84 protein-coding genes and 5 pseudogenes (1 of these 89 running past the window's edge) are annotated in these 115,343 nt (G+C 67.4%); 52 read left to right on the forward strand and 37 right to left on the reverse strand.

Annotation, left to right across the window (positions count from 1 at the left end):
- Positions 1-167 precede the first annotated feature (167 nt).
- The 10 genes from BST14_RS01825 (at position 168) to proB (ending at position 13,057) form a co-directional block, all read left to right on the forward strand.
- On the forward strand, positions 168-1,424 hold the full coding sequence (locus BST14_RS01825; RefSeq protein WP_083062899.1) for a saccharopine dehydrogenase family protein: 1,257 nt from the start codon (positions 168-170) through the stop codon (positions 1,422-1,424).
- Positions 1,425-1,486: 62 nt separating this feature from the next.
- Positions 1,487-4,147, forward strand: a complete 2,661-nt coding sequence (locus tag BST14_RS01830) for a valine--tRNA ligase (protein WP_083062900.1) — start codon at positions 1,487-1,489, stop codon at positions 4,145-4,147.
- A gap of 7 nt (positions 4,148-4,154) precedes the next feature.
- Positions 4,155-5,606, forward strand: coding sequence for a bifunctional tetrahydrofolate synthase/dihydrofolate synthase (gene folC, locus BST14_RS01835; protein ID WP_083062901.1), 1,452 nt, complete (start codon positions 4,155-4,157; stop codon positions 5,604-5,606).
- Positions 5,603-5,983 carry a DUF4233 domain-containing protein gene (locus BST14_RS01840; RefSeq protein WP_083062902.1) on the forward strand — a complete coding sequence of 127 codons (381 nt, stop codon included), beginning with the start codon at positions 5,603-5,605 and terminating at the stop codon, positions 5,981-5,983. Before folC ends, BST14_RS01840 begins: the two co-directional genes overlap by 4 nt.
- 74 nt (positions 5,984-6,057) lie before the next feature.
- Positions 6,058-6,468, forward strand: coding sequence for a nucleoside-diphosphate kinase (ndk, locus tag BST14_RS01845; protein ID WP_083062903.1), 411 nt, complete (start codon positions 6,058-6,060; stop codon positions 6,466-6,468).
- 344 nt (positions 6,469-6,812) lie between these two features.
- Entirely contained in the window at positions 6,813-9,635 is a 2,823-nt protein-coding gene (gene rne, locus BST14_RS01850) for a ribonuclease E (protein ID WP_083062904.1), read from the forward strand.
- A 207-nt stretch (positions 9,636-9,842) separates the two neighbouring features.
- Complete coding sequence (gene rplU, locus BST14_RS01855; protein ID WP_007769829.1) at positions 9,843-10,154, forward strand: 50S ribosomal protein L21; 312 nt, start codon at positions 9,843-9,845, stop codon at positions 10,152-10,154.
- A gap of 14 nt (positions 10,155-10,168) precedes the next feature.
- Positions 10,169-10,435 (forward strand): 50S ribosomal protein L27, encoded by a 267-nt coding sequence (gene rpmA / locus BST14_RS01860; protein ID WP_008255217.1) that lies wholly within the window; start codon positions 10,169-10,171, stop codon positions 10,433-10,435.
- A 61-nt stretch (positions 10,436-10,496) separates the two neighbouring features.
- Positions 10,497-11,957 (forward strand): GTPase ObgE, encoded by a 1,461-nt coding sequence (obgE, locus tag BST14_RS01865; protein WP_083062905.1) that lies wholly within the window; start codon positions 10,497-10,499, stop codon positions 11,955-11,957.
- Entirely contained in the window at positions 11,954-13,057 is a 1,104-nt protein-coding gene (proB, locus tag BST14_RS01870; RefSeq protein ID WP_083062906.1) for a glutamate 5-kinase, read from the forward strand. The genes obgE and proB overlap by 4 nt, the downstream gene beginning before the upstream one ends.
- 69 nt (positions 13,058-13,126) lie before the next feature.
- Here proB and BST14_RS01875 read toward each other — a convergent pair whose 3' ends face one another.
- A complete protein-coding gene (locus BST14_RS01875; protein WP_083062907.1) occupies positions 13,127-13,777 on the reverse strand; it encodes a TetR/AcrR family transcriptional regulator in 651 nt (216 codons plus the stop codon).
- A 106-nt stretch (positions 13,778-13,883) separates the two neighbouring features.
- On the opposite strand from BST14_RS01875, the gene BST14_RS01880 reads away from it, so the two are divergent.
- On the forward strand, positions 13,884-15,161 hold the full coding sequence (locus tag BST14_RS01880) for a cytochrome P450 (protein WP_083062908.1): 1,278 nt from the start codon (positions 13,884-13,886) through the stop codon (positions 15,159-15,161).
- Here the strand turns inward: BST14_RS01880 and BST14_RS01885 are convergent.
- Together BST14_RS01885 and BST14_RS01890 are read right to left on the reverse strand one after the other, a co-directional pair.
- On the reverse strand, positions 15,158-16,006 hold the full coding sequence (locus BST14_RS01885) for an SIR2 family NAD-dependent protein deacylase (RefSeq protein ID WP_083062909.1): 849 nt from the start codon (positions 16,004-16,006) through the stop codon (positions 15,158-15,160). The genes BST14_RS01880 and BST14_RS01885 overlap by 4 nt on opposite strands.
- A gap of 74 nt (positions 16,007-16,080) precedes the next feature.
- Positions 16,081-16,620, reverse strand: coding sequence for a cysteine hydrolase family protein (locus tag BST14_RS01890; RefSeq protein ID WP_083062910.1), 540 nt, complete (start codon positions 16,618-16,620; stop codon positions 16,081-16,083).
- A 57-nt stretch (positions 16,621-16,677) separates the two neighbouring features.
- Here BST14_RS01890 and BST14_RS01895 point away from each other — a divergent pair, with 57 nt between their 5' ends.
- The gene (locus BST14_RS01895) at positions 16,678-18,720 is read left to right on the forward strand and encodes an NAD(+) synthase (RefSeq protein WP_083062911.1); all 2,043 of its coding nucleotides are present in this window, start codon (positions 16,678-16,680) and stop codon (positions 18,718-18,720) included.
- Between the two features lie 55 nt (positions 18,721-18,775).
- On the opposite strand, the gene BST14_RS01900 is transcribed toward BST14_RS01895, so the two are convergent.
- Both BST14_RS01900 and BST14_RS01905 read right to left on the reverse strand, forming a co-directional pair.
- Positions 18,776-19,183 carry a hypothetical protein gene (locus tag BST14_RS01900; protein ID WP_083062912.1) on the reverse strand — a complete coding sequence of 136 codons (408 nt, stop codon included), beginning with the start codon at positions 19,181-19,183 and terminating at the stop codon, positions 18,776-18,778.
- Positions 19,184-19,419: 236 nt separating this feature from the next.
- Entirely contained in the window at positions 19,420-20,298 is an 879-nt protein-coding gene (locus tag BST14_RS01905) for a ribokinase (protein WP_083062913.1), read from the reverse strand.
- A 156-nt stretch (positions 20,299-20,454) separates the two neighbouring features.
- On the opposite strand from BST14_RS01905, the pseudogene BST14_RS01910 reads away from it, so the two are divergent.
- The 10 genes and pseudogenes from BST14_RS01910 (at position 20,455) to BST14_RS01955 (ending at position 31,266) form a co-directional block, all read left to right on the forward strand.
- Positions 20,455-22,646 (forward strand): annotated as a pseudogene (locus BST14_RS01910) (adenylate/guanylate cyclase domain-containing protein).
- Positions 22,646-24,049 carry a mechanosensitive ion channel family protein gene (locus tag BST14_RS01915; RefSeq protein WP_083062914.1) on the forward strand — a complete coding sequence of 468 codons (1,404 nt, stop codon included), beginning with the start codon at positions 22,646-22,648 and terminating at the stop codon, positions 24,047-24,049. The pseudogene BST14_RS01910 and the gene BST14_RS01915 overlap by 1 nt, the downstream one beginning before the upstream one ends.
- A 44-nt stretch (positions 24,050-24,093) precedes the next feature.
- Positions 24,094-25,353 (forward strand): glutamate-5-semialdehyde dehydrogenase, encoded by a 1,260-nt coding sequence (locus tag BST14_RS01920; RefSeq protein WP_083062915.1) that lies wholly within the window; start codon positions 24,094-24,096, stop codon positions 25,351-25,353.
- Positions 25,354-25,390: 37 nt separating this feature from the next.
- A complete protein-coding gene (locus BST14_RS01925) occupies positions 25,391-26,266 on the forward strand; it encodes an AAA family ATPase (protein ID WP_083062916.1) in 876 nt (291 codons plus the stop codon).
- Between the two features lie 10 nt (positions 26,267-26,276).
- A complete protein-coding gene (locus tag BST14_RS01930) occupies positions 26,277-27,725 on the forward strand; it encodes a vWA domain-containing protein (protein WP_083062917.1) in 1,449 nt (482 codons plus the stop codon).
- 156 nt (positions 27,726-27,881) lie between these two features.
- Positions 27,882-28,550 carry a nicotinate-nucleotide adenylyltransferase gene (nadD, locus tag BST14_RS01935; RefSeq protein WP_083062918.1) on the forward strand — a complete coding sequence of 223 codons (669 nt, stop codon included), beginning with the start codon at positions 27,882-27,884 and terminating at the stop codon, positions 28,548-28,550.
- Positions 28,547-28,942: a ribosome silencing factor gene (gene rsfS, locus BST14_RS01940; RefSeq protein ID WP_083062919.1), complete on the forward strand. Its 396-nt coding sequence runs from the start codon at positions 28,547-28,549 to the stop codon at positions 28,940-28,942. Before nadD ends, rsfS begins: the two co-directional genes overlap by 4 nt.
- A complete protein-coding gene (gene gpgP, locus BST14_RS01945) occupies positions 28,939-29,613 on the forward strand; it encodes a glucosyl-3-phosphoglycerate phosphatase (RefSeq protein WP_083062920.1) in 675 nt (224 codons plus the stop codon). Before rsfS ends, gpgP begins: the two co-directional genes overlap by 4 nt.
- Positions 29,603-30,427 carry a diglucosylglycerate octanoyltransferase gene (gene octT / locus BST14_RS01950; protein ID WP_083062921.1) on the forward strand — a complete coding sequence of 275 codons (825 nt, stop codon included), beginning with the start codon at positions 29,603-29,605 and terminating at the stop codon, positions 30,425-30,427. The genes gpgP and octT overlap by 11 nt, the downstream gene beginning before the upstream one ends.
- A gap of 5 nt (positions 30,428-30,432) precedes the next feature.
- The gene (locus BST14_RS01955) at positions 30,433-31,266 is read left to right on the forward strand and encodes a DegV family protein (protein ID WP_083062922.1); all 834 of its coding nucleotides are present in this window, start codon (positions 30,433-30,435) and stop codon (positions 31,264-31,266) included.
- A gap of 6 nt (positions 31,267-31,272) precedes the next feature.
- On the opposite strand, the gene BST14_RS01960 is transcribed toward BST14_RS01955, so the two are convergent.
- The 8 genes from BST14_RS01960 to BST14_RS01995 all read right to left on the reverse strand — a co-directional run bounded on the left by BST14_RS01960 (position 31,273) and on the right by BST14_RS01995 (position 44,079).
- On the reverse strand, positions 31,273-34,179 hold the full coding sequence (locus BST14_RS01960) for an MMPL/RND family transporter (protein ID WP_083062923.1): 2,907 nt from the start codon (positions 34,177-34,179) through the stop codon (positions 31,273-31,275).
- Complete coding sequence (locus tag BST14_RS01965) at positions 34,176-34,643, reverse strand: MmpS family transport accessory protein (protein ID WP_211280639.1); 468 nt, start codon at positions 34,641-34,643, stop codon at positions 34,176-34,178. Before BST14_RS01965 ends, BST14_RS01960 begins: the two co-directional genes overlap by 4 nt.
- A 140-nt stretch (positions 34,644-34,783) precedes the next feature.
- Positions 34,784-35,842, reverse strand: coding sequence for an NAD(P)H-dependent amine dehydrogenase family protein (locus BST14_RS01970; protein ID WP_083063015.1), 1,059 nt, complete (start codon positions 35,840-35,842; stop codon positions 34,784-34,786).
- 69 nt (positions 35,843-35,911) lie between these two features.
- Entirely contained in the window at positions 35,912-36,562 is a 651-nt protein-coding gene (locus BST14_RS01975; protein WP_083063016.1) for a GAP family protein, read from the reverse strand.
- Between the two features lie 31 nt (positions 36,563-36,593).
- Positions 36,594-38,330, reverse strand: coding sequence for an AMP-binding protein (locus BST14_RS01980; protein WP_083062925.1), 1,737 nt, complete (start codon positions 38,328-38,330; stop codon positions 36,594-36,596).
- 11 nt (positions 38,331-38,341) lie between these two features.
- Positions 38,342-39,460, reverse strand: coding sequence for an acyltransferase PE (gene pe / locus BST14_RS01985; RefSeq protein ID WP_083062926.1), 1,119 nt, complete (start codon positions 39,458-39,460; stop codon positions 38,342-38,344).
- A 55-nt stretch (positions 39,461-39,515) separates the two neighbouring features.
- Positions 39,516-42,539, reverse strand: coding sequence for an MMPL/RND family transporter (locus tag BST14_RS01990; RefSeq protein WP_083062927.1), 3,024 nt, complete (start codon positions 42,537-42,539; stop codon positions 39,516-39,518).
- 118 nt (positions 42,540-42,657) lie between these two features.
- On the reverse strand, positions 42,658-44,079 hold the full coding sequence (locus tag BST14_RS01995; protein WP_083063017.1) for a condensation domain-containing protein: 1,422 nt from the start codon (positions 44,077-44,079) through the stop codon (positions 42,658-42,660).
- A gap of 294 nt (positions 44,080-44,373) precedes the next feature.
- On the opposite strand from BST14_RS01995, the gene BST14_RS02000 reads away from it, so the two are divergent.
- On the forward strand, positions 44,374-55,398 hold the full coding sequence (locus BST14_RS02000) for a type I polyketide synthase (RefSeq protein ID WP_083062928.1): 11,025 nt from the start codon (positions 44,374-44,376) through the stop codon (positions 55,396-55,398).
- Positions 55,399-55,454: 56 nt separating this feature from the next.
- Here BST14_RS02000 and BST14_RS02005 read toward each other — a convergent pair whose 3' ends face one another.
- Both BST14_RS02005 and BST14_RS02010 read right to left on the reverse strand, forming a co-directional pair.
- Positions 55,455-56,561: an acyl-CoA dehydrogenase family protein gene (locus BST14_RS02005; protein WP_083062929.1), complete on the reverse strand. Its 1,107-nt coding sequence runs from the start codon at positions 56,559-56,561 to the stop codon at positions 55,455-55,457.
- A 7-nt stretch (positions 56,562-56,568) separates the two neighbouring features.
- Complete coding sequence (locus BST14_RS02010; protein ID WP_083062930.1) at positions 56,569-57,729, reverse strand: acyl-CoA dehydrogenase family protein; 1,161 nt, start codon at positions 57,727-57,729, stop codon at positions 56,569-56,571.
- A gap of 190 nt (positions 57,730-57,919) precedes the next feature.
- Here BST14_RS02010 and BST14_RS02015 point away from each other — a divergent pair, with 190 nt between their 5' ends.
- The 3 genes from BST14_RS02015 (at position 57,920) to holA (ending at position 61,370) form a co-directional block, all read left to right on the forward strand.
- Positions 57,920-58,789, forward strand: a complete 870-nt coding sequence (locus BST14_RS02015) for a ComEA family DNA-binding protein (RefSeq protein ID WP_083062931.1) — start codon at positions 57,920-57,922, stop codon at positions 58,787-58,789.
- 8 nt (positions 58,790-58,797) lie between these two features.
- Positions 58,798-60,336 (forward strand): ComEC/Rec2 family competence protein, encoded by a 1,539-nt coding sequence (locus BST14_RS02020; RefSeq protein WP_083063018.1) that lies wholly within the window; start codon positions 58,798-58,800, stop codon positions 60,334-60,336.
- A 65-nt stretch (positions 60,337-60,401) separates the two neighbouring features.
- The gene (holA, locus tag BST14_RS02025; protein WP_083063019.1) at positions 60,402-61,370 is read left to right on the forward strand and encodes a DNA polymerase III subunit delta; all 969 of its coding nucleotides are present in this window, start codon (positions 60,402-60,404) and stop codon (positions 61,368-61,370) included.
- 27 nt (positions 61,371-61,397) lie between these two features.
- Here holA and rpsT read toward each other — a convergent pair whose 3' ends face one another.
- Positions 61,398-61,658: a 30S ribosomal protein S20 gene (gene rpsT / locus BST14_RS02030; RefSeq protein ID WP_007769864.1), complete on the reverse strand. Its 261-nt coding sequence runs from the start codon at positions 61,656-61,658 to the stop codon at positions 61,398-61,400.
- 144 nt (positions 61,659-61,802) lie between these two features.
- On the opposite strand from rpsT, the gene BST14_RS02035 reads away from it, so the two are divergent.
- From BST14_RS02035 to BST14_RS02050, 4 genes are read left to right on the forward strand one after another with little or no spacing between them, the layout of a single operon-like run.
- Complete coding sequence (locus BST14_RS02035; protein ID WP_083062932.1) at positions 61,803-63,491, forward strand: circularly permuted type 2 ATP-grasp protein; 1,689 nt, start codon at positions 61,803-61,805, stop codon at positions 63,489-63,491.
- The gene (locus tag BST14_RS02040) at positions 63,478-64,455 is read left to right on the forward strand and encodes an alpha-E domain-containing protein (RefSeq protein ID WP_083062933.1); all 978 of its coding nucleotides are present in this window, start codon (positions 63,478-63,480) and stop codon (positions 64,453-64,455) included. The genes BST14_RS02035 and BST14_RS02040 overlap by 14 nt, the downstream gene beginning before the upstream one ends.
- Complete coding sequence (locus BST14_RS02045) at positions 64,455-65,294, forward strand: transglutaminase family protein (RefSeq protein WP_083062934.1); 840 nt, start codon at positions 64,455-64,457, stop codon at positions 65,292-65,294. Before BST14_RS02040 ends, BST14_RS02045 begins: the two co-directional genes overlap by 1 nt.
- Positions 65,295-65,334: 40 nt before the next feature.
- A complete protein-coding gene (locus tag BST14_RS02050; RefSeq protein ID WP_083062935.1) occupies positions 65,335-66,039 on the forward strand; it encodes a hypothetical protein in 705 nt (234 codons plus the stop codon).
- Between the two features lie 17 nt (positions 66,040-66,056).
- Here the strand turns inward: BST14_RS02050 and BST14_RS02055 are convergent, their stop codons facing one another.
- Complete coding sequence (locus tag BST14_RS02055; protein ID WP_083062936.1) at positions 66,057-66,899, reverse strand: ribonuclease Z; 843 nt, start codon at positions 66,897-66,899, stop codon at positions 66,057-66,059.
- Between the two features lie 164 nt (positions 66,900-67,063).
- Between BST14_RS02055 and BST14_RS02060 the strand changes: the two genes are divergently transcribed.
- Complete coding sequence (locus BST14_RS02060) at positions 67,064-67,492, forward strand: CBS domain-containing protein (protein WP_083063021.1); 429 nt, start codon at positions 67,064-67,066, stop codon at positions 67,490-67,492.
- Positions 67,493-67,532: 40 nt separating this feature from the next.
- On the opposite strand, the gene BST14_RS02065 is transcribed toward BST14_RS02060, so the two are convergent.
- A complete protein-coding gene (locus tag BST14_RS02065) occupies positions 67,533-68,135 on the reverse strand; it encodes a type II toxin-antitoxin system PemK/MazF family toxin (protein WP_083062937.1) in 603 nt (200 codons plus the stop codon).
- Between the two features lie 142 nt (positions 68,136-68,277).
- On the opposite strand from BST14_RS02065, the gene lepA reads away from it, so the two are divergent.
- From lepA to BST14_RS02080, 3 genes are all read left to right on the forward strand, one after another.
- Positions 68,278-70,125 carry a translation elongation factor 4 gene (gene lepA, locus BST14_RS02070; protein WP_245845269.1) on the forward strand — a complete coding sequence of 616 codons (1,848 nt, stop codon included), beginning with the start codon at positions 68,278-68,280 and terminating at the stop codon, positions 70,123-70,125.
- A gap of 2 nt (positions 70,126-70,127) precedes the next feature.
- Entirely contained in the window at positions 70,128-70,886 is a 759-nt protein-coding gene (locus BST14_RS02075) for a sensor domain-containing protein (RefSeq protein WP_083062938.1), read from the forward strand.
- Between the two features lie 182 nt (positions 70,887-71,068).
- Positions 71,069-71,839, forward strand: coding sequence for a sensor domain-containing protein (locus BST14_RS02080; protein ID WP_211280637.1), 771 nt, complete (start codon positions 71,069-71,071; stop codon positions 71,837-71,839).
- A 60-nt stretch (positions 71,840-71,899) separates the two neighbouring features.
- Here BST14_RS02080 and BST14_RS02085 read toward each other — a convergent pair whose 3' ends face one another.
- On the reverse strand, positions 71,900-73,939 hold the full coding sequence (locus BST14_RS02085; protein ID WP_083063023.1) for a glycoside hydrolase family 15 protein: 2,040 nt from the start codon (positions 73,937-73,939) through the stop codon (positions 71,900-71,902).
- 145 nt (positions 73,940-74,084) lie between these two features.
- Here BST14_RS02085 and BST14_RS02090 point away from each other — a divergent pair, with 145 nt between their 5' ends.
- The 5 genes from BST14_RS02090 to BST14_RS02110 all read left to right on the forward strand — a co-directional run bounded on the left by BST14_RS02090 (position 74,085) and on the right by BST14_RS02110 (position 78,420).
- Positions 74,085-74,276 (forward strand): hypothetical protein, encoded by a 192-nt coding sequence (locus tag BST14_RS02090; protein WP_083063024.1) that lies wholly within the window; start codon positions 74,085-74,087, stop codon positions 74,274-74,276.
- Between the two features lie 331 nt (positions 74,277-74,607).
- Positions 74,608-75,639 carry a sulfate ABC transporter substrate-binding protein gene (locus BST14_RS02095; RefSeq protein WP_083062939.1) on the forward strand — a complete coding sequence of 344 codons (1,032 nt, stop codon included), beginning with the start codon at positions 74,608-74,610 and terminating at the stop codon, positions 75,637-75,639.
- Entirely contained in the window at positions 75,636-76,508 is an 873-nt protein-coding gene (cysT, locus tag BST14_RS02100) for a sulfate ABC transporter permease subunit CysT (RefSeq protein WP_083062940.1), read from the forward strand. Before BST14_RS02095 ends, cysT begins: the two co-directional genes overlap by 4 nt.
- Positions 76,505-77,323: a sulfate ABC transporter permease subunit CysW gene (cysW, locus tag BST14_RS02105; protein ID WP_083062941.1), complete on the forward strand. Its 819-nt coding sequence runs from the start codon at positions 76,505-76,507 to the stop codon at positions 77,321-77,323. Before cysT ends, cysW begins: the two co-directional genes overlap by 4 nt.
- Before the next feature lie 8 nt (positions 77,324-77,331).
- Positions 77,332-78,420 (forward strand): sulfate/molybdate ABC transporter ATP-binding protein, encoded by a 1,089-nt coding sequence (locus tag BST14_RS02110; protein WP_083062942.1) that lies wholly within the window; start codon positions 77,332-77,334, stop codon positions 78,418-78,420.
- A gap of 33 nt (positions 78,421-78,453) precedes the next feature.
- Here the strand turns inward: BST14_RS02110 and BST14_RS02115 are convergent, their stop codons facing one another.
- The 3 genes from BST14_RS02115 to BST14_RS31630 all read right to left on the reverse strand — a co-directional run bounded on the left by BST14_RS02115 (position 78,454) and on the right by BST14_RS31630 (position 81,103).
- Positions 78,454-79,197, reverse strand: coding sequence for a phosphoadenylyl-sulfate reductase (locus tag BST14_RS02115; protein ID WP_083062943.1), 744 nt, complete (start codon positions 79,195-79,197; stop codon positions 78,454-78,456).
- Positions 79,194-80,861 (reverse strand): nitrite/sulfite reductase, encoded by a 1,668-nt coding sequence (locus BST14_RS02120; RefSeq protein ID WP_083062944.1) that lies wholly within the window; start codon positions 80,859-80,861, stop codon positions 79,194-79,196. The genes BST14_RS02115 and BST14_RS02120 overlap by 4 nt, the downstream gene beginning before the upstream one ends.
- Positions 80,862-80,977: 116 nt before the next feature.
- Positions 80,978-81,103, reverse strand: coding sequence for an Ms4527A family Cys-rich leader peptide (locus tag BST14_RS31630; protein ID WP_368731244.1), 126 nt, complete (start codon positions 81,101-81,103; stop codon positions 80,978-80,980).
- Positions 81,104-81,258: 155 nt separating this feature from the next.
- Here BST14_RS31630 and hemW point away from each other — a divergent pair, with 155 nt between their 5' ends.
- A complete protein-coding gene (hemW, locus tag BST14_RS02130; RefSeq protein ID WP_083062945.1) occupies positions 81,259-82,431 on the forward strand; it encodes a radical SAM family heme chaperone HemW in 1,173 nt (390 codons plus the stop codon).
- A gap of 4 nt (positions 82,432-82,435) precedes the next feature.
- Here the strand turns inward: hemW and BST14_RS02135 are convergent, their stop codons facing one another.
- On the reverse strand, positions 82,436-83,668 hold the full coding sequence (locus tag BST14_RS02135; protein ID WP_083062946.1) for a sodium-dependent bicarbonate transport family permease: 1,233 nt from the start codon (positions 83,666-83,668) through the stop codon (positions 82,436-82,438).
- 284 nt (positions 83,669-83,952) lie between these two features.
- Complete coding sequence (locus BST14_RS02140) at positions 83,953-84,165, reverse strand: hypothetical protein (RefSeq protein WP_007769888.1); 213 nt, start codon at positions 84,163-84,165, stop codon at positions 83,953-83,955.
- 345 nt (positions 84,166-84,510) lie between these two features.
- Here BST14_RS02140 and BST14_RS02145 point away from each other — a divergent pair, with 345 nt between their 5' ends.
- Positions 84,511-85,863 carry a salicylate synthase gene (locus tag BST14_RS02145; protein ID WP_083062947.1) on the forward strand — a complete coding sequence of 451 codons (1,353 nt, stop codon included), beginning with the start codon at positions 84,511-84,513 and terminating at the stop codon, positions 85,861-85,863.
- Between the two features lie 169 nt (positions 85,864-86,032).
- A pseudogene (locus BST14_RS02150) lies at positions 86,033-87,048 on the forward strand (acyl-ACP desaturase).
- Positions 87,049-87,100: 52 nt separating this feature from the next.
- Here BST14_RS02150 and BST14_RS02155 read toward each other — a convergent pair.
- From BST14_RS02155 to BST14_RS02215, 11 genes and pseudogenes are all read right to left on the reverse strand, one after another.
- Complete coding sequence (locus BST14_RS02155; RefSeq protein WP_083062948.1) at positions 87,101-88,015, reverse strand: MerR family transcriptional regulator; 915 nt, start codon at positions 88,013-88,015, stop codon at positions 87,101-87,103.
- A 14-nt stretch (positions 88,016-88,029) separates the two neighbouring features.
- Positions 88,030-89,526: a flavin-containing monooxygenase gene (locus BST14_RS02160; RefSeq protein ID WP_438502121.1), complete on the reverse strand. Its 1,497-nt coding sequence runs from the start codon at positions 89,524-89,526 to the stop codon at positions 88,030-88,032.
- A gap of 2 nt (positions 89,527-89,528) precedes the next feature.
- Positions 89,529-90,449 (reverse strand): reductase, encoded by a 921-nt coding sequence (locus tag BST14_RS02165; protein WP_083062950.1) that lies wholly within the window; start codon positions 90,447-90,449, stop codon positions 89,529-89,531.
- Between the two features lie 9 nt (positions 90,450-90,458).
- Positions 90,459-91,322 carry an SDR family NAD(P)-dependent oxidoreductase gene (locus BST14_RS02170; protein WP_083062951.1) on the reverse strand — a complete coding sequence of 288 codons (864 nt, stop codon included), beginning with the start codon at positions 91,320-91,322 and terminating at the stop codon, positions 90,459-90,461.
- A gap of 1 nt (position 91,323) precedes the next feature.
- Positions 91,324-92,328 (reverse strand): alpha/beta hydrolase, encoded by a 1,005-nt coding sequence (locus tag BST14_RS02175; protein ID WP_158085843.1) that lies wholly within the window; start codon positions 92,326-92,328, stop codon positions 91,324-91,326.
- A gap of 158 nt (positions 92,329-92,486) precedes the next feature.
- Positions 92,487-92,960 carry a hemerythrin domain-containing protein gene (locus tag BST14_RS02180; protein WP_142279223.1) on the reverse strand — a complete coding sequence of 158 codons (474 nt, stop codon included), beginning with the start codon at positions 92,958-92,960 and terminating at the stop codon, positions 92,487-92,489.
- 349 nt (positions 92,961-93,309) lie between these two features.
- Positions 93,310-94,683, reverse strand: a complete 1,374-nt coding sequence (locus tag BST14_RS02190; RefSeq protein ID WP_083062952.1) for a PPE family protein — start codon at positions 94,681-94,683, stop codon at positions 93,310-93,312.
- A gap of 864 nt (positions 94,684-95,547) precedes the next feature.
- On the reverse strand, positions 95,548-96,801 hold the full coding sequence (locus BST14_RS02200; RefSeq protein ID WP_083062953.1) for an Rv1490 family membrane protein: 1,254 nt from the start codon (positions 96,799-96,801) through the stop codon (positions 95,548-95,550).
- Complete coding sequence (locus BST14_RS02205; protein WP_083062954.1) at positions 96,801-98,144, reverse strand: hypothetical protein; 1,344 nt, start codon at positions 98,142-98,144, stop codon at positions 96,801-96,803. Before BST14_RS02205 ends, BST14_RS02200 begins: the two co-directional genes overlap by 1 nt.
- Positions 98,144-99,792, reverse strand: a pseudogene (locus BST14_RS31530) (ABC transporter permease). The gene BST14_RS02205 and the pseudogene BST14_RS31530 overlap by 1 nt, the downstream one beginning before the upstream one ends.
- 36 nt (positions 99,793-99,828) lie before the next feature.
- Entirely contained in the window at positions 99,829-101,220 is a 1,392-nt protein-coding gene (locus tag BST14_RS02215) for a condensation domain-containing protein (protein WP_083062955.1), read from the reverse strand.
- Positions 101,221-102,117: 897 nt separating this feature from the next.
- Here BST14_RS02215 and BST14_RS30505 point away from each other — a divergent pair.
- From BST14_RS30505 to BST14_RS02235, 4 genes and pseudogenes are all read left to right on the forward strand, one after another.
- Positions 102,118-102,454: pseudogene (locus tag BST14_RS30505) on the forward strand (malic enzyme-like NAD(P)-binding protein); the annotation flags it as partial.
- 4 nt (positions 102,455-102,458) lie between these two features.
- Positions 102,459-102,536: pseudogene (locus BST14_RS32575) on the forward strand (PPE domain-containing protein); the annotation flags it as partial.
- Between the two features lie 395 nt (positions 102,537-102,931).
- Positions 102,932-103,678: a maleylpyruvate isomerase family mycothiol-dependent enzyme gene (locus BST14_RS02230; RefSeq protein WP_083062956.1), complete on the forward strand. Its 747-nt coding sequence runs from the start codon at positions 102,932-102,934 to the stop codon at positions 103,676-103,678.
- A gap of 103 nt (positions 103,679-103,781) precedes the next feature.
- The gene (locus BST14_RS02235; RefSeq protein ID WP_083062957.1) at positions 103,782-104,399 is read left to right on the forward strand and encodes a TetR/AcrR family transcriptional regulator; all 618 of its coding nucleotides are present in this window, start codon (positions 103,782-103,784) and stop codon (positions 104,397-104,399) included.
- A 34-nt stretch (positions 104,400-104,433) separates the two neighbouring features.
- Here the strand turns inward: BST14_RS02235 and BST14_RS02240 are convergent, their stop codons facing one another.
- Positions 104,434-105,144: an SDR family oxidoreductase gene (locus BST14_RS02240; RefSeq protein WP_083062958.1), complete on the reverse strand. Its 711-nt coding sequence runs from the start codon at positions 105,142-105,144 to the stop codon at positions 104,434-104,436.
- A gap of 102 nt (positions 105,145-105,246) precedes the next feature.
- Here BST14_RS02240 and BST14_RS02245 point away from each other — a divergent pair, with 102 nt between their 5' ends.
- Both BST14_RS02245 and BST14_RS02250 read left to right on the forward strand, forming a co-directional pair.
- A complete protein-coding gene (locus BST14_RS02245) occupies positions 105,247-106,107 on the forward strand; it encodes a LysR family transcriptional regulator (RefSeq protein WP_083062959.1) in 861 nt (286 codons plus the stop codon).
- 312 nt (positions 106,108-106,419) lie between these two features.
- A complete protein-coding gene (locus BST14_RS02250) occupies positions 106,420-107,481 on the forward strand; it encodes a 3-deoxy-7-phosphoheptulonate synthase (RefSeq protein WP_083062960.1) in 1,062 nt (353 codons plus the stop codon).
- Positions 107,482-107,495: 14 nt separating this feature from the next.
- Here the strand turns inward: BST14_RS02250 and BST14_RS02255 are convergent, their stop codons facing one another.
- The gene (locus BST14_RS02255) at positions 107,496-109,160 is read right to left on the reverse strand and encodes a (2,3-dihydroxybenzoyl)adenylate synthase (RefSeq protein ID WP_083062961.1); all 1,665 of its coding nucleotides are present in this window, start codon (positions 109,158-109,160) and stop codon (positions 107,496-107,498) included.
- 108 nt (positions 109,161-109,268) lie between these two features.
- Between BST14_RS02255 and BST14_RS02260 the strand changes: the two genes are divergently transcribed.
- The 4 genes in view from BST14_RS02260 to mbtD are tightly spaced (at most 5 nt apart) and all read left to right on the forward strand, a layout consistent with a single transcriptional unit that may run on beyond the window.
- Positions 109,269-112,784 (forward strand): non-ribosomal peptide synthetase, encoded by a 3,516-nt coding sequence (locus BST14_RS02260; protein WP_083062962.1) that lies wholly within the window; start codon positions 109,269-109,271, stop codon positions 112,782-112,784.
- Complete coding sequence (locus BST14_RS02265; protein WP_083062963.1) at positions 112,781-113,542, forward strand: thioesterase II family protein; 762 nt, start codon at positions 112,781-112,783, stop codon at positions 113,540-113,542. The genes BST14_RS02260 and BST14_RS02265 overlap by 4 nt, the downstream gene beginning before the upstream one ends.
- Positions 113,543-113,547: 5 nt before the next feature.
- Positions 113,548-114,879, forward strand: a complete 1,332-nt coding sequence (locus BST14_RS02270) for a beta-ketoacyl [acyl carrier protein] synthase domain-containing protein (RefSeq protein ID WP_438502122.1) — start codon at positions 113,548-113,550, stop codon at positions 114,877-114,879.
- Positions 114,879-115,343, forward strand: partial view of a mycobactin polyketide synthase MbtD gene (gene mbtD, locus BST14_RS02275; RefSeq protein WP_083063029.1) — the 5' portion only. Its footprint extends 2,571 nt past the window's final position; the window shows 465 of its 3,036 coding nt (coding positions 1-465); it begins with the start codon at positions 114,879-114,881; its stop codon lies off the right edge, out of view. The genes BST14_RS02270 and mbtD overlap by 1 nt, the downstream gene beginning before the upstream one ends.

Consider the following 115,343-nt stretch of genomic DNA (forward strand, 5'->3'; position numbering starts at 1 on the left):
GGGCTGGGGCGCGGGGGGGGTCTGGGGCGGCGGGGTCTTAGCTGTACCCTTTCGCGCGGGCTTTCTAACAAATATGGCTTTCTAAAAAATAACACGGGCGGGGCCTGGGGCCGGGCACTTCTTAGCTCCAGGGGTTGGGCCCCCCGGGGTCGGGTAGCGTCGGGCTCGTGACCGCAACGCCGCGCGAATTCGACATTGTGCTCTATGGGGCGACGGGCTTCGTCGGGAAACTCACCGCCGAATACCTGGCCCGTTCGGCGCCGGACAAACGGATCGCGTTGGCCGGCAGATCGGCCGACCGGTTGCGCGCCATCCGCGACACGCTGGGCGAAACCGCGCAGTCCTGGCCCATTGTCAACGCCGACGCCTCGTCGCCCTCGACACTTAACGAGATGGCCGCCCGCGCCCAGGTCGTCATCACCACGGTCGGGCCCTACACCCGCTATGGGTTGCCGCTGGTGGCCGCGTGCGCCGCGGCCGGCACCGACTACGCCGACCTGACCGGCGAGGCGATGTTCGTCCGTGACAGCATCGACCTCTACCACAAGCAGGCCGCGGACACCGGCGCCCGCATCGTGCACGCGTGCGGTTTCGATTCCGTTCCTTCGGACCTCAGCGTGTATGCGCTCTACCGGGCCGCGCGAGACGGCGGCGCGGGAGAACTCGTCGACACCGACCTGGTGGTCCGCTCCTTCTCCGGCGGCGTGTCCGGCGGAACCGTCGCCTCGATGTTGGAAGTGCTGGACACCGCCTCCCGCGATCCCGACGCCCGCCGCCAACTCGCCGATCCGTACACGCTGACCACCGACCGCAGCGCCGAACCCGAGATCGGCCCCCAGCCCGATCTGCCCTTGCGTCGTGGTGCCCGGATCGCGCCCGAACTGAGCGGCCTGTGGACGGCGGGCTTTTTGATGGCGCCCTACAACACCCGAATCGTGCGGCGCAGCAACGCCTTGCTGGACTGGGCCTACGGCCGCCAATTGCGTTACAGCGAAAGCATGAGCCTGGGCTCGTCGCCACTGGCCCCGGTGGCGTCCGCTGTGGTGGGCGGGCTCGGCGCCGCGACCCTCGGGCTGGGCAGCCGCTACTTCCGGCTGCTGCCGCGCCGGCTGGTGGAGCGCATCGTGCCCAAGCCCGGCACCGGCCCGAGCGAGGCCGCCCGGGAACGCGGCTACTACCGGATCGAGACGTTCACCACCACAACCACCGGCGCCCGGTTCGTGGCGCGCATGGAGCAGCGCGGTGACCCGGGCTACAAGGCGACGTCGGTGTTGTTGGGGGAGTGCGGCCTGGCGCTCGCGCTGGATCGCGACAAGCTCCCAGACCTGCACGGCGTTCTCACGCCCGCGGCCGCGATGGGCGACGCGCTGCTGGACCGTTTTCCGGGCGCGGGCGTCGCATTGGAGGTGGAACGGCTGGGTTAGTGACCCGGCTCACGCATTTGGGCGCTTACACGAGGGTAAACACCGCTCCCTAGAATTGACGGGTGACCGCCAGCCGCAGCCCCGCCACCGATCTGCCCAAGTCGTGGGATCCCGCCGCGGCTGAAGGCGCGATCTACCAGACGTGGGTGGACGCGGGCTACTTCGCGGCGAACCCGAACAGCGCCAAGCCCGGGTTTTCGATTGTGCTGCCCCCGCCGAACGTGACCGGGAGCCTGCACATGGGCCACGCGCTCGAACACACCATGATGGACGCCCTGACGCGCCGCAAGCGGATGCAGGGCTACGAGGTGCTGTGGCAGCCGGGCACGGACCACGCCGGCATCGCGACCCAGAGCGTGGTGGAAAAGCAACTCGCGGTCGACGGCAAGACCAAAGAGGACTTCGGGCGAGAGCGCTTCATCGAAAAGGTCTGGGACTGGAAGCGGGAGTCCGGCGGCGCCATCGGTGCCCAGATGCGCCGGCTTGGCGACGGCGTGGACTGGAGCCGCGACCGGTTCACCATGGACGAGGGGCTGTCGCGAGCGGTCCGGACGATCTTCAAGCGCCTCTACGACGCCGGACTGATCTATCGGGCCGAACGGCTGGTCAACTGGTCGCCGGTGCTGCAGACGGCGATCTCGGACATCGAGGTCGACTATCTGGAGGTCGAAGGCGAGCTGGTGTCGTTCCGGTACGGATCGATGGACGACTCGCAGCCGCACATCGTGGTGGCCACCACCCGGATGGAAACGATGCTCGGCGACACCGCGATCGCGGTTCATCCCGACGACGAGCGCTACCGACACCTGGTCGGCACCAATCTGCCGCACCCGTTCGTGGACCGTCAGCTCGTGGTGGTGGCCGACGAGCACGTGGATCCCGAATTCGGCACCGGCGCAGTCAAAGTCACGCCCGCCCACGACCCCAATGACTTCGACATCGGACTGCGCCATCAGCTGCCGATGGTCTCGATCATGGACACCAAGGGCCGGATCACCGACACCGGAACGCAATTCGACGGCATGGACCGATTCCAGGCCAGGGTCGCGGTGCGCGAGGCGCTGGCGGCCCAGGGCCGGATCACCGAGGAGAAGCGGCCCTACCTGCACAGCGTCGGACACTCCGAGCGCAGCGGTGAGCCGATCGAACCGCGCCTGTCGCTGCAGTGGTGGGTCCGGGTGGAGTCGCTCGCCAAGGCCGCCGGCGACGCGGTGCGCAACGGTGACACCGTGATTCACCCCGCCAGCTTGGAGCCGCGATGGTTCGCCTGGGTCGACGACATGCACGACTGGTGCATTTCGCGTCAGCTGTGGTGGGGTCACCGGATCCCGATCTGGTATGGCCCCAACGGTGAACAGCGTTGCGTCGGTCCCGACGAGACCCCGCCGGAGGGTTGGGAGCAGGACCCCGACGTCCTGGACACCTGGTTCTCCTCGGGGCTGTGGCCGTTCTCCACGCTGGGCTGGCCGGATAAGACCCCCGAGCTCGAAAAGTTCTATCCCACAAGCGTTCTGGTCACCGGCTATGACATCCTGTTTTTCTGGGTGGCCAGGATGATGATGTTCGGCACCTTCGTGGGCGACGACGAGGCCATCACCCTGGATGGCCGCCGCGGCCCGCAGGTGCCGTTCACCGATGTCTTCCTGCACGGGCTGATCCGCGACGAGTCCGGCCGCAAGATGAGCAAGTCCAAGGGCAATGTCATCGATCCGCTGGACTGGGTGGACGCGTTCGGTGCCGACGCGCTGCGGTTCACGCTCGCGCGGGGCGCCAGTCCCGGCGGTGACCTCGCGGTCGGCGAGGATCACGTCCGGGCCTCGCGCAACTTCTGCACCAAGCTGTTCAACGCGACCCGCTACGCGCTGCTCAACGGCGCCAAGCTGACCCCGCTTCCCCCGCCGGCCGAGCTGACCGACGCCGACCGCTGGATCCTCGGGCGGCTGGAAGAGGTGCGCGCCGAAGTGGATTCGGCATTCGATAGCTATGAGTTCAGTCGCGCCTGCGAGGCGCTTTACCACTTCGCGTGGGACGAATTCTGCGACTGGTATGTGGAATTAGCCAAAACCCAACTGGCCGAAGGGATCACACACACCACGGCCGTGCTGGCGGCGACGCTGGACACCCTGTTGCGGTTGCTGCACCCGGTGATCCCCTTCATCACCGAGGCTTTGTGGCAGGCCCTCACCGGCGGGGAGGCCCAGCACGAGTCGCTGGTGATCGCCGACTGGCCGCAGTCGTCCGGCATCAGCCTGGATCAGGTTGCCGCGCAGCGGATTACCGACATGCAGAAGCTGGTGACCGAGGTGCGCCGGTTCCGCAGCGACCAGGGGCTGGCCGATCGGCAGAAGGTGCCGGCCAGGATGACCGGCGTCGACGAAACCGATCTGGACACCCAGGTGAGCGCGGTGACCTCGCTGGCGTGGCTCACCGCCGCGGATCCGCAGTTCCGCCCGTCGGCGTCGGTGGAAGTGCGACTGGGCGGCGGCACCGTCGTGGTCGAACTCGACACCTCAGGGACCATCGACGTCGCCGCCGAGCGTCGCCGCCTGGAAAAGGACCTGGCCGTGGCGCACAAGGAGCTCGCATCGACGACCGCCAAACTGGCCAACGACGACTTCCTGGGCAAGGCCCCGCAAAACGTCGTCGACAAGATCCGGGACCGTCAGCGCCTGGCCCAGGAGGAAACCGAGCGGATCAACGCGCGGCTAGCCGGACTGCAGTGAGCGTTCGATGACTGAGCCCGAGTGGCCGCGCGACGAGGTTGCCGCCGAGTTTCCCGACCCGGTCCCCACCCCGGACGAGATCGCGTCGCTGTTGCAGGTCGAGCACCTGCTGGATCAGCGTTGGCCGGAGACCAAGATCGAGCCGAGCCTGACCCGGATCAGTGCGTTGATGGACCTGCTGGGCTCACCGCAGCTGGCCTACCCCTCGATCCACGTGGCGGGCACCAACGGCAAGAGCTCGGTGGCCCGCATGATCGACGCGCTGATCACCGCGCTGCACCGGCGCACCGGGCGCACCACCAGTCCCCACCTGCAATCGGCGGTGGAACGCATCTCGATCGACTCTAAGGCCATCAGCCCGGCCCGCTACGTCGCGACCTACCGCGAGATCGAGCCGTTCGTGCAGATGGTCGACGCGCAGTCGCAAGCCGGCGGCGGGCCCGCGATGAGCAAGTTCGAGGTGCTGACCGCGATGGCCTTCGCCGCTTTCGCCGATGCCCCCGTAGACGTCGCGGTCGTCGAGGTGGGGATGGGCGGACGCTGGGACGCAACCAACGTGATCAACGCCCCGGTCGCCGTCATCACCCCGATCTCGGTCGACCACGTCGAATACCTGGGCGACGATCTCGCCGGCATCGCGCGGGAGAAGGCCGGCATCATCACCCGCGCCCCGGAGGGCGCGCCCGACACCGTCGCAGTCATTGCGCGTCAGGCGCCCGAGGCGATGACGGTGCTGTTGGACCAAACCGTGCAAGCCGACGCCGCGGTGGCCCGCGAGGATTCGGAGTTCGCCGTGCTGGGCCGTCAGGTCGCGGTCGGCGGCCAGGTGCTGCAGCTTCAGGGTCTCGGTGGGGTGTACTCGGACGTCTACCTGCCGCTGCACGGCGAACACCAGGCGCACAACGCCGTGCTGGCCCTTGCCGCGGTCGAGGCGTTTTTCGGCGCCGGCGCGCAGCGTCAGCTCGACGTTGACGCGGTGCGTGCGGGTTTCGCCGCCGTCGCCAGCCCCGGCCGGCTCGAGCGGATGCGCAGCGCCCCAACGGTGTTCATCGACGCCGCGCACAATCCCGCCGGTGCGGCGGCGCTGGCGCGGACGCTGGCCGGCGAGTTCGACTTTCGCTATCTCGTCGGCGTGCTCAGCGTGCTCGCCGATAAGGACGTCGACGGCATCCTCGCCGCCCTGCAGCCGGTGTTCGACGCGGTCGTGGTCACGCACAACGGGTCCCCCCGGGCGCTCGACGTCGAATCGCTGGCCCTGGCCGCGCGCGAGCGATTCGGTCCCGACCGCGTGAGCACCGCCGAGAACCTGCGCGACGCCATCGACATCGCGACCGCACTGGTGGATGACGCCGCGACGGACGGTCCGGCCGATGCGTTCTCCGGCATCGGCATCGTCGTCACCGGCTCGGTGGTCACCGCCGGGGCGGCCCGGACCCTGTTTGGTCGTGATCCGCAATGACCGGCGTCCCCGAGGACCCCGAGGAGCGCGCCCCGACGCAGCCTGCCGACCCGTGGCGAAGCTTCGGCGCGGTGATGGCTTTGACGCTGATCCTGGAAGCGATCGTGGTGCTGCTGGCGATCCCGGTGGTGGGTGCGGTCGGCGGCGGCCTGACGACGGTGTCGCTGGGCTACCTGATCGGCCTGGCCGTGCTGTTGATCCTGATGGCCGCGGAGCAGCGCAAACCCTGGGCGATCTGGGCCAACCTGGGCGTCCAGGTGATCCTGCTCGCCGGGTTCGCGGTCTACCCGGGGGTGGGGTTCATCGGCGTGCTGTTCGCCGGGCTGTGGGGCTTGATCGCCTACTTCCGTGCCGAGGTCCGGCGCCGGCAGGGATAGCGCCGGCGGACGACGATGACCTCCCGACCGCCGTCGCCCGACCCGTCGCCGCCTGGTTATGTACGCTGTCCGCCGTGACCGAACGGACATTGGTACTGATCAAGCCCGACGGCGTCCAGCGGCGGCTGGTGGGGGAGATCATCGGCCGCATCGAACGCAAAGGCCTCGCCATCGCCGCGCTGGAGCTCCGGGCGGTCAGCCGCGACCTCGCCGCCCAGCACTACGCGGAACACGAGGGCAAGCCATTCTTCGACGCCCTGCTGGGGTTCATCACCTCGGGACCGGTGGTGGCGGCCATCGTCGAGGGCCCCCGGGCGATCGCCGCGTTTCGCCAGCTCGCGGGCGGTACCGACCCGGTGGAAAAGGCGGTTCCCGGCACCATCCGCGGCGACTTCGGGCTAGAGACGCAACTCAATCTGGTGCACGGGTCGGATTCCACTGAATCCGCGAAGCGTGAAATCGCGCTCTGGTTCCCCAACGCGTAGAGCTGCGGCGATAGCCGCCGCGGCCCGTCCCGAGCGACATCGCTGATGCCGGCGGGCTCACGTGTGGCTGGGACCGCGACGTGATGTGGGATACTGGTATCGGGTGAACGTCGCCGGACCGGCGACAGGCACCCGAATGAAGACTTAGACAAGCGCGACCAAGAGCCCCGTCGCCTTGGTTCGCTGCATGTCAGGCCGTCATTCAGCACGGCGCCGAGTGGGTCTGCGATTTTGGGCCGCTCGGGGCGAGACCATCACAAGCCCGGGAGAAGTGACCCGGGCCCATAGCGAAGCCCTCGCGTGGCCGCGTCGTAACGACGCGCCCGGGGGCTTGAGGAGAATACGTGGTAGACGGTGCACCGACTGCAGACCCATCAGGAGAATCGACTCGGCCCGAGGAACTGCCGGACCGCTTGAGGGTTCATTCGCTGGCTCGAACGTTGGGAACCACCAGCAAGCGGGTGTTGGACGCGCTCAGCGAGCTCGACGGCCGAATCCGCAGCGCGCATTCCACCGTGGACCGCGACGATGCGGTGCGGGTACGCGACCTGCTGACGGCCGCCCAGCTCGCGGCACCCCCGGAGAACGCGGACACCGCGCCGGCAACCGAAGCCGACGAACCCGAATCCCGGCTGCTGCTCGAGACCCCGGATAGCGCCGTCGAGCGGCCGCATTACCTGCCGTTGTTCGTCGCACCGCGGCCGATCGAGGCCCGCGAGGACGACGCCGGCAGCGATGACGGCGACGACTCGGACGACACCGACGATGACGAGCAGACCGACCGGCCGTCGAACAAGCGGCGGCGGCGTGGCCGTCGCGGTCGCGGTCGTGGACGCGGTGAGCAGGGCGGATCCGACGGCCAGGGCGAGGACGGCGACGACGACGAGGGCCAACCGCGGGGCAAGAAGGGTGGCCAACCGGACTCCACGGACTCCGAGGACTCCGATGGCCGGGACACCGACGACTCGGACGACTCCGACGACTCCGACGATTCCGACGATTCCGACAACGGTGAAGATGGATCGGCGGACGGCGGCAATCGCCGCCGCCGGCGGCGCCGACGCCGCAAATCCGGATCCGCCGACGACAACGACGAGAGTTCGTCGCCCGACGATCCGCCGAATACGGTGGTGCACGAGCGCCCGCCCCGCAACGGCAAGTTCGGCGCAGACGACTCCGCCGGCTCGAACAACGAGATCAAGGGCATCAACGGCTCGACGCGGCTGGAGGCCAAGCGGCAGCGACGCCGGGACGGCCGCGACGCCGGACGGCGCCGCCCCCCGGTGCTGACCGAGGCCGAATTCCTCGCGCGCCGCGAGGCCGTCGAGCGGATGATGGTCGTGCGCGACCGGGTCCGCACCGAGCCGCCGCACCAGGGCGCGCGTTACACCCAGATCGCGGTGCTCGAGGACGGCATCGTCGTCGAGCACTTCGTCACGTCGGCCGCATCCGCGTCGCTGGTGGGCAACATCTACTTGGGCATCGTGCAGAACGTACTGCCGTCTATGGAGGCGGCGTTCGTCGACATCGGCCGCGGCCGCAACGGTGTCCTGTATGCCGGCGAGGTCAACTGGGATGCCGCCGGGCTCGGCGGGTCCGACCGCAAGATCGAACAGGCGCTCAAGCCGGGCGACTATGTCGTAGTCCAGGTCAGCAAGGACCCGGTCGGGCACAAGGGCGCGCGGCTGACCACGCAGGTGTCACTGGCGGGCCGCTATTTGGTCTACGTGCCGGGGGCGTCGTCTACCGGGATCAGCCGCAAGCTGCCCGACACCGAGCGTCAGCGGCTCAAAGAGATCCTGCGCGAAGTCGTGCCGTCCGACGCCGGGGTGATCATCCGCACGGCGTCCGAGGGCGTCAAAGAAGAGGACATCCGCAGCGACGTCACGCGGCTGCAGGAGCGCTGGCAACAGATCGAGGCCAAGGCGATCGAGATCAAGGAGAAGGCCGCCGGCGCCGCGGTGGCCCTCTACGAAGAGCCCGACGTGCTCGTCAAGGTCATCCGCGATCTGTTCAACGAGGATTTCGCCGGCCTCATCGTCTCCGGTGAAGAAGCCTGGACCACTATCAACGACTACGTGAATTCCGTTGCGCCCGACCTGGTTTCGAAACTGAACAAGTACGAGGCGCCCGCGGGGCCGGATGGGCAGGCGGGGCCGGACGTGTTCGCGGTGCATCGCATCGATGAGCAGTTGGCCAAGGCGATGGAGCGCAAGGTGTGGCTGCCGTCCGGCGGCACGCTGGTGATCGACCGGACCGAGGCCATGACGGTGGTCGACGTCAACACCGGCAAGTTCACCGGATCCGGCGGCAACCTCGAGCAGACGGTCACCAAAAACAACCTCGAGGCGGCCGAGGAGATCGTGCGCCAGCTGCGGCTGCGCGACATCGGCGGCATCGTGGTCATCGACTTCATCGACATGGTGCTCGAGTCCAACCGCGACCTGGTGCTGCGGCGGCTGACCGAGGCGCTGGCCCGCGATCGCACCCGCCATCAGGTGTCCGAGGTGACGTCTCTCGGCCTGGTCCAGCTGACCCGCAAGCGGCTGGGCACCGGCCTGATCGAGGCCTTTTCGACGTCCTGTCCGAACTGCGGCGGTCGGGGGATCCTGCTGCACGCCGATCCAGTGGATTCGGCCTCGTCGAACGGGCGCAAGTCCGAAGCCGGTGGGGGCGGCCGCCGGGGCAGGCGCAAGAAGAACAAGGCCGAAGAGCCGGTGGTGGCCAAGGTGCCCGCCCACGCTCCCGGCGAGCACCCGATGTTCAAGGCGATGGCCGCCGGCTCCTCGACGCAGGGGGACTCCGAGGATGAATCCGACGAGACCACGCAAGCCACCGACGAACTCGACCAGAACAAGGCGGCGCGCGACGGTGACGTCGAGGACACCGACCAAGAGGACTTCGACGAGGACTCCGACGAGGAGGACTCGGACGACGAGGAGGACTCCGACGACGACCTCGACGACGAGGACATCGACGACGAGGAGGACCTCGGCGACGATGACGAGGATCTCGAGCTCGACGACGACGACCTGGACACCGAAGACGACGATTCCGAGGACGCCGACGTCGGGCGGGTCTCCGCCGGGGCCGAGCAGGCCGGCCCGCGCCCCCGACGCCGGCGCGCCGCGGGCAGGCCGGCCGGACCGCCGATCCACGCGGACTGAGCCGGTGATGCCCAGTTTGACCCTGTAGCCGCTGGTCACGTACCCTTGGACAGTTGTCGTCAGGCCGGACGAGAAAAAACTTCGGCCGGCGGCAGCGGGACTCCCGGGTGATCGGCGCAGGCCCGCAACCCAGACCCACCACGTGCACCGCGGCTGGTTCGCGCGCGACGCGCAGAGCAGCGGCCAAAAGAAGGAGCAGGAGCGACGATGGCGACCTACGCAATCGTGAAGACGGGCGGCAAGCAGTACAAGGTCGCCGTCGGGGACGTCGTCAAGGTCGAGAAGCTCGAATCCGAGCCCGGCTCGAACGTGTCGTTGCCGGTCGCCCTGGTGGTGGACGGCGCCAAGGTCACCACCGACGCGGCCGCCCTGGCCAAGGTGGCGGTGACCGGCGAGGTGCTCGAGCACACCAAAGGCCCCAAGATTCGCATCCACAAGTTCAGGAACAAGACCGGCTACCACAAGCGTCAGGGACACCGTCAGCAGCTGACGGTCCTGAAGGTCACCGGCATCAAGTAGCGAAGGCGACAGACATGGCACACAAGAAGGGCGCTTCCAGCTCGCGCAACGGTCGTGATTCCGCCGCGCAGCGGCTGGGCGTGAAGCGATTCGGCGGCCAGGTCGTCAAGGCGGGCGAGATCATTGTCCGCCAGCGCGGCACCAAGTTCCACCCTGGCGTGGGCGTCGGGCGCGGCGGCGATGACACCTTGTTCGCCAAGGAAGCCGGCGCCGTTGAGTTCGGCATCAAGCGCGGCCGCAAGACCGTCAACATCGTGGCCGCCGGACAAGCCACCGACTGAGGAGTCTTTCCGGGCCCAGCCCGGTATTTTCGGCGCCCGGTGGTAGGTGAGAGGACCCACGATGCCTCGGTTCGTCGACCGCGTAGTCATCCATGCGCGCGCCGGTGCCGGCGGTAACGGCTGCGCCTCAGTCCATCGCGAGAAGTTCAAGCCGCTCGGCGGGCCCGACGGCGGCAACGGCGGGCGCGGCGGCAGCATCGTGTTCGTGGTCGACCCGCAGGTGCACACCCTGCTCGACTTCCATTTCCACCCGCACGTCACCGCGCCATCGGGCAAGCAGGGGATGGGCAACAACCGCGACGGCGCCGCCGGCGCCGACCTGGAAGTCAAAGTGCCCGACGGCACCGTCGTCCTCGACGAAAATGGTCGGCTGCTCGCCGATTTGGTCGGCGCGGGCACCCGCTTCGAAGCGGCCGCGGGGGGACGCGGCGGGCTGGGCAACGCCGCCCTCGCATCGCGAGCCCGCAAGGCTCCCGGCTTTGCGCTGCTGGGCGAGCAGGGCCAGGCTCGCGACCTGACGCTGGAACTCAAGACCGTGGCCGACGCCGGCCTGATCGGTTTTCCGTCGGCCGGCAAGTCCTCGCTGGTGTCGGCGATCTCGGCGGCCAAACCCAAGATCGCCGACTATCCGTTCACCACGCTGGTTCCCAACCTCGGCGTGGTGTCGGCGGGTGAGCACACCTTCACCGTTGCCGACGTGCCCGGCCTGATCCCGGGCGCATCGCAGGGCCGCGGCCTGGGCCTGGATTTCCTCCGCCACATCGAGCGGTGCGCCGTGCTGGTGCACGTCGTCGACTGCGCCACCGCGGATCCCGGCCGCGACCCAATCTCCGAGATCGATGCGCTCGAGGCCGAACTGGCCGCGTATACGCCCACCCTGCAAGGGGATGCGGCGCTGGGTGACCTGACCGAGCGGCCCCGCGCCGTGGTGCTCAACAAGATCGACGTGCCCGAGGCGCGCGAGCTCGCCGAGTTCGTCCGTGACGAGATCGCGCAGCGCGGTTGGCCGGTGTTCTTGGTGTCGACCGTCGCACGAGAAGGATTGCAGCCGTTGATATTCGGGATGTGGCAGATCATCTCTGACTATAAGGCGGCCCAGCCCGAGATTGTGCCGCGGCGTCCGGTGATTCGGCCGGTACCCGTCGACGACAGCGGCTTCAGCGTGCAGCCGGACCCTCAGCAGCCGGGCGCCTTCGTGGTCAGCGGCGCGCGCCCCGAACGCTGGATCCGCCAGACCAACTTCGACAACGACGAGGCCGTGGGATATCTCGCCGACCGGCTCGCACGCCTGGGTGTCGAAGAGGAATTGCTGCGGCTGGGCGCGCGCCCGGGCTGCGAAGTGACCATCGGGGACATGACGTTTGATTGGGAGCCGCAAACGCCTGCCGGACAACAGGTTGCGATGAAGGGACCGATGTCTGGGAGAGGCACCGATGCGCGGTTGGAGCGCACCGAGCGCGTCGGCGCCGCCGAACGCAAGGCCGCCCGGCGGCAGCGGCGCGAACGCGGTGAGGAGCAGTGAGCGCCCACCGGGAGGCCATCCGCGGCGCCCGCAGCCTGGTGGTCAAGGTGGGCACCAACGCACTGACCACACCCGCCGGGGTGTTCGACGCCGGCCGGCTGGCCGGGCTGGCCGATGCCATCGAGGCACGGATGAAGGCCGGGACCGACGTCGTAATCGTGTCGTCGGGGGCCATCGCCGCCGGCATCGAGCCACTCGGATTGTCCCGCCGTCCCAGGGATTTGGCGACGAAGCAGGCCGCGGCCAGCGTCGGTCAGGTCGCGCTGGTTAATTCGTGGAGCGCCGCGTTCGCCCGCTACGGCCGCACGGTGGGGCAGGTGCTGCTGAGCGCACACGACATCTCGATGCGGGCGCAGCACACCAACGCCCAGCGCACGCTGGATCGGCTGCGCGCCCTGCACGCGGTGGCGATCGTCAACGAGAACGACACGGTGGCCACCAATGAGATCCGGTTCGGTGACAACGACCGGCTTTCGGCGCTGGTGGCTCACCTGGTCGGCGCCGAGGCGCTGGTGTTGCTGTCCGACATCGACGGACTGTACGACGCGGATCCCCGAAAAACCGAAGGCGCGAAATTCATCGCGGAGGTGTCCAGCTCCGCGGATCTGATCGGTGTAATCGCCGGGCCCGGAAGCGATCTGGGCACCGGCGGAATGACCTCCAAGATGTCCTCGGCGCTGCTGGCCGCGGATGCCGGCGTGCCGGTGCTGCTGGCCGCGGCCGCCGACGCGGCGACCGCGCTCACCGACGCTTCAACCGGCACGGTGTTCGCCGCGCGCCCAATCCGGATGTCGGCCCGGCGGTTCTGGGTGCGTTATGCGGCCGAGGCGGCCGGCGCATTGACCCTGGACGAGGGTGCGGTGCGCGCCGTGGTGCGCCAACGTCGCTCGTTGCTGCCCGCCGGGATCACCGCAATCTCCGGCAGGTTCTATGCCGGCGACGTCGTCGAATTGCGCGGCCCAAACGCGGTGATGGTGGCCCGCGGTGTGGTCGCCTACGACGCGACCGAATTGGTCACCATGATGGGTCGCTCGACCTCTGAACTGCCCGGCGAGCTGCGTAGGCCCGCGGTGCACGCCGACGATCTGGTGGCGGTGTAGACGCGAGCAGACGCAGAATCGCATCATTTGTCCTTCGAAAGTGCGATTCTGCGTCTGCTCGCGCTACTGTTACCTCGCCGAGATGGGCTTGAGATACAATGCGCCCCAGACGATCTCGGCCAGGGTAGCGGCCAGTTCGGCGTCGTAATATGGGGGCTTTTTCGGCAAATTTTGCTGACAGGCCCGCTCGACCATCCACGTCAGCGCGCTCGCGGTGGTGAGGGCGGCCAGCTCAGGGCGGATCGAGCCGTGCGCCTGACCGTCTTCGATGACACTGGTGAGCTGCTCGGAGATGCCGGTCAGCAGTTCTCGATAGGTCTCCGCCGTCAATGGGTCATACGCGGCCATCTCGTTGAGCGCGACCAGCACCGCCTGGTGGCGCCGGTAGGCGGCGATGATGCGGCTCATCGCCGTCCGCACATCGTCGGGGTCATGGCGCCCGGCCACGCTCCACCAACTTCGCGCGCCGTCGACCAGGTCGCCGAACACCTGGCCCGCGAGCCGGCGCAGCAAATGCCCCTTGTCCTCGAAATAGATGTAGAAGCTGGCCCGGGAGATGCCGGCCGCATTGGAGAGCCGATCCACGCTGAGTTCGGTGAAGCTCGCGCCGTCGCGCATCAGCTGCTCGGTGGCGTCCAGCAGCCGGCGCTCCATTCGCTCGCGCCGCTGCTCACGGCCCACGCTCCGGTGGCCCTGCGGCTTGCGGGTGAGCGACGGCATGCGCCGAGCATAGCTGAGTGGTCGACATGTTGACTAGACATAGTGTCTAGGCATATCGTCACGGAGAGCCTGTGACCGGGGTCATACGAGACGGAGGATCACCACCATGGCCGTGCTGACGGGTAAGTCCGGGACCGACAAGTCCGGCCGCGCCTATGACGAGATCGATTTGTCCTCGCGCGCGTTCTGGTCCACCACCGCGGCCGATCGGGAGCGCTCGTTCGCCGTGCTGCGGGCCGAGCGGCCGGTGAGCTGGCATCCCCCGGTCGAGGATTCGCTGATGCCCGACCCGACCGACCCCGGCTTCTGGGCGGTCACTCGCCGCGCCGACATCGTCGCGGTAAGCCGCAACAACGACGCCTTTTTGTCCGGCCGGGGGGTGATGTTCGAGAGCATCCCGGTGGAGCTGCTCGAGGCGTCGCAGTCCTTCCTGGCGATGGATCCCCCGCGACACACCAAGCTGCGCAAGCTCGCTCACGCCGCGCTGAGCCCCCGCCAGGTCCGCCGCATCGAGGACTCGATCAAGGCCAACGCCAAAACCATCGTCGAAGAGCTGCGATCGGCCGGCAGCGGCACGGATTTCGTCGAACACTGCGCCAAGGAACTGCCCATCCGCACCCTGTCGGACATGATGGGGATCCCGGAATCAGAGCGCGGGCGCATGGCGCACGCCACCGACGCCCTGGTCTCTTGGGCCGACCCGGAATTTCTCGGCGGGCGCCCGGCGCTGGACGTTCTGCTGGAAAACCAGCTGTATCTGCACCAAGTCGTCGGCACGCTGGCCACCGAACGTCGCGAGCACCCGGGTGACGACCTGATCAGCAGTTTGGTCACCGCCGAAGTCGACGGCGACCGTTTGGAAGACGCGGAGGTGGCGGCGTTCTTCGTCCTGCTGTCGGTGGCGGGCAATGACACCACCCGTCAGACCATCAGCCATACCCTGCGGGCGCTCACCGATTTTCCTGACGAGAAGGCCTGGCTGCTCGAGGATTTCGACAACCGAATTGGCACGGCCATCGAGGAGTTCATCCGCTGGGCGACGCCGGTCATGACCTTTCGCCGCACCGCCGCAACGGATACCGAGCTGGGCGGTCAAACCATCCGGGCGGGGGATAAGGTGGTCATGTTCTATCCGTCCGGCAACTGGGACACCGAGGTGTTCGACCATCCGGAGCGGCTGAGCCTGGACCGAGACCCCAACCCCCACGTCGGCTTCGGCGGTGGCGGACTGCACTTCTGCCTCGGTGCGCACGTCGCCCGCGCACAACTGCGCGCCATCTTCGGCGAGCTGTTTGGTCAGCTTCCCGACATCCAGGCGGGCCAGCCATCCTATTTGGCGGGCAACTTCGTGCACGCCATCCGCAGCATGCCATGCACCTTCTAATGCGTTGCCAGGGGCGCTAACTCGTCGGCGAGCAGGACCAGCAACTCCGAGCAGCCGCCATCGACCTTGACGGTGGCCAGGTGGTCGCCGCGGGTGTCGCCGCGATTGATGATGGCCACCGGGATGCCCAGCGCGGCGGCGTGGCGCACGAACCGGTAGCCGGAAAACACCGTCAGCGACGAGCCGGCGACCAGCAGCGCCTCCGACGCCTCGACCAACTTATACGCTTGGGCCACAACGTCTTTGGGGACGCTCTCGCCGAAGTAGACGATGTCGGGCTTGAGCATGCCACCGCAGTGTTCGCAACCCAGATACCTAAACGACGCGGTATCCGCGACGACGGCGTCGGCGTCGGGTGCCACCGCCAGCCCGCCGATGGCCTCGGCGCGCTCGATGAATCCGGGGTTGAGCGCTTCCAGCCGTTCGGCCAGCGCGGCGCGGGCCATGGTGGATCCGCAGCTCAGACAGACCACCTGCGCGTAGGTGCCGTGCAGGTTGATGACGTTTCGGCTGCCCGCCTTGCAGTGCAGCAGATCTACGTTCTGGGTGATCACGCCGGTGACCACCGACGCATCCTCGAGTGCGGCCAGCGCCCGGTGGCCCGCGTTGGGCAGCGTTTCGTCCATGTGACGCCAACCGACGTGGTTGCGTGCCCAATATCGCTGGCGAAACGCCGGGTCGCCGGTGAACTGGCGGATGGTCATGGGGTTGCTGGGCGGCGAATCGGGCCCGCGGTAGTCGGGGATGCCCGAATCGGTGGAGATGCCCGCGCCCGTCAGCACCGCGATCCGGCGCCCGGCCAACAACGTGACCAGTTCCGGAGATTCTGCGCAGCCGACGGTCACCTTGTCCAGAGTACGGAGTCGTCCTGCGACGATGCGGCCCGCCGCCGGGCCGCTGAGGAGGAGGACAATCAGGCTCAGCCCAGGCAGTCCGCGGCCGTCGTGAGCTCGGCGGACATGTTTTGTTCCATCATCCTGCAGGCCGCGGCGCCCAGCTCGGGGTCGATGTGCGCGACGGCATCCGTCGGGATCACCACGGAGAAATGGCGTACGTACGCGTCCAGGGCCGTGTAGAGGATGCATTGCTCGGTCACCTGGCCGGTGAGGATTAACCGCTTGGTTTTCAGCCGGCCCAGCAGATACGCCAGCGCCGTGGCATAGAACGCGCTGTGGCGGACCTTGGTCATCACGCGGCACTCGTCGGTCGGCAGGATCGGCTTCACCAGATCGGGCCTGGCCCCGTCGCAGGCGGACCGGACGATGTCGGAGAACTGGGCGGTGAAATCGCCGTAGTTGTCGTTGACGTACACCAGGTCCACGCCCTCGGTGGCACGGGCCCGGCCGACCAACTCGGCCAGCGGCTCGATGATCTTTTCAACATTGGGTATTAGATTTTCAGCGTCGGGATGCTGATAGGTGTTCATCATGTCGACTACCAGGACGGCCGTGTCGCTCATGCCGTCGGGGATACCCGGCGGCGGCGAGTTGACACCGGCGACGACGATGGAAGGGCGATGGACTTTTACAACGCTTACAGCCAGGGCTTCGTCCGCGTCGCCGCATGCACCCACCACACCGCCATCGGTGACCCGGCCGCCAACGCCGAGACGGTCCTGCGGATGGCGAAGGAGTGCCACGACGACGCCGTCGCAGTGGCCGTCTTCCCGGAGCTGACGCTGTCCGGGTATTCCATCGAGGACATCGTGCTGCAGGATCTGTTGCTCGACGACGTCGAAAAGGCCATCGCCGAGATCGTCGCCGCCTCGGCCGAGTTGCTTCCGGTGTTGGTCGTGGGTGCCCCGCTGCGCCATCGGCACCGGATCTACAACGCCGCCGTGGTGATCCATCGCGGCGCGGTGCTCGGGGTGGCGCCGAAGTCGTACCTGCCCACGTATCGGGAGTTCTACGAGCGGCGCCAGATCGCACCGGGAGACGACGAGCGCGGCACCATCCGGCTGGGGGGCGTCGAGGCGCCGTTCGGCCCCGACCTGCTCTTCGCGGCTTCCGACGTGCCCGGCTTCGTCCTGCACGTGGAGATCTGCGAGGACATGTTCGTGCCCATTCCGCCGAGCGCCGAGGCGGCGTTGGCGGGTGCGACGGTGCTGGCCAACCTGTCCGGCAGCCCGATCACGATCGGGCGCGCCGAGGACCGCTGCCTGCTGGCCCGGTCCGCGTCGTCACGGTGCCTGGCCGCCTACGTGTATTCGGCTGCCGGGGAAGGCGAATCGACGACGGATCTGGCCTGGGACGGCCAGACCATGGTGTTCGAAAACGGCGTGATGCTGGCCTCCTCCGAGCGCTTTCCCAAGGGGGAGCGACGCAGCATCGCCGACGTCGACATCGAATTGCTGCGTTCCGAGCGGCTGCGGATGGGCACGTTCGACGACAACCGGCGCCACCACCGGGCAACGACGGAGGCCTACCGGCACATCGAGTTTCGATTGGACCCGCCTTCTGGCGACCTGGGGTTGCGGCGCGAAATCGAGCGCTTCCCGTTCGTGCCCGCCGATCCGCAGCGGCTGGAACAGGATTGCTTCGAGGGCTATAACATCCAGGTCGCCGGCCTCGAACAGCGCCTGCGCGCACTGGATTTCCCGAAGGTGGTCATCGGGATTTCCGGTGGGCTGGACTCGACGCACGCCCTGATCGTGGCCGCCCGCGCGATGGATCGCGAACAACGGCCGCGCAGCGACATTCTGGCGTTCACGCTGCCCGGCTTCGCGACCGGGGACCGCACCAAACGCAACGCGTCCGAACTGTGCCGCACCCTGGGTGTGACGTTCGACGAGATCGACATTCGCCAGACCGCGGAGCTGATGCTCAAGGAGATGGATCACCCGTTCGCGCGCGGCGAGAAGGTGTACGACGTCACCTTCGAAAACGTTCAGGCCGGTTTGCGCACCGACTACCTGTTCCGGTTGGCCAACCAGCGTGGCGGCATCGTGCTGGGCACCGGCGACCTGTCCGAGCTGGGCTTGGGCTGGTCGACATACGGTGTGGGCGACCAGATGTCGCACTACAACGTCAACGCCGGCGTGCCCAAAACGCTGGTCCAGCACTTGATCCGCTGGGTGATCTCGTCGGAACAGTTCGAGCCGGAGGTCAGTGACGTGCTGCAATCGGTGCTCGACACCGAGATCACCCCGGAACTGGTTCCCAGCGGCGAGGAAGAAGAGCTGCAGAGCAGCGAGGCAAAGGTGGGACCGTTTGCGCTGCAGGACTTTTCACTGTTCCACGTGCTGCGCTTTGGATTCCGGCCGTCCAAGATCGCCTTTCTGGCCTGGCACGCCTGGAGCGATCCCGACCACGGCATCTGGCCGCCGGGCTTTCCCGATAACAAACGGCCGTCCTACTCGCTGAAAGAAATCCGGCACTGGTTGCAGGTCTTCGTGGAGCGGTTCTATTCGTTCAGCCAGTTCAAGCGCTCGGCACTGCCCAACGGGCCCAAGGTGTCGCACGGGGGTTCGCTGTCGCCGCGGGGGGATTGGCGCGCGCCGTCCGACATGTCCGCGCGCATCTGGCTCGACGAGATCGAACGCGAAATTCCCAAGGACTAGCCGGCGCGCTTACGGGGCCCGCCCGGGTCACCGAGCGGGCCCGAAGCATCCGGGTTCACGCCTGGGCGCGGCGCCAGCCTTGATACTGCACTTCGGCGAACACCAGCGTGTAGGCGCCCGCCACCAGGTTCAACACCACGCCGGTCGACGTCAACGGGAAGACGTCGGCGACCACCAGAACGATGGCGCCCACCGTGTACGCCACGTTGGCGATGATGACGCCCATCCCGGCGCGCCGCACCGACGGCAAGGTGGCCAGCCCCAACACCAGCACGCCGTACGCGATCAAGAACGCGGCCATGCCGTACTCGAACGCCTTCGTGGTGCCCGAGAGGTCGGCGAGCCAGCCGGCGAACGGGAGACCGGCCAGCCCGACCAGCCCGCTGATGGCGGCGTCGGCGCGCATGGCGAGGCGAAGCAAGCCGTCCCGGGTGCCCGTGCGGTCAATCGTGGTAGCGGACATGATGTTCCTTTCTTTGGCGGACTGCGATCGCCACCGACGCTGCTCCCAAACCACTGCCAGATCGACGCCGGCCGCTGCCAAGCACTGCCAACCGCAGGTCAGCGGGGTGGCGTCGCTGGCTGGCGCTCGTAGGTTCCGGTCCGCGTGACCCGCGCCAGCACGGGACCGCGCATCGCGGTCATCAGTCTTCTGGCCGTGGTCACGGTGTCCGGGGATCGGTCGTGCGGGCAGAACCGCTAGAACGCCCCCCGCAGCGCCTTGTCGATCGCATGGACGTCCGGTGCGCAAGCGCCGGCGCCGGCGACGAGCGTTGCCAGCGCACCCGCCGCGCAGGCTCGTTGCAGCGCGAGCCGCCGCTGATCCGGCGCGCCGGGCTTAGGTGGCCAATTCGCCGCCAGGACGCCGGCGAATACGTCGCCGGCTCCGGTGGTGTCCACGGCATCCACCGTCGGGGCTGCTACGGTGTATTCGCCGTCCGCGCCCACGTAGCGGGCGCCGTGCGCACCCAGTGTGACCACTAAATGTTCTGGCCGCCAAGGCCATTCGTCGGCTTCCTCTTCGTTGGTGATCACCACGTCCGCCGCGGCCCCTAGGTCCGCCAATGCGCGGGGATCCTGACCGGCCGGCGAAGCGTTGACGATGACGACCGCTCCCGCCGAACGCGCATGTTGCGCGGCCGCGACCGCCGTGAGCACCGGAATCTCGAGCTGGGTCAACATCACATCGCAGTCGCCGACGACCGAGCGGGCACGTTCGTCGCTCAGCTTGAAACGACCGTTGGCGCCCGGGGCCACCACGATCGTGTTCTCGGCGTTGGCGTCGACCACCACGATGGCCGTGCCGCTGGGTCCGGAGATTTCGACGGCTCCGTCCAGCGCGACGCCGTTGGTTTCGAGGTGCGAGCGCAATTGGCCCGCGGCCGCGTCGTCACCGAGCGCCCCGACGAACTGCACGTTCGCGCCCGCGCGCGCCGCCGCCACCGCCTGATTGCCCCCCTTGCCGCCGGGGGCGTGCGTCAACGACGACGCCAACACCGTTTCGCCGGGCCGTGGCAGGGCGTCGACACGCAACGACAAATCGAGATTCACGCTGCCCACCACACAAACGCGTGTCATGCCGCAGACGTTAGTCGGGCCGGGATGGCAAAGCACACCAGGGCCACCGGCACTTTCGACGCCGAAATCGCGTCACGGCAAACGCCGAATATCTCGATGTCCGCACGATACTCTGCTGCGTTAGGGGGCAGGATCGAACGAGAAAAGGGCAGGCGATTGACCACGAGCGAGTTGACGGACGCCCAACCCCATACCGATCCTGGTCCGGCCCAACCGGCCGCGAAGCGCGTGCGGCAGCGCGCCCTGGCCCGCTTCCGGTTCGGCATCCAGTCCAAGATCTTGATCACGATGCTGCTGTCGAGCATTTTGGGTGTGGCAGTGATAGGCCTCATCGGCGCCGTGTCCGGCCGTAACGCGTTGCGCCAGGTCGAATCGGAACGGTTGATCGAGATGCGCGAATCGCAGAAGCGGGCGGTACAGGCGCTGTTCCGCGAGGTGTCGAATTCGCTGATCGTCTACAGCGGCGGATTCAGCGTCAACGAGGCGATGACCACGCTGGTTGCCGGATTCGGTCAATTGGGCAACGCGACCATCACCCCCGCCCAACAACAGACGCTGGTCAACTACTACGACAACGACATGATCAGACCGATCAAGCAGATCACCGGGGACACGATAGACATCAGGGCAGTCCTACCAAGTACCAACGCGCAGAAATACATTCAGGCGCATTACACCGCCGGCGCCCGGCCGAACCCCGACGCCCTGCCCGTCGAGGACGCCGGTGACGGCAGCGCATGGTCGGCGGCCAACGCCCGCTTCGACTTCTACATGCGCGGCATCGTCACCCGATTCGACTATCGGGACGCGCTGCTGCTCGACATGGGCGGCAATGTCGTCTACAGCGTGATGAAGGGGCCCGACCTGGGAACCAACATCCTCACGGGCCCGTATCGCGAATCGAAGCTGCGAGAGGCTTACCAAAAGGCCTTGGCGTCCAACGACCTCGACTTCGTCTGGATCACCGACTTTCAGCAGTACCAGCCGCACCTGGACACCCCCACTGCATGGGTGGTGTCACCGGTCGGGATGAACGGCAAATTCGACGGCGTGATGGCGCTGCCGGTGCCGCTGGCGAAGATCAATAAGATCATGACCGCCGACAAGCACTGGGACGCCGCCGGAATGGGGTCGGCGACCGAAACCTATCTGGCGGGTCCCGACGACCTGATGCGTTCCGATTCACGGGAATTCATCGAGGATCCGAAGGACTACCGGCGCCAGGCGATCGACGCCGGCACGCCGCCCGACGTGGTGGACCGGGCGATCCGGTTGGGCAGCACCACGCTGGTGCAGCCGGTCGACTCGGCCGGCCTACGCGCCGCCCAGCGCGGCGAGACGGGGGTGGTCAGCGCCACCGACTACACCGGCAATAGGGAGCTGGAAGCCTATGCGCCACTGAGCATCCCCAATTCCGACCTGCACTGGTCGATCCTCGCGACGCGTGACAACTCCGACGCGTTCGCCAGGCTCGGCAGGTTCAGCAAGACGCTGGTGGTGGCGGTCGCCGCGATGGTCTTCGCCATCTGTGTGGTCTCGATGTTCGTCGCCCAGGCCGCGGTGCGGCCGGTCCGGCGTCTCGAGGAGGGCACCCGCAAGATCAGCTCCGGCGACTACGAGATCAACATCCCCGTCCGGCGCCGCGACGAAATCGGGGACCTCACAGCGGCTTTCAATGAAATGAGCCGAAACCTGGCCATCAAGGAAGAGCTGCTCAACGAGCAGCGCCGGGAAAACGACCGCCTGTTGTTGGCGCTGATGCCCGAGTCGGTTCTGCAACGCTATCGCGAGGGCGAGGAGACCATCGCCCAGAAGCATCAGGACGTGGCCGTCATCTATGCCGACATCTTCGGCCTGGACGAGATTTCCAGCGCGGTGCCGGAAGACGATTTGGTCGCGACCGTCAACGATTTGTTCCGGCAATTCGACTCGGCCGCGGAAGCCCTTGGCGTCGAACGGATTCGCACGTTCCACGACGGCTATCTGGCCAGTTGCGGTGTCGTCACGCCCCGCCTGGACAGCATGCACCGCGCCATCGACTTCGCACTGGAAATCGGTCGCATCATCGATCGATTCAACAGCGCGGCCGGCCACCAGCTGGGGCTGCGCGTCGGCGTCAACACGGGCAACGTGGTAAGCGGGCTGGTCGGCCGGTCCAGCCTGGTCTACGACATGTGGGGCGGCGCGGTCAGCCTGGCCTATCAAATGCACAGTGGCGCACCGCAACCGGGCATCTACTGAGCTCGCAGGTGTACGAGGCGATGCGCGACGTTCGACAGTTCACCCCCGCCGGCACCATCTCCGTCGGCGGTACCGATCAGGTCATCTACCGGTTGCTGGAGCGCTGATGAACCTCTTCAGCTCTTCGTGGTTCTATTGGGCGATCGGCATCGCGGTCGGGTTGCCGCTCGGGCTCATCGCTCTCACCGAGCTGCAGGATGCGCTGCTGCGTAGGAACAGCCCGCTGGCCAGGCAGGTGAGCCTGCTGCGCAACTATGTGTTGCCGCTCGGTGCGCTGTTGCTGCTGCTGGTTCAGGCCTCCCAGGTCCCCGCCGACGACGTTCCGGTACGCGTCCTCACCACGGTCTTCGGTCTGCTGGTGCTCGTCCTCGCGCTCTCCGGACTCAACGCCACGATCTTCGCGGGCGCACCCGAAAAGAGTTGGCGCAAGAGGCTACCCGGGATCTTTCTCGACTGCGCCCGGTTGGTGGTGATTGGCGTCGGCTTGGCGGTGATGTCGTTCTACATCTGGGGTGTGCGGATCGGCGGCATCTTCACCGCGCTGGGCGTCACTTCGGTTGTCATCGGTCTGATGTTGCAGAACTCCGTCGGCCAGATCGTGTCGGGCTTGTTCATGCTGTTCGAGCAGCCCTTCCGCATCGACGAGTGGCTGGACACCGGCACCGCTCGCGGACGGGTGGTCGAGGTCAACTGGCGCGCCGTGCACATCGATACCGGCAGCGGGATTCGGGTCATGCCGAACGCGATGCTCGCCAGCGAGGCGTTCACGAATCTGAGCCGACCGCCCGGCGCGCACCAGCTGGCGGTGACGACCACGTTCTCCAGCGTCGACCCGCCGGACCGGGTGTGTGCGCTGCTGTCGCGGATCGCCGGGGGGCTGCCCCAGCTCAAGGCCGGCAGCGCGCCGCGGACGGTCCCCGCAGGGGCGGGCGAGTACCGGACGACCATCGAGTTGAACTCACCGGCCGACGCCGGCGCGGCCAAGGCGACCTTCCTGCGCTGGGCCTGGTATGCCGCGCGACGAGAGAACCTGCACCTCGACGGCGCCGACGACGACTTCTCCACGATCGAGCGGGTCGAGCATGCGTTGCACACGGTGGTGGCTCCGGCGCTGCGGATCGGCGCCGAGGAGCAGCGATCGCTGCGGTCCGCCGCGAGGATCGTCCGTTACGGCGCCGACGAGGTGGTGGAGTATGCCGGCCAGGTGCCCACGACCATGACGTTCTTGGTCGCCGGGCGGGTGCAGCTGACCGCGACCGCCGACGACGGCTCGATGGTGCCGATCAGCACGCTGGTCGAGGGGTCGTTTCTGGGGCTGACGGTGCTGACCAGGCAACAGAATCTGGCCAGCGCGTACGCGCTGGAGGAGGTCACGGCGCTGGAAATCGACCGGGAACACATCGAACACCTGGTGACGCGGGCGCCGCTGCTGATGCAGAACTTCGGCAACATCATCGAGGAGCGGCGCGGCAAGGTGCGCAGCGCCCGGCGGGGCGAGCGGGTCGGGTAGCGGGCCGCCGCACGCTGGCTTTTTCCGCCGGATACTCTGGTTCAATGAGTCTGCAAGCACCATCGCTTCCTGACTTGCGCCAGGAGGTGCACAACACGGCACGCCGCGCCCGGGCCGCATCCCGTGTCCTGGCGCTGTTGCCGACGGTTGCCAAGGACCAGGCGCTGAGCTCCGCGGCCGACGCGATCACCGCCCACACCGAGTTGATCCTGTCGGCCAACGCGGAAGACCTCGAGGCCGCCCGGGCCGCCGGAACGCCCGCCGCGATGCTGGATCGATTGGCATTGGACTCCAAGCGCGTTGAGGGCATCGCCGCCGGCCTGCGTCAGGTCGCCGGGCTGCCGGACCCGATCGGGGAGGTGTTGCGCGGCTACACCCTGCCCAACGGGCTGCAGCTGCGCCAGCAGCGGGTTCCGCTCGGGGTCGTCGGCATGATCTATGAGGGCCGGCCCAACGTGACCGTCGATGCCTTCGGTTTGGCGCTGAAGTCCGGCAACGCCGTGCTGCTGCGCGGAAGTTCGTCGGCGGCCCGGTCCAATCAGGCGCTGGTCCAGGTGCTGCGGGCGTCGCTGGTCAGCGAGGACCTGCCCGCCGATGCGGTGCAACTGCTTTCGGCGGATGACCGCGCGACCGTGACGCATCTGATCCAGGCGCGCGGCCTGGTCGACGTGGTGATTCCGCGCGGCGGTGCGAGCCTGATCGACGCGGTGGTTCGTGACGCACAGGTACCCACCATCGAGACCGGCGTCGGCAACTGCCACGTGTATGTGCACGACGGCGCCGACCTGGATGTGGCGGAGCGGATCCTGTTGAATTCCAAGACCCGTCGGCCCAGCGTTTGCAACGCCGCCGAGACGCTACTGGTCGACGCCGCGATCGCCGAAGCGGCGCTGCCGCGGCTGATCAACGCCCTGCAAGACGCCGGCGTGACCGTGCACGGCGGATTCGCCAAGGATGCGCACGAGGATGACCTGCGCCGGGAGTACCTGTCGATGGACATCGCGGTGGCGGTGGTCGACGGCATCGACGCCGCGATCGCTCACATCAACGAGTACGGCACCGGACACACCGAGGCCATCGTCACTACCAATATGGCTGCGGCGCAGAAGTTTACCGACGGTGTGGACGCCGCCGCGGTGATGGTGAACGCGTCCACCGCCTTCACCGACGGTGAGCAGTTCGGTTTCGGCGCCGAAATCGGCATCTCCACCCAGAAACTGCATGCCCGCGGCCCGATGGGGCTGCCCGAATTGACCTCGACCAAATGGGTTGCGTGGGGAGACGGACAGACCCGTCCGGTCTGATGCCCCGCGGCCGGAAAATGCTTTAGGAGAACCGATTGTGAGCGTGCCCGCCCGGTCCAAGCCGCTGTTCGACGACATCGACGACGTCTCGCGGCGGTTGGCCGAGACCGGCTACCTGCCCGACACCGCCACCGCGACGGCGGTGTTTTTGGCCGACCGGCTCGGCAAGCCGTTGCTGGTGGAAGGCCCGGCCGGCGTGGGCAAGACCGAGTTGGCCCGCGCCATCGCCCAGGCCACCGGCTCGGGCCTGGTGCGCCTGCAGTGCTACGAGGGCGTCGACGAGGCGCGTGCGCTCTACGAGTGGAACCACGCCAAGCAGATTTTGCGTATCCAGGCCGGTTCGGGCGACTGGGACCAGACCAAAGACGACGTGTTCAGCGAGGAGTTCCTGCTGCAACGGCCGTTGCTGACCGCCATCCGGCGCACCGAGCCCACGGTGCTGCTCATCGACGAGACCGACAAGGCCGACATCGAGATCGAGGGCCTGCTGCTGGAGGTGCTGTCGGACTTCGCGGTGACCGTCCCCGAATTGGGCACCATCGCCGCCGAGCGGACGCCGCTGGTGGTGCTCACCTCCAACGCCACCCGCGAGCTGTCCGAGGCGCTCAAGCGTCGGTGCCTGTTCTTGCACATCGACTTTCCCAGTCCCGACCTGGAACGCCGCATCCTGTTGTCCCGGGTTCCCGAACTTCCCGCGCACCTGGCCGAGGAGCTCGTCCGCATCATCGGCGTGCTGCGCGGGATGCAGCTCAAGAAGGTCCCGTCCATCGCCGAGACCATCGACTGGGGCCGCACGCTGCTCGCGCTGGGCCTGGACACCATCGACGACGCCGTCGTGGCGGCCACGCTGGGCGTGGTGCTCAAACATCAATCCGACCAGCAGCGCGCGACGGGCGAGCTGCGGCTGAATTAGGAAACCTGCGATGGCCACCCGCCGTGTCCGACCCACCCGGCCGCTCGCCCCGCACGGGCTGCCGGGCCACCTGGTGGGATTCGTGGAAGCCCTTCGGGGGGCCGGTATTTCGGTCGGCCCCTCGGAGACCGTGGACGCCGGCCGGGTGATGGCGACGCTCGGCCTGGGCGACCGCATGGTGCTGCGCGAGGGCCTCGCGTGCGCCGTGCTGCGCCGTCCGGATCACCGCGAGACCTATGACGCGATGTTCGACCTGTGGTTCCCTGCGGCACTGGGGGCGCGCGCGGTCGTCACCGACGACGAGGCCGGCGACTCGCCCGACGACGGCGCGTTGCCGCCCGACGACGTCGAGGCGATGCGCCAGATGCTGGCCGATCTGTTGACCGAGAACCCCGACCTCGCCGACATGGACGAGCGCCTGGTCGCGATGATTGCCAGGATCGTGGAGGCCTACGGCAAATACAGCTCCAGCCGCGGTCCGTCCTTCTCGTCGTATCAGGCGCTCAAGGCGATGGCACTCGACGAACTCGAGGGCAAGCTGCTGGCCGGGTTGCTCGCCTCATACGGCGACGAACCCACTCCCAGTCAAGAAGAAATTGCCAAATCGATTGCCGCGCAACGCATCACCCAGTTACGTAAGCTCGTCGACGCCGAGACCAAACGGCGCACCGCGGAGCAGCTGGGCCGCGATCACGTCCAGATGTACGGCATCCCCCAGCTTTCCGAGAACGTGGAATTCCTGCGCGCCTCTGGTGAGCAGCTGCGCCAGATGCGCCGGGTGGTGGCGCCCCTGGCCCGGACGTTGGCGACCCGGCTGGCCGCGCGCCGGCGCCGCAGCCGGGCCGGGACGATTGATTTGCGCAAGACCCTGCGCAAGTCGATGTCCACCGGCGGGGTGCCGATCGACGTCGTGCTGGCCAAGCCCCGCCCGGCGCGCCCGGAACTGGTGGTGCTCTGCGACGTGTCCGGCTCGGTCGCCGGATTCAGCCATTTCACCCTGCTGCTGGTTCACGCTCTGCGCCAACAGTTTTCACGCGTGCGCGTGTTCGCCTTCATCGACACCACCGACGAGGTGACCCACATGTTCGGCCCGGAAGCCGATCTGGCGGTGGCGATTCAGCGGATCACCCGGGAGTCCGGCGTCTACAGTCGCGACGGCCATTCCGACTACGGCAACGCGTTCGCGTCGTTCGTGCAGGCGTTCCCCAATGTGCTCTCACCGCGCACCTCGCTGCTGGTGCTCGGGGACGGCCGCACCAACTACCGCAATCCGGAGACCGAGCTGCTCAGCCACATGGTGACCGCCAGCCGGCACGCGCACTGGCTGAATCCCGAGCCCAAGCACCTGTGGGGCAGCGGTGACTCGGCGGTGCCGCGCTACCAAGAGGTCATCACGATGCACGAGTGCCGGTCCGCCAAGCAGCTGGCCGCGGTGATCGACCAGCTGCTGCCCGTGTGACACCGGCCGGGGTCAGGCACTGCCGTCACGGCCGCCTCCGCCCGCGGAGACACCGCATGCAGCAGACATGCCGCCCCGAGCAGGGGCGGGTGGGGCGCATGTGACCAACACCTGGGAAATCGGGCCGTAACACCGGCTCAAGTAAGCTGGCAAATCGTGCAAAAGCAGCTTCGCAGGTTGGGAGTGATGGGTGGGACGTTCGACCCCATCCATTACGGCCACCTGGTTGCCGCCAGTGAGGTCGCCGACCTGTTCGACCTCGACCAAGTGGTGTTCGTGCCGAGCGGTCAGCCCTGGCAGAAGGATCGGCAGGTCTCGGCCGCCGAGGACCGCTACCTGATGACGGTGATCGCCACGGCGTCCAATCCCCGGTTCACGGTCAGCCGGGTCGACATCGACCGCGCCGGCCCCACCTACACCAAGGACACCCTGCGCGACCTGCACGCCCTCAACCCGGACTCCGAGCTGTACTTCATCACCGGCGCCGACGCGCTGGCGTCCATCCTGTCGTGGCAGGGCTGGGAGACGGCGTTCGAGCTGGCCCGCTTCATCGGGGTCAGCCGGCCCGGCTACGAGCTGCGCCGCGAACACGTCACCGGCGTGCTCGGTGAGCTGCCCGAGGACGCGCTGACCCTGGTCGAGATCCCGGCGCTGGCCATCTCCTCGACCGACTGCCGCCGCCGCGCGGCGCAGCGCCGCCCGCTGTGGTACCTGATGCCCGACGGCGTCGTGCAGTACGTCTCCAAGCGCCGGCTCTACCGCGACGAGGTGGTGCCGCCGGTGCCGGCCGGCGAAACACGGTTGAGCGCAGGGGAACACCCATGAGCGCCACCCCGGAGGCCATCGACATGGCCACGGTGGCCGCCGGCGCCGCCGCCGCCAAGCTTGCCGACGATGTCATCGTCATCGACGTCTCCGCGCAGCTGGCCATCACGGACTGCTTCGTGATCGCCTCGGCCTCCAACGAGCGACAGGTGAATGCCATCGTCGAGGAGGTCGAGGAGAAAATGCGCAAGGCCGGTTACAAGCCGGCGCGTCGCGAGGGGACGCGGGAAGGCCGCTGGACGCTGCTGGATTATCGCGACATCGTTGTCCACATCCAGCATCAGGAGGACCGCGACTTCTATGCCCTCGACCGGTTGTGGAGCGACTGCCCGGTGGTGCCGGTAGACCTGGATGAGGGCCGCGTCGATTCCGATGAGTCGGGCGCGTCATGAGGGTCCGTCGTCTGATCATGTTGCGGCACGGGCAAACCGAGTTCAACGCCGGCAGCCGCATGCAGGGTCAGCTGGATTCCGAACTGAGCGAACTCGGCCGGGCGCAGGCCGTCGCGGCCGCCGAGGTGCTGGGCAAGGTGCAGCCGTTGCTCATCGTGTCGTCGGATCTGCACCGCGCCTACGACACGGCGGTCAGGCTGGGCGAGCTGACCGGCCTGCCGATCCGGGTCGACCAGCGGCTGCGGGAAACCCATCTCGGTGATTGGCAGGGAATGACGCACACCGAGGTCGACGCGCAGGCCCCCGGCGCCCGGCTGGCCTGGCGCGAAGACGCCACCTGGGCGCCGCATGGCGGGGAGAGCAGGGTCGACGTCGCCGCCCGCAGCGTGCCGTTGGTTGCCGAACTGGTGTCCGGCGAGCCGGAATGGGGCGATCCCGACGGGCCCGATCGCCCGGTGGTGCTGGTGGCCCACGGCGGGCTGATCGCCGCTTTGTCGGCCGCGCTGCTGAAGCTTCCCGTCGCCAACTGGCCGATCCTGGGTGGCATGGGTAACGCCAGCTGGGTGCAAGTGTCCGGCCACAACGACGATCCGGCCGACGAATTCGACAGTATCCATTGGCGTCTGGATGTGTGGAACGCTTCGGCGCAGGTGTCCAACGATGTCCTCTGAGCGGCCGTCGAAGCCGACACTGCTGATATTCGCCGACTCCCTGGCCTACTACGGGCCGACCGGGGGCCTACCCGCCGACGATCCCCGGATCTGGCCGAACATCGTTGCGGCGCAACTGGGTTGGGACGTCGAGCTGATCGGCCGCATCGGTTGGACGTGCCGTGACATCTGGTGGGCGGCGACCCAGGATCCGCGGGCGTGGGCGGCGCTGCCGAGGGCGGGCGCCGTCATCTTCGCGACCGGCGGCATGGATTCGCTGCCGTCGGTGCTGCCCACCGCGCTGCGCGAGCTGATCCGCTATGTGCGGCCGCCGTGGCTGCGGCGCTGGGTCCGCGACGGCTATGGCTGGCTGCAGCCCAGGCTCTCACCGGTGGCCAGATCGGCGCTGCCTCCGCATCTGAGTGCCGACTATCTCGAACAGACCCGTGGCGCAATCGATTTCAACCGCCCCGGTATCCCGATCGTGGCCTCGCTGCCGTCCGTGCACGTCGCCGACACCTACGGCCGGGCCCACCACGGCCGCGCGGGGACCGCGGCCGCCATCACCGAATGGGCGCAAAACCACAACGTGCCCCTGGTGGACCTGAAAGCCGCTGTCGCCGAACAGGTGATGAGCGGACGGGGAAACCCCGACGGTATCCACTGGAATTTCGAAGCCCACCAGGCGGTGGCGGAGTTGATGCTCAAGGCGCTCGCCGAAGCCGGCGTGGCAACGATGCAGCGGGGGCACCTCCCGCTTGCGGGGGACGCGCAGCGCGATGAGGAGGCGCCGCGCAATAGGGCCGGCATGCCCAACGAGAAGCCCCGCGGGTAGCGCTCGTGACTGTCGTGGTGGTGACCGACTCGTCGGCACGTCTGCCGGCCGACCTGCGCGAAAAGTGGGGGATACGCGTCGTTCCGTTGCACATCTTGCTCGACGGCGCCGATTTGCGTGACGGCGTGGATGACGTTCCCGACGACATCTACAAACTCGCGGCCACCACGGCGGCGGCCACCCCGGCCGAACTCGCCGACGCCTACCAGCAGGCGCTGGCCGACAGCGGCGCCGACGGGGTAGTGGCCGTGCACATTTCGTCGGCGCTGTCGGGAACCTGCCGGGCCGCCGAACGCACCGCGGCCGACCTGGATCCGAACGTACGCGTCGTCGACTCGAAGTCGGCCGCGATGGGCACCGGCTTCGTCGCGTTGGCCGCCGCGCGGGCTGCGGCCGCCGGCGCAGACGTCGACTCCGTCGCGGACGCCGCGCGCGCGGCCGTGGACCGTGGGCACGCCTTCATCGTGGTGCACCGACTGGACAACCTACGGCGCAGCGGACGCATCGGCGGGGCGAAGGCGTGGCTGGGCACCGCGCTGGCCCTCAAGCCGCTGTTGCGTATCGATGACGGCAAACTCGTTCTGGCTCAACGGGTCCGCACCGTCAGCCATGCCACCGAGGCGATGATCGAACGGGTCTGCCAGGTCGTCGGCGACGATGCCGCCGCCCTGGCAGTGCATCACGTCAACAACCCGGATGGCGCCCGGGACGTGGCGACGGCGCTGGGCGAGCGACTGCCGGCGTGCGAACCGGCGATCATCACCGAGCTGGGATCGGTGCTCGCGCTGCATGTCGGTGCGGGCGCGGTCGCGGTGAGCGTGCAGTCGCCCGCGCCGTAGCCGCAATCAGGCCCTCGCGGGCACCGGCCGTCGCGCGTTGTCACCGCGCGGGTGCACAACCCGCGGCCACCAGAACCAGCGTCCGAGCAGGGTGGCGATCGAGGGCATCAGCAGCGTGCGCACCACCAGCGTGTCGAGCAGCAGACCGATGCACACGGTCGACCCGAACTGGCCGAGCACGCGCAGATCGCTGCCCAGCATAGAGGCCATGGTGAAGGCGAACACCAGACCGGCCGCCGTCACCACACCACCGGTGCCGGCCATCGACCGGATGATCCCCGTCTTGAGCCCGCCATGGATCTCTTCGCGGAACCGGGAAACGAGCAGCAGGTTGTAGTCCGATCCCACTGCCAGCAGGATGATGACCGACAGCGCCAACACGATCCAGTGGATCCTGATGCCGAACAGATCCTGCCAAATCAACACCGACAGACCGAATGACGCCGCGATCGAACTGGCCGCCGTGCCGACGATCACCAGCGCGGCAACCACGCTGCGGGTCAGCAACAACATGATCATGAAGATCAGCGTTAAGGCCGACACCACGGCGATCATCAGGTCGTATTTCTCGCCGTCGGCCATGTCCTTGAACGTCGCGGCGGTTCCGCCCAGATACACCCGGGCGTCCGACAGCGAGGACTGCTTCAACCCCTCCTGCGCGGCGGTGCGTTCGGCGTCCACCCGCGCGATGCCTTCCGGCGTCATCGGATCGCCCTGGTGGGTGATGAAGAACCGCGCCGACTTGCCGTCCGGCGACAGGAACATCCGAAGGCCAGTCTGGAAATCGGGGTTGTCGAAGGCCTCCGGCGGGAGGTAGAAGAAGTCGTCGTTCTTGGAGTTGTCGAAGCTCTGCCCCATCACGATGGCGGTGTTGCTCATCGCCTCCATCTGATCGATCATCGCCTTGAAGGTCTGGTAGAGCGTCAGCGTGATGCCCCTGGTGGTCTTCAGCGTGGTGATCAGCGTTGGGAACAGCGCGTTGAGGTCGTGGGTGGCTCTGGCGGTGTGTTCGATGTCGGCCGTCAAATAGTGGAATTGCTCGGCCAGTTGGTCGAACCCGTCGAACGTGTCGAACAGCGACCGCAGCCCGATGCACACGGGGATGTCGTAGCAGTGCTTCTCCCAGTACATGTACGAGCGTATCGGCCGGAAGGTGTCGTCGAAATCCGCGATGTGGTCGCGCAGCGTGTCGGTGATCTGCGACGTCACCGCCGTGGTCCTGGCGCTGTCGTCGGCGGCGTTGGCCAGGTCCAGCGATACCTCGTATTGGCGTTGCGTAGTTTCGATCTGGGTCTGCAGGTCATCTGCCATCCTGAGGATGTCGTTCATGCGCTCCTTGAGAAAGCTCATGTTCTGCATCGTCGTCTGGCTTTGGACGCTGTTCTGGAACGGAATCGAGCTGTGCTGGATCGGAATGCCCAGCGGCCGGGTGATGTCCTGGACCATGGCGATGCCCAGCGTGCGCATCTCGTTCTTGGCCACCCGGTCCAGAACCAGCATGTCGGCCGGGTTGCGCATGTCATGGTCGGACTCGATCATCAACAGGTCGGGGTTCATCCGTGCCTCGGAGAAATGCCGATTCGCGGCCTCTTGCCCCTGATTGGACGGGGCTGACAGCGGCAGGTAATGGCGGTCGTTGTAGCTGGTGTGGAAGCTCGGCAGGGCGATCATGCCGACCAGCACGACCGCGGCGCTGACGGCCAAAACCGGTGCGGGCCAACGGACTACCGCGGTGCCCACCCGGCGCCACAGCCGACCGCGCTTGGCCTGCCTTTCGAACAGGTGGAAGCGACTGCCGACGAAGACCACCGCGGGGCCCAGCGTGATACCGGCGAGCACCACGACCAGCATGCCGATCGCCACGGGCGCGCCCATGGTGTTGAACCACGGCAGCCGCGAAAAACTCAGGCAATACGTCGCGCCCGCGATGGTCAGGCCCGACCCCAACACCACCGGGGCGACGCCCTTGAACGTGGTGTAGTACGCGGCTTCTCGGTCCTCGCCGGCGGCCAACGCCTCTTGATAACGGCCGATCAGGAAGATGCCGTAGTCGGTTGCGGCGGCGATCGCCAGCATGGTGAGGATGTTGGCGGCGAAGGTGGTGAGGCCGAATGCGTTGTGGTAGGCCAGAACCGCGACGACACCGCGCGCGCACGCCAGCGCCACTAAGGTCATGAAGAGCTGAACGAGCGTGGTGACGATGGACCGGTAGACCAGCAACAGCATGATCGCGATGGCGCCCAGGGTGAATAGCGTGATCTTGGCCAGGCTGGCGTTGCCGATGATGTGCATGTCGTCGGACAGCGCCGCGGGCCCGGTGACGTAGGCCTTCACGCCGGGCGGCGCCTTGTTCTCGTCGATCACCTTGTGGACGGCATCCACGGAGTTGTTCGCCTGCGTGGTGCCCTGGTTGCCGGCGAGGTTGATTTGCACGTAGGCGGCTTTGGCGTCGGCGCTCTGCGCGCCTGCGGCGGTGAGCCGGTCACCCCAAAAGTCCTGAATGTGCTGGATGTGCTTGGGGTCCTGGCGGAGCTGCCGAATCAGCTTGTCGTAGTACTGATGTGCATCCGGGCCCAGGGGGTGCTGGCCCTCCAGGACGACCATGACGGTGCTGTTCGAGTCGAACTCGTGGAAGTTATGACCCAGCCGCATCATCGCCTTCATCGACGGGGCGTCCAGCGGTGTCATCGGCGCCGAGTGCGCCTCGCCGACTTTTTCCAAAGTGGGGACGATGACGTTCACCAACACGGTGACGGCCACCCAGCCCAAGATGATGGGAATCGCGAAGATGCGGATCGCATGGGGAAGGTAGGGCCGGTGGCCGCGCGCGGCCTTCGATAAGCCCCGGGTGGTGATCGGGCCGGTGTCGGCCGCGCTCAGGTCGCGCTCGGTCTGACTGTTCACGTTGCTCATGCGGATTTCACCAGGCAGAAGGTCTGGGCGTTATGGCCGGCGGAATTCTGGTTGTCGCGGACGACGCCGTCCACGGTGATCTTGCATGCAATCGTGCCGCCGTCGCTCTGCGCCATGATGTTGGCGCTCACCGAGGGCAGCGTGGTCGAGATCGTGGTGGACCACGGCAGGGGGGCGTTGTTGACCTGGTGCGTGTTGGCGTTCTCGTCCCAGTAATTGATGTTCGCCGTCGTGCCGGGCGCGCCGGAGATCTCGTACACGACGACCTTCGGGTTGAACTGCACGATTTCGATCCCCTTGCCGGCGTTCGCGTTGAGGTCTTCCGAGCCGAAGATCTTGTGCAGCCGCGACACGATGAGCGCGGAGGTCGACAGAACGACGACCAGCACCAGCGGGATCCACACTCGTTTCAGCACGCGGCTGCCGAGGCCGGGGCGGGTACCCGAGTCTGGCCTAGCCACCACCTGACCGCCTTCCGCAAAGCTCACCAACCGTCGCCGACGACACCGATGTCAACGGAACATTTGCTCAGTTAGGGATACTAACCTTAGTGCACGCAAGCGTTCCTCCCGGGGGCGGCCACTTGTGGCGAACGGCATACCCGCTAATGGCCCAGCCGACCGGTGATCGGGGGCAAATCCGCCAGCGTCACGATTCCCGGCTCGGCGGCCACCACCGCGGGGACGGCGTTGGTAACCGGCATGGCGGTATAGATCATCCCCAGTCCCATGAACCCGGGCTCCGTCCAGTCCTTGGGCGGCAGGCAGTGCAACACGGTCCGCATGTTGGGCAGCCCGAACACCTGGATGACGTGACCGTGGTCGAGGGGCTTGGGCGGGACGACGTGACTGCCCATGGTCCAGTTGAACCCGACGCTGACGACGTTGCGATCGCCGACCCAACCTCGGTGGTAGCCGTAGACGCCGCCGACCGTTCCGGCGGGAATCTTCATGAAACCAAGATCGGAGTCGTCGGTGGCCGCGGTGAAGGTGACGTCGAAGGTCATCTTGTCCAGCTTTGCCCCGATCGCGTCGGCCATCATCGCCGCCGATTCCGCGAACACCTCGCTTTCGCGCCGGACGTTTTCGGCCAACCCGGGGGTATCGGGATCCTGCGAAAAGCCCATGGCCGTCTGGGTTTCCGCCGATTCGTAGGTCGAGCAGTCCACCGACTCGGTGATCCGAATCTCGTCGACGCGCTCGCACGACGCGGACAGCACCATACCCACCATGTTCGTCATGCCCGGGTGCGCGCCGCTGCCGAAGATCGTCGAGTTGCCTTTCTGACACGCATCTTCGATACGTTTGCGGTCCCGCGGTGTCTGCTTCCCACCGGTGATCCACGCGGCGCTGGTGCACACGTTGACGCCCGATTCCAGCAGCCGCACCAGTTCATCGATGTTAGGCCACAACGGGTTATAGCAACACGCGTCGGCGCCCAGGGCCAGCAGCGCATCGATGTCGTTGGTCGCCCGCACCCCGGTCGGTTTCGGCCAGCCCGCCAGGTCGGCGGCGTCGACACCGACCTTGTCGGCGCCGTGCGCGTATACGCCGGCCAGTTCCAGGTCTTCTCGCGCGATGATGGAGTGCAGCGAACGCCGGCCGATGTTGCCGGTCGTCCATTGGATCACCCGCAGGGAACGGTCGGCGCTTGCCTTGCTCATCGTGGCTCCTTTGCCGGTGCGAATCGGACTCATTATCGCCTCAGCGGCGGTGCGCCGTTGGCCGAAGGGTCAAAGGCCGGCGGCGCCGACCGCGAGGAAAGCGCAGCCGGCCGCGGCCAGTAGGAGCGCCACGTCGACGCGCCGACGCGAACGAATCCAGTCGTGCAGCGCCGCCACCCATGCGGCGGTTGCCCTCGGTGCCAGCAAATGGGCCAGCAGCGGAATCTCTATCAGGGCGAATGCCACGGCGTTGAACATCAACAGGACTGCGACTTGCGTCAGGGCGGTCGCCCCGGAGGCCAGAATGACGGCCAGCGCGGCAAGATAGTCGACCGACGGCAACGCGATGCCCAGACCGGCGATGCCGGCCACCGTCAGCGAATGCCGGCTCAGCAATCGTTGGACCGGCGACGCCAATCCTGTCGGCCGCGCACCCAACCGCGCGGGGAGATTCGCGGCCACGATCGCCGCGACCGTCAGCGCCAGCAGGCCGACCAGAATCTGCACCTTGGGCAGGGCCAAGTAGTTCGAGCCCCGCATGATTCGTCGGAAGGCGAACAACACGATCAAGCCCACGGCCGTTCCCATGGCGAAACCGCCGGACAGAAACGCGAGCAGTTGCAGCGCCGGTCTGGGCCTGTTCAGCATGAGCACGGTCATACCGACTCGGAACGGTTCGACACTGACGGCGAGGGCCATCACCAGGACGGTCACCAACATCGGCATCGTGGAGCGCGCCCGTGGCCCCGGCTCAGGCGTCTAACCGGGCGAATTGCTGCCGGCGGTACCGCTCGACACAGGCGGCGCGCCGGATCTTGCCGCTGGTGGTGGTGGGAATCGAGCCGGGCGGTACCAGCACCAGGTCTTCCACATTGACGCCGTGCGCATTGGAAATCGCCGAGGTCACGTCGCGTTTCACGCAGGTCAACGAGCGCATCGCCTCCTCGGTGGAACCGCCTCGCTTCTTGAACTCGATGACGGTGACGAGCTTCTCGGTACTGTTCACCGGAACCGATATCGCCGCGACCCGACCACCGGTGATCTCTTGGACCGTCGCCTCGATGTCCTCGGGATAGTGATTCCGTCCCCGGATTATCAGCAGATCCTTGATACGGCCGACGATGAACAGCCCGCCCCCGTAAACGAAACCTGAGTCCCCGGTCTTCAGCCAAGACCCAGGCGGCGTACCCGGTGACGGGTCGACGAGCGTCGCGCCGAAGCAGTGCTGTTCTGTCGGCGGCTTGCGCCAGTAGCCCTCGGCCACGTTGTCGCCGCGTACCCAGATCTCGCCCACCACCCCCGGCGGGCACTCGCGGTGGGTGTCGCCGTCGACGATTCGCAATGCCGGGGAGTGCGGCAGTTCGTACCTCACCAGCGACGAGCCGGTCCCGGCCGCGCACGGCTGAGCGCGGCCCGCGGCCAGCTCGTCGATATCGAAGTGAACCGCCGACGAGTCAGTCCAGGTGCCACTGGCCACGAAGACGGTTGCCTCCGCCAAGCCGTACGACGGGCGCATCATGTCGTCGCGAAAGTCGAAGTGGGCAAACCGATCCACGAAGCGGCTCAGGGTGGCCGGCTCGACGCGTTCGGCACCGCTGATGATGCCCAGCACACCGCCGAAGTCGAGTCCGGCCAGATCACGGTCACTCGTTTTGCGGGCCGCCAGGTCGAAGGCGAAGTTGGGGGCCGCCGACCACGAAGAGGTATTCGCGGCCAGGGATTGCATCCATCTGGCGGGTCGTTCCAAGAACGCGACGGGACTCATCAGCTCGCCCCGCCAGCCGCCCAGGATCGGCGCGCAGACGCCGAGCACCAAACCCATGTCATGGTAGAAGGGCAGCCACGAGACGATCGTGGTGTCCGACGGGGCTTTGGTGTGGGAGTCGGTGAAAAAGCTGCGCATCAGCTGCTCGAAATTCACCTGCAGATTGCGGTGCGAGATCATTACACCGGTCGGGGTTCGGGTCGAGCCGGAGCTGTATTGCAGATACGCGATCTCCGGCACGTCGGCTGCGGGACTGGATGTTCCGCGATCGGCGTCCAGATTCATCGAATCGATTTCGACGATCTTCGGGAGGTCGTCCATGCGGGCCCGATCGACATACTCGGCGACATCTTCGGCGACCGCGGACGTCGTGAGCACGACCGAAGGTGACGTATCGGCAAGGACGGCGCTGACCCGCTCATCGCTCGAGCCCCGATGCGGCAGCGGCAGCGGAACCGCGATGAGCCCGGCCTGCATCGAACCCAGGAACGCCGCGATGTAGTCGAGGCCCTGCGGCGCCAGGATCACCGCCCTGTCGCCGGCCGCCCCGTGCTGGCCGAGCTCGCCCGCCACGTTGAAGGTCCGGCGGGACATTTGCGACCACGTGAGGCTCTGGCGAACACCGTCGGCGTCGTCCTGGTAATCGGTGAATGTGTACGCCACATCGTCGGGCCGCAGGCTGGCACGGCCGTGCAGCATGGCGAGAATCGATGATCCAGACATAGGCGCGTCGTCTAGCCGGTGGCCTTCGACAGCACCGATGTGGCGCCGCTGAGTATTTGGGAAAGAGGGTCGGCGCCGCCGCCGAAGGTTGCCTGGTTGGCCGGCGCGGTGACTTCCGCCGGGTCGAAGCCGTGCACTGGGTCCACCTGGACCGGAGCCGTCGCGGGGTCGTCGTTTCGCGAGTAGCCCGCATTCACCCGGGGAATCAGGATGGCATCGAGCTTGTTCAGGGTGTCTTCCGGGATTCCCAAGTAGGCCAGCGGCATGACGAGCGGAAGGTGCTTTTCGGGGACCATGATCGTGGTGTCCTTGGCGCCCCTGGAATTGATGGTCGTCCTGATGTTCTGCGGGGGCACCATGCTCGGGTTGGTGAAGGCCACCGCGGTGTGACCCGTGGCGAGGCCTAGCAGCGTGTTGGCGAGCGCGAACAAGTTGTCCGGCCGGTCGGGAAAGTCCGCGATCGAGTCGTACGCGGCCACGAATCGGTTTGTGTCGTACTGGCTCTCGTACTGCGGTGGCATGGTGTAGTCGAGGGCTGGAACGACGCTGCCGACTCCGAACATCGCGGTCAGGAAACTCTGGCCGAAGGCGTGATGCCCGATCGGGTCGCCGAACGTGGCGAAGTTCAGTTTGTCCGGCGGGGGAGCGGTCGGGTCATTCGCCAGCCGGGCCTGCTCGCCGTCGACCACGAACCCGCCCTCGGATAACCCGATCGCCGTGCCGGGCCGACCCGTCTTGATCGCCGCATCGAGGTTGTCGATTCCCTCGGCGACCGATTCGCCAACGCTGGGCCCATCCAGACCCAGGCCTGGCAACAGCTTTTCGCCGGCCTCGCCGATGCCCGGGAACAGTCGCTCCAAGACGTGGCCCTGGACCTGCCCCGCCGGGTAGCGCACGATTTCACGCTTTTGGCCGGGGAACCACTGGGCGCCTTCTTGACGGATGTACTCGTCGTAGGGGATGCCCAGGACGTGAGCGCCGCCGAGGGCAAACGCCGTCTGGTCGCCCGGAGCCCCAGGGGTCGGCGGACCGCCGATCGGCGCGTCGTCAGCCGTCGCGGTATTGACGCCGAAACACCCTGTGGCAGCTACGGTTACCAGCGCCGTAACCCCTGCGAGCAGTTTCTTCATCGCTACTCCTACCGCTCGATCCGCTTCGTAGTCTCACACACATCCGGTGCGGGTGCTAACTCGGCTGCGACTCGGCGCGTCCCCCCGATAACCGCAACGCCGGCCGCCGCGCGCACTCCGGCGCACCCGCTCGGGATGGCCACCAATTCGCCCGTCCGACCAGCGCGGCGATCGCGGGAACCGTGATGGTGCGTACCAGGAAGGTGTCCAGCAAAATTCCCACCCCGATCACGAAACCGCCCTGGACCACGGTGCTGATGCTGGAGAACAGAAGACCGCACATGGAGGCGGCAAAGATCAGGCCCGCCGCGGTGATCACGCCGCCCGTCGAACCCAGGGTTCGGATGATGCCGTAACGCATGCTGTGCGGCGACTCCTCCCGCATCCGCGAGACGAGCAGCATGTTGTAGTCGGCCCCCACCGCGACCAACACCACGAATGCCAGCGGCGGCACGCTCCAATGCAGTTGCTGGCCGAGCAGGTATTGAACTACGAGTACCCCGATTCCCACCGCCGACAAATACGAAATGACCACGGAGGCAACGAGATACAACGGGGCAACGATCGCACGCAGCAGCGCGATCAGGGTCACCAGGACGACCAGGAGTGTTACGACGATGATAAACCGGATGTCGTGCTGGTAATAGTCGCGGGTGTCCTTGAGGGCGACCGTGTAGCCGGCCATCGACACCGTCGCGTCAGCCAGCGCGGTGTTCGGCTGGGCCCCCCGGGCGACCGCTTCGATCGCGTTGACCTGATCCATGGCTTCGGTGCTGAACGGACTGAGTTTGGTCTGGACCAGGTATCGCACCGAGTGTCCGTCCGGCGAGATGAATGCCTTGGCCGCCTTCTGGAACTCCGCCAGGTGCAGTAGCTGGGGCGGGATATTGAATCCGGCCATGGCCGGTTGCGCGGCATCGCGTTTCAGCGACAACAGAAACGCCGCCGATTCATTGAGCCCGCTACCGAGCTGCTTGACCTGGTCGACGACCTGAGCCACCGCGTCGGCGATCTGGCGGCTGCCACCGGCGAAACGGTTTGCGCCGTCTTGCAGGGTGTTCAGGTTCGACTGCAGGCCACCGGGTTTGTCCATCCCCAGCGAATGCAGCACGTTGGTGAGCTTTGCCAATGCGGCGCGCAGCCGGTCCGCCGACGCTTTCAGCGCCCGCTTGTCCGGATACTCCTGCAGTTGGTGGGCCAAGTCGTTGATCGCGTCGAGGTCTGCTTGATCGCGCGAACCGACGAGTTGCTCGAATGTCCCGCGGGTGGCGCTGCACGAGGGGTCGGCGTCGCATCGGGGGTTGCCCTGCAGCGCCCCCAGGACCGGGCCGATCCAGGCGAACATGTTCTTGGCCGCCGAGAAGTTCCAGCCCATGGCGTTGCTGAGCGCGTTGACATGGTCCACGAGCTGGGCGGCGAGATCGACCTCTTTCACCAACGCGTCGCCGCTGTACTGGTTCTTCGTCGACGAGAAGGCATTCGCCAGCTCCTGGACGCCGGCGGCGAGCTGGATGACCTGGCCCCGCATGTTGCCGAGGTTGTCGGCCAACGTCCCGGCCCCGTCTACCAGTCGATTGAGGTCATTGGTGCGGTCCTTGATCAGGGTGGACCCGCCGGCCAGCAGGGTGCCGATAGCGCCGGCTTGATAGGTGGCCCTGAATTGTTCTGGCACATGCCCGGTGGGGCGCGTAATGCCGCTGACGGCAGCAACGTTCGGCAATTGACCGACCCGGTCCGCCATTTGCTCCAAGTCTGCGAGCGCCTTCGGCGTGCGGAGATCGTGCGGAGATTGGACCAGGATGTACTGCGGGATCGATTGATTCACCGGGAAGTGACGATCCAGCGCGGCGTACCCGATAGAGCTTGGGGCCCGAGGTCGCAGCGCCTTGCGATCGTCGTAGTTGTAACGCACCAGGCCGGCGCAGCTGGCCAGGATGATCAACACCAGCACGCTGGCAACCAGGTTGACCTTCGGTCTTCGCACGATGCGGATGCCCGAACGTCGCCAGAATCGGGCGGTCAGCTCGCGCCGTGGCTTGACCAAGCCACGCCGCCCCGCGAGCACCAGGACTGCCGGCAGCAACGTCAACGCGGCGAGGAATGCCACGCCGATCCCGATCGCCGACGACGCCCCAACCGTTTTGAACACGCCCATTCGGGCGAAGCTGATCAGCAGAAAAGTGACTCCGACGGTGGCGGCCGATGCGGCGATCACCTTGCCGATCGAGAACATGGCGCGTTTGACCGCCTGATCGGAGGTCGCGCCCGACCGCAGGTAGTCGTGATAGCGGCTGATCAGAAAGACCGCGTAATCGGTTCCGGCTCCGGCCATTATGGCGCTCAAGAACACGACGGACTGGTTCGAGACGCCCGAGGCGGTCAGTTGGGAGTAGCCCGCTACCACCGCCTGGGCGATCACCAGCGATATCCCGATCGTCAGCAACGGCAGCAGCATGGTGACCGCGCTGCGGTAGATCACCAGTAGGACGATGAGAACCATCACCGCGATCGCCAGCTCGATCGGCATCCGATCCCGGGCGCCGGCGGCCGTGAGGTCGGCGACTGTCGCCGCGGGACCGGTGAGGTGTGCCGTCAGCGGTGTGCCGGCGAGCGTCCCCTTGACGATGTCGCCGATGCGGTTGAACGCGGCGTACGAGCGGGGGGTGCCCAGCTCACCGGCGACGCCGACCGGCAGCACCCACGCCTTGTGATCCTTGCTGGTAACGACGGAGCGCAACGCCGGCGTGCTGGCAAAATCCTGCAGCATCAGCACATCTCGCGTGTCGTGGCGCAGCGCGTCCACCAGCTTGCCGTAAGCGGCTTCGTCGGCCGGGCCGAGCCCCTTGTCGTCGGTCAACACCACCAACAGCAGGTTCTCTGAGCCCGATTCGTGAAACGCTTCGGTCATCTTTCGAGAGGTCACGCTCGATGGTGCATCGCCGGGCAGGATGGCAAGCGGATGCTTCTCGGCCATCTCGCCCAGCGATGGAAAAGTCAGAGGCAGCGCGACCGCAATCGCGATCCAGATCCCCACCACGGCCCAGGGCCACCGCACCACGAAATCGGCTAGCCGTCGCATCTCGCCCTCATCCCCGGTCGGCGCAGTCGGGTGTGCCCGCCGGCGACTCTCGGCCGCGCTCGGCCGAGCCCGGTCAAACCACGAAAATCCGCCTCACGAGCCATCGAAGTGCTCCACGCTACGCGACGCGTCCCCAGCTCCCGCTGCCGGCGACCCGCACGCAGACCGACTTCATGGCTTCCAGGTAGCGGACAACCGATTTCCGGGCGACCGGGTTGTCCGGATGCATGATCGCCATGAACGTGCCTTCCCCATGCCGGAATACGTAAATGGTCAGCTGATATGAATATCGGCCGTCGGGATAAATGCCGATGTTGTTCGCAAGCCCCAGGTCGGCCGCGGCGAGAACGGCATTGAGCGGAGCGGCGCCGCCATGAAAGAAATTCGACACCGGAAAGTTCGGTTGCGGCCAGCGCAACCACGGCGCCAATTCCAACACGCGGTAATAAGGAACTTTCGCCATGCCCAGATTCGAATCGAAGGACGCTTGCGCCGCGCACGCGGCATCACCGAACGAGGCCGCGGCTATGGGCACGGTGATAGGGATCAAACCGGTGAACCAGCCCTGCGTCATGAAATTGTCGGTGGCTTTGCGGGAGTCCCGGGGGGTGAGCCCGTGATACGTGAGGGCACCCGTGAATTCGTGCTCCACCAAGGCGAGGCAGGCGAACAGGCCACCAACGAAGCGCGCGCCGACCGCCGCGCAGGCCGATTCGAACCGCTCCGTCTGTGCCGCGTCCATCAGGAGTTCCGAGGTCATGTCGCTGCTGCTCGAGTCCTGCGGGTCACCCAGCGGGAGCGGGAACTCGGGAAAGCCACCATCGTTGTTTTCGGCGAAGTCGATCCACGCGCGCACCTCGGGGGAATCAGCGGTCAGCGTTGACGTGTACTCCCGTTCCCGCGTGCAGAAGTCATCGAAGCTGCCGGCATCGGGAAGAGCGAGGGCCTCACCGCCGCCGCTCAACGCCGTGTACATGCCGTTGGCCTCCATCATCGTGGTGCCGATCAACGTCGCGTCGCCGTGCACATGATCCATGGCGGCAAAGAACGTGAAGTGGTTTTCGTTTTGCACGATCCCGAAGCTGAAGCAGCCCCACTCCAGCGGATTCGGAATGGCCACGACGTGAGCGTGTATTTCGTCGACCGTCATCTCGCCGTGCTCGATCGGCGCGAATTCGATAGCGCCGGAATCGCTGATGGTGTGCCTGATGAACTCTCCGTCGCCGGTGGGCTCGAACCAGCTGCGGAACGTATCGTGCCGACGCAGATACGCGTTGACGGCGTAATTCATTGCAGGGACGTCGCACTTGCCGGGCACTTCGCAGGTAGCGATGATCTGGCGGGAAAAACTCAGCCCTGCGGCGGTCCGTTCACAGTAATTGCGAAGATGTTGGGTCTGCATGTAGCTGACCGGCACGGAGCTGACCGGCGCCTGACGGACCTTGTCGGTCGCCGCGGCCGTCGGGTGCCACGAAATGACGGACCCGGGGGTCAGCTTCCAATCGCCGAGTGCGCCGATCGTAATCTTCCCGATGCGCAAAACTTCGTCCTCCTCGGTTCCAACGACCACGACCACCCTGGCGGCGAGACCAAGATAAACCCTTTGGGTGATCCCCGTCGCGGGCGTGCGCGGCACCGCCTACACTCGCTCACGGATCCGGCGGGCCGTTGTAGCGATCGAGCGGCCGGGCGGGACGCAGGGCGACAGCCGCACCGGCTGTCGTTGCGAGGTGCGGGCGCTGCAATGGCGGTGTCTCGCCTGACGGAAATGATTCTCCGAGCGCAACCGGCCTCCCGTGGGGATCGATCGTGATGGCCAAGAGAGGACACGCGTATGGCATCCGTCGAAGGAGAGGTCGCACCGGGTTTTGCGATCATCGGTTACGCGGCGCGATTCCCGGGAGCCGCGGATGCTGATGAGTTCTGGGATGTGTTGCGGCATGGCCGCGATGCGATATCCGAAGTGCCGCAAGACCGTTGGGACGTCGACGAGTTCTTCGACCCGGAACCGGGCGCGCCCGGCAAGGTCGTCACCCGTCGCGCCGGTTTCGTCGACGACGTGACGGCGTTCGACGCGCCGTTCTTCGGCATGTCGACCCGCGAGGTCAGGTTGATGGACCCGCAGCACCGCATCCTGCTGGAAACGGCATGGCGCGCGGTGGAGCACTCAGGCACTGCGCCAACGGATCTGGCGAACAGCAACACCGGGGTCTTCGTCGGTTTGGCCACGCACGACTACCTGGGAATGGCATCTGACGAGCTGACTTACCCCGAAATCGAGGCTTACTTGGCCATCGGGACATCGAACGCCGCGGCGGCCGGCCGGATCAGCTACCGGTTGGGACTGCAGGGTCCGGCCGTCGCCGTCGACACGGCGTGCAGCTCGTCGCTGGTGGCAATCCATCAGGCGTGCCAGGCCCTGCGCCTGGGCGAATGCGACCTGGCGCTGGCCGGCGGGGCGAACGTCCTGCTCACCCCGGCTACCATGATCACGTTCTCCAGCGCGCACATGCTCGCCCCCGACGGCCGTTGCAAGACGTTCGATGCGGCCGCGGACGGTTACGTGCGCGGCGAGGGCTGCGGTGTCATCGTGATCAAGCGTCTAGCGGACGCGATCCGCGACGGCGATCGGATCCGCGCCGTGATCCGCGGCAGCGCGATCAACCAGGACGGCGCCTCGGGCGGCTTGACCGTGCCCAACGGCGTTGCCCAGCAAAGGGTTATCGCCGATGCGCTCAAGCGCGCCGACGTCGAAGCCCGCGACGTCGGGTATTTGGAAGCGCACGGCACCGGGACGTCGCTGGGTGACCCCATCGAAGCCCAGGCCGCGGGTGCGGTGCTCGGCGTCGGGCGCGAACCCGGCCGGCCGCTGCTGATGGGCTCGGTGAAGACCAACATCGGACACCTGGAAGCAGCCGCGGGCATCGCCGGGGTCATCAAGGTCATCCTGGCGCTCGAGAACGAACTGATTCCGCAACACCTCCACTTTCAGAACCCGTCGCCCCACATCCCCTGGGAGCGGCTTGCGGTGCAGGTGGTCGACGAGGCCACCGCTTGGGAACGCAACGGACAGCCGCGCATTGCCGGAATCAGCTCGTTTGGATTCGCCGGCACCAACGCCCACGTCATCATCTCGGAAGCTCCCGAGCAAACGGAACCGGTTCCCCCGACACCGCTTCCGGTCGAGCATCCCGCGAACCGCCGGTTCAGTGTCCTGCCGCTTTCGGCGCGAACGCCCGCCGCGTTGGCACAGCTTGCGGCTGACTACCGGAGCTGGTTGGGCGCGCACCCGGAAGCCAACCTGGCGGACGTGTGCTTCACCGCCGGGGCGGGGCGGGCACACTTGGAGCAGCGGGCCGCGCTGGTGGTCAACTCGCGAGAAGCCGCGCTGGAGCTACTCGGCGCTCTGGCGGACGACCGCCCGGCGCCCGGGTTGTTCCGCGGAGAATCCCATGAGCCACCGAAGACGGCGTGGCTGTTCACCGGCCAGGGCAGCCAATACCCCGGCATGGCCCGAGAATTGTTCGACACCGAGGCGGTGTTCGCCGAGACGTTGAATCGTTGCGCCGCCGCGATCGCCGATCTTCTCGAAAGGCCGTTGCTGGACGTCGTTTTCGACGCGGACGGTCCGGACGGCGAAGAGGCGCTGCGGCAAACCTCGTACGCGCAACCCGCGCTGTTCGCGGTGGAGATGGGCCTGGCCCGGCTATGGCAATCGTGGGGTTTCGAGCCCGACGTGGTGCTGGGCCACAGCGTCGGCCAATTTGCGGCGGCCTGCGTGGCGGGCGTGTTCAGCCTCGAAGACGGCGCCTTGCTGATGGCCGAGCGTAGTCGCCTCTTCGGCAGTCTGCCCTCCGGTGGCCGGATGGTCGCGATGTTCACCGCCGCCGAGCGGGTCGAGCGACTCACCGACGAGTTCCCGAGCCTGTCGGTGGCCGCCTACAACGGCGCCAATACCGTATTGTCCGGGCCCGGCGCGGACCTGGAGCGGGCGGTGGCCGCAGTGTCGGCCGATGGTGTCCGGTGTGACTGGTTGGACACCAGCCACGCGTTCCACTCTGCGCTGCTGGACCCGATCCTCGACGAGTTCGAAGCGCATGCGGGGCGGTTCGATTTCAGAGCGCCGCAACGAATTTTGATCGACAACCGTACCGGGGCCGCGCTGGGCCGCAGCGTGAAGCTCGATGGCGCGTATTGGCGCCGTCATGCGCGCCAACCGGTCGAATTCGCCAAAAGCGTGCGCACCCTCGCCGACCTGAGCTGCAAGGTATTGCTCGAGATCGGCCCGCGACCGGTGCTCACCGCCTCCGCCCTGGGCGCATGGCCCGACCCGGCGACCGCGCCGCGGGCGATCACGTCGCTGCGCCGGAACACCGCTGACCACCGGCAGATCACCGAGGCGGTCGCCGACGCGTACGTCCTGGGCCACCTGCCCGACTTCGCCGCGTTCGGGCCGGCGCACGCGCGCAAGCTCGACCTGCCCACCTATCCCTTCGAGCGCCGTCAGTACTGGTTCCGCAATGATCAGCGCCCCGACCGACGCGGCGACGCCGGTGGGCCGCGCACCGAAGCCGTCCGTCTTCTCGAGGACGGCCGGATCGAGGAACTCGCAACCCTGCTCGACGGTGCGAGCGGCGATCATCAGACCCTGCAGGTGCTCACCAGGCTTGCGGCCCAACACAATCAGCAGCGCACCACCCGGTCCATCGAGAACGACCGCTACGAGATCCGCTGGGACGCATTGACCGCCGCGCTGCCGCCGGCCGACGTGGGCGGGGGATCACGCTGGGTCATCGTCGCCGATGGTGCCGACGCGGTCCAGCCGTTGGTCGACGTCCTGACCGCACACAACCACCGATTCGAGATCGTCGGGTTGCCGGTGTCCGACGCGGACGAGGAACAGCTCGCGGGCCTGTTGCGCGCCGCCGCCGATGATTCGACGCTACGCATCGTGCATGCCGCGGCCCTGGAGGCCGGGACCACGCCATCGATGCGCTCGCTGTTGCGGATGCAACACCGGATCCTGGGCGGGACACGGCGGTTGTTTCGCGCCGCGGTCGCCGCTGAGCTGCGCAGCCCCGTCTGGGTCGTGACGTGCGGCGCACAGCGCGTCACCGATGCGGATTCCGTGGCACCGCACCAGAGCAGCCTGTGGGGCTTCAGTCGCGCCGCATCGCTGGAGCTGCCGCAGATATGGGGCGGACTCGCGGACTTGTCAGTGGGGACTGCCGACGAATGGTCCCGGCTCATCGACCGGATCGCCACGGCCGACGACTCGGCGATCGGGGAAGACCAGCTCGCGCTGCGTGATCGGGTGATATACGTGCCCCGGTTGGTTCGGCGCACTGAGACCCCGAGTGGTACCTCGCTGCAACTGCGCAGTGACGCAACGTATCTGGTGACCGGAGGGCTGGGCGCGGTCGGGCTGGAGATCGCCGGGCACCTGGCCGCGAACGGCGCCGGGCATCTGGTTCTGACCGGCCGGCGCGCGCCGACCGACGCCGTCCGAGGGCGCATCGACGCACTCGGTGAGGCGCACGGCTGCCAAATCCGGGTCGTGGCCGCCGATGTCGCCGATGCGCACGACGTCGCACGCTTGCTGGCGGGCGTGCAGGCCGAGCTGCCGCCGCTGGCCGGCATCGTCCACGCCGCGGGGGAGATCGGTACCACCCCCCTGAGCGCCCTACAGGACGCTGAGGTCGATCGCGTCTTTGCCGGAAAGGTCTGGGGCGCCTGGCATTTGAGCGAGGCCGCGGCTGACTTGAAGCTCGACTTCTTCCTCAGCACGTCCTCGATCGCCTCGGTGTGGGGTGGATTCGGCCAAAGCGCCTACGGCGCGGCGAACGCCTTCCTGGATGGGCTGGCGTGGCGCCTGCGTGAGCAGGGCATCCACGGCGTCAGCGTCAACTTCGGGCCTTGGGCGGCCGGCATGGCTGACGCGGAATCGCGTGCGCGACTGGATCAGCGCGGCATCCGCACCCTGGCACCAGCCGATGCGCTTGCGGGGCTGTCCGATGTCGCGGCGGCCGCCTCGGCGCAGGGCGCTGCCCACGGAGTTGTGGCCCGAATCGACTGGGCCCGCTTCCTGCCGCTGTATCAACAGGCGGGCAGGCGGGCGTTCCTGGCGGAGCTGGAGCGCGAGGTCCCCGATGCGGCGCCTGCGGTGGCACCGGCGGGAAAGACCCCGCTGGTCGACCGGCTCACGGACGCTCCGGTGCAGCAGCGCAAAAAGCTTCTGACCGATTATCTGCGTGCTGCGGTCGCGGAGGTGACCCGCGTCGACGCGGCCGAGATCCGCGAGGACGCAGGCTTTTTCGATCTCGGCATGGATTCGTTGATGGCGGTCGAGTTGCGTCGCCGCATCGAGCACGGGGTGGGTAGGCAGGTCCCGGCCACCTTGGCGATGGATCACCCACGGCTATCCGATGTGGCCGACTACCTGCTCGGCGACGTACTCGAGCTCAGCGATCAGGAGTCCTCGAGAACACGGCCTCAGCCGGCGGCAGCGGTGACGACGCCGACGGACGAACCGATCGCGATCGTCGCGGTGTCGTGCCGCTTCCCCGGCGCGCCCGACCCGGAAGCGTTCTGGCAGGTGTTGTCGGGAGGTGTCGATGCGATCCGGGAGGTCCCGGAGGACCGATTCGACATCGACGAGTTCTACGACCCAGATCCGGACGCCGCGGGCAAGACCTACACCCGGTTCGGCGGCTTCCTCGACGAGATAGACGGATTCGATCCCGAGTTCTTCGGCATCTCACCCCGTGAGGCGGTCTGGATCGAGCCGCAGCAGCGGCTGATGCTCGAAACGGTATGGGAGGGTTTGGAGCGCGCCGGGTACTCGCCGGCCGCGTTGCGCGGCAGTCGAACTGGAATCTTCACCGGCGTGGCGGCCAACGAGTACGCGCATCTGCTGTCGTCGGAGTCGGTCGACAAGATCGAACCGCACTTCATCACCGGCAATGCGCTCAACGCCATCTCCGGTCGGGTCGCCTTTGCGCTGGGACTCGAAGGACCGGCGATGGCGATCGACACCGCATGCAGTTCGGCGTTGGTGGCCGTCCATCAGGCCTGCCAGGCGTTGCGGTCCGGTGACTGCGACATGGCGCTGGCCGGCGGGGTGAACGTCCTATTGAGTCCGGTGACGGTCGTCGCGGCCTCCCGCGCGCGCATGCTTTCCCCGGTGGGGCGGTGCAAGACATTCGATGCCTCCGCCGACGGTTACGTGCGCAGCGAAGGCTGCGGAATACTCGTACTGAAGCGGTTGAGCGACGCGCAGCGCGAAGGCGACCGGATCTGCGCGGTGATCTCCAGCAGCGCGGTCAACCAGGACGGGGCGTCCAGCGGCTTGACTGTGCCCAATGGTGGTGCGCAGCAACGGCTCATCAGGATGGCGCTGGCTCGCGCGGGCCTGGCCGGCGGGGATGTCGATTACCTCGAGGCGCACGGGACGGGCACCCCGCTGGGCGATCCGATCGAGGTGCAGGCCGCGGCCGCCGCCTACGGTGGGTCGCGCGACGCGGACCGGCCGCTGCTGATGGGTTCAGTGAAGACGAACATCGGCCACACCGAATCCGCTTCGGGCGCAGCAGGTTTGATTAAAGTCGTGTTGTCGCTGCAGCACGGGGTGCTGCCGCCGAGCCTGCACTTCGAGCAGCCGTCGCCGCACATCCCGTGGGATTCGCTACCGGTGCGGGTCGTGGACAAGGCGATGCCGTGGCAGCCCAACGGCCGGCCGCGGCGCGCGGGCGTGAGCTCGTTCGGGTTCACCGGAACCAACGCGCACGTCCTGGTGGAGGAGGCACCGGCGCCCGCCCTATCGGCCGACCCGCACCCCGCCGACGCCGCCGCCACGGAGTCGGCGTCGCAAGCTCAGACCGGACAGGTCAGGGTGCTCGCGCTGTCCGCCCGGTCACCGGAAGCGCTGGTGGCCTTGGCGCAGCGATACGAGGCGTGGCTGGCCGCCCACCCGGCTGTGGATCTCGCCGAGGTATGCCTCACGGCCGGAACGGGCCGATCACACTTCGAACACCGCGCCGCCCTGGTGGTGGACTCGGTCGAGGGTGCGCGCGAGGCCCTGGCCGAATTGGCCGAGAATCGCCTGCGGCCCGGTGTCGTCCGTGGTGAACACACACACCGCCCGATGACGGCATGGTTGTTCACCGGCCAGGGCAGCCAGTACCCGGGGATGGCGCGTGAGTTGTTCGACACCGAACCGGTTTTCGCCGAAACGGTGACGCGGTGCGCCGACGCGGTCCGTGACATAGTGCCGCACCCCTTGCTGGAGGTGCTGTTCGCCACGGATCGCGAAACGGGCGGCAAAGCCGGAGAGAGGTTGCGGCACACGTCGTTTGCGCAGCCGGCGCTGTTCGCCGTCGAGATGGGCCTGGCCCGGCTGTGGCAGTCCTGGGGGATCGAACCCGATGTGGTGCTGGGGCACAGCGTCGGCCAGTACGCGGCGGCGTGTGTGGCCGGCGTGTTCAGCCTCGAGGACGGCGCGCGGCTGATGGCCGAGCGCGGCCGGATGTTCGGCAGCCTGGCCGACGGCGGACGGATGGTGGCGGTGTTCGCCGACACCAAGCAGGTCGAGGAGGTAGCCGCTGGATTCCGGCGGGTGTCGGTCGGCGCGTACAACGGACCGAATACGGTGTTGTCGGGTCCGGGTGAGGATCTCGAACAGATCGTCGCCAAGTTCGGTGACGAGGCGATCCGGTGCACGTGGCTGCAGACCAGCCACGCCTTCCATTCCGAGCTGTTGGACCCGGTGCTCGACGAATTCGAGTCCTTCGCGGCGCGATTGCAGTTCGCCGCTCCGACGATGCCGTTGATCTGCAACCGCACCGGGGCCGTCCTCACGGGTCAAACCCCGCTCGACGCCGCGTACTGGCGGCGCCATTCGCGCCAGCCGGTGCAGTTCGCCGAAAGCGTGCGCACCGCGGCGGCGCTGGGGTGCTCGGTGTTGATGGAGATCGGCCCGCAACCGGTGCTGACCGGCGCCGCGGTGCAGGTTTGGCCGGAGCACCTGACCGCACCGAGGGCGATCGTCTCGCTGCGCAAGGGAGTGGGCGATCGGCGCCAGATCGCCGACGCGCTGGCCGCGGCCTACGTCGGCGGCCATCGTCCGGATTTCGCTGCGCTGCATGGTCAGCGACGTCGGAGCATCGAGCTGCCGACGTATCCGTTCCAGCGCCGCCGGTTTTGGCCCAAGTCGTCCGGGATCGCCGTCAACGGAGCGGGCGCTCCGTCTTCGGGCATCCTCGGCAGCGCGAAGGACCTCGCCTCGGGCGACTCCGTCTACACCAGCAGGTTGTCCGTCAAATCGCAGCCGTGGCTATCCGATCACGTCATTTACGGCACGGTCGTCGTGCCCGGCGCAACGTACGCGGCGATGGCGTTGGCCGCGGTCGGCACTCCCGCGCGGGCGAAGGACGTCTTCTTCTACGAGCCGATCATCCTGCCGGAGAAGAGTTCTCGCGAGGTGCAGCTGACGCTGCACCCGCTGCAGGACGGCCGCGCGTTCACCTTCCAGGTGCACAGCCGTCCCTACGGGGAACGCGGCGCCGAGTGGTCGTTGAACGCCGAAGGCACTGTGGTCGCCGGCGTGGACGACACCGACGAGCCGGTAATTGAGGCTGATCCCATCGACGAAGCGCTCGAGCGACTGAACCGCATGCGTCCGCAGGAGTTGTTCGAGACCTTCGCCGACTTGGAACTGGCCTGGGGGCCAACCTGGTCCGGTTCCCTGAAGTCGCTGTGGCTCGGTGATGGCGAGTCGGTCGGCGACATCCTCGTCGGTGCCGAGCTCGCCGAACAGCTCGGCAGCGAGCCGATGCACCCGGTGCTGATGGACCTGTGCACCGGGGTCGCCTTCCCGGCCTTCCCGGCACTGTCCGCCGCCGAACAGGGCGTCAACGATCTGTTCCTGCCGTTGCGGTACGGGCAAGTGATGTTGCGGGAGAAGATGCCGCGGCGGTTCTACTGCCGTGCGCGGTGGCGCAGCAGCGAACTCAACAGCGAAACCCAGGTCTTCGATCTCGATTTCGTCGACCGGGACGGCCGTAGGCTCGGCGGGATTCACGAGTTCACGGTCAAACGCGCGCCGCGCGAGGCGTTGCTGCGCGGGCTCGGGGGCGATGCCACCCGGCTGCTGTACACGCTCGGCTGGCACGAGGTGCCGGCGCCGCCGGGCGAAGAGGCCGCAGAGATCAGCGGTACCTGGCTGATCGCCGGATTCGACGAACTGGCCGCCAGGGTGCCGGGCTGCATCCCGTTCGACCGGAGCGCCGATCCAGAATCGTTGGGGCAGGTGCTGACTCAGGCTGTCGAGCGGGGGCTGCCGTTCTCCGGCGTGGTCTGGCGCAGCAAAGCGCCGAACGGAGGGGAAGGCGACGCCGACCCGACCACTGGGGCGGCGCGCCTCGAGGCCGAGATCGCCAATCTGCTCAGCGCCGTGCACGCGGTGCAGGGCGGCGACGTGAATTTGCCTGCGGGACTGTGGATCGTCACCGAGCGGGCCGTGGCCACCGAATCCGGTGAGCCGGTCGACCCGGTGCAGGCGGCGCTGTGGGGGCTCGGGCGCACCACGATCAACGAGGAACCGGCGCTGCGCGCCAGGTTGGTCGACTGCGACGGATCAGTGGAGGCCGTGCATGCGCTGGCCAACTTGCTGGCCACCCCAGTGGACGAACCGGAACTCGCGGTGCGACAAGGAAAACTGCTGGCATCCCGGTTGCTGCCGTGGGCGCGCAGCGGTCATCTCACGGTGCCGCGCGCGGGCGATTACGTCCTGGCGCCCACCGAACGCGGCGCGATCGACAACCTGCGGCTCACCGAAGTGGACGTCGCACCCCCGGGCGAGGGCTATGTGCAGGTCCGGGTGGAGGCCGCGGGCCTCAACTTCCGTGATGTGCTCAACGTCCTCGGCCTCTACCCGGGCGACCCGGGGCCGATCGGCGGTGACTTCGCCGGCGTCGTCACCCAACTGGGCGCCGGCGTCACCGGACTCGAAGTCGGCCAGCGCGTTTACGGCTTTATGCAGGGGGCGTTCTCCAGCCGGTTCAACGTGCCGGCCCAGCTGCTCGCGCCGATCCCCGACGGGGTAAGTGCGGTCGAGGCGGCCACCATTCCCGCCGCGGCGCTGACGGTTCGGCTCGCGTTCGACTGGGCACAGCTGAAACCTGGCGAGCGCGTGCTCATCCACGCCGCCAGCGGTGGTGTCGGCCTGGCGGCGATCCAGATGGCCCAACAATGCGGTGCGACCGTCTTCGCCACCGCCAGCACCTTCAAGCGCGCGACGCTGCGCAAGATGGGTGTGGAGTACGTCTATGACTCGCGCACAACGGATTTCGCCGACCAGATTCTCGCCGACACCGACGGCGCCGGCGTCGACGTGGTACTCAACAGCCTGACCAGCGAGGGATTCCTCGAGGCGACCGTGCGGGCGACCGCCCACAACGGCCGCTTCGCCGAGATCGCCAAGCGCGACATTTGGACACCCGAGCAGATGGCGCAGGCCCGTCCCGACATCGCCTACGAGATCGTGGCGCTGGACACGGTGACGTTCTCCGAGCCGGAACGTATACGGGGCTTGCTGACCGAGGTGTCGCAAGGATTGGCCAACGGCGACTGGACACCGCTGCCGGCCGAGATCTACCCCCTGACCGAGGCGCGGGCCGCGTTCCGCCGCATGCAGCAAGCGCGACACATCGGCAAGATCGTGGTGCAGATACCGAATCCGCTGCAGCCACGGGCGGATCGGAGCTACCTGATTACCGGCGGGCTGGGTGCCATCGGTCTGCACACGGCGTCGTATCTGGCCCAACTCGGTGCCGGTGACATCGTGTTGACCAGCCGGCGCGCGCCGGGTGCGGACGCGCAACGGTTGCTCGAGGAGATCACCGAGCGCTACAGGTGCCGCATCCACGTCTTCGCCGCCGACGCCGGCGACGAGTCCGAGGTTGCCGAGCTGCTGGCGCGCATCCGCGCTGAGCTGCCACCGCTGGCCGGTGTGGCACATCTGGCCGGCGTGCTCGACGATGCGCTGCTGTCCCAGCAGAGCCTGGAACGATTCCGGACAACGTTGGCGCCCAAGGCGTTCGGCGCGTGCCACCTGGACAGATTGACCCGGGACGACGAGCTGGACTTCTTCATCGTGTCCTCATCGGTGTCGAGCCTGTTCGGTTCGCCCGGTCAGTCCAACTACGCGACCGCCAATGCGCTGCTCGACGGTCTGGTCGCGCAGCGAAGGGCGCAGGGCCTGCCCGCCACGGGCGTCAACTTCGGTCCCTGGGCCCAAGGTGGCATGGCCTCATCGCAGGCCGCGACCGCCAATATCAGTGCGCAGGGCCTGATCCCATTGGAACCGTCGGCGGCGCTGGCCGCCCTCGCCGAGGTCGTCGCGAACGGAACCGGCCAGGCCACCGTGCTGAAGGCCAACTGGCAACGCGCCGCGAAGGTGCTGGGCAGTTCGCGTCCACCGATCCTCGACCTGGTGTTGCCCAGTGCCGCCGGAGAGGCGACCGGCGACAGCGAGTTGCTCAAGCAGCTCATGGAGATTCCCGTGCCGCAGCGCGCCGATTTCGTGACCGAATTCTTGCAGCGGGAGGTGCAGAACTTTCTGCGACTCGCGTCGCCGCCGGCGGCGAGCAGTCGGTTCCTGGACCTGGGTACGGATTCGTTGATGGCGATCGAGCTCCGCAACCGGCTGCACAGTCAGTTCGGCGGCAAGTTCACCATCAACGCGACCGCGGTCTTCGACTATCCGACCATCGGGGGGCTCGCCGAATATCTCGTGGGTCAGCTCCCCGATGCGGACTCGGAGCCTGGTCAGCTGAAATCGGTTGCACCCGAGCGGCAATGACTTGAGGCGCTGATGTCGGATCCGGTGATGACCTTTCCCGGCAGCCCGGCCATGCGTCAGAGGCGGGCCAGGTCGTAGTCGCCGAGGTGGTCGATCAGGTTGTGCAGGTGCTCACCCGAGGTGCCCAGCGTGTGCTCGATCGCGGTGAGCCGGGCGGCGTAGTGGCTGACCGGGTACTCCGCGGTCACCCCGATGCCCCCGTGCATCTGGACCGACTCCTGCGCGATGTGCCGGCCCGAACGGCCGACCTGCAGCTTGGCGCGCGAGGCGATCAGCGGGTCGATGTTGCCGTCGGCGATCGACATGGCCGCGTACAGGGTCATGCTGCGGGCCAATTCCAGCGAGACGTACATGTCGGCCGCGCGTTGCGTCAGCGCCTGGAACTTATTGAGCGTGACGCCGAACTGCTTGCGGGTCTTGAGGTAATCGGTGGTCAGGCGCAGCGATTCGTGCATCGCGCCCAGCGCTTCGGCGCACAACGCCGACTGGATGCGCACGATGGCGTCGCGGATGGCGCCCGATGCGTCGATTGCCTCGCCGAGCGGTTCGGCGGCAGTGGAGTCCAAATCGATCTGGGCGCCGCGCTGTCCGTCGAACGTCCGGTACGGGTGCCTGGTCACCGATGCCGCGTCGACCAGGAACAGACCGGTGCCACCCCTGGGCAAGGCGGCGCTGACCACCAAGGTGTCGGCGGCGTCCCCGGCCAGCACCGGGTTCTTCCGACCGCTCAAGGTCCACGAATCACCTTGCTGGGCAGCCTTGGTGCCCGCCTGCGCGGACGGATCGCGCTGCCCCGGCTCGAGGTGGGCGAACGCCAGCAGCCGTTGCCCGTTCGCGACCTCGTCGAGCAGCTGCTTCTGCTCGTCGGTGCCCAGCTCGGCGATCAAGGCGCCGGGACCCAGCGCGGCGTGCAGGATCGGTTCGGGGGCGAGCCGGCGCCCGACTTCGGTGAGCACCACCGCGATCTCGATCTGACCGGACTCGTCGGGATCGAAACCGAGGCCGAGGATTCCGGTGTCGGCGAGCTGGCTCCACACCTCGCGGCTCCAGCCGAGGTCGGAACCGATGATCTTGTTGCGGCTCTCGGGGTCGTAGGTGCGCGACAGCAGGTCGCGGGTGGTGTCACGGAGCAGGGCTTGCTCGTCGCTCAGCTGAAAGTCCATGGCTGCCTCACAATCCCAGAATCGTCGACGCGATGATGTTGCGCTGCACCTCGCTGCTACCGCCGTAGATCGACGTCTTGCGGTAGTTGAGGTAGTGCGGGGCACTGTGTTGCGCCCAGTCCGGCGAGGCGATCTCTTCGCCGTTGGCCGGCAGCGCATCCGGCCCGGCCACCTCGACGAGCAGTTCGGTGGCCGCCTGTTGCAACTGGCTGCCGCGCAGCTTGAGCACCGACGACGCCGGGTTCGGCTGCCCGTCCGCAGAGTCGGTGACGACTCGCGACTGGGTGAGTTCCAGTGCCAGCAACTCGTTTTCCGCCTCGGCCAGCCGCGCCGCGAACAGCGGGTCGCCCAGCACTCCGGTGGCCTTGGCGTGTTTCTTCACCTCGGCGAGGCGCACCTTGGTCCGCCCCACCCCGGCGATGCCGGTGCGTTCGTTGCCCAGCAGGAATTTTGCGTACGTCCAGCCCTGATTCTCTTCTCCGACAAGCTGATTGGCGGGAACCCGGACGTCCTCAAAGAAGACCTCGTTGATCTCGTGGCCGCCGTCGATCGTCTTGATGGGTCGCAGGGTGATACCCGGCGTCTTCATGTCGAAGAGCAGGAAGGAGATGCCCGCCTGCCGCTTGGGCGCCTGCGGGTCGGTGCGGACCAGACAGAAGATCCAGTCCGCGTACTGGCCGAGGGTGGTCCAGGTCTTCTGACCGTTGACAATGTAGTCGTCGCCGTCACGCACCGCGGTGGTGCGCAGCGAGGCCAGGTCCGACCCCGCCTCGGGCTCGGAGAAGCCCTGGCACCACCAGATGTCGAGGCTGGCCGTCGGGGGCAGGAAGCGTTGTTTGACTTCCTCCGAACCGAATTCGGCGATCACCGGGCCCACCATCTTGGTGTTGAAGTTCAGCGGCTCGGGGACGCACGCCAGCTGCATCTCGTCCGCCCAGATCTGGTGCTGGGTCGGCGTCCAGTCCTTGCCGCCCCATTCCACCGGCCAGTTCGGCACCGCCAGGCCGTGCTCGTGCAAAATCTTGTGACTGGTGACGATGTCGTCGCGGTTCACCTCGGCCGAGCCGCGGCGTACCCGCTCGCGCACCTCCTCGGGAATCTTGGTCGTGTAAATGGTGCGGAGTTCGTCGCGGAACGCGGCTTCCTCGGGCGTGAGCGCCAGTTGCATGGCAGCCTCCTGTCGTTTCTCCGGTGACCGTGACGACGCAGCGCCCAGAGCTGTTTTCTGGCGGTGCCGGTCATTCGCTCGACTTCCATCTTGACCCATCCCTCGCGAGCCCCGTGCACAGCCTCGGGTTGATCCACAGATCGCCGCTGAGCGGTGTCGCTGCGGCGGTCCGCGGACCTACCGTCGGCCCATGCGAACAGAACTTCCGGCCGAGCGCCTGCACCGGCGGCTCAGCGCCGAACCGGAGACCGATGGCGCCGCCGATGCCGGGTGCGCCGGAGCGGGCTCGACGGAGGGCGCCCCTGACGACGACCAGAATTCGCTGCTGCCGCGCTGGCTTCCGGACGCGTCGCAGGACCGCGGCTGGGTGGCCAGGGTGCGCGCCGATCCCGGACGCGCCGGCGCCATCGGGTTGGCGATCGTGGCGGCGCTGGCGGTGCTGGTCACGGTGTTCACGTTGCTGCGCGACCGGCCGGCGCCGGTGACGTCGGCCAAGCTGCCACCGGTGGAGAAGGTGTCGACCGCCGGCCCCAGGTCGTCGGCCACCCCGGGTGCCGGGCAATCAGCGGGTGTCGACCGTCCGGTGGTGGTCAGCGTGGTCGGCTTGGTGCACACGCCGGGTTTGGTGACCCTGGCGCCGGGGGCACGCATCGCCGATGCGCTGCAGGCCGCCGGCGGCGCGGTGAACGGCGCCGACACCATCGGACTGAACATGGCCCGACCGCTCGGGGACGGCGAACAGATCGTCGTCGGGCTCGCTCCCGTTCCGGGCCAGCCGACGGCGCTGGGTAGTTCGGTGGCCAGCGCGACGACGCCGACCTCCAAGGCACCGCCGCCCGCGTCGGGATCGGTCAAGCCGAAGCCGGGCCAGGCGGTCGACCTGAACACCGCGACCGCTGCGGAACTCGACGCTTTGCCCGGCGTGGGACCGGTCACCGCCGCCGCCATCGTGGCGTGGCGGCAGGCCAACGGAAAGTTCACCAGCGTCGACCAACTCGCCGATGTCGAGGGCATCGGGCCGGCGCGGCTGGAGAAGTTGCGCGCGCTGGTCCGTGTCTGACCCCGGTGCTGCCTCCCGGGCCGGGTCGGTCGCCGTCGGGGCATGTCGATGTTCGCCTGGTGCCGGCCGCCCTGGCCTGCTGGGCGGTGACGGCCGGCGGGATCTGGTGGTCGGCCGGGCGGATCCTCGCCTGGTGCTGCGTCGCGGTGACGGTCGCGGCCGGTGCACTGGCATGGCGCGCGGCGCGTCGGCCCGGCCACATGGCGCGGCTCGGCGCGATGAGCGCCGGCCTGGCCGCCGTCGGTGTGGTGGGAGCGGGATACGGCTTCGCGATCGCGCTGCGCGCCGACGCGATCGGTCACCACCCGATCACCGCGGCCTTCGGCACCAGCGCCCCGGTGACGGTCACGCCCACCGAGAGCCCGGTGTCGCTGGGCAGCAGCCGGTTGATGTTCCGGGCCAACCTGCAACGCCTGCGCGCGGCCGAAATATCGGGCCGGGTCGTCGTTTTCGCGCGCGCTTCGGACTTCGCCGCCGTGACGGTGGGCCAGCCGGTGCGGTTCACCGCGCGGATAACTCGGCCGAGCCGCCGTGACCTGACCGTGGCGGTACTCAACGCGTCGGGCCCGCCGACCATGGGCACCGCGAGCGCGGTGCAGTCGGCCGCGCACGGCGTGCGCAGCCGCTTTGCCGCCGCCGCCCGCGCCACGCTGCCCGGCGAGCAAGCGGCGATGCTGCCCGCGCTGGTGCTCGGTGACACCTCGGCGGTGCCGAGCGACACCAGCCGCGATTTTCGTGCGGCCGGCATGACGCACCTGATGGCCGTGTCGGGTGCCAATGTGACGATTGTGTGTGCGGCCGTGCTCTGCTCGGCCCGGTTGATCGGTCCCCGGGCGGCCGTCGTGCTTGCCGCGCTGGCGCTGGTCGCCTTTGTCATCGTCGTGCAGCCGACGGCTAGTGTGTTGCGGGCGGCGGTAATGGGCGCCATCGCACTGACGGGGATGCTGACTTCGCGTCGGCGGCAGGCCATTCCGGCCCTCGCCGCCAGCGTATTGGTGTTGCTGGCGGTCGCCCCCGCGCTGGCGGTCGACGTGGGGTTCGCTCTGTCGGTGCTCGCCACCGCCGCGCTGGTCGTCGTCGCGCCGGTCTGGTCGCGGCGCCTGGTGGCAAAGGGGTGGCCCAGGCCGCTGGCGGACGCGCTTGCCGTCGCGTGGGCCGCGCAGGTGGTGACCGCGCCGCTGGTTGCGGCGATCTCCGGGCGATTCAGCGTGGTTGCCGCGCTGGCGAACCTCGTGGTGGCCGGTGTGATCGCCCCCATCACGGTGCTGGGTACCGGGGCGGCCGCGCTCTGCGCAATGTGGCCGGCCGCCGCGCGGCTGCTGATCCGGTTCACCGGCCCGGAATTGTGGTGGGTGGACGGCGTGGCCCACTGCGCGGCAAACATGCCCGGCGCCACGGTGCCGGTCCCCGAGGGAACGCCCGGGACGGTGATCGTCGGCGGTGTGACGGCGCTGGCGGTGGTGCTGTGGCGGTGGCGACCGTTTCGGGTGGTGGCGGGGGTCGCGGCGCTGGCCGGGCTGGCGTGGGTGCTGTCCGCACTGGGGTAGGCGGCGGGCGCCGGCCTGTCGATCCCCGAGCGGCGCGGTCGGTGGGGCGTGACACCATCGTGGGGGTGAGCGAGATTTCGCCGTTGCACCTGGTCCTGGGAGACGAGGAACTGCTGGTCGAGCGGGCGGTAGCCGATGTGCTGCGCTCGGCGCGCAACCGGGCCGGCGCCGACGACGTTCCGGTGAACCGGATGCGGGCGGGCGACGTCAGCACCTATGAGCTCGCCGAGTTACTGAGTCCATCATTGTTCGCCGACGAGCGCATCGTCGTGCTGGAGGCCGCCGGTGAAGCGGGCAAAGACGCTGCCGCCGTGATTGTTTCGGCCGCGCGTGACATGCCGACCGGCGTGGTGCTGGTCGTGGTGCACTCGGGTGGTGGGCGCGCCAAGGCGCTGGCCACCGAGCTGCAATCCCTTGGCGCCGTGGTGCATTCGTGCGCGCGCATCACCAAACCGAGTGAACGCGTCGATTTCGTCCGCAAGGAGTTTCGCGGCCTGCGGGTCAAGGCCGATGAGGAGACGGTGACCGCGCTGCTGGATTCGGTCGGTTCCGATCTGCGGGAGTTGGCCTCTGCCTGCTCCCAATTGGTCGCCGACACCGGCGGGGTGGTCGACGCCGCCGCGGTCCGCCGCTATCACAGCGGCAAGGCCGAGGTGAAGGGCTTCGACATCGCGGACAAGGCGGTGGCCGGCGACATCGAAGGAGCCGCCGAGGCGTTGCGGTGGGCGATGATGCGCGGCGAGCCGCTGGTGGTGCTCGCGGATGCGCTGGCCGAAGCGATTCACACGATCGGCCGGGTCGGCCCGCTGTCGGGGGATCCCTACCGGCTGGCGTCACAGCTCGGGATGCCGCCCTGGCGGGTGCAGAAGGCCCAGAAGCAGGCCCGGCGTTGGTCGCGTGACTCGGTGGCGGCGGCGATGAAGGTGGTGGCCGCGCTCAATGCGAACGTGAAGGGAGCGGTGGTGGACGCCGAGTACGCCCTGGAATCCGCGGTCAGGCAGGTCGCCGAGCTAGCCGCCCAGCGCGGGCACTAGAGGGTCGGGCGGCGCCGGCCAAAAGGCTCAGATCTTGTTGAGGGCCTGGGCCAGCGCCGACTTCTTGTTCGCCGCCTGGTTCTTGTGGATCACGCCCTTGCTGGCCGCCTTGTCCAGCTTGCGATTGGTCGACACCAGCAACTCGGCGGCCTTCTCCTTGTCGCCGGCGTGGGCGGCTTCACGGAACGCGCGGACCGCGGTACGCAGCGACGACTTCACCGACTTGTTGCGCAGGCGAGCGCGCTCGTTCGTCTTGTTGCGCTTCTGCTGCGACTTGATGTTGGCCACGCGGGAGTTCCTTCTTCGATTAGACGTTGTGTGGGGCGCCGGATATCACCACAGCGACTGCCCAGGTTATCAGTGAGTTACGTTTTCTCCCAAAACGGGAACACGTGGGCTGCCAGAACGTCGATCTGAGGCAGCATCTGAACAGTGAGTCTTACGAACCAGCTTGACCACACCAAGCGGGGTTTTCGCGCTGCGCGCTCTGAGCGGATCTTCGGCGGATACAACATGTCCTCCGACGCGTACGACATGGCGTTCGACGAAATGTTCGATGCCCAGGGCGCCGTCCGCGGACCGTACAAGGGCATCTACGCCGAGCTCGCGCCGTCGGACGCCTCGGAGCTGAAAGCTCGCGCAGAAGCGCTGTCCCGCGCCTTCCTCGACCAGGGGATCACCTTCTCGCTGTCGGGTCAGGAGCGCCCGTTTCCGCTGGACCTGGTGCCGCGAGTCATCTCGCCCGCCGAGTGGGCCCGCCTGGAGCGCGGCATCACCCAGCGGGTCAAGGCGCTCGAGATGTACCTCGACGATATCTATGGTGACCAGGAGATACTGAACGACGGGGTCATCCCGCGCCGCCTGGTCACGTCGTGCGAGCATTTCCATCGCCAGGCGATGGGCATCGCCCCGCCCAACGGCGTGCGGATCCACGTCGCGGGCATCGACCTGATCCGCGACGACAAGGGCACCTGGCGGGTGCTCGAGGACAACCTGCGGTCACCGTCGGGTGTGTCCTACGTTATGGAGAACCGGCGCACCATGGCGCGGGTGTTCCCCAACCTGTTCGCCAGCCACCGGGTGCGCGCGGTCGACGACTACGCCTCGCACCTGCTGCGTGCGCTGCGCAACTCCGCGGCCACCAACGAAGCGGACCCGACGGTGGTGGTGCTGACCCCGGGCGTCTACAACTCGGCCTATTTCGAGCATTCGCTGCTGGCCCGCCAGATGGGCGTCGAGCTGGTCGAGGGCCGCGACTTGTTCTGCCGCGACAACCAGGTCTACATGCGCACCACCGAGGGGGAGCGCCAGGTCGACGTCATTTATCGGCGCATCGACGACGCCTTCCTGGACCCGCTGCAGTTCCGCGCCGATTCGGTGCTGGGGGTGGCCGGGCTGGTCAACGCCGCCCGCGCCGGCAATGTGTCGATCTCCAGCGCGATCGGCAACGGCGTCGGCGACGACAAACTCGTCTACACCTACGTGCCCACGATGATCGAGTACTACCTCGGGGAGAAGCCACTGCTGGCCAACGTAAAGACGCTGCGCTGCTGGCTCGACGACGAGCGCGCAGAGGTGCTGGACCGCATCGACGAGTTGGTGCTCAAGCCGGTGGAGGGGTCGGGCGGCTACGGCATCGTGTTCGGGCCGGAGGCATCGGAGAAAGAGTTGGCCGCCGCCGCCAAGAAGGTGCGCGAGGATCCACGGAGCTGGATCGCGCAGCCGATGATGGAGCTGTCGACGGTGCCGACGCAGGTCGGCAACACGCTGGCGCCGCGCTACGTCGACCTGCGGCCGTTCGCGGTCAACGACGGCGACGACGTCTGGGTGCTGCCCGGCGGGCTGACCCGGGTGGCCCTGGTCGAGGGATCACGGGTGGTCAACTCCAGCCAGGGCGGCGGCTCCAAGGACACCTGGGTGCTGGCCTCGCGGGCGTCGGCCGGCGACCACGAGCTCGAGGCGGCGGAGGTGGTGCGCTCGTTGCCCACCTCCATGCCGGACCCGATGCTCGACGACGCCCCGCGATTGACGTCTCAGCAGGCGCAGCCCACCGAACTGCCCCAGCGCGAGCAGCGCGAGCAACAACAACAGCAAAGGGCGGTGCACGATGTTGGCACGTAACGCCGAGGCGCTTTACTGGATTGGCCGCTACGTCGAACGCGCCGACGACACCGCGCGCATCCTGGACGTGGCGCTGCACCAATTGCTCGAGGACTCCAGCGTCGACCCGGACCAGGCGTCGCGCCTGCTGCTCCGCGTGCTCGGTATCGATCCGCCGAGTCACGACCTGGACGTGTGGTCGCTGACCGATTTGGTGGCCTACAGCGCCAACACCCAGGGCGGCTGCTCGATCGTCGACGCCATCACGTCGGCGCGCGAAAACGCCAAGTCGGCGCGCGAGGTGACCTCCAGTGAGATCTGGGAGTGCCTCAACACCACCTACCACGCCCTTCCCGAACGCGAGCGTGCCGCCAAACGCCTTGGGCCGCACGACTTTCTGTCGTTCATCGAGCGGCGGGCGGCGATGTTCGCCGGCCTGGCCGACTCGACGTTGTCCCGCGACGACGGCTACCGGTTCATGGTGCTGGGCCGGGCGATCGAACGGGTCGACATGACGGTGCGGCTCTTGCTGTCGCGGGTCGGCGACAGCGCCTCGTCCCCGGCCTGGGTGACGTTGCTGCGTTCGGCGGGGGCGCACGACACCTACCTGCGCACCTACCGCGGTGTGCTGGATGCCGGTCGAGTGGTCGAATTCATGTTGTTGGACAGGCTGTTTCCGCGTTCGGTGTTCTATTCGCTGCGACTGGCCGAACACAACCTCGACGAACTGGTCCACAACCGGCAGAGCCGGATCGGGGCCACCGCCGAGGCGCAGCGACTGCTCGGGCAGGCCCGCAGCGAACTGGAATTCGTCCAGCCCGGCGCGCTGCTGGAGTCGTTGGAGAGCCGCCTGGCGGGGCTGCAGCGCACCTGCCGCGACGTCGGAGAGGCGTTGGCGCTGCAGTACTTCCACGTGACGCCCTGGGTGGCGTGGTCGGACGCGGGCCAGCGCGCCCGGCTGGTCAGCAGGAAAGGGGACGGCTGATGTGGCGGCTGCGCGTGGTGCACACCACGGGGTACGCCTACCAATCCCCGGTGACCGCCTCTTACAACGAGGCCCGGTTGACGCCGCGATCGAACAGCCGGCAGAACGTCATCCTTAACCGCGTCGAAACCATCCCGGCGACCCGGTCCTACCGCTACATCGACTATTGGGGGACTGCGGTCACCGCATTCGACCTGCACGCACCACACACCGATCTCACGGTGATGTCGACGTCGGTCGTGGAAACCGAGCGGGCCGAGCCACTCTCGACGGAGGCGGGCTGGAGCGATTTGCACTCCGAGGCGGTGATCGATCGCTACGACGACCTGCTTCGCCCCACCCAGCACGCCCCGGCCAGCAAACGCGTGACGTCGGTCGGCAAGAAGATCAGCAAGACCCACAAGCCCGCCGAAGCCGTCGTGGCGGCGGCCAATTGGGTGCGGGAAGAACTGGAATACCTTCCGGGCACCACCAGCGTGCACTCGTCCGGGCTGGACGCGCTCAAAGCGGGCAGGGGCGTGTGCCAGGACTTCGTGCATTTGTCGCTGATGTTGTTGCGCAGCATGGGAATTCCGACGCACTACGTCTCGGGTTACCTGCATCCCAAGCGCGACGCCGTCGTGGGCGACACCGTCGACGGCCGAAGCCACGCCTGGATTGAGGCGTGGACGGGTGCCTGGTGGAGCTATGACCCCACCAACGACACCGAGATCACCGAGCAGTACGTCGGCGTGGGCGCGGGCCGCGACTACGCCGACGTTTCCCCGCTGAAGGGCATCTACTCCGGGGAGGGCGCCACCGACCTCGACGTGATCGTGGAGGTGACCCGGCTCGCCTAGCCCGGGATGGATCCGCCGACGCAGGGTTACCGTTGCAGCGATGAACGATTCGGCCGAAGGCGCGCCGCGGCTCGCCGCGAAGCCGCCCGGGCGGGGCGGTTCCGCCCTGGCGGTGCTGGCGGTGCTGTGCATCGGGCTCCTCGTCGGCGGCATCGCCATCGGCGTCGCGGTGGGCGGTGTCATGCCGTTGCCCTACGGCCCGGCGGGCGCCGTCACCGCCTACGTTCGCGCCCAGCCGACCGCCGTGCGCATCATCGCCGTTGCGACGTTCGCGTCGTCGGTGCCGCTGGCGCTGTACGCGGCGACCGCCGGCGCCCGGCTGCGGCAACTCGGGGCGAAGTCCGGCGCGGTCGCAATGACTGGCGGCACCTTGGCCGCCGGTGCGCTCGGCCTGGCGGGATTGCTGGGTTGGGCGTTGTCGATGCCGGATGTCGCCGCGAACGCGGCGGTGGTCCGGGCGCTCTACGCGTTGGTCTTTCTCACCGGCGGCCCGGGCCACATCGTGGCGCTGGGCCTGCTGGTCGGCGGGATCGCGGCGCCGGGTCTCACGCGCGCGTTGCTGCCGGGGCCGGTCGCGCGGATGGGTCTGGCGACGGCTGTCCTCGCCGAATTGGCGACCGCGGTGCTGATCTGGCCGGCGCTGGGCGTCATCCTGCCGATCGCCCGGGTCCTGGCACTGACCTGGTTGATGGTGGCGGGCGTGGTCCTACCCGGCGCGGCACAACGAAATTCGGCGGCCGGCTGAGCGGGCGCGGACGGCCGTCAGGAGGACGCGTCGATCTGAACGCGGTGCAGGTCGTCACCGAGTTCGACGCGCCCACCGAACCGCGTGGCCGCCAAGGCCCGCCACTGCTCCTCCTGCCCGGGCACCAGTGCCGGCACGTAGTGCGTCAAGACCAGGGTGCCCACTTTCGCCCGGGCCGCGGTCGCCGCCGCTTCCTCCACCGACGAGTGGTAGTCGCAGATGTCCAGCAACCGCCGCTGCGGGATGGTGGCGACGATGTCCTTGCGGATCACGGTGTGCACCAACGCGCCCGCCCCCGCCGCCAGTTCGTCCAGGCCCGCGCACGGGACAGTGTCGCCGGCGAGGACCACCGAGGCGCCCTGGTATTCGACGCGAAAGCCGATGGTCGGCGCCACCGGCCGATGGTCGGTGGGGGCGACTCGGATGGCTACGCCGTCGCGGTCCCAGACGGCGCCTTCGGTGTATTCGTGGACATCCACCGCCGGCGGCTCGTTGATGTCGGCGTGATGGGCGATCCGGTAGCCGATGTCGTGGCGGAAGGCGTTCAGCGTCGCCGCGACCGCCTCGGCGGTGCCGGGCGGCCCGATGATCGGCAGCGGCGCGGGGTCGGGTGTGAAGGTGCTGATCCACCGGGTGATGAGCACGTCGCCCAAGTCGCCGATGTGGTCGCTGTGCAAATGGGTCAGCAGCAACGCCGATAACCCGGCGGCGCCCACCCCGACCGCGGCCGCGCGCTGCAGCACGCCGCGCCCGCAATCCACCAGCAATATCTGCCCGCCGGCCCGCACCAGAGTTGACGGCCCGGCGCGGTTCGGATCGGGGATAGGGCTTCCGGTTCCCAGCAGCGTGACCTCGATCATGGCCCTATCTTGCAAAACCACGGCGTCCGCAGTGGCGCAATCGCTCGATCCGCGCGGGCTGCACCGGTAGGACACGAGATTGCAGGTTCTTGTAGTGGCTTTTGCGCCGCGCCAGGAAGCCGTAGCCTGGTGTGAAGCGGATCACAACCCAGCTGGAGGCTTCGATGCGGATAGCGGACGTCCTGCGGAACAAGGGCGCGGCGGTGGTGACCATCAACCCCGACGCGACCGTTCGCGAACTGCTCGCAGGGCTGAGCGAGCAGAACATCGGCGCCATGGTGGTGGTCGGCGACGAGGGTGTGGTCGGCATCGTGTCGGAGCGCGACGTCGTGCGCCAGCTACATACGCATGGCGCCAGCGTGCTGTCTCGCCCGGTGTCCAAGATCATGACGTCCATGCTCGCGACGTGCTCGAAGACCGACGAGGTTGACGCCATCAGCGTGTTGATGACCAAGAATCGGGTGCGGCACGTGCCCGTGCTGGACGGCAAGAAGCTGATCGGGATCGTCAGCATCGGTGACGTGGTGAAGACCCGGATGGAAGAACTCGAGGCCGAGCAGCGACAGTTGCAGTCCTACATCACTCAGGGCTGAGCGGCCGGCTCCGCTCGCTCGGCGGACGCGCGAGACGGATTCAGCGCCAGGAGTAGTCGGCGCGCAGCCGGGCGGCCACCACGTCGAAAATCTCACGATCCAGGATGGCGCCCTCGCGCCGGATGCCTTCCTCGGGCACGTCGAGCACCCGGTCCAGCCGCACCCAGCTTTGCCTGCTCTCGTAATCCCAAGAGCCGGAACCGATTCCAACCCAGTCGGGGTCGGCGGCGTGGCGCTGCTGGCTGGACACCATCAACGCCAACAGGACGCTGCGGTCCCGGCCCACAATCAGGACGGGCCGGTCCTTGCCCCGGGTGGGGTCGTCCTCGTAGACCACCCACGTCCAGACGATCTCACCGGAATCGGCCCGACCGTCCAGGCTCGGCGCGTACACCAGCTTGCGGGCCCGCTGCGCGGTCGGAAGGCTGCCACTGGTCACCGGCCGGCCGGCGACGGGCGCCTCGGGAGGTGAGGGCGTCACCGCGGCGATGACGTTCGCCGTGATTCTCACGGCCTGCTGCAGCTCGCGCAGCACGGTCTGGGAATTCTGCACGGTCCGAACCAGGCGCGGAGCGCCGGTGAACACCAAATTCTCCGCGAACCGCTGGAACGTCTTCCACTGGGATTTCCGGGGAGACGACATATTCGCAGCATAGACGCGAGCGGCGGGGGTGCGACTGTGTCCAAGTAGGTCCCAGCGGCCCTGTCTGGATACGCTGAACTCACCCGCGAACCGCGCCGGAAACGGCCGCGCAGCGGCCCGTCAAGCTCGCACGCACCAGGAGATCCCCATCAGCAGTTTCGCCGACAAGACCTTCACTGCGGCGGCGCAGATCCGGAACTTCTGCATCATCGCCCACATCGACCACGGGAAGTCCACGCTGGCCGACCGGATGCTCCAGCTCACCGGCGTCGTCGACGAGCGGTCCATGCGCGCGCAGTACCTGGACCGGATGGACATCGAGCGCGAGCGCGGGATCACCATCAAGGCTCAAAACGTCCGGTTGCCCTGGAAGGTCGGTGACGAGGAGTATGTACTGCACCTGATCGACACCCCGGGCCACGTCGACTTCACCTACGAGGTGTCGCGCGCGCTGGAGGCGTGCGAGGGCGCGGTGCTGCTGGTGGACGCCGCCCAGGGCATCGAGGCGCAGACCCTGGCCAATCTCTATCTGGCCCTCGACCGTGACCTGCACATCATCCCGGTGCTGAACAAGATCGACCTGCCCGCCGCCGACCCGGACCACCACGCGGCCGAGATCGCCCACATCATCGGCTGCGAGCCGGGCGACGTGCTGCGGGTTTCCGGCAAGACCGGAGACGGCGTCGCCGACCTGCTCGACCACGTGGTGCGCGAGGTGCCGCCCCCGCAGGGCCACGCCGACGCGCCGCTGCGGGCGATGATCTTCGACTCCGTCTACGACATCTACCGCGGAGTGGTGACCTACGTGCGCGTGGTCGACGGCAAGATCACCCCGCGCGAACGCATCGCGATGATGTCCACCGGCGCCACCCACGAACTGCTCGAGGTCGGCATCGTCTCGCCCGAGCCGAAGGCCAGCGACGGCCTGGGCGTGGGCGAGGTGGGCTACCTGATCACCGGCGTCAAGGACGTCCGCCAATCCAAGGTGGGGGACACCGTGACGACGGCCCGCCACGGCGCCGCCGAAGCGCTGACCGGATACCGCGAGCCGAAGCCGATGGTCTACTCCGGCCTGTATCCGGTGGACGGCTCCGACTACCCGGATCTGCGCGACGCCCTGGACAGGTTGCAGCTCAACGACGCGGCCCTGACCTACGAGCCGGAGACGTCGGTGGCGCTGGGCTTCGGATTCCGTTGCGGCTTCTTGGGTTTGCTGCACATGGAGATCACCCGCGAACGCCTGGAGCGAGAGTTCAACCTGGACCTGATCTCGACGTCGCCCAACGTCGTCTATCGGGTGAGCAAGGAGGACAACACCGAGATCCGGGTGACCAACCCGTCGGACTGGCCGGACGGCAAGATCCGCGAGGTCTACGAGCCGGTGGTCAAGACCACCATCATCGCGCCGAGCGAATTCATCGGCACCATCATGGAATTGTGTCAGTCGCGCCGCGGCGAGCTGGGCGGCATGGATTACCTGTCACCGCAACGCGTCGAGCTGCGCTACACCATGCCGCTGGGTGAGATCATCTTCGACTTCTTCGATTCGCTGAAGTCACGCACCCGCGGTTACGCCAGCCTCGACTACGAGGAGGCCGGCGAGCAGGAGGCGCAACTGGTCAAGGTCGACATCCTGCTGCAGGGCGAGGCGGTGGACGCGTTCAGCGCGATCGTGCACAAGGATTCGGCGTTCGCCTACGGCAACAAGATGACCACCAAGCTCAAAGAGCTGATTCCGCGCCAGCAGTTCGAGGTGCCCGTCCAGGCGGCCATTGGGTCGAAAATCATTGCGCGCGAGAACATTCGCGCGATCCGCAAGGACGTGTTGTCCAAGTGCTACGGCGGCGACATCACGCGTAAACGCAAACTTCTCGAAAAGCAGAAGGAAGGCAAGAAGCGGATGAAGACCATCGGGCGGGTCGATGTGCCGCAGGAGGCGTTCGTCGCGGCGCTGTCCGCCGACGCCGCGGGGGACAAGGGCAAGAAATAGCCATGCGGATTCGGGGGCTGTCGACGGCGCTGATGGCGGTCGCCGTGCTGGCGACGGGCTGCGGTGGGGTGGTGGCGGGCACGGCGAAGCCGGCGCCGAACCTGAAGCCGCGACCGCTCAGCGGCCCGACGGTCAAGCAGGTGCTGCTCGACGGCCCGACGCTGTCGCGGATGCTCAATCAGACCTTCGTTTCGCGGGATCCGGCCGAATTCGGCGGGCCGGAAAGGCTTTATCAGGTCCAACGGACGATGTCGCAGTCCGGGTGCCTGGGCGTGACGGCGATGCTACAGCAGGGCGTGTACCGCTCCGCCGACGTGAAAGACGTTGCGTCCGAGTCGTGGTGGAACAACGGCGAACCGGCGCAGGTGATCGTGGTCGAGGAGGGCGTCGTCACGCTCCCGTCGCCCGCGCAGGCGCAGGCGCTGTTCGCGCAGTTCTCCCAGCAGTGGCAGCAGTGCAACGGCATGACGACGTCGGAACAGTCCGGCCCGATCAGCACGACAAACGTCATCAGCGACGTCCGCGTCACGGATTCCACCATCGCCGCGACCAAAACCGCGACATCGATACTGCCCAACATGCCGCCCCTGCGGCCCACCCCACAGGCGCGCGCCATCGGCGTCCGGTCGAACTGCCTCGTCGAAGTCCAAGTGGTGTTCTTCGGCGGGCGACGGTCGTCGGATCCCGGCTCGGCCGACATCAACACCAGCGCCATCGACGTTGCGCACGCCCTGATGGACAGGGTGAGCGCCCTGGGCTGACGCCGCGAAGGGCAGGTCCGCTTCGCCGGGCGCCACCGCCCGAACCTGAGACTCACCTGACGTTGCGCTGTGTGCTCGGTGTGGCACGTGGTGTCCACCCCGCCCGCGACCGTAATCTGCTGGTCAAAGCGGTTGGAAGCGGCGTAGATCGACGGACCGGGGGAGGCGCGGTAACAAGTGTGATGACCGGTACGACAACGCCCCGGTGCGTCGGCGCCCTGCTGGTCATCGTAGTGCTGGCCTCGGGTTGCTCCGTGGCGGTCGACGGCACGGCGCGGCCGGTGCCCGGCGCGGCACCGCGGTCGCTCAGTGGGCCGACCATCAAGCGGGTGCTGCTCGGCAAGAGTGCACTGTCGCGAATTGTGAGGCAGCCCTTAACTATTGATCCCGGATTTCCCCCGACTATCGCGGGCCCCGAATCGTTGCAGGGCGACAGAGCCGCGTCGCCCGACGACTGCATCGGAGTCGCGGTGATGCTGCAGCAAAGCGCCTACCGTCACCAAAAGGTCAGAGACGTCGCGCAGGAGACGTGGCGGCCCGAATCCTTGGCCGCCGCCGTAATCCGCGTCCAAGAGGCGGTGGTCGACGTTCCGACGCCCGCCGACGCTCAGGCGCTGTTCGTGACGTTCGCTCGGCAGTGGCAACGATGTCAGGGCAAGACGGTTGCCCTGACTGGTGGCCCGTTCAGGCTGAAGGCGAAGGTGGACGGCGTGCAAGTCGCCGCTTCGGTTCTCGCGGCGACGACATCGATCGAGCTCGATTCGCCGAACCCGCTTCTCGAGGATTCGCTGCCGGCCGGCCGGGCCATCGGTGTGCGGGACAATTGCCTCGTCGAAGTCGAGGTCGATTTTGCGAGCACACCCACTCCGGCGCTGCGGCGACCAGACGAGGTCGACGCCAGCGCGCTCGACATCGCGCAAGTCATGCGGGACAAAGTCGGCGCCTTGCGCTAGGCGCTTGCCTCGCGCTGGGCGCTTGCCTTGCGCTGGGCGCTTGCCTTGCGCCGCAATCCCCTACATCGGTGCGTTGGCGGGCTGGAACATCCCGGATCCGTCGGCTTCCTCCTCGGCGCGGATGACGTGCACCACCGCGTTGATCAGCGCCAGGTGGGTGAAGGCCTGCGGGAAGTTGCCCAGCTGCCGGCCGGTGCGCGGCTCGATCTCCTCGGCGTAGAGATGCAGCGGGCTGGCGTAGGACAGCAGCCGCTCACACAAACGCTTGGCGCGCCGCACCTCGCCGATCTCGACGAGCGCCGACACCAGCCAGAACGAGCAGATCGTGAAGGTGCCCTCCTCGCCGGACAGCCCGTCGTCGGTTTCGTCGACCCGGTAGCGCAGCACCAGGCCCTCCTGGGTGAGTTCGTCGGCGATCGCCAACACGGTGTTGCGCACCCGCGGGTCGTCGGGCGGCAGGAACCGCGTCAGCACCACCAACAGCAGCGAGGCGTCTAGCGCGTCGCTGCCATAGCGTTGGGTGAACACCCCGCGGGAATCCACGCCATGCGCCAGGATGTCGTCTTTGATCTCCTGGGCGATCGCGCGCCACTGCTGGGCATAGCTCTTCTCGCCCTGCCGCGCGGCCAGCTTGGCGCCGCGGTCGAGCGCCACCCAGCACATCACCTTCGACGACGTGAAGTGCTGCGGATCCCCGCGCACCTCCCAGATCCCGCGGTCGGGCTCGCGCCAGTGCTTTATCGCCTCCTCCACCTGCTTCTTCAGCACCGGCCACAGCGTCTCGGGGACCTGCTCGCGCGACTTGGCGTGCAGGTAGAAGGAGTCCAGGATGGAGCCCCAGATGTCGTGCTGGACCTGGTCGAAGGCGCCGTTGCCGATGCGCACCGGCCGGGCGTGGTCGTAGCCGGACAGGTGATGCAGTTCCTCTTCGGCCAGGCTGCGCTCGCCGCCCACGCCGTACATGACCTGCAGCGGGTGCCGCTCGTTGTTGTTCGCGCCGGAGACGTCGGCGATGAAGGCGAAGAAGTCGTCGGCCTCGCGATCCAGTCCGAGCGTGTACAGGCCCCACAGCGCGAAAGTGGAGTCGCGCACCCAGGCGTAGCGGTAATCCCAGTTGCGTTCGCCCTGCGGCGTTTCCGGCAGCGACGTCGTGCTGGCCGCCAGCAGCGCACCGGTGGGTGAGTAGGTCAACCCCTTCAGGGTCAGCGCGCTGCGCTGCAGGTACGCCCGCCACGGGTGGTCGGGGAAGTTGCCGATGTTGATCCACTGCCGCCAGCACTCGGTGGTCTGCCACATCTTGTCGGCGGCCTCTTGGTAGGTCTGCGGTGCCGGGTGCTTGGTCCAGCTCAGGGCGACGAAAACGTCGTCGCCCTCTTTCATCCGGGTGCGTGCGCGCGCCTCGCGGCCTTCCAACCCGATCCGCAGGTTGGAGGTCAGCCGCATGGTCGGGTGGGCGTCGGGATCCTTGGTGGCACGCGCGACGGCCTCGCCGTACGCGTTGGCGGAGTACTCCCAGGTGGCGCCGACGCGGTGGTAGTCGAACGCCGGTTCGCAGCTCATCATCAGTTCGACGGTGCCGCTGACGCAGCGCACGGTGCGCAGCAGGATGTGCTCGGCGTCCCAGTCCATCGGGGTGCGGCGGTGCGTGCGCGATCGCCGCTCCAGGTCGTGCCAGGGACCCATGACCAGCGCGTCGCGCACAATCAGCCACCCGGTGTGGGTCTGCCAGGTGGTTTCCATGATCAGGCTGCCGGGCAGGTACCGGCGGGCCGAGGGCACCGAGACGCCATAGGGGCCCAACCGGAAATGACCGGCGCTGCGGTCCAGGATCGCGCCGAACACGCTGGGGGAATCCGGGCGGGGCACGCAGAGCCATTCGACCGATCCGGCGGGGGAGATCAGGCAGGTGGTTTCCCAGTCCGAGAGGAACGCATAGTCGGCGATCGGCGGGAACGGGTTCCGCAGCGCTGCGCTGGGAGCGAGCGGTCCGGGCGTGCGCAGGTCGATGGACGACGACATCGACGCGGCCGAGGCGGCGTGAAACTCTTCCTCGGCCAGGGCGTCGGCCGGTTGGTCTTCGGGCTGGGCATGCAAAACCATCTGGACATCATCGCTGCTCAGTTGTCCCGCGTCCAACCTTCGCCGCGGCGGCGTGCCGCGCCGCTATTCGCCGAATGGCCAATGCCGGCGCGTGTTCCCCGCGTGCCGATGGTCTTCGGCGGCCGGGCCGAATAGGGTGAACCTGGTGAACGCGTTCCTCAATTGGTGGGACGGCAACGAGCTGTGGCTTTCGGGGCTGCCTTTCGTGCTGCAGGCCCTGGTGGTGATGCCCGCCGTGCTGGTGGTGGCCTCCGCCACGGCGGCCCTGCTGGATGGCGTGCTCGGCAAGGGTATCGAGCTGATGCGCCGTGCCCGTCACGACGGAACCCCCGGGTAGCCCATGCCCCGGTCGCACGTGACCCTGATTCTGGTCATCCTGGTGGCGTTGGTGGTCGTCACCTGGCTGGTGACCCATGCGATGCACCGCTAACGACCATGGGCCGTCTGCACAGCCACGCCGCGGTGGCGGCAACGTCAATTCCTGTTAGGCTTCCCGCCATGCGCGTGGCGATGAGCACCTCGGAGTGCTATGCCTTCGTGCACTGTTGTCGCTGACTCCCATGCCCGTATGCGGTCTGGTCCGGAGTTTTCGATTCTCCTGAAGTGCTAGGTGCCTTTCCGCAGAAACGGGGCCCGACTCCCAATAAATCTCGCCCGGAAGGCCCTCAATGGACACCAGGACCGCATTGCGCTGGCGGCCCGTCCTCGCCCTGGCCCTGATCGCCGGTCTCATCGCCGGTTGCCACGGCGGTGCCAGCGATGCCGTCGGCGGCGGTGGCCTGGCCAACACGCGCACCAGCATCACCCTGGTCGCCTACTCGGTGCCAGAACCCGGTTGGAGCAAAATAATTCCGGCGTTCAACGCCTCCGACGAGGGCAAGGGCGTGCAGGTGGTCACCTCCTACGGGGCCTCCGGTGACCAATCCCGTGGCGTCGTCGACGGCAAGCCGGCCGACGTCGTGAACTTCTCCGTCGAGCCCGACATCGCTCGACTGGTCAAGGCCGGCAAGGTCTCCAAGGACTGGAATACCGACGCCACCAAGGGAATTCCGTTCGGTTCGGTCGTGACGCTGGTGGTGCGCAAGGGCAATCCGAAGCACATCAAGGATTGGGATGACCTGCTGCGGCCCGGGGTAGAGGTCATCACACCCAGTCCGCTGAGTTCCGGATCTGCCAAGTGGAACCTGCTCGCGCCGTACGCCGTCAAGAGCGAAGGCGGCGCCCACCGCGACGCCGGGGTGGATTTCATCAAGAAGATGGTCACCGAACACGTGAAGCTGCGCCCCGGATCGGGGCGGGAAGCCACCGACGTCTTCGTCCAGGGCAGCGGTGACGTGTTGATCAGCTACGAGAACGAGGCCATCGCCACCGAACGGGCCGGAAAGCCGGTCGAACACGTCAACTTGGCGCAGACCTTCAGAATCGACAATCCGGTGGCGGTGGTCAACACCAGCCCCCATCTGGACGCCGCCGTCGCCTTCAAGAACTTCCAATACACGGCAGCGGCCCAAAAGGTCTGGGCGCAAGCCGGTTTCCGCCCGGTCGATCCGGCCGTGGCCGCCGAGTTCCGTGACCAGTACCCGGTGCCGGCGAAACTGTGGACGATCGCCGACCTGGGTGGCTGGGCCACGGCGGATCCGCAATTGTTCGACAAGAACTCCGGCAGCATCACGAAGATCTACACGAAGGCCACCGGATGACCGCCATCACGCCGGACCCGTCGGCCATCCGCCCCGAGCTCGGCGGCCACGCGCCGCCCGGCCCGCTACCCGGGCGTGGCCGCGGCACCACCGCCCTTCGAGTCGGCGTGGCCACCGTGTGGCTCTCGGTGATCGTGTTGCTGCCGCTGGCGGCGATCGCGTGGCAAGCCGCGGGTGGCGGCTGGCACGCGTTCTGGCTCGCGGTCTCCTCGAACGCCGCGCTGGAGTCATTTCGGGTGACCCTGACGATCTCGGCCGGGGTCACGGTGCTCAATCTGGTCTTCGGCATGGTGATCGCGTGGGTGTTGGTGCGGGATGATTTTTGGGGCAAGCGCCTTATCGACGCGGTCATCGATCTGCCCTTCGCGCTGCCGACCATCGTCGCCAGCCTGGTGATGCTGGCGTTGTACGGCAACCACAGCCCCGTCGGGCTGCATCTGCAGCACACGTCGTGGGGTGTGGCGGTGGCCCTGGCCTTCGTCACGCTGCCGTTCGTGGTGCGCGCTGTGCAGCCGGTGTTGTTGGAACTGGATCGCGAAACCGAGGAGGCGGCGGCCTCACTGGGTGCCAACGGGCCGAAGATCTTCACCTCGGTGGTGCTGCCGTCGCTGCTGCCCGCGCTGTTGTCCGGCGCCGGCCTGGCCTTCTCCCGAGCGATCGGCGAGTTCGGTTCGGTGGTGCTCATCGGTGGTGCGGTGCCGGGCAAGACCGAAGTGTCCTCTCAATGGATTCGCACCTTGATCGAGAACGACGATCGGACCGGTGCCGCCGCGATATCGATTGTGCTGTTGGGCGTTTCGTTTGTCGTTCTGCTCATCCTGCGCGTCGTGGGCGGGCGCGCGGCCAAGCGCGAGGAGCTGTCCGCATGACATCGTCTGCGCGGGTGCGCTATTCGTTGCGATTCGTCGCGCTCGCCTACATCTTCGTCTTGCTGGTCATACCGGTGGCGTTGATCCTGTGGCGAACGTTCCAACCCGGGTTGGACCAGTTCTACGCCTGGGTCAGCACACCCGCGGCGATATCGGCGCTGAATCTGACGCTACTGGTGGTGGCCATCGTTGTGCCCCTCAACGTCATCTTCGGTATCCCCACCGCATTGGTGCTGGCCCGCAACAGGTTTCGTGGCAAGGGCGTGCTGCAGGCGGTCATCGATCTGCCGTTCGCGGTCTCGCCCGTCATAGTGGGTGTCGCGCTGATCGTATTGTGGGGCTCGGCCGGCGCGCTCGGATTCGTGGAACAAGACCTCGGGTTCAAGATCATCTTCGGCCTGCCGGGCATCGTGTTGGCCAGCATCTTCGTCACGCTGCCATTCGTGGTGCGCGAAGTGGAGCCGGTGCTGCACGAGCTGGGAACCGACCAGGAGGAGGCGGCGGCCACCTTGGGTTCGGGGTGGTGGCAAACCTTTTGGCGGATCACGCTGCCGTCTATCCGGTGGGGTCTGACCTACGGCATCGTGTTGACCATCGCACGTACCCTGGGGGAGTACGGTGCCGTGCTGATGGTGTCGTCCAACCTGCCGGGGAAGTCGCAGACACTGACGTTGCTGGTTTCCGACCGGTACAACCGCGGTGCGGAATACGGCGCCTACGCGCTGTCCACACTGCTGATGGGGGTTGCCGTGCTGGTGCTGGTTTTCCAGGTGGTGTTGGACGCGCGCCGCGCACGAGCGGCCAGGCAGGCCTGACGAGGAGAATGACCGTGACTCAAGCCAACAACCCGGACGACCTCGCCATCATCGTGCGCGACGCCAACAAGCGTTATGGCGATTTCGTCGCGCTGGACCATGTGGATTTCGTCGTGCCCACCGGCTCGCTGACCGCGTTGTTGGGCCCCAGCGGCTCGGGCAAGTCGACCCTGCTGCGCACCATCGCCGGCCTCGACCAACCCGATACCGGAACGGTGACCATCTACGGTCGTGACGTGACGCGGGTGCCGCCGCAGCGCCGCGGCATCGGGTTCGTGTTCCAGCACTACGCGGCGTTCAAACACTTGACGGTCCGCGACAACGTGGCCTACGGGCTCAAGGTCCGCAAGCGACCCAAAGCCGAAATCAAAGCCAAAGTCGACAACCTGCTGGAAGTGGTGGGGCTCAGCGGGTTTCAGGCCCGCTACCCCAACCAGCTGTCCGGCGGTCAGCGGCAGCGCATGGCGCTGGCCCGGGCGCTGGCCGTCGACCCGCAGGTGCTGCTGCTCGACGAGCCGTTCGGCGCCCTGGACGCCAAGGTGCGCGAGGACCTGCGGGCGTGGCTGCGGCGCCTGCACGACGAGGTGCACGTGACCACGGTGCTGGTCACCCACGACCAGGCTGAGGCGCTGGATGTCGCCGACCGGATCGCGGTGCTGAACAAGGGCCGCGTCGAGCAGGTCGGATCCCCGACCGACGTCTACGACACGCCGGCGAACGCGTTCGTGATGTCGTTCCTCGGTGCGGTGTCCACCCTCAACGGCACTCTGGTGCGCCCGCACGACATCCGGGTGGGCCGCAACCCCGAGATGTCGATCGCCGGCGGTGACGGCACGGCCGAGTCCGTCGGGGTGGTGCGTGCCGTCGTCGACCGGGTGGTGACGCTGGGCTTCGAGGTGCGGGTCGAATTGACCAGCGCGGCCACCGGTGGATTATTCACCGCCCAGATCACCCGCGGCGACGCCGAGGCCCTGGCCCTGCGCGAGGGCGACACCGTCTACGTGCGTGCCACCCGGGTTCCACCGATCGCCTTGGCGGCCAACGCAAGTCGCGCGAACGCGGCCGATGAGAACGAGAGCACGCTGACGTCGGCGTAACCGCCGGATTCGTCGTCGCTTGGACCGCTGCCGCTACGACGCGTGCAAACCGCATTCGGTCTTGGCCCGGCCCTGCCAGCGCCCGCTGCGCGGGTCTGCGCCGGCCAGCGGCTTGGCAGTGCAGGGCTGGCAGCCGATTGACGAATAGCCATCGTAGATAAGCGGATTGACCAGCACGCTGTGCTCGTCGATGTAATTCTGCACGTCCTCATCGGACCAGGTCGCCATCGGGTTGACCTTGACGAGCTTAAAGCCCTCGTCGAAGCCGACCACCGGCGCGTTGGCCCGCGTCGCGGTCTCCGACCGGCGCAGCCCGGTCACCCACGCTGAGTATCCGCGCAGCGTCTTGCCCAGCGGCGCGACCTTGCGCAACCGGCAGCACTCGCCGGGATCGCGGGCGAACAGGTCCTTGCCCAGCAGCCTGTCCTGCTCGGCGACGCTGTGCTCCGGGGTGACGTTGAGCACCCGGATGTCGTACACGGACTCGATAGCGTCCCGGGTACCGATGGTTTCCACGAAGTGATAACCGGTGTCCAAGAACACTACCGGCACGCCCGGGCGCACCTTTGAGGCCAGATCGATCAACACGGCCTCCTGCATGCTGGACGCCACCACGTAATTGCAGGTGGCCCAGCCGCGGGGCCCGTTGATACCGCCGAATGTTTCGTCAGTCCAACGCAACACGTCGGCGGCGCTGGCGCCCTCCAGTTCGGCCGCGCCGCGGGCGGCAAGCTCCCGCAATTCGGCTTCTGAAAGTTTGGTTGTGCGTTCGCTCATCGCAAATCGTCCTCGTCTGCCCTCATAGCCCACTGTGCGAAACGTTCACCCTCGCCGCGATATTTCAGGAAGTTACGTGTGACCCGCTCGATATAGTCGCCGAGCTCGTCACTGGTGACCTTGTGCTGGCGCAATTTTCGGCCGAATCCGCTGTCCAGGCCCAGGCTGCCGCCGAGATGAACCTGGAATCCCTCGACCGAACCGCCCTCTCCGTCGTCGACCATCTGGCCCTTGAGCCCGATGTCGGCGACCTGAATGCGGGCGCAGGAATTGGGGCAGCCGTTGATGTTGACGGTGATGGGCACGTCGAGCTGCTCGTTGATGTCGGCCAGGCGGCGCTCCAGCTCGGGCACCAAAGACTGCGCCTTGACCCGGGTTTCGGCGAATGACAACTTGCAGTATTCAATCCCGGTGCAGGCCATCAGATTCCGGCGCCAATGCGACGGCTGCGATTGCAGGCCGAGCGCGTCTAGGCCGGCGACCAGCTCGTCGAGCTTGTCGTCGGGCACGTCGAGGATGACCAGCTTCTGGTAGGGGGTGAGCCGGATCCGGTCCGAGCCGGCCCGTTCGGCCAGGTCGGCCACCGCGGTGAGGATGGTGCCCGACACCCGTCCGGCGATGGAGGCGACGCCCACCGCGTTGAGCCCGTTCTTGAGCCGCTGTACCCCGACATGGTCGATCGGATGCTTCAGCGGTTCGGGGGCGGGGCCGTCGATCAGCGGACGCTTGAGATACTCGGTTTCGAGAACTGCACGGAACTTTTCAATGCCCCAGTCCTTGACCAGAAACTTCAGCCGCGCCTTGGATCGCAAACGGCGGTAGCCGTAGTCGCGGAAGATCGAGGTCACCGCGTGCCACACCTCGGGCACCTCCTCGAGCGGCACCCAGGCTCCGACGCGCTGGCCCAGCATCGGGTTGGTCGACAACCCGCCACCGACCCACAGGTCCAGGCCGGGACCGTGCTCGGGGTGGTTGACGCCGATGAAGGCGACGTCGTTGACCTCGTGCACTACGTCCTGCAGACCCGAGATCGCCGTCTTGTACTTGCGCGGCAGGTCGGCGAAGTCGGGTTGGCCGATGTAGCGGCGCACGATCTCGTCGATCGCCCAGGTGGGGTCGAGCACCTCGTCGAGCGATTCACCGGCCAGCGGTGACCCCAGGATCACGCGGGGGCAGTCGCCGCACGCCTCGGCGGTCTGCAGTCCGACCGCGGCGAGCCGCCGCCAGATCTCGGGGACGTTCTCCACCTCGATCCAGTGGTACTGCACGTTTTCGCGGTCGGTGATGTCGGCGGTGTCGCGGGCGAATTCCGTGGAGATCTGGCCCACCGTGCGCAGCGCGGCCACCGACAGCGCGCCGCCGTCGCAACGCACCCGCATCATGAAGTATCGGGCTTCCAGCAATTCGGCGTTGTCGTCGCCGGTGAACGTGCCGTCGTACCCCTGCTCGCGCTGGGTGTACAGCCCCCACCAGCGGAAACGCCCCCGTAGGTCGCTCTTGTCGATGCTGTCGAAGCCGTTGCGGGCATAGACGGTCTCGATGCGCTCCCGAACGTCCAGCGGGGCGCCGGCCTGCTTCATCTCTTCGTTCGGGTTCAGCGGCTCACGATTTCCCAGTGCCCACTGGCCCTCGTTTCGGGGCTTCGCGGCTCGGGCGGTGGTCATCGGAAGTTCTCTCCTTTGGAAAAGATCGCCAGCGCGGCCAGCACAGTTCACCGGCACTTTTGGGCGGCGCGGAAACGTCGGCCAGCTGGAGACGCAGGGGGGCTGGGTCTACCACGTCAAGGCAGACAGATACAGCTGCAAACGCGCTTGAGATCGATGTGCCGTCGCGCCACGAGCACCATGTGCGGGCTGGGCTGGTCAACGGTCACGCCCCCATTGTGCCATGGCTGTCCGACGGCCATGCGAGCAGGTCAAATCTTGGCTCACGGTGATTAAAATTACCGGCCGACTCTGGGAGGTCGCCCTGGCAAAGCCTTAGAACTTCGTGCGACCGCCGGCGGTCGGGGGCGGCGAACCGACGGCTCGGGTGCACCGGTTCGGCGTGGGATCATGTGGCATGGCCATTCGCGAAAACCCGGTCGAGCTGCCCGACGTCGGGCCGGTCGACGGGTCGCCGTTTGGCATCTATGTGCACGTACCGTTCTGCGTAACACGTTGCGGCTATTGCGATTTCAACACTTACACCCCGGCCGAGTTGGGTGGCGTCAATCCGGACGCCTGGCTCAGCGCGCTGGGGACCGAACTGGAACTGGCGGCCGCGAGGTTGCAGGCGCCCCCGGTGAGCACCGTGTTTGTCGGTGGCGGGACGCCGTCGCTGCTGGGCGGTGCGCGGATGGCGACGCTGCTGAAAATGGTGCGCCAGCACTTCACGCTGGCGCCCGATGCCGAGGTCACCACCGAGGCCAACCCGGAGTCGGCATGGCCGGATTTCTTCGACGCGATCCGCGCGGCCGGCTACACCCGGGTATCGCTGGGGATGCAGTCGGTGGCGCCGAGGGTGCTGGGAGTCCTGGACCGAATCCACACCCCGAACCGGTCGGCCGCCGCCGCCCGCGAGGCGCTGGCCGCCGGCTTCGAGCACGTCAGCCTCGATTTGATCTACGGAACTCCGGGGGAGTCCGACGACGACCTGTTGTGCTCGGTCGAGGCCGCGATCGAGACCGGCGTGGATCACGTGTCCGCCTATGCGCTGGTCGTCGAGGAAGGCACCGCGCTGGCCCGGCGGGTCCGGCGCGGCGAACTGGCCGCCCCCGATGACGACGTGCTGGCCCACCGCTACGAGTTGGTGGACGCGCGGCTGTTCCAGGCCGGATTGTCGTGGTACGAGGTGTCCAACTGGTCGCGGCCGGGCGGCGAATGCCGTCACAATCTCGGCTACTGGGACGGTGGCCAGTGGTGGGGCGCGGGGCCAGGCGCGCACGGCTACCTCGGTGCGACGCGCTGGTGGAATGTCAAGCACCCCAACGCGTATGCGGAACGGTTGAGCGCGGCGGCGCTGCCGGTGGCCGGGTTCGAGCAGCTGGACGCCGGCGCCTTGCATACCGAGGACGTGCTGTTGAAAACCCGCCTGCGCCAAGGACTCCCGGTGGCATTGCTGGATCCGGCCGAGCGGGAGCGTGCCGAGGGCGTGGTTGCCGACGGGTTGCTGGCGTCCGACGGTGACAGGCTGGTCCTTACCGCGCGCGGACGGCTGCTGGCCGACGCCGTGGTGCGGACGCTGCTCGGTTAACTCGTCAGGCTCCGGGGAACCAATGCCCGACGATGCGGGCAATCTCGATGTATAGCGGGATGCCGATGGTGACGTTGTAGGAGAACGTCAGGCCCAGTGAGGCGGCCAGCGGCAGGGTCGGGCTGGCTTCCGGGATTGCCAGGCGCTGCACCGCCGGAACGGCGATGTAGGACGAGGCACCGCACAGCACCGCGAACAGCACGTACGTTCCCGGCTTGAAATCGGTGTGGGTGAGGTAGGCGTAGGTGTGGGCGACGATGATTCCCAGCGCTGCGAAGATGTTCGGCGCCAGCAGACCGTAGAGGATGAAGCCCGGGCCCGCCGTGCGCAGGTCCTTCAGCTTGCGGGCGGCCGTCATGCCCATCTCGAGCAGGAACAGGCAGAGCACGCCCTGGAAGGCCACCACGAAGAATGAGTCGTCGGCGGCAACGACCTTTTGGCCCTGCAGACCACTGACGAGGCCGATGACGATTCCGCCGAAGAGAAGGACCAGACCGGGGTTGAGGAACACCTCTTGCATGAGTTCACGGGAGAGAAAGGGCTGCTTTTCGACCCTGACGTGGTCGTGCTCGGAGTCCGGATGATCCAGCTTTTCCATCGAAAGCTCCAGCTCCTGCTCGATGGCGGCTTCCTCTTGGCTCTCGAGACTCTGTCCGTGCGGAGGACGGGCGGCCGTCCCGGGGCCGACGCCCACCTTGACCGGTGGCGTGTAGCCGGCCTCGTCGGGCATGTAGCCCGCCGAGTCCATCCCCCGATGCCGCAGTCGCGCAACCAGATACAGCGCCACCAGGCAGCCGGGAACCTCCATGACGGCCAGCATCACGGGCATGTAAGCGTCGAACACGAGGTTGACGGTGGCCAGCACCGCCACGCAGGTGGCGAACGTTCCCGCCGAATCCGAACCGTAATAGCCGGCGACCGTCGCTCGATCGACCGCTCGCAGCGAGGTCAGCACAGTCAGCAATAGGTAGGCGATGCAGCCGATCACGAAGTTGAGCAGGAAGCCCACCACCATGAATCCGACGATGGCGCCGACGCTGGAAGCCTTGACTTGGGCGAGCTCTTCACCGCCGTGCCAGCCGATGGCCAGCAACAGGTACATCGTCAATCCCTGATAGATGACGTAAGGAAATTCGAACCGCACCTTGAGGATCGGAATCAGGAACCCGAAGTAGAAGAACAACAAAAGCGGTTTGAACAGGTTGTGGGTGAAGTTGTGCCAGAACTCTTGCAGCATTAATGCCTCCGTGAAATTAGAGCGCTGATCTGGGGAAGCACCGTCCGCAAGCGGAGCAACCACGAAACAACATCCCGACGACCGTCAAGAATTTATCCCCGCCGTAGGCCCGCCGCCACTCGGCAGTACACAGGGTGTCGGCCACCCCGCAAGGCTGCCGGTGACCGGGAAAACTGCTGGTCAGAGCGGAGATCATCCGTTCGAAAGTCCGTGCGTGGGGCCGTTAACGCTGCCGCTAGTTTGGTGTGAAAGTGCTGTGTGTTTACTGTGGAATCAATAAAGCGTCAACGCGCCGACGGGACGAGCGAGGGCCGGACGCCGGCGCCCTTCTTCCGGTGCGTCACCGACAGCCACGCGGACGGCGAGTAATGCGTCGTGATTTCCTCGAAACCGTCGACCCGGGAAACCGACAGCACGCCCGTCTGCGGATTGATCTCCAGCTCGTCGCCTTCGCTCGCGTGCACTTCCTCGCCGTTGAAAAGCCGGATTATGAACACGGCGTTCCTCCAATGCGGCAATCCGGGCGGTGCAGGCAGTGACGCTAGGAAAAGTCTGGCTGCCGGAGCCGCCTATTGTGCGGCCGCGACGTAAACGGTTGGGAAACCTTTGGGGCGGCGATCGTCACGGCCGACGGCCGGACCTGCCCCGCGAGGGCGCAGTTTTAGCGGCTCTACCCGCACAAACGGCTCGGTAATGCCGGGGCCGCAACGGGCTGCGAGGGACGCGCCGGACCGGCGCAGCGATTTAACTCCGCGGGAGTTTTAGCCGAATGCGGCAATCGAGCGGGCGCTTCGCGGGATCGGTTGCGCACAGCTACATAGGTTAGGCTACATTTACTAATCGTGACCGAGGTCAGCGTCGAGACAAGTCCCGCCGGCTCTGAGTCGCCGTCGATCCCGCTTCCCGTGCATATCGACCCGGCGGACCTGGCGGCCGAGTTGGCCGCGGAGCTCTCCGACCGCGTCGGGGAACAGTATCTGCTCTATGAGCGCGGTGGTGAATGGGTGCTCGCCACCGGCGTGCGCGCCATGATCGAGCTCGACAGCGACGAGCTGCGGGTGATCCGCGACGGCGTGACCCAATGCCAACAATGGTCGGGCCGGCCGGGGCCGGTTCTCGGCGAAGCCATCGACCGGCTGTTGCTGGAGACCGACCAGCTCTTTGGCTGGATTGCCTTCGAGTTCGGCGTGTATCGCTACGGGCTGCAGCAGCGACTGGCGCCGGGAACCGCACTTGCCCGGGTGTTTTGGCCGAACGGCCGCATCGTGGTGACCCGGGAGGGGGTTCGCCTGTCCGGTGCATCGGCCGACCACCGGGACGAAGTCCTGGACGTGCTCGGCGCCGGCGTGTCCGACGTGCGCGGCGCCTCGGTGGTCGACGTGATCGCTGACCCGTCCGGCTACCGTGACCGGGTCGCGTCGGCAGTCGGCGAGATCGCCGCGGGCCACTATCACAAAGTCATCCTTTCCCGCTCTCTCGAAGTGCCTTTCCCGCTCGACTTCCCGTCCACCTATCGGCTGGCCCGGCGGCACAACACCCCGGTGAGGTCGTTTCTGCTGCGGCTGGGCGGAATTCGCGCCGTGGGTTACAGCCCGGAACTGGTCGCGGCCGTCCACCATGACGGCGTCGTGGTGACCGAACCGCTGGCGGGAACCCGTGCACTCGGCCGCGGCGAGGTCCGTGACCGCCAGGCCCGCGACGACTTGGAGACGAATTCCAAAGAGATTGTCGAGCACGCCATTTCGGTACGAAGCTCGCTGCAGGAAATGGCCGAGATCGCCGAGCCCGGCACCGCAGTCGTCACCGATTTCATGACGGTGCGGGAACGGGGGAGCGTGCAACACCTCGGCTCCACAATCAGCGGCCGTCTTGACACCTCGAACGACCGGATGGACGCGCTCGAGGCGCTGTTCCCCGCGGTCACCGCCTCGGGCATCCCAAAAGCCGCCGGGGTCGAAGCGATCATGCGCCTCGACGAGGGGCCGCGCGGGCTGTATTCGGGTGCGGTCGTGATGATTTCGGCCGACGGCGGCCTGGATGCGGCGCTGACGTTGCGGGCGGCTTACGAGCGTGACGGCAGGACGTGGCTGCGGGCGGGTGCGGGCATCATCGAGGGGTCCACGCCCGATCGTGAGTTCGAAGAGACCTGCGAGAAGCTGTCCACGCTGGCGCCGTATCTGATTGCGCGTCAATAGCTTTTACGGTGGGCCCGCTCGCCCGGCCGTTCGGTGTTCCCTGCGTCACGGTTCATGGCAGTAGTGACTTTCGGCCCTATTTGCCCTTTTCCCTCGCGTGTCATTTTTATGTAACCGCATGACACAGATACACCGCGGTTACGCCGCGACGGATAACTGGGAGGGCTTTGTGTCCAAACCTCTGACCAACCTGCAGCTACTTCACGAGCTCGAGCCGGTGGTCGAGCACCTGCTCAATCGCCACCTCTCGATGTTCAAGGAGTGGAGTCCGCACGATTACGTTCCCTGGTCGGACGGGAAGAATTTCTACGGGCCCGACGGCCAGGATTGGCAGCCCGGACAGAGCGCGCTGCCGGACGTCGCGCAGGTCGCGATGGTGCAAAACCTGCTGACCGAGGACAATTTGCCGTCCTACCACCGTGAGATCGCGATGAACTTCAGCATGGACGGGCCGTGGGGACAGTGGGTGAATCGATGGACCGCCGAGGAGGCCCGACACAGCACGGCGTTGCGCGACTACCTCGTGGTGACCCGCGCCGTCGATCCGGTGGAGCTGGAGAAGCTGCGGCTCGAGCAAATGACGAGAGGTTTCAGCCCGGGCCAGAATCAGCAGGGCGACATGTTCGCTGAAAGCCTGTTCGACTCGGTCATGTACGTCTCTTTCCAGGAACTCGCCACCCGGGTCTCACACCGCAACACGGGCAAGGCCAGCAACGACACCGTCGCCGAGCAGTTGATGGCCAGGGTGTCGCACGACGAAAACCTGCACATGCTTTTCTACCGGGATGTCAGCGCCGCGGGTTTGGACATCGCCCCCGACCAGGCGATGAGGTCGGTGCATCGAATCCTGCGCAATTTCAAGATGCCCGGATTCACGGTTCCGGAGTTTCGCCGCAAGGCGGTGATCATCGCGGTCGGCGGCGTCTATGACCCGCGCATTCACCTCGACGAAGTCGTGATGCCGGTGCTGAGGAAGTGGCGAATTTTCGAACGCGAAGACTTCACCGGTGAAGCGGCGCGATGCGCGACGATCTCGCGCTGCTAATCATGGAACTCGAGGATGCCTCGGAGCGATTCGACGAGTCCAAGCGGCGCTACCTCGAGCGGGAGGCCCGCAGGACCGAGAAGATCACTGCGAGCAAAGTGCTTCAAACGAAAGGAACTTTGACGCTGAGCCAGCACTGACGCAGTTGTCTGCGAGGACCGCGAATACCTCGAGGTGCGCGCGACGCCGGCCTCAGACCGAAGAGGTCGATTCGAGATAGTCGGTCAAGATGCGGCCGACGAGCGACTCGATGTTGGATTCGATGGACGACGCGAGCGTGGCGGTGACGGTGGCCACCGCTTGAGTGCGGAAGCGCACCAACATGGTGATGAGCTCGGCGATTTCGGCGTCGGCCGGCAGCGGTTCACCGGGCTTGATGCGGTCGAGCACATGTTCGGCCCCGGCGCGCACCAGCATGTCGCTGATCTTGTCGATCTCAGGGACGATCTGCTCGTGCAGGTCGATGAGCTTGTCCAATTTGACGCCGTAACCGCGGATTTCGTTGAACGCCTCGATGAGCTTTGGGCGGGTGATGGTGGCCTGCGTCCCATCGATCCGGATCAGCTGAAGCGCCACCAGGCGGTCGAACGCATCGGCGTCGTCGACCAGTCGCTGGGCGTGAGCCAGCGACACGGTTTCCGGCTTCTCGGTGGTCCAGGTGCCGACGATAGCGGTTTCCAGGCCCAGCACGTCGCCGAGGTTTTTGCCTTCCTCCCACGCGCTGAGCATTTCGCGCACGTGTGCGATGTTGTAGCCGCGGTCGAGCATCGAGGTGATGAGCCGCAGCCGGGTCAGATGGGTGTCGTTGAACAGGGCGATGCGCCCCACCCGCAGTGGCGGCGGCAGCAGCCCGCGGTCGCGGTAGACGCGGATGTTGCGGGTGGTGGTGCCGGCCAGCCGGGCCAGGTCGTCGATCCGGTATTCACCGGAGTTCGCGTCGCCGTGCGGGTGCCGGACGGCCGACTCGAAAAGCTGGGACACCGCGCCCTCGATGAGTTGGCGGTATTCCCGCGATTGGCGCCGCACGCGCTTGGGCGCGCGCCGCACGTTGTGCAGCACGCCGGCGATGGTGCCGGGTTCGGGCCGCGATGCGCGTTCGGTGGCCATGTCGGTGCGGCCGCTCAGGCCGACGCGGTGGCCCGCGTCTGGGCGCGGCGCGCCACCGCCTGGTAGTGCTCGTACCGGAAATCCCTCATCTGGCGAAGATACTGCGTCGCGAAACCGGGATACATCGACCCGTTGTATCCGTCCTTGGTCAGGTACCAACTGCGGCAACCTGACATCCAGGTCGTTTTGGTAAGCCGGCGTTGCAGGTCCTCGTTGTGTCGGCGCTGGACCTCGTCGCGCACATCGAGATAACGCAGGTCCTCGTTGAGGATGGTGGTGATGCCGCGCACGGCGTAGTCGAGCTGGCCCTCGATGTAGACCAGCAGCGAGTTGTGCCCCGGCCCGGAGTTCGGGCCGGTCATGATGAACAGGTTCGGATACCCGTGCACGTTGATGCTCTTGTAGGCCTGTGCGCCGTAGGCCCATTCGGCGGCCAGCGACCGCCCGTTGAGCCCGGTGACCGGAAACGGCGGACCGGTGAGATGCACGTCGTACCCGGTGGCGAACACGATGCAGTCGAGGTGGTGCTCGATGCCGTCGCTGGTGCGAATGCCGACCGGGCTCAAGGTGGCGATCGGCCAGTCGATGAGCTTGCAGTTGTCGCGTTGCAGCGCGGGGTAGTAGTCGCTGGACACCAGCATGCGTTTACACCCCGGCCTGAAGTCCGGCGTCAACTGACGCCGCAGCCAGGGATCCTTCACCTGGGCGCGCAGGTGGGCCCGCCCCAGCCGGGCGACCAGCGACGTCAGCGGTGTGTCCCACACCAGTGCCGTGGCGCTTGCCTCGTGGCCCCAGTACAGCGCTTGGCGTGCAAGCTGTTGAGTGGCAGGGACTTTGGTGAACAAAGCCTGCACCGCCGGTGGGGTGGCGACGTCCAAGCGGGGCAGCACCCAGCACGGTGTGCGCTGAAAGACCTTGACGAACCCGGCGCGCTTGACCAGCTCGGGGATGATCTGGATGGCGCTGGCACCGGTACCGATGACCGCGACCCGCTTGCCGGCGAAGTCGTAGTCGTGATCCCAGCGCGCGCTGTGGATCTTGTGTCCGCGGTAGGTGTCCAGGCCCCGGATGTCGGGGAAGCTGACGTCGGACAGGGGACCCGAGGCCAGCACGACGGTGCGGGCGTCAAACCTCTTGCGGTTCTTGGTGGTGGCGGTCCAGGCCCCGGCTTCGGCGTCGAAGGTCAAGCCCTTGACTTCGTGGCCGAACCTGATGCGGCTGCGGATGTCGAATCTGCTCGCCATCTCCTCGAGATGCCGGTAGATCTCGGGGGCCGGCGAGTAGGTGCGCGACCAGGTCGGGTTCTTGACGAAGGAGTAGGAGTACAGCAGCGACGGGACGTCACAGCTGGCCCCGGGATACGTTGTGTCGCGCCAGGTCCCGCCGACGCGATCGGCGCGCTCGAGCAGCACGACGTCGTCGACGCCGGCCTCGGCCAGGCGGATCGCCGCCCCCAGTCCGGTGAAGCCGGCCCCGATGATGAGCGCCGCATGGACGCGGTCGGTGGCCACGGTCACGCCGCCGGCTCGTGGGTGAGCTCTTTAACCCAGGTCGGCACCGACGGAAGCAGGGGCCGCGGGTACCGGTCGGACAGCCACACCATCGAATTCGCCAGCAGGTGGTACGGGTGGCGTGGATTGGTGACCACTCCGGCGTAGCGCCGCAGGAAACGATAAGTCGGTACCCGCCCGGTACGCTCGCCGCGATCACCAAGCTCTCGGAATCGTTTCACAGCCCGGTAGAGCCGCTCCGGCTCCATACCCATGGCGGTGATCTCGTTGCGGATCCTGTTGATCAGCGGTGCGCCCATGATCGCGCCGATGATCAGGCCCGGAGTGGCATTGTGACCGACGAAGTCGATCAGTAACCGCCGGACCTTTGCGTGCCCGATCATGTCCAGCACCTCGAAATCGACGACCAGATGGCGGGATTCGTCGTTGTTGATCTTCTCGAAGACCTGGTGACACAGAGGGTCGTGCACCTCGTCGAGGAGGAATTTCAACAGGGCGCCGTCGAGTGCGACTTCGAGCATCGGAATCACGGTGCCGAGCAAAGACAGCGGCATGTCGTCGGCCCAGCGGTCCAACCAGTCGATCGCCAGTCGGATGTTCACGTTCGGCTCGGGAACCTCGCCGTCCTCGAGCATGCCCCAGCGCTTCATCAGCGCCAATTCAGCGTTGGCGTGGCGCTGCTCCTCGGCGTGGAAGTAGCGGTAGATCTCGGCGATGGTCGGCGTGGGTGCCTTCTTCGCCAGCGCCGCGAAGCCCCTGGCGCCGATGTTTTCGATCCAGCACAGGTCGGCCATGAAAGCCTTGAGTTGTGGCCGCTGTTCATCACTGATCATCTCGGCGCCGGGCGCCTCCCAGTTGATGTCGGCGAGTGCCCACTGCCGGTCCTTGATCTTGGCGAGCATGGCTTCCATGTCGATGGCCATCGGGAGCTCCTATTCCTCGGGTGATCGGGGCAGGTTGATGCGGGACATCAGGCCGGCCGCCCGCGTATAGGTCTGCGGGGCAAGGCGTTTGATGTTCCAGCCGATCTTGGCGTCGAATTGCGGCATGCAGTACAGCTCGCCTCGGTCGTGCGCATCCAGGCAGTCACGCGCGACCTTCTCGGCGGATAATCCGGTCCACCGCATCAGCTTTGCGGCCAGTTCGCTGGATTGCTCGCTGATGCGGCCGGATTCGAGGATGTTGGTCTTGACGAAGGTGGGGCACAGCACGGTGACCCGCACCGGTGTCCCGGCCAGTTCGGCGGCTAGGGTTTCCGAGAGTGAGAGCACACCGGCCTTGCTGACGTTATAGGCGGCCATGCCGGGCGCCGCTCCGAACGCCGCGGCCGAGGCCACGTTGATGATGCCGCGGGGGGCGCGTAGCCGCTCGGCCTCGCGCAGGATCGGGGTGAACACGTGGCAGCCGTGAATCGGCCCCCACAGGTTGATCGCCAGGGTCCAGCGCCAATCGTCCAGCGGCGCGCCGCCGATGGCGGCACCGCCCGCGCCGACACCGGCGTTGTTGATCACCAGCGTCGGCGGCCCCGCGAACCACGCCCGCGACTGCTCGGCCAACGCCTGCACATCGTCGAATCGCGATACGTCGCAACGGATGCCGATCGCTTTCGCGCCGTGCTCGGTGACCGCGTCGGCCGTTTGTTGTGCGGCGTCCTGGTCGATGTCGCTGCACACGACCGCACCGCCCCGCCTGGCCAGCTCGACGGCGAACGCGGCGCCGATGCCGCTTCCCGCGCCGGTCACCACGGCCAAGGCGCCGCGGCTGGTTTTCGGCCTGTTGAGGAGTCTGTCGAGCATGTCAGCGGGCCCCTTCGGTGACGGCGCGCGCATCCTGCAGGGCGTGCGCGATGAAGCGCGCGACATAGGCCATCGCCTTGGCGGCTTCGGGCGTCATGCGTGGCAGCGCCTGAAAGACGTGCACCTGATGGGGCCAGATCTGCAGTTCGCATCGGCCGCCGGCAGTCCGGATGTCGGCGGCGAGCTGGCGTGCGTCCTCTTCCAGCATCTCGGCGCCGCCGGCCTGGATCAGGGTCGGGGGGAGCGCCGGGCCGCCGGCGACGTCGAGCGTCAGTCGTTGATGGGTGAGGTCGACGCCGCTGTGGTAGAGGCCGACGAGGCGGACCGCGTTCGCCGCCCGAGTGGCGGGATCGGGGCGTATTCGCTCCCGGGCCAGCGCCAGTTCGAACGTGAGGTCGTACAGGGGAGAGAACAGCACCATGGCGGCGGGGTGCTTGACCCCGGGTTGCAGCAGCAAGTCGACGGACAGGTGACCGCCCGCCGAATCCCCGCATATCACAATCTGTTTCGGCGGAACCCCGCAGGTCTCGACGAGCCAGTCCCAGCCCGCGCGGACGTCGTCGGCCGCGGTGGGGAAGCGGTGTTTCGGGGCCAGTCGGTAATCGATGCATAACACCGGCAGGCCGGTCAGGGCCGATAGCCAGGATGTCAAGCGGCGGTGGGTCTTTGGCGAGCACACGGCGTAGCCGCTGCCGTGCACGTAGTAGATCGTGCCCTCGCTCGTCGAGGAGCGCTCGGTGTGGCTTGTCGGTGTTCGCGGTCCGTAGACCCATTCACCCTTCACGCGGCGGCCGTCGGACAGCCTGGTGTCGACGGATTCGACGCGGGCGCCCGCGAGCGAGGGGCCGAACGTGCCCATGATCCTGGCGATGATCTGGCGCGATAGCCACAGCCCCCACGCCCGCTCGGGCGGGATCACGCCGGTGATCGGCCGCAGGGTGTACGTACTTACTGCTGCCGCGCCGCGAGATCGCAACGACCCGCGAGCCGGAACGCCGTCGACCATGCAACGAAGTCAACAACAAATGGTGACATTAGTCAATGGCAGCTTCGAGGGTGGCAGGCGATTGACGGCCAAACATGCTGCATGCTGCGCCTGTTATCGAAAGAACCCGCGGTCGCTACGAATCGACCTGGCCGGCTACGCCGTTAACCTCGTTGGCCTCAACTCTTCGCCTGCCGACACTTCCACCCTTCGGGCAAGCGGCCGGTGGCGACAAACCTCGTCAGTTCCGCGCTTGTTGATGCAGGCAAATCGTAGTTGGCATGCAGATAGATGGCCGGCTCCTCGTTGAAGCTGTGCGCGCGAAGCTGACCGAGCAGCCGGTCGCACATGGCCTCAAGCGGCGGACCGTCTGCTGGATCATCCAGCAGCTGACTCAGATTTTCCATCGTTTCCCATAGCTGGCCATGTTCGCGGGTCATCACAACGATCGGCATCATTATTCCGGCATCCCGGAGGGGCGGGAAAAGAAAGACCTCCTCAAGATAGATGTGCTGACGAAGCGCATCCAACATCGCCGTGACGAGCTCGGTCTGCATGCCGCCGGCTTCGAGCTTTGCGATGAATGACTGGATCGCAGCACCGATTTCGCGATGTTGCCGCAGCAGGGCCGCCAAGTTCAGGCGGCGGGTCAAGTCGCGGGCCCCCGGCCGGACAGCCCTTGGTGTATGCCCTCGCTGATTTGTTGCCGCGATAGCGGACCATCGGTCGAAGCGCTCCGGTCGCAGCTACAACTGATGCCGTTGAACGGTTCGGGGTCGTCGCCGCCAGGGCCGGGATCGGCGCCCGCCGGCGTCGGCGCCGCGGCGCCGAACGCCACGATCAGGACGGCGCACATCACCGCTTTCGTGCGCAAGGACAGGGGTTTTCGGGTCGACGCGCGGCGCGGCGCGCTCCGGTGTGGCTTGGACATTTCCATGGCGATTTCCTTTGCAGTCGACGGGCTTGCCCACCCTTTGACAATGTGATGACCGATTCGGTGCCTCACCCGGCCACCGGCGAATGCGGAATCAGCGAGACGCGCATGCCGACGCGTTGAACCGCACCCTCCGATTCGCGCCCGACCATGCCGCCCAGAGGCAGCTTGGACACCGCAGTGCCGGGCGATGCCCCGGGTGCGGCGGCCAACCCGCCCGGCGCGGCACCGCCGTTGAACGCCGGCAGCGGGGCCACCGACGAAACCGTCGTCGCCCAACTCGGAGGTACGGACAAAGTGCTCAGCGAACTGGCTTGGCCCACGCTCGCCGAGGCGCCATGACCCAGTCCCGCCAGCGGCCCGAGGCCTCCCAAACCGCCTGCGGCGCCCGCCTCTCCCATGCCGGCTATCCCCTGGGCGCCCTCGGCCCCCAGGATGGAACCGGCGCCCGCTTCGTCCAGCGCCAAGCCCTGGTAATCCAAATCCAGGCCATAGAGGTCGATGCCGATTCCACCGCCGTCGGCGATCAGACCGGCGCCGTCGGCGCCGTACCCGGCCGCCTCGGTGGCCAGGCCGGCCGCAGCTCCGTCCGGGGCAGGTGCCGCGGCGAGCGCCGAGGCCAGCCCCGAGGCCGCGCCCACACCGGTGCTCGCGCTCTTTGTCGCGCCCTTGCCCGAGGCGCCGGTCAAACCCGCCAGGGAACTGAGCGGCGCGGAGGCTCCCGACGACCCGAGGGTCGCGCCCGTGCCCATCGCCGCCTGCGACAGACCGGTGCTCGAGGATGAGCCCGGTGTGGAGAGGCCCTGCAGGGTCTGGGGCACCGAGGAAAGCCACTGTGTCGCCGACGTGTGTGCGCTGCTACCGAAATGCGCCGCGGCGTGGGTGGCGGCGCCGATGTGGCCGGCGAGCCCGGCCGGATTGGCCGTTTGCGGCGGCGGAGCGACCTGCGAAAGCGTCGACGCCGCGACCGAATTGGCGGCGTAGGTGTACATCGCGGCGGCGTCTTGGGCCCACATCTCGCTGTACTCGGCCTCGGCCGCCATGATGGCCGGCGTGTTCTGCCCGAAGATGTTGGTCGCAATCAACGCCAGCAGCCGGGCGCGGTTGGCCGCGATCAGCGGCGGTGGCACGGTCGACGCGTAAGCGGTTTCGAAAGCTGCCGCGGCAGCCGTGGCCTGCGTCGCCGCCTGCCCACATTGCTCGGCGGTGGCCGTCATCCACGTTATGTAGGGCATCACGGCGGCCGCCATCGCCATCGACGCCGGGCCCGACCAGGACTCGCCGGTGAGGCTCGCGATCACTGTGCGGTAGCTGCTGGCGCCGACAGCCAGCTCGGCGGCCAGCGACTCCCATCCCGCGGCCGCGGCCAGCAAAGTCGCCGACCCGGGTCCCAGATACATCCGACCCGAGTTGATCTCTGGTGGCAATGCGCCGAAATCCATGTCTATCCCTAATTTCTTGGTGCCTGTCTTGGGCTGACCTGGCCGACGTCAAAGCGCCGCCGGACGTCGTTGGCGTTGCGCACAACGGTCAGCAGTTGAGGTGTTCGATGGAAGGTCGCCGAAGCCGAGACGCGCTTGCGCCAGGGTCAGCGACGACGCCGAGGGTCCGCGCCGTGGCCGCGGGAGCGCCGGAGCGGGCGCACCGATCCCGGGCGGATTCAGCTTCGACGAGTGCAGATCGCGTCGCCGAAACCGCCACGAAAGCGCATGAGCCGACCCCAGGGGCGCGGAACCTGGTGGTGGCTACGGTGCAACCTGCCGCATTGGCGTCGCCCGCGAGAAACTGCCGTGGGTGATCAGCAGCGGGCGACGCAGAACCGAATCAGTAGATTCTGCTCAACGCAGCTGGACGCCGGCGCACGAGCGGGCGGATCGGACCGCTGCTCAGACCGAAGAATCGCGACCATCGGGGGTGTCGCGGGCCCGGCGGGGCGGGGCGTGGAAAACGCCAAAGCGGTTGGCCGATCACGCTTTAGCCCGCCGCCTTTGAACGCCTTGTCGTCGTTCACGGTGGACCCGACGCCAAGCCGGCGGATAGGTACCGCGTCGTTACTCAGCTGCATGGGGCCAGGAACCGGGCTGGTCAATGCCGCCACCGCCGGTGGCGCCACGACGTGCGTTGTCGTCGCGGTGCGCAAAGCCCCCCAACTGAGGACAACTGCGAGAAGCGCCAGCGCAGCAAAGATGGCGGAGGCAGCTTGCCGTCGTGACCACCGTGCAGGCGTTGTAACTCCGAAACTCACAGTGCCACTTACGCTACCAGCCGCGATGCGGCGGCTGCCACCGAGCCACACCGCGGCCGGGTCAGAACATCCGGGGCCCGCCGAAGCCCGGGACGGCACCCACCGGGATCAACGCGAACGCGATAAACAGCACAACGCACAGTCGCAACGTCTTTGGTGTCATCGCCTGCCCGATTTCCGGTCGACGGGCCGCGAAGAGGATGAACACGGTCGCGACATCGAACCCGACGATCGTCAACCAGCGAGTCCAGTCGTAACCGGTGAGGAATACCGGAATGACCAACCCCAGGCCGGCGATCACCCAGTTCATCCGGCCTTGTAGCGCCTGGGCGAACGCGCGCAGCGGCACGCCGGAAACTTTGCTGAGTCCGCACAGCGTCATCGCCAGCGCGGCGGCGCCGAATAGCAAAGAGATGGTGAGGCCCAGTGTTCCGATGTGGTTGACGGCGCGGACGGCGTCCCCGATCCGGTGGTCGTAGTTCGGCAGCACGTTGCGGCACACCCAGTCGTGATAGTCGGTCTGCGGACTCTGTCCGTCGATCACAAAGCGCAGCAGCGTTTGCGGCGACGTGACCGTGGCGAAGGGGTTGGGCATCAGCCGATGCGGTACGGACGCACACAGCTGCGAGGCGATGTCGTGCCGACCGAGCCCCGCCACGACGGCCACGGCGATGACTCCCGGTGTCACGGCCACGAGCGCGCCACGTCGCTGGGCGGTTCCCAGCGCGCCGCCGAGAACGATGATCGCCAGCACGGCTCCCAAGGCGAACTGCAGCCCAATCGCCTCGTGCATCAGGGTCAACACCGCGATCGCCGCACCGTAGGTTGCGCAACAGCCCGACGCGATGGCCCGGGAACGCGTGACCGCCAGCGCCGAACTGAACAGCGCCAGCGCCGCCCCTCCGAATAGATCCGGCCGGCCCGAGAACGCGGCGAACGGTATGCCGAAGGGGAGCAACGGAATCGCCATCGCCGTCATAAGCCGGCGCTCAGAGCGGCGGCCGCAGAACAGCACCACGCCGGCGACCGCAGCCAGTCCGCACAGGTAGGTCGCCGTTGACAGCCACCGCAGGCCGAGCGAGGCCGCGAAATAGTGTCCGGGGACCGAGTGCACCAATTCACCGGCGAGGCCACGGCGGACGAAGCCGTGGCTGTAATCGGCGGTGTAGTAGGACATCCAGTACACGTCGAGCGGAACGACGTCGATGGCCAACCACAGCACGACCGCCGACCAGGCCGCGATCGCGGCCCCGATGCCCAGGTAGCGGAGGTGATGCCGCGCACGGGGAGTCGCCTCGACGCCCAAAGCCACCATCAGCCGCGGCCCCCGTCCACGGTGGTGGCGGACAGGTGCAGATCGGCCAGCGCGCCGCGGGCGAGCTCGCGCGCGGCTGTGATGTTCTCGGACCCGCTTCGGTACGCGACGACGGTGAGAAACCGGCTGCCGTTGACCGTCCCTGTGGCACAGAACAATTGGCCGTGTGCCTGTTCGATACGAGCCCGGGTGATGCCCTGCTCGGCTAGTCGCATGGAAAGCTCGGATGCATCCGCGCCGTCGATGCGGCTGATGGCGGCATCGAGGACGCCGAGATTGGAACATCCCACCGGCAGTTGGCCAGACGACATGGCGATGCCTTCGGCCCGCCGGACCAGCCATCGCGGCGTGAACGGGATGAGTGGCAACCCGGCGACCATTTCGTTGGGCTGTTCTTCCAGGGACGTCAGCGCGCTCTTGACGTCGGCGCGCACAGCGGTCAGGTCGTCGGCCACCGACGTGCCGTCGACCGTCACAGTGATCGAGGTCAGCGCGTTGGCGCGGTCGTCGTCGGCGGCGCGGTCGCTGACCGGAAGCACCGCAGTCACGGAGTTTCCGTCGGGCAGCACTCTGCCCATCCGGTGCGCCAGCCGAGCGGCGAAGGCGACGAAGAGCGCGTTGCTGCTGCCATTGAGGCTGCGCGCTCGGGCTTCCCAAGCAGCAGCGTCGGTTTGGATTGTCACCGACGGCGACGCGTTCGCGTCGTCGCCGGTCGAGGTGAGCACCTCCAGGTTCCGCGTGCGCGGCGAGGGTTGCCGTTCGGAGGTCACTCTGAGCAATATCAGCAGCGTCGCAATCAGCGCCCGGATCGCCGCCGGCAGGGTGATCACGGCATCGGCGAGATCCTCGCCCACCGCACGCCATCGGTTACGTGAGTTCGGCTGTGCGTAAACAAGATTGCGTTGTTCTCCCTTGACCGCTTCGGTGACGGCCGTTGCCATGCCCAGCCCGTCGACGACGCAGTGTGAACCCACCAGGGTGACCGCTGCGCCGCCGTCGTCCAGCGGCAACACGGCGAGGTGAAACGTCGGGCCGTGCTCGGGGTCCACCGGCAGCTGGGCGCGCCTTTCCAGCCACGCGCCGATCTGGTGTCGCGGTTGCCGCGGTTCCCACGCGATGTCGGGCGAGCGGCCGTCGACCACCCAGCGATGACGCCCGAAGGGCAGCGGCGAGCGCTCGATTCGGCGGCCGAGCAGACCGGCACCGAGATTGTCTTTGAAGGCTTGCAATTCGTCGATGTTCACGTCACGGTCGTAAACCCACGTGCATTGCACCGTGCTGCCTTGGCCGGTGGCGCGCAGCCGGAGGAAGGCGGCCTGGTCCAACAGCGCCAGCCTGGTCACTAGCACCCCGCCTCGGCCGCGGCCCGATACCCGCGCACCGCCGCCGGCGCGAACGCGGCGACCAGGACGCCGCCCCACAGGCCCGCCTGCCACAGCGGCGACAGCCCGGGCCCGCCCTCCGCGAGCGCGCGCATCGCCTCGATCGTCGGCGATATCGGCGAGAAACGCACCAGCGGTTGCAGCCATCCCGGAAACACCTCGGCCGGCGCGACGCCGGTATTGAGGAACAACAGCACGACGCACCCCGCACCCAGCCAGGTCACCATCGCCTTGCCGTCCGCGCGGGCCGCGATCGCGATGACCAATGTCGCCATGCCCGCCGAAATCGCCACGGGCACCAGCACGAAGGCCAGCATCGCCACCCAGCCATAGCTGAATCGCAGACCCAAAGCGATTCCGAAGACGGTGAGCACGACGGCCGACGTGATGGTTCGGGCGGCTTCGGCGACCAGTCGGCCCGCCACGGTGCTGGCCCGATGAATCGGCTGTACCCACAATCTGGTCAGCACACCGGACTCCCGTTCGGACGGCAAAGCCAAACCGGCGCCGAGGGTTCCGAACACGGCGCCGACCACCGCGCACATGGGGGCACCAGCCCGTAGAGGCTGTCGTGTCCGGTGATGGCCAGGACGGATTTGCCGACCAGCAGCTTGTAGATGATGAGCAGAAAGGTGGGAAACAACAGCGCCTGCACCGCGACGATCGGATCACGCCGCCAGCGGCGCAGTAGCCGTCCCGCCTCCGATGCGCTTTGACTGACGAAAGCCGTCAGCGGTGCCCGATGCGAAAGCCGTTGACCTGAATCGGTTTTGATTGCCATCCGCGTCTGTTCGACGGACGAATCACCCGCCGGCAAGGCGTCCCGACGCGGCCTGCGCACGATCCGAGCGCCGCCCGAACTCCCCGCGCTGACGCGTCCTTGCATGCGCACCGCGAGTCCGCCGAACAGTGCCAGCAATCCAAGACACCACGCCAGCGACACCGCCAGCTCGCTGCCCGGGATGTGACCAGTGGAAAGACCGCGCAGCGTCTCGGTGACCTGTGACACCGGTTGGTAGCGAATGAACGGTCCCAGCCATGTCGGAAACGAATCCGCCGGAGCGATGCCCGTGGACAACAACACCAGGACCAGCTGGGGAAGGAGCAGCAATTGGCTTGACGACTCGACGGTGCCGACGCGGGAGCCCAAAGCGTCAGCGCCGAGACACACCGCCATCGCGAACGCCACGACGATGATCACGAACAGAACCGCGGCGTCCGGGCCCGCCTGTATCCGGAAACCGAACGACCACCCGATCGCAAGAGAAGCGACCAGCGCGATGACCGCGCGTATCAGGCAGTAGAGCAACCGTGCGCCCAGTGGCACCCCCGCCGGGATCGGCAGGGTGCGGAGCCGGGACCCGAAGCCGGACAACCGGTCTCGCGCTGCGCGGTCGGCTGTGGTCATGGCCCCAAACAGCATCGCCTGCACGATGACCACGGGGAGGACGTATTGCGGATAGGTCATCGGGCCGGTGTGGATGATGCCGCCCAGCACCAGGGTGAACCCCAAAAAGCAGCCAACCGGAGCCAGCGCCGCGAAGAGTAGGTCGGCATCGCGCCGGGAGCCCGACATCGTGCGCAACGTGAGTGCCACGAGGGCACTCATACCGAGACCTCCCGCGGCGACAGGACGTGGCGGGCGTCACGCATCGATACGCGGCCCGGCCTCGGACACTCGGGTGAACTCGGCGCGCATCGCTTCGACGTAGCGCAAGACGGACCTGCGGGCGATGTCGGTGCCCGGATAGGCGACTACCAGTTGCGTCTTGTCGTGCATGCGATTGACCCACATGCACACCGTCTCCGACAGCCGGTTGTCACCCCAGACGCCGGCGCGCAGGCCGTCGAAGTAATCACCGAAGGGCAACTTGCGGATGTCGATGTAGGACAGCATCGGCACCGGGCGGTCGGGAATTTCGATCGGGCTCGACGACGGGTCCGTCGACTCGAGCAGGTGGTAGTACGGCACCGCGCCCAGGGCCGTGTTGCCGTCGAAAGATGCCTGAGCGGCGCTGACCACCTCATCGAACGACGCACCGGCAGTCGGGATTGTCAACGGGACGAAACTGGCCAGCCATCCGACCGCGGTGGCGTGCGCGGGATCGCGGCGGTTGTCGAACGGGGTCAACCCGAAATATGTTGCGGCGCCGGTCAACCGGTGCTCGGTGAGCGCGGCGCAGGCGAACACGCCACCGCTGAAACGTGCTCCCGCGAGACGGCACGCCGCCTCGAACCGTCGGCCCTGGTCGTCATCGATCAGGTCGAACACGTCGATGGCCCCCGGTGTATCGGCGTGCGACTCGCCCAGTTCCAGGGGAAATTTCGGCAACGCGCCATTGTTTGCCGCGAGAAACGCCCGCCACGATTGGATTTCGGGCGACTCTTCGTTCAGGCCACGGGTGTACGCGTACTGATTCGCGCTGTACTGGCGATGACTCGGAGCCGGCGGCAGCGGGCTCTGCGCTCGTTGCAACGCGGCGAAGTACATCGTTTGGATGTCGAGAAAGATCACGCCCGCTGACATGCCATCGGCGCGCAAATGGTCAACGGCGATATAGATGGTGAACCGGTCTTCGGCCTGGATGATCCCGAAGGTGAAGCAGTCCCATTGCAGCGGGTCGGGCGTATCGAGAAGCAGTTTTCGGATCTGGGTCGGAGCCATCCTGCCGAGATCGGCTGGCTCCAAAGTGATGACTTCGGGGTCGGGAATGACATAGCGAAGGATTTTGTCGTCGGCGCCGAAGGCAAAGCGGTCGTGGTAGGTGTCGTGTCGCCGCAGATGAGCGTTCACGGCTTGCGTCATCGCGTCGATGTCGCAGACGCCGCCGATTTCCCAGGCCCCGATGCACAGTCGGGGGATATCCCGGCCGCGACTGACCTGCCGGCGGTAATAGCGAAGATGCTGCGCCTGCTGATAACTCACCGGGGCGGGATGGTGTTGGGCTTCGGCCGCGCGCCGATAGGTAGCGGCGGTGGGGTACCAGGAGACGACGGCGCCCTCGGCTGTCCAGTCTTCAACTGTGCCCAAGAACATGCGTTACCTTTCGTCCGTCAGCTGGCGACGCCGGTCCGGATGACCCTAACCGCAACGCGGATGAATTGCTGAGTAAGTCGATTGCCGGAGCCGTCCAGTTCCGCGGGCCGACCGAGCGCCGTGGGCCGCGCTGCGACGAAGGATGCGCACATTTGGTTGGGTTCACGGTGTTTTCAGTTGATGGTGCGCATAGCGCCAAGCAGCGCAGACAAAATGACTCGCCGACCCTTCCGCGGCGCAATCATAAGGATCCCCTCTCGGGTCCGCAATCGCAGAGGGAGTTCTGTCAACCGATCGTGTGCTCGTGTGAGGTAGTCGACACGCAAATGCCATTTAAATCGTGCATCGTTAACACGAAACTGCCACTCGAACAAGCATTTATCTCGACGCGATGACCCCACCTGTCGATTGCCACCCACAGAGCCGGCGCAATCTTGGCGAAGCCACGCGACGCTTGCGGACCTGGCGGGACGGCGCCTCGGTTACGATAACGTGATGTACGGCCGTATTGGAATAGTGTCAGTTAAAGATTTCTTGCTCCGGTGATTCGGGCAAACCACTAAGCGCTCCTCCAAAAGCGCCGCGACTTTGAGCCCTACGTCGATGCTTACCGCAACTCGGGTACCAGAATTCGTGAGAACCGCGTCGCCTGCAGCAAACTGCGACTCGGCCGGATGGTCCTCGAACGAAGCGTGCAAACGGCCATGACGCGCCGGTTCAATCTCGAAGCGTCCATCCGATAGCGAGTCGCGCGCCGGCACGGCGGCCTCGACGGCTCAGCAGACAAAACGTTCTCGATGATCGAAGATGATGTGGACACCGCCATTTCCCGTTGCCGCGAGAGTCGCAAAGAAGGGGACATTGACGATGGCCGATGAGCTGTGGGGGCCGGCCAGACTGCTCGGCCTGTCGACCGCAGCGGGCGCCTTCACCGAGAGCATCGTGCGCGAGCTGGCCGGTAAGACCGACCGGCCGATCATCTTCCCGCTGTCCAACCCCACGAGCCGCGCCGAGGCGCGCCCCGCCGAGCTGGACCAATGGACCGACGGGCCCTGATCGCCACCGGCTCACCGTTCGCGCCGCTACACCGCGGCGGCATGGAATGTGCTGTCGCGCAATGTAATAACGTCTGCATCTTCCCGCGATCGGACTGGGGGTGACGGCGGCTCAGGCGACCCGGGTTACCGACGAGATGGTGCGCGTCGCCGCGCAGACCTTGGGCGAGGCATCGCCCCGCCGCGATCGCGGTCGCCGAGGTCGCCTACGGCGAAATGTGGGCCCAAGACGTCGCCGCGATGTATGGCTACGCCCCGGCCTATCCGGCCAACTACCCCTGTTCGGTGGGGCGCCGTTGCTGAGCATGCCCGGCCGCGGCACGCCCGACCCCCGGTCGCAGCGATCGGCGGGCACGAGCGACACGCCCGGGCGTCAGGTTCCCGCCGCAGCACTGCAAGAGCGGGGGGTGCCGCGCGGAACGCCGACCGGAAACGCCGCCGAGCTGCGTGAAATCACCGACGTGCTAGGCAAACTCGTCGAGCTCCCCGCCAGCGGCGCGCTGACCGACACCGAATTCGCCGAACAGAAGCAACGCCTCCTCGGCACTGGCTAACCCGGTACTGCGCTGCCCTGGGGTGTATTGGACCATGCCTTGACTTCATACATACTGTGTGTATGTTAATACATACGGTATGTATCTGGAAAGGTGGGACGGATGAGCGCCACGCTGGACGCCCTGGCGGAAGAACGCGGAATCGTTTTGGAGCTTTGTTCGCAAATGCCGGATGTGTTGTGGGCGAAGGACAGTGGTTGCCCCGGCTGGTCGGTGCAAGACCTCGTGTCGCACATGGCGTGCAGCTTCTGGCTGGCGGTCGATCCGTCCAGGTTGCCCAGCCCCGGCGAGTTGCCGGCCGAACGCGCGGCGGACCTTTACGTGCAATCGCGGCGCGCTATGACCCCCGAAGAGGTTGTGGCCGACTATGAGTCCGTCAGCGCTCGAGGGCTGGAGGTACTCGCCGCGATAGAGGGTCAGGACGTCGACATCCCCATAGGCGACGTCGGAACCTATCCGGCCTCGCTGGTGCCGACAACCTTCGTCTTCGAATCGCTCATCCACACGCGGTACGACCTCTTCGCCCCCGACGGGCCGCTACCGGGAGACCCGCCGCCCGTCGACGAGCTGCGGCTTGCCCCCACCCTCGATTGGATCGAAGCGGCACTGCCGCAGCAGAATGTGCCGCTGCTCACCGACTTACACACCGGCGTGGCGGTTCGCCTCGATGGGTTGTGCGCCCGCACCTTAAACATCGGCGCTCGCGCCGACGCCGGGGCGCGTGTCACGTCCGACTCGCAGGCCTTCGTGCGCTGGGTAACCCAGCGCGGCACCTGGGCAGACTTGGGTGTGCAGGCCGAGGGTGACCCGTCGTCGCTGGATGTCGTTCGCCGGCTCAGGGTGTTCTGAGCCGGACGGCCGACCGCGACCAGACATCGGTCGGTCGCACGATCGGCGGATCTTCATACGGTATGTATGAAGATGCCTACGGAGGCGTGGAAGGTAAGGGTCGATGGCGCAGGGTGGTCGCCGCACGCAGGCGGAGCGTGCGGCCGAGACACGCGATGCGTTGATCGGCGCTGCCCGGCCGTTGTTTGCGTCGGTGGGATTCGCCGACGCGTCCCTGGAAACGATCGTCCGCAACGCGGGGGTGACACGCGGGGCCCTGTACCACCATTTCGCTGACAAGACAGAGTTATTCGCGGCGGTGTTCGAGCGCGTGGAGGGGGAGATGGCCGCCCGGATGGTGGACGCGGTCGCCGCCGCCGGGCACTCCGATCCGGTCGAGATCATGCGACTGTGTTCCGGGCTCTGGTTGGACGCGTGCGCCGAACCCGAAATCCAGCGCATCGTCCTGCTGGAGGCGCTGGCGGTGCTGGGGTGGGAACGCTGGAGCGACATCGGGCACCGCTACAACATCGGGTTCGTGAAAGGACTGCTCACCGACGCCATCGAATCCGGCAGCATTCCCCGCCAGCCCGTCGAGGCCACCGCCCTGACGATCATGGGGGCACTGCGCGAGGCGACGCTCTACATCGCCCGCGCCGACGATCATCGTCGGGCACGCGCGGACGCCGGCGCGGTGATGGACCGACTGATCGATGCGTTGCGCGCCAACGATTCCAGCTAGTCGGCCGCGCCGTGAGCCTCACCGATGAGTGCCGCTATGCGGCGATGCTGCCGCCGCCGTCGGCTCGAATGACCTGACCGGTGATGTAGCCGGCATCCTCATCCAGCAGCGCGCAGATCGCATGCGCGATCTCGCGGGGTGTCCCGAGCCGGCGCAGCGGAATCGTCTGCAGGATACGCGCTTCGCGCTCGGACCCGACCGGGCTCAGCGCGCGATACATCTCGGTTTCGATGGGTCCCGGCGCCACGGCGTTGACCGTGATGCCGGACTGCGCGAGCTCGCCGGCCCAGATTCGGGTGCACGCCTCCAGTGCCGCCTTCGTTGCCGCGTAGGGCGTGCGCTCCGGGGTGCCCAGCGTGGTCAAGCTGGTGACGTTGACGATGCGCCCCCACCCGTTGGCCAGCATGCCGGGCAGCACCGCCTGGACCACCTGCACGGCGGCGCGCACGTTCAGGTCGCACGTGACGGCCAGGTCGTCCAGATCGATCGAATCGATGCGGCCGAACCGGGCGACGGCCACGTTGTTGACCACCGCGTCGATAGGCCCGTTGGCCAGGACAAGCCCGAGCACGGCGTCGGTCGCCGCCCGATCGGTGAGGTCCGCCTCGTAGAACTCGCCCGGGAAGTCGTCTGGCCCGGTGCGGGCCAGGCCGACCGGTATGTCGCCGGACTTCGCGATGCGGTCGGCGACTGCCCGGCCGATCCCCTTGGATGCCCCGGTGATCAGTACGCGCCTTGCGGTCATGGTTTCCTCCTTAGACGGCTTATGATTACTGAAACGTTGTGGAATGCGAATTTTGCATAACGTTGTTGATATGGGCGATGACGTTGCCGTTATGGAGGATCGATGACGACGTTGGCGCAGCTCAAAACGTTCATCACGGTAGTCGATCAGGGTGGTTTCACGGCGGCGAGCCGACGGCTGGGGCTATCCCAGCCGGCCGTGAGCCGCACCGTCGCCACGCTGGAAAAAGAGCTGGGCCTGCCGCTGTTTCTGCGCCGCCGCGACGGGCTCTCCCTGACCGAAGCGGGTGCCATCGCGCTGACGCATGCGCGCGAGGCGGTGCGCCAACTCACGTTGATGCGCACCGAGATCGCCGGCCTGGCGGGCGACATCACCGGGACGCTGAGCCTGGCGAGCCTGCCCTCGGCCACCGCCACGCTCGTCGCTCCCCAACTCCGGGCATTCGCCCAGCGGCATCCGGCCGTCACCATCCGGCTGCTCGAGGGAAGCGAGCAAGAGGTCCGTGATTGGCTCGACCAGGGGGCGGCCGAAGCCGGTGTGGTCAGCCTGCCCAGCAAGGGCCTCGACGTCGCGGTGCTCGGCGAACAGGACATGGTTGCGGTGGTGCCGGCCGACAACCGGCTGGCAGCCAAGGACATCGTCACCTACGCCGACTTGGCCAAGGAACCGTTCGTTCGCGGTACCGGCGGGTGTGCGGACGTGTTCATGCCGATCGCGCGGCGCGCCGGGGTCGAGTTCGACCTGGCCTTCGAAGCGCGCGAGATCGCGGCGGCCGTCGAGATCGTGCGCGCCGGTCTCGGGGTGAGCATCCTGCCCAGCGCCGGCCTGCCAGAATTGCCGGGCGTCGCGGTGCGTCCGCTGCTGCCCCGAACCGTGCGGCGCCTCGGCGTCGCGGCTTCCGCGAGTGCGTCCGCGCCCGCGCGCGCGTTCCTCGATCAGATCGCCGCGCTGAACCTGCGCTGATTGGATTGCGCGAGTGCGGTTTTCACCCCGCCCGGCCTCGCGGGCGTCCAAACTGACTTGCTCGACGCGACGCGCTTTCGGCGGCGCCGCCCAGACGTGGTATCTTCGCCGACGTGAATATCGGCGTGCGCGCGTATTGGCGCTTTATCGTGGCTCCGGGTGGAGCCAGCGATGCAGCGGCCGATTGACGCACGCGCACGACTGATACCCGGAGCCCAGCAGTGACCACTCGGTCGCTGCTTTTCGCTTGTCAGGGCATCGGGAACCAGCGGGCGTGCCCTGGGAGCCATCACAGGAAGGCACACACCCCACATGTCCATCATCAGTTGCCAGACGGCGACCATCGATACGTCCGACCACCGGATCGTCTCGTTCCGGGAACTGTCGGCGCCGGCGGTGATTCGCGCCGAACTGCCGTTGACCGCGCGGCGCGCCCAGGCCGTCCAGCGCGATCGCGACGAGATCTCGGCGATCCTGGCCGGTGGTGACGACCGGCTGCTGCTGGTGGTCGGCCCGTGCTCGGTGCACGATCCCGTCGCCGCGCTGGATTACGCACGCCGGCTCGCGCCGATGGCCGCGGAGTACGCGGATCGGCTGAAGATCGTGATGCGCGTCTACTTCGAAAAGCCGCGGACCACCGTCGGGTGGAAGGGACTGATCAACGACCCCAACATGGACGGCAGCTTCGACGTCGAGCGGGGCATCCGCATCGGGCGGGGGTTGCTGCTCGACATCATCGACGTCGGCCTTCCGGTGGGATGCGAGTTCCTCGAGCCCACCAGTCCGCAGTACATCGCCGACGCCGTCGCGTGGGGCGCGATCGGCGCCCGGACCACCGAGTCGCAGGTGCACCGCCAGTTGGCCTCGGGCCTGTCGATGCCGGTCGGGTTCAAAAACGGCACCGACGGCAACGTCCAGGTCGCCATCGACGGAGTCAAAGCCGCTGCGGCGCCGCACAATTTCTTCGGCACCGACAACTTTGGTCGCGCGGCCGTCGTCGAGACCATGGGCAACCCCGACTGTCACGTAATCCTGCGGGGTGGCACCACCGGACCCAACTACGAACCCGCCGCGGTGGCAACGGCGATCGAACGGCTGAGCAACGCCGGGCTTTCCGGGCAGGTCATGATCGACTGCTCACACGCCAACTCGGCGAAAGACCATGTGCGGCAGGCCGAGGTCACCGCCGAGGTGACCGCACGCATAGCCGCGGGCGAGCGCGGTATTGCCGGGCTGATGCTGGAAAGCTTCCTGGTCGCCGGGGCCCAATCGCTCGGCGGGGAGCTGGTCTACGGCCAGTCGGTGACCGATCGGTGCATGGACTTTCGCACCACCGCGCGGCTACTGGCAGACCTCTACGCAGCGATGGGCTGATCGCGGGCGCGGACTCAACGCTGCGTTGGTGCTCGCCGCGACGCAACCTGGTCGGCGATCGCCTTTTTGTCGATCTTGCCGATCGGGGTGGTGGGCAGTGATGTCATCGGTATTAACACGTCGGGGCGGGCGTGCGCGGCCACACCGCGCTCGTCGAGGTAGCCGTTCAATTCCGCTAACGACAGTTCGGCGCCGTTGAAAACCACGGCCGCACAGATCTTCTCGCCCAGGTAGGGGTCGGGCAGCGCGACCGCCGCGGCCGAGAAGATCGTCGGATGGCTGTGCAGCTGCTCCTCCAGGTCAGCCGCCGAAATGGTCTCTCCGCCACGGCAAATCACGTCTTTGACCCGACCGGTCACCACCAGATAGCCGTCGTCGCGCAGCCGCACCACGTCGCCGCTGCGGAAGAACCCCTGCGCATCGAAGCTCCGCTCGTTGTCGCGCTCGGCGCGAAAGTAGCCGTTGAACGTGTACGGTCCACGGACCAGTAGCTCGCCTTCCTCGCCCGGGGGCACCGGCTTGCCCTGCGCATCGACGACGCGCAGTTCGTCGGCTACAGACAAGGGCCGCCCCTGGGTGTGTTCGGTGAGTTCCGGGGGATCGTCGAGCCGGGTGTAGTTCAGCAGCCCCTCGGCCATCCCGAACACCTGCTGCAGGCCCGGGGTCAGCGCTTTGCGCACCAAGCGGGCATTCTCGGCTTCCAACTTGGCGCCGCCAACCTGCAAGAGCCGCAGTGTCTTTGGTGTCACCGGTTCCCAGTCGCAGGCTTGCGCCCACAATTTGGCCAACGCCGGCACCAGGGCCGTCACCGTAACGCCGTGGCGTTCGATGGCGGCAAAGGCCGCTTCGGGGCTGGGATCGGTGCCGAAAACGGTGGTGGCGCCGACCGTCATCGCTCCGAGCAGACCCGGACAGGCAAGCGGGAAGTTGTGCCCGGCGGACAAGACCGCCAAGTACACGTCGTCGGCGGTGAGCTTACAGAGTTCGGCGCTGGCCTTCGCGTTGAAGACGTAGTCGTCGTGGGTGCGGGGGATGAGCTTCGGCGTGCCCGTGGTGCCACCCGAAACCAGCAGCAGGGCGGGCGATCCCGGATCGGGCGTCGACGGCGGCGCGCCGGTGACCGCCCGATCGCGCAGTTGCGCCCACGAGGTGAACGGTCCCGGCTCCCCGTCGACAAAGACGTGCTCCAGCGCGCCGTGCCGCTCGACGAGCTCCTGCGCCATGGTTCGGTAGTCGAATCCGCCTGCGGTGTCGGTGATCAGCAGTCCGGTGGCCTCGCTGACCGCGGCGAAATGCCCCAGTTCGCCCGCCCGGTGACCGGGTAGGCACATCACCGGGATCGCCCCGGCCCGCAGCAGCCCGAACAGCGCCACCGCGAACTGACAGCCGTTCGGCAATTGCAGCAACACCCGGTCGCCCGGTGCGATCCCCGCGCCGCGCAGTCCGTTGGCCGCGCGGTTGGCCTGGTCATCCAAGTCCGCGTAACTGAAGCCGGTGTCGCCCACGGCGTCGAGGACGGCGATTCGATTGGGCCACTGCCGGGCCGCGTCGGTCAGGATCGTGTCGAGGGCCCGTCCCATCCAATAGCCGGCCGCCCGATAGGCGGCGCTCCGATCGGCGGGGAAGGGCACGAACCCGTCGAGGACTCCGGTCGGCGGCTGCGGTGTGTTCGAGCTCATAGCTCCTCTAGGCGGGGGCTTCTGACGGGGCTAGTAGCGGGGACGCAGGGAGTAAGGATAGGGTAACCGAAAAATTAGGGCAGCCTGTGCTAATTCAGGGAGGGTCGTGTGGTGCACGCCTCGGCACGCTCGGAGGATATCCGGGCGGAGGTGGCCGAACTCCTCGGCGTCGACGTCGATGCAGTTCAGCCGGGTAACAACCTCATCAGCCAGGGCCTGGACTCGCTCCGGATCATGACGTTGGCCGGCCGTTGGCGCCGTCAGGGCATCGCCATCGACTTCGCCACCCTGGCCGAGCAGCCGACCATCGAAGCCTGGACCCGGTTGGTTTACGCCGACGGGCAAAGCGCCGACCAGCCGACCGTTCCCGCCGAGGCGGCCGAAAGCGCCGAGCCATCGGCCGAGGACGAGCCGTTTCCCCTGGCCCCGATGCAGCACGCGATGTGGGTGGGCCGCCAAGACCACCAGCAGCTCGGTGGCGTCGCCGGGCACCTCTATGTCGAATTCGACGGTGGCCCGATCGATCCGGAGCGGCTGCGCAGGGCGGCCACGGCGCTGGCACGTCGCCATCCGATGCTGCGCGTGCGGTTCCTGCCCGACGGCACGCAGCGCATCACCCCGGCCGACCAGAGCGGCGCCTTCCCGGTCGAGGTCGAGGACCTGCGGGAGCGCAGCACCGACGAGGTCGAACGGCGGCTCGCCGACATCCGCGACGCGAAATCACACCAGCAGCTCGACGGCTCCGTGTTCGAACTGGCGGTGACGTTGCTGCCGTCCGAGCGGTCCCGGCTGCACGTGGACCTGGACATGCAGGCCGCCGACGCGATGAGTTATCGCACTCTGATGGGCGACCTGGCGGCCCTCTACGGCGGCCGTGACCTCCCCGAGCTGAGCTACACCTATCGGCAGTACCGCCAAGCGATCGAGGCCGAAGAGACGCAGCCGCAACCGGCCCGCGAGGCCGACCGGGACTGGTGGGCGCAGCGCCTGCCGGAGCTGCCCGACCCGCCCGCGTTGCCGTTTACGGGTGGCCGCGGCTCCGAGCGGAGCACCCGGCGCTGGCACTGGCTGGACCCACAAACCCGCGATGCGCTGTTCGCCCGCGCCCAGTCGCGCGGGATCACTCCGGCCATGGCGCTGGCCGCGGGATTCGCCAACGCCCTGGCGCGCTGGTCGACCACTCCGCGCTTTTTGCTGAACGTCCCGCTGTTCGGGCGCCAGGCCCTGCATCCCGACGTCGACTCGCTGGTCGGTGACTTCACCTCCTCGCTGCTGCTCGACGTCGATCTGGCCGGCGCGCACACCGCGGCGGCGCGGGCACACGCCGTGCAGGGCGCGATGCGCACGGCCGCCGCCCATTCCGCCTACCCCGGGTTGTCGGTGCTGCGCGACCTCAGCCGTCATCGCGGCACTCAGGTGCTCGCCCCGGTGGTGTTCACCAGCGCGCTGGGACTTGGCGAATTGTTCGGCCGCGATGTGACCGATCGATTCGGCACGCCGGCGTGGATCATCTCCCAGGGCCCGCAGGTGCTGCTCGACGCGCAGGTCACCGAGTTCGACGGCGGCGTCCTGGTGAATTGGGATGTGCGCGAAGGCATGTTCCCCCCGGGCGTCATCGACGCCATGTTCGGCTACCACATCGACGAGCTGCTGCGGCTGGCCTCCGCCGATGACGCGTGGGACGCGCCGGGCCCCCCGGCACTGCCCGAGACGCAGCGCGCGGTGCGCGAGGCGGTCAACGCTCGCACGGCGGCCCCCAGCGGAGAAGCCTTGCACGACGGGTTCTTCCGGCAAGCCGAGCGGCGGCCCGATGCCCCGGCGGTGTTCGCGAGCACCGGCGACCTCAGCTACGCACAACTGCGCGACAAAGCGCTGGCGGTGGCCGCGGCGCTGCGCGCCGCCGGGGTGGCCGCCGGCGACACCATCGCGATCATGGGGCCGAAGACGGCCGAGCAGATTCCGGCATTGCTTGGCACCCTGTCCGTCGGCGCCGTCTACCTGCCGATCGGCGCCGACCAGCCGCGCGATCGCGCGGAGCGCATCCTGGAATCCGGTGCGGTGAGCCTGGCCCTGGTGTGCGGCGGACGACCGCTGTCCGTGCCGGTGCACGAACTGGTGCTGGCCGATATCCTGCGCGACGTTTCCGCAAGCACCGAGATTAGTTCAGCGAGAAGCGATCCCGCCGCGCTCGCCTACGTGTTGTTCACCTCGGGCTCCACCGGCGAGCCCAAGGGTGTCGAGGTCACCCACGACGCGGCGATGAACACCGTGGAATTCATCGGCCGCCACTTCGAGATCGGCCCCGCGGATCGATGCCTGGCCTTGTCGACCCTGGAGGGCGACATCTCGGTGATGGACGTCTTCGTCACCCTGCGCACCGGCGGGTCGATCGTGGTGGTCGACGAGGCGCAGCGGCGTGATCCCGACGCCTGGGCCCGGCTCATCGAAACCCACAAGGTCACCGTGCTCCACTTCATGCCCGGCTGGCTGGAGATGCTGATCGAAGTTGGCCGCGGGCGGTTGTCCTCGGTGCGGGTGGTCCCCACCGGCGGCGACTGGGTGCGGCCGGAGGTGGTGCGCCGCCTTCGGGCCGAAGCGCCCGACCTGCGCTTCGCCGGCTTCGGCGGCGCGACCGAAACCCCGGTGCACAACAGCATTTTCGAGGTCACCGAAGCGATACCGGAGAGCTGGACGGCCTTGCCCTTCGGCGTCCCGCTGCCCAACAACGCCTGCCGCGTCGTCGACGACACCGGCGCCGACTGTCCCGACTGGGTGCCCGGCGAATACTGGGTGTCCGGCCGTGGCATCGCGCGCGGCTACCGCGGGCGGCCCGATCTCACCGCCGAACGCTTTGTCGAGCATGACGGCCGAATTTGGTATCGCACGGGCGATTTGGTGCGTTACTGGCCGGACGGCACCCTCGAATTCGTGGGGCGCGCCGACCATCGGGTCAAGATCAGCGGTTACCGCGTCGAGCTGGGCGAGATCGAGACCGCGCTGCGGCGGGTGCCCGGGGTGCGCACGGCGGTGGCCGCACTGATCGCCGTGTCCGGCGAATCCGACGTGCTGGCCGCGCAGGTATGCACCGACGGCACCTCGCTGACCGCCGAGCGAATCCGGCAGCGTCTCGCGGACCTCGTGCCCGCACACATGGTGCCGCGCCATATCACGGTGGTGGAGCGGATCGGGTTCACCGATACCGGAAAGCTCGACCGCCGGGCCGTCGCACGCGAATTGGAAACCGCCGTGGCGCAATCGCAGCGGCCTGGCCACCGGGCGCCGTCGACGCCGCTGGAATCCGCACTGACACTGATCCTCGGTGAACTGCTGGGCCGGGAGAACATCGGGGTCGACGACGACTTCTTCGCTCTCGGCGGTGACTCGGTGCTCGCCACCCAGGCGGTGGCGAGGATTCGGGCTTGGCTGGATGCACCCGACATCATGGTCGCCGACATCTTCGCCAATCGAACCGTGTCGACGCTGGCCGCGGCGCTCGGTGCCGGCGAAGAAGACCCCGGCCGGCTCGACCAGGTCGCCGAGCTCTATCTGGAGGTTATCGGTATGGACGCCGAATCGGTTCTGGCGGCCTCGGCGCAACCCACGAAATCGTATACCGCCCAATGACTTTGAATATCGTGATCAACGCTTCTGCCACGTTCCCGTCCTGGATCAAACTGACCCCGGGCCGCAACGGCGGGTCATCCACCGGAGCCACCGTGGTGTTTCCGCACGCCGGCGCGGCCGCCGCAAGCTATCGGGTGCTGGCGGTCGCGCTGGCCGCGGGCGGCGACACCTACATCGTTCAGTACCCGCAACGGGCCGACCGCCTCAGCGAACCCGGCCACGACAGCGTGCACGACTTGGCCGCGAGCCTCTTCCAAGCGGCACCCTGGTCCGGGGTCGCGCCGCTGAAGTTGTTCGGGCACAGCATGGGCGCCGTCGTCGCCTTCGAGTTCGCCCGCGTCGCCGAGGCGCACGGCACGGCCGTGCAAAAGCTGTGGGTGTCCGCGGGTCCGCCGCCGTGCGTCGTCGCCGACATGCCCGAACTGCCGACCAGTGACGACGGGCTGCTGGCCGATATCGCCGATCTGGGGGGGACCGACCCCGAACTGCTTGCCGACGAGGAGTTCTCCGAACTGCTGACCACCGCGGTGCGCGCCGATTACCAGGCCTTCAATGGCTATGACCCCAGCCCAGATGTTCGCATCGGCGCCGACATTCACGTGCTGGGCGGCCATGGCGACCACCGCATCGCCACCGGTGTGCTGCGGCAGTGGGAAAGGCATACCGGCGGATCCTTCGCCTTGTCGTTGTACGACGGCGGGCACTTCTACGTCTACGACCATGTCGATGCGATCGCCGCGCAGGTGAATGACGGGTGATACCGATCTCTGACGAGGGGTTTGGCGGGTGCCGCGACGCCGAGCACGCCGATCCGGTGGTGATCGTGGGAATGGGCGTGGAGGCTCCCGGCGGCATCGAAACCGCCGAGGCTTACTGGGATCTGCTGGCACACGGCCGTGAGGCGCTGGGTCCGTTTCCCACCGACCGCGGGTGGGCGGTGGCCGAACTGCTCGCCGGCTCGCGCCACAACGGTTTCAAAGAGATTCATGACCGTGGTGGTTTCCTCACCGGGGCAACCACATTCGATCCGGAGTTCTTCGGCATCTCGCCCCGCGAGGCCGTCGTGATGGACCCGCAGCAGCGGGTGGCGCTTCGAGTGGCCTGGCGGGCGTGTGAGAACAGCGGCATCAATCCCGACGACCTGGCAGGCCACGATGTGGGCTGCTTCGTCGGCGCCTCGGCCACCGGTTATGGACCCGAAATGGCGCAGTTCTCCGAACACAGCGGCCATCTGCTCGCCGGGACCGCGCTCAGCGTGATCTCGGGTCGCATCGCCTACACGCTGGGATTGGCCGGGCCGGCACTGACTTTGGACTCCTCCTGCGCGTCCGCCTTGGTTGCCTTCCACGTCGCGGCGCGCGCGCTACAGAACGACGACTGCGATCTGGCCATCGCTGGTGGGGTCAACGTGCTGGGCTCACCGGGCTTTTTCGTCGAGTTCTCCAAACAACACGCGCTCTCCGACGACGGATACTGCCGCCCCTACAGCGCGCACGCCAGTGGAACCGTCTGGGCCGAGGGAGCGGCGATGTTTGTGCTGCAACGCAAATCGGCCGCGCTGCGCGCCGGCCGGCAGATCGTCGCCGAGGTGCGGGCCACCGCCATGAACCAGGACGGGCGCAGCGCCGGGCTGAGCGCCCCCAGCGGCGACGCTCAGGTCCGGCTGTTCCAGCGGGCCATCAGCCAGGCCGGGATCAAGCCCGGCGAGGTCGGGATGATCGAGGGGCACGGTACGGGCACCCGCCTGGGCGACCGAACCGAGTTGCGCTCGCTGGCCCAGACCTACGGCGACACCGAGCCCGGCGCCGGAGCATTGCTGGGCTCGGTCAAATCCAACCTCGGCCACTCGCTGGCAGCCGCCGGCGCGCTGGGCCTGGCCAAGGTGTTGGTCTCCGCCGAGCACGGCGCCGTCCCACCGACCCTGCACGCGGCCGACGCCAGCCCCGAAATCGATTGGGACAAGCAAGGTTTGCGGCTGGCTCAAACCTTGACACAGTGGCCCGCCATTGACGGGCAGCGCACCGCCGCGGCGTCCGCGTTCGGGATCGCCGGCACCAACGCCCATCTGATCGTCTCCGTCCCCGAGGTCGCATGATGCTCACCCAAGCCCTTCCGGACGGGCGTATCCCGGTGCCGCTCAGCGCCCACGACCCCGAGCTGATCCGCCGCGACGCCGCCGCGATCGCCGATTACCTTGGCCGCGTCCGGGACGCGGCGGATCCGACCGCCGCGGTCGCCTCCACCCTGCTGCGGTTGCGACGGATGCGACGGCACCGTGCGGTGGTGCGGGCGGCAGACAGCGCCGAGCTCGTCGCGGGACTGTCCGCGATCGCCGGCGGCGAGGAGCACGAGCTGGTTTCCTACTCCGCGAAGACGACACCGCCGCGCGTGGCGTTCGTGTTCCCCGGTCAGGGCAATCAATGGCAGGGGATGGGAGCCGGCGCCTACCAGCGGCTGCCGGCCTACCGCGAGGCCGCCGACCGATGCGCGCGAGCGTTCGGCGCCGCCGGATTTGCCTCCCCGCTGCCGTATCTGGTGGACGACGAAGAGCGCAATTGG

Origin of the sequence: Mycobacterium arosiense ATCC BAA-1401 = DSM 45069, assembly GCF_002086125.1 — a bacterium.
Classification (GTDB): Bacteria; Actinomycetota; Actinomycetes; order Mycobacteriales; family Mycobacteriaceae; genus Mycobacterium; species Mycobacterium arosiense.

Excerpts from the sequence above, each read along its gene's own strand:
- folC (WP_083062901.1), top strand. The coding sequence starts at position 4,155 with ATGACTGAGCCCGAGTGGCCGCGCGACGAGGTTGCCGCCGAGTTTCCC.
- BST14_RS01840 (WP_083062902.1), top strand. The coding sequence starts at position 5,603 with ATGACCGGCGTCCCCGAGGACCCCGAGGAGCGCGCCCCGACGCAGCCT.
- rplU (WP_007769829.1), top strand. The coding sequence starts at position 9,843 with ATGGCGACCTACGCAATCGTGAAGACGGGCGGCAAGCAGTACAAGGTC.
- rpmA (WP_008255217.1), top strand. The coding sequence starts at position 10,169 with ATGGCACACAAGAAGGGCGCTTCCAGCTCGCGCAACGGTCGTGATTCC.
- obgE (WP_083062905.1), top strand. The coding sequence starts at position 10,497 with ATGCCTCGGTTCGTCGACCGCGTAGTCATCCATGCGCGCGCCGGTGCC.
- BST14_RS01875 (WP_083062907.1), bottom strand. The coding sequence starts at position 13,777 with ATGCCGTCGCTCACCCGCAAGCCGCAGGGCCACCGGAGCGTGGGCCGT.
- BST14_RS01880 (WP_083062908.1), top strand. The coding sequence starts at position 13,884 with ATGGCCGTGCTGACGGGTAAGTCCGGGACCGACAAGTCCGGCCGCGCC.
- BST14_RS01890 (WP_083062910.1), bottom strand. The coding sequence starts at position 16,620 with ATGAGCGACACGGCCGTCCTGGTAGTCGACATGATGAACACCTATCAG.
- BST14_RS01895 (WP_083062911.1), top strand. The coding sequence starts at position 16,678 with ATGGACTTTTACAACGCTTACAGCCAGGGCTTCGTCCGCGTCGCCGCA.
- BST14_RS01900 (WP_083062912.1), bottom strand. The coding sequence starts at position 19,183 with ATGTCCGCTACCACGATTGACCGCACGGGCACCCGGGACGGCTTGCTT.
- BST14_RS01905 (WP_083062913.1), bottom strand. The coding sequence starts at position 20,298 with ATGACACGCGTTTGTGTGGTGGGCAGCGTGAATCTCGATTTGTCGTTG.
- BST14_RS01915 (WP_083062914.1), top strand. The coding sequence starts at position 22,646 with ATGAACCTCTTCAGCTCTTCGTGGTTCTATTGGGCGATCGGCATCGCG.
- BST14_RS01920 (WP_083062915.1), top strand. The coding sequence starts at position 24,094 with ATGAGTCTGCAAGCACCATCGCTTCCTGACTTGCGCCAGGAGGTGCAC.
- BST14_RS01930 (WP_083062917.1), top strand. The coding sequence starts at position 26,277 with ATGGCCACCCGCCGTGTCCGACCCACCCGGCCGCTCGCCCCGCACGGG.
- rsfS (WP_083062919.1), top strand. The coding sequence starts at position 28,547 with ATGAGCGCCACCCCGGAGGCCATCGACATGGCCACGGTGGCCGCCGGC.
- gpgP (WP_083062920.1), top strand. The coding sequence starts at position 28,939 with ATGAGGGTCCGTCGTCTGATCATGTTGCGGCACGGGCAAACCGAGTTC.
- octT (WP_083062921.1), top strand. The coding sequence starts at position 29,603 with ATGTCCTCTGAGCGGCCGTCGAAGCCGACACTGCTGATATTCGCCGAC.
- BST14_RS01960 (WP_083062923.1), bottom strand. The coding sequence starts at position 34,179 with ATGAGCAACGTGAACAGTCAGACCGAGCGCGACCTGAGCGCGGCCGAC.
- BST14_RS01970 (WP_083063015.1), bottom strand. The coding sequence starts at position 35,842 with ATGAGCAAGGCAAGCGCCGACCGTTCCCTGCGGGTGATCCAATGGACG.
- BST14_RS01975 (WP_083063016.1), bottom strand. The coding sequence starts at position 36,562 with ATGTTGGTGACCGTCCTGGTGATGGCCCTCGCCGTCAGTGTCGAACCG.
- BST14_RS01980 (WP_083062925.1), bottom strand. The coding sequence starts at position 38,330 with ATGTCTGGATCATCGATTCTCGCCATGCTGCACGGCCGTGCCAGCCTG.
- pe (WP_083062926.1), bottom strand. The coding sequence starts at position 39,460 with ATGAAGAAACTGCTCGCAGGGGTTACGGCGCTGGTAACCGTAGCTGCC.
- BST14_RS01990 (WP_083062927.1), bottom strand. The coding sequence starts at position 42,539 with ATGCGACGGCTAGCCGATTTCGTGGTGCGGTGGCCCTGGGCCGTGGTG.
- BST14_RS02000 (WP_083062928.1), top strand. The coding sequence starts at position 44,374 with ATGGCATCCGTCGAAGGAGAGGTCGCACCGGGTTTTGCGATCATCGGT.
- BST14_RS02005 (WP_083062929.1), bottom strand. The coding sequence starts at position 56,561 with ATGGACTTTCAGCTGAGCGACGAGCAAGCCCTGCTCCGTGACACCACC.
- BST14_RS02010 (WP_083062930.1), bottom strand. The coding sequence starts at position 57,729 with ATGCAACTGGCGCTCACGCCCGAGGAAGCCGCGTTCCGCGACGAACTC.
- BST14_RS02015 (WP_083062931.1), top strand. The coding sequence starts at position 57,920 with ATGCGAACAGAACTTCCGGCCGAGCGCCTGCACCGGCGGCTCAGCGCC.
- BST14_RS02040 (WP_083062933.1), top strand. The coding sequence starts at position 63,478 with ATGTTGGCACGTAACGCCGAGGCGCTTTACTGGATTGGCCGCTACGTC.
- BST14_RS02045 (WP_083062934.1), top strand. The coding sequence starts at position 64,455 with ATGTGGCGGCTGCGCGTGGTGCACACCACGGGGTACGCCTACCAATCC.
- BST14_RS02050 (WP_083062935.1), top strand. The coding sequence starts at position 65,335 with ATGAACGATTCGGCCGAAGGCGCGCCGCGGCTCGCCGCGAAGCCGCCC.
- BST14_RS02055 (WP_083062936.1), bottom strand. The coding sequence starts at position 66,899 with ATGATCGAGGTCACGCTGCTGGGAACCGGAAGCCCTATCCCCGATCCG.
- BST14_RS02060 (WP_083063021.1), top strand. The coding sequence starts at position 67,064 with ATGCGGATAGCGGACGTCCTGCGGAACAAGGGCGCGGCGGTGGTGACC.
- BST14_RS02065 (WP_083062937.1), bottom strand. The coding sequence starts at position 68,135 with ATGTCGTCTCCCCGGAAATCCCAGTGGAAGACGTTCCAGCGGTTCGCG.
- BST14_RS02075 (WP_083062938.1), top strand. The coding sequence starts at position 70,128 with ATGCGGATTCGGGGGCTGTCGACGGCGCTGATGGCGGTCGCCGTGCTG.
- BST14_RS02080 (WP_211280637.1), top strand. The coding sequence starts at position 71,069 with ATGACCGGTACGACAACGCCCCGGTGCGTCGGCGCCCTGCTGGTCATC.
- BST14_RS02085 (WP_083063023.1), bottom strand. The coding sequence starts at position 73,939 with ATGGTTTTGCATGCCCAGCCCGAAGACCAACCGGCCGACGCCCTGGCC.
- BST14_RS02095 (WP_083062939.1), top strand. The coding sequence starts at position 74,608 with ATGGACACCAGGACCGCATTGCGCTGGCGGCCCGTCCTCGCCCTGGCC.
- cysT (WP_083062940.1), top strand. The coding sequence starts at position 75,636 with ATGACCGCCATCACGCCGGACCCGTCGGCCATCCGCCCCGAGCTCGGC.
- cysW (WP_083062941.1), top strand. The coding sequence starts at position 76,505 with ATGACATCGTCTGCGCGGGTGCGCTATTCGTTGCGATTCGTCGCGCTC.
- BST14_RS02110 (WP_083062942.1), top strand. The coding sequence starts at position 77,332 with ATGACCGTGACTCAAGCCAACAACCCGGACGACCTCGCCATCATCGTG.
- BST14_RS02115 (WP_083062943.1), bottom strand. The coding sequence starts at position 79,197 with ATGAGCGAACGCACAACCAAACTTTCAGAAGCCGAATTGCGGGAGCTT.
- BST14_RS02120 (WP_083062944.1), bottom strand. The coding sequence starts at position 80,861 with ATGACCACCGCCCGAGCCGCGAAGCCCCGAAACGAGGGCCAGTGGGCA.
- BST14_RS31630 (WP_368731244.1), bottom strand. The coding sequence starts at position 81,103 with ATGGCCGTCGGACAGCCATGGCACAATGGGGGCGTGACCGTTGACCAG.
- hemW (WP_083062945.1), top strand. The coding sequence starts at position 81,259 with ATGGCCATTCGCGAAAACCCGGTCGAGCTGCCCGACGTCGGGCCGGTC.
- BST14_RS02135 (WP_083062946.1), bottom strand. The coding sequence starts at position 83,668 with ATGCTGCAAGAGTTCTGGCACAACTTCACCCACAACCTGTTCAAACCG.
- BST14_RS02155 (WP_083062948.1), bottom strand. The coding sequence starts at position 88,015 with ATGGCCACCGAACGCGCATCGCGGCCCGAACCCGGCACCATCGCCGGC.
- BST14_RS02165 (WP_083062950.1), bottom strand. The coding sequence starts at position 90,449 with ATGGCCATCGACATGGAAGCCATGCTCGCCAAGATCAAGGACCGGCAG.
- BST14_RS02170 (WP_083062951.1), bottom strand. The coding sequence starts at position 91,322 with ATGCTCGACAGACTCCTCAACAGGCCGAAAACCAGCCGCGGCGCCTTG.
- BST14_RS02175 (WP_158085843.1), bottom strand. The coding sequence starts at position 92,328 with ATGGTCGACGGCGTTCCGGCTCGCGGGTCGTTGCGATCTCGCGGCGCG.
- BST14_RS02190 (WP_083062952.1), bottom strand. The coding sequence starts at position 94,683 with ATGGATTTCGGCGCATTGCCACCAGAGATCAACTCGGGTCGGATGTAT.
- BST14_RS02200 (WP_083062953.1), bottom strand. The coding sequence starts at position 96,801 with ATGGTGGCTTTGGGCGTCGAGGCGACTCCCCGTGCGCGGCATCACCTC.
- BST14_RS02215 (WP_083062955.1), bottom strand. The coding sequence starts at position 101,220 with ATGTTCTTGGGCACAGTTGAAGACTGGACAGCCGAGGGCGCCGTCGTC.
- BST14_RS02230 (WP_083062956.1), top strand. The coding sequence starts at position 102,932 with ATGAGCGCCACGCTGGACGCCCTGGCGGAAGAACGCGGAATCGTTTTG.
- BST14_RS02235 (WP_083062957.1), top strand. The coding sequence starts at position 103,782 with ATGGCGCAGGGTGGTCGCCGCACGCAGGCGGAGCGTGCGGCCGAGACA.
- BST14_RS02240 (WP_083062958.1), bottom strand. The coding sequence starts at position 105,144 with ATGACCGCAAGGCGCGTACTGATCACCGGGGCATCCAAGGGGATCGGC.
- BST14_RS02245 (WP_083062959.1), top strand. The coding sequence starts at position 105,247 with ATGACGACGTTGGCGCAGCTCAAAACGTTCATCACGGTAGTCGATCAG.
- BST14_RS02250 (WP_083062960.1), top strand. The coding sequence starts at position 106,420 with ATGTCCATCATCAGTTGCCAGACGGCGACCATCGATACGTCCGACCAC.
- BST14_RS02255 (WP_083062961.1), bottom strand. The coding sequence starts at position 109,160 with ATGAGCTCGAACACACCGCAGCCGCCGACCGGAGTCCTCGACGGGTTC.
- BST14_RS02265 (WP_083062963.1), top strand. The coding sequence starts at position 112,781 with ATGACTTTGAATATCGTGATCAACGCTTCTGCCACGTTCCCGTCCTGG.